We start from the raw sequence: 108,605 nt of genomic DNA, 5'->3' as shown, positions 1-108,605 counted from the left end.
GTAGCCGCGCTGGCGCAGCGCTACCGCCGCAGCCTCAAGACGTGTAAACACATCGAAGAAGCCTTTGGTTGGGAATCAAGACCGTAGGACTTCTCTATCACCTCTGGCGGCAGACGCAGGCTGATGAGTTGGCGCGGGCTTTGCGCACGCGGGCGGCCCCCCTTGCGGATGATTGCCTGGGCGAGCGCTTCGTCTGTGAGTTCAGGAAGCTCCTGGTACTCGTGCGGCTGGATCTGGTGCGCGTCCACGCGCGCCATGTCAGAGCCCAAAGTACGGTGCGAGGCGGGCTTGTTCACGGTCATTGGCCTTTCGCATGCTGAATACGTGGCGAACCGCGCCACGCGGGGTGTACCTGCTGCTGCACTCAAAGCCGCAACAACTCGCTGGCGCTGGGCAGGGGCGCCCCCGGTGGCCAGCGCTCGGCGCTCAGGCCGTGCCAGTAGGCGGCGTCGGCGCAGGCGCGTTGCAGCGTGTCTAAGCTGTCGGGCTGGGTTTGCGCCAGTTCGGCGCCGATCAGGCCGGCCAGCGCGTCGCCGCTGCCGGGGCTGGCCAGCAGCGCGTTGCCGCTCGGGTTGATTCGCGCTGGCAGCCCGGGCGCTGCCACCACCGTGCCGGCGCCCTTGAGCAGCACCACGCAGCGGAAACGCTCGGCCAGCGCCTGCGCTGCGCCCAGCCGGTCGGCCTGCACGCGCTCGACCGCGCTGCCGAGCAGGCGCGCCGCTTCGAGCGGGTGCGGCGTGAGCACGGTGCCGTGGCCTTGGCTCCAGCGCTGCGCCAGTTGCGCTTGCAGCGCGGGCGCGTCGGCCACGGCGTTGAGGGCGTCGGCGTCGAGCACCAGCAGGCGGCTGTGCGTCAGCACGGTGCCCAGGCAGCCGGCCACCGCCTGCCCGCCGCCGCAGCCGCATACCGTGACCAGCGCTTGCAGCAGCGCGGCGTCGAGCAGCGCCGCCAGCGGGCGCAGCATCAGTTCGGGCTGCAGCGGGTCCAGCGGCGGCGCTGGCGCTGCCGACGCACCCGCCAGCCAGGCCAGGTAGACGCGCCCGGCGCCGCCACGCAAGGCCGCGCGCGCCGCCAGCAGCGCCGCCCCCAGCATGTGCGTGCCTTGCTCGTTGGCCGCCATTTGGCCGCCGATCACGGCAACGCTGCCGTAGCTGCCCTTGTGCGTGGCCAGCGGTTGGCGGCGCAGCAAGCGTGCCGGTGGGTGGCTGGGCGCGTGCAGCCAGGCGCTGGGTGCGGCGGCTGGGTCGCTCGCCGGGGGTGACAGTTCGGCCAGCCCCAAGTCGTGGAACCAGAGCGTGCCCGCCGCGCTGCGCCCGTGCTGGGTGAACAGGCCTGGCTTGAGCGTGAGCAGGCTGAGCGTGTGGCGCTGGGCGCTGGCTCGAGGCGCAGCGCTGGCCCACCACTGGCCGCTGTCGGCGCACAGGCCGCTGGGCAAGTCCAGGCACAACACGGGCACGGGCAAGGCTTGCAGGTGCGCGATCCAGTCGTCGGCCAGGCCGCGCACGGCTCGCGCCAGCCCCAGGCCAAAGAGCGCGTCCAAGGCCAGATCGGGCCAGCCGGGCGGCGGGGCAGATGCGCGCACCTGCAAGCCGCTGGCCTGCGCCTGAGCCCAGGCGCAGCTGCAGTCGGCGCTGAGCGGGCCTTCTGGCCTGAGCCAGTTCAGCCACACTTCGCCACCCAAGGGCTGCAAGCGGCGCTGCCAGGCCGCTGCAGCGAGCAGGCCGTCGCCGCCGTTGTGGCCGGGGCCGCAGGCCACCCAGACGCGGCGCGCGTGCGGCGCCAGCGCGGCGCTGAGGGCAAAACAGGCGGCGCCGGCGCGCGCCATCAGGGTGTGCGCGGGCAGCCGCGGCTGCGCCCATTGTTCGAGCGCGCTGCTGGCAGCGCGGCCATGCAGGGCCAGGGGCTGCGCCAGTTCGGGCAGCGGCAGGCGGGTGGCGGCAGGGGTGTACATAGCGGCAAGGGGGGCAGGGCAGGCAGGCCAGAAGGCGTGCTAGAATGGCGGAGTTTGCTGCCAGCGGCAAACCCTCTCGGTATTTTTCTCCAATCGCAAACAGGCCCAATCGGGTGTTGCGTCCATTTTCACACGGGCATGGTGCCGGTGCGCGGTGGCCGCAATGCGGGCCTGATTTAAGACCCAACCTGAAGGTAACACAACCATGACCATTTCCATGCGCGAAATGCTGGAAGCCGGTGTCCATTTTGGTCACCAAACCCGCTTCTGGAACCCCAAGATGGCCCCCTACATCTTCGGCCATCGCAACAAGATCCACATCGTCAACCTCGACAAGACCCTGCCCCTGTTCGAGGAGGCGGCCAAGTTTGTGCGCCAGGTCAGCGCCCGCGGCGGCAACGTGCTGATGGTGGGCACCAAGCGCCAGGCGCGCGACATCGTGGCACTAGAGGCGCAGCGCGCCGGTGTGCCCTACGTCGAGCAGCGCTGGCTCGGCGGCATGCTGACCAACTTCAAGACCGTCAAGACCTCGATCAAGCGCCTCAAGGAAATGCTGGCGCAAAAAGAGGCCGGGCTCGAGCATCTGTCGAAAAAAGAGCAGCTCACCTTCAACCGCCAGATCGAGAAGCTGCAAAACGACATCGGTGGCATCCAGGACATGAACGCGCTGCCCGAAGCGATTTTTGTCATCGACGTCGGCTACCACAAGATCGCCGTGGCCGAAGCGCAAAAGCTGGGCATCCCACTGATCGCCGTGGTGGACACCAACCACTCCCCGATCGGCATCGACTACGTCATCCCAGGCAATGACGACTCGGCCAAGGCCGTGGCCCTGTATGCGCGCGGCATCGCCGATGCCATCATCGAAGGCCGGGCCAATGCCGTCAGCAACGTGGTGCAAGCGGTGCAGTCGAGCACCGAAGACGAGTTCGTCGAAGTGCAGGGCGAGGCCTGATTCGCAGGCGACACCAGCCACCAAAGGGGCGGTTGCGCCCCTTTTTTGTAAGCATTTTTTCACACTGACAGAGCAAGCTCGGGCCTTTCAAGCCCGCTACGGAGTACACACAATGGCTGCAATCACCGCAAGCATGGTCGCCCAACTGCGCGCCAAGACCGACGCGCCGATGATGGAATGCAAAAAAGCCCTCACCGAAGCCGAGGGCAACATGGACAAGGCCGAAGAGCTGCTGCGCGTCAAGCTCGGCAACAAGGCCGGCAAGGCCGCCAGCCGCGTCACCGCCGAAGGCGTGGTGGTCGCCAGCCTCGGGGGCCACACCGGCGCCTTGCTCGAAGTCAACTGCGAGACCGATTTCGTCTCCAAGAACGAGCTGTTCCTGAGCTTTTGCAACCAGGTCGCCAACCTGATCGCCCAGCACAACCCGGCCGACGTGGCTGCGGTGGGCGCGCTGCCCCTGAGCCTCGAGGGCTTTGGCCCGACGGTCGAAGACGTGCGCAAGGGCCTGATCGGCAAGATCGGTGAGAACATCGCGCTGCGCCGCTTCAAGCGCTACGCCGGCGGCGGCCAGTTGGCGGCCTACCTGCACGGCGTGCGCATCGGGGTGGTGGTGGAGTTCGAGGGCGATGCCACCGCCGCCAAAGACGCCGCCATGCACATCGCGGCCATGAAGCCGGTGGCGCTCACCGCCGCCGAGGTGCCCGCCGAGCTGATCGAGAAAGAGCGCGCCGTGGCTGCAGGCAAGGCCGAAGAAGACCGCAAAGTCGCCGAGGCCGCCGGCAAACCGGCGCAAGCGGCCGAAATCGTGGCCAAGCGCATCGAGGGTGGGGTGCAGAAATTCCTCAAAGAGGTCTCGCTCTTCAACCAGCCCTTCGTCAAGAACGACAAGCAGACGGTGGAGCAGATGCTCAAGGCCGCAGGCACCACGGTCAAGGGCTTCACGCTGTACGTGGTCGGCGAAGGCATCGAGAAAAAGCAGGACGACTTTGCCGCCGAAGTGGCGGCGCAGGTGGCGGCAGCGCAAGCGGGTGGCTGATTCCCAGCGCTGATGCAGCGGCAGCTCAGGCGGCCGCATGCACCCAAAGCGCACCCAAAGCGCACCGAAGGTGCGCCCGATGAATAGTCGGAGTTTTACGGCCAGCCCTGCAAGGGGTTGGCCGTTGCCGCGCCACAAGCCCTAAAATCGCTCGAACTCATCATTCAGACTGTCATATGCCCGCCCACCAGCGCATTCTGCTCAAGCTCTCCGGCGAAGCCCTGATGGGCGACGACGCCTTTGGCATCAACCCTGCCACCATCGGGCGCATCGTCGAGGAAATCGCCGAGGTGGTGCGGCTCGGGGTGCAGGTGGCGGTGGTGATCGGTGGCGGCAACATCTTTCGCGGCGTGGCGGGCGGCGCGGTGGGCATGGAGCGCGCCACCGCCGACTACATGGGCATGCTGGCCACCGTCATGAACGCGCTGGCGCTGGGCGATGCCCTGGGCCGCTGCGGGCTCAAGGCGCGCGTGATGTCGGCCATCAACATCGACCAGGTGGTCGAGCCTTATGTGCGGCCCAAGGCCTTGCAGTACCTCGAAGAGGGCAAGGTGGTGGTGTTTGCCGCCGGCACCGGCAACCCCTTTTTCACCACCGACACCGCCGCTGCGCTGCGCGGGGCCGAGATCGGGGCCGAGATCGTGCTCAAGGCGACCAAGGTCGATGGCGTGTACAACGCCGACCCCAAAAAAGACCGGGACGCGGTGCGCTACCAGTCCATCAGTTTTGACGAGGCCATGGCGCGCCAGTTGCAGGTCATGGACGCCACCGCCTTTGCCCTGTGCCGCGACCAGAACCTGCCGGTGCGCGTGTTCAGCATTTTCAAGCCGGGCGCGCTGCGCCGGGTGGTGCAGGGCGAGGACGAAGGCACGCTGGTGCACGTCTGAGCACCCTTTACATCCCGATCCAGGCCCGCTCCAAGCCCCCTGAGTCGGTGTATGCTACGCGGTTAGCCCCCCAGCGGCGCGGCACACCAGCCGATCGAGTAGCCAAGCGAGTCACGACCATGCAGATTTCCGACATCAAGAAACACGCCGATCTCAAAATGCATGCCTCGATCGAGGCGCTCAAGGGCAGCTTGGGCAAGGTGCGCACCGGGCGCGCCAACCCGGCGCTGCTCGACACCGTGCATGTGGATTACTACGGCGCCATGCTGCCGCTGTCGCAGGTGGCCAACCTGAGCCTGCTCGACTCGCGCACCATCGGCGTCGCGCCGTGGGAAAAGGGCATGGGGGCGAAGATCGAGAAAGCCATCCGCGAGTCCGACCTTGGGCTCAATCCGGCCTCGCAGGGCGACCTGATCCGGGTTCCGATCCCTGCCATGACCGAGGAGCGGCGCAAGGAGCTCACCAAGGTGGTGAAAGGCGAGGGCGAGCAGGCCAAGGTGGCGATTCGCAACCTGCGCCGCGACGCCAACGAGCAGCTCAAGAAGCTGGTCAAGGACAAGCTGGCCTCCGAAGACGACGACCGCCGCGCCCAGGATGAGGTGCAAAAACTCACCGACCGCATGATCGCCGAGGTGGACCGGATCGTTGCCGCCAAAGAGCAAGAGCTGATGGCGTTTTGAGGCTGCGCGCTCCCATGCCCTCTATCGAGCGCCGCGCGGACACGCCGTGCCATTTGGCCGTCGTCATGGACGGCAACGGCCGTTGGGCCAAACAACGCTATCTGCCGCGCTTGGCTGGCCACCGGCAGGGGCTGGAAAAGCTGCGCGAGCTGGTGCGCTGGTGCGGCGAAGCCGGCGTGCAGGTGCTGACGGTGTTTGCTTTTTCGTCCGAAAACTGGAGCCGCCCAGCCGACGAGGTGAGCGGCCTGATGGGGCTGCTGGCCCGGGCGCTGGAGCGCGAAGTGGGCGAGCTCCAGCGCGCTGGGGTGCGGCTGCATTTTCCCGGCGATCGCCTGGCCTTGAGCGGCGAGCTGCAGCAGCAGCTGGCGCAGGCCGAGCAGCGCACGGCCGCCAACCAAGGCCTGGTGCTCAACGTGTGTTTCAACTACGGCGGCCGCTGGGACGTGGTGCAGGCGGCGCAGCAACTGGCCGCGCGTGGCGAGCCCATCACCGAAGCGGCGCTGTCGGGGGCGCTGGCGCTGGCGCACGTGCCGCCACCCGACCTCATCATCCGCACCGGCGGCGAGCAGCGCCTGAGCAACTTCCTGCTCTGGCAGGCGGCCTACAGCGAACTCTATTTTTCTGCGGCCCTCTGGCCGGCCTTTGGCCGCGCCGAATTTGAAGCCGCGCTGGCCGCTTACGCGCAGCGCGAGCGGCGTTTTGGGCGGGTCTCGGAGCAGCTCAGCGACGCCCCTGCGCAACCGCTGCAACCCTTGCGGGCTGCCGCCTGATTGCCGCCCATGTTGTGGCAGCGGGTGCTGACGGCGTTGGGGCTGCTGGGGCTGTTGCTGGCTTCGCTCTGGCACTCCGCCGAATGGCCCTTCGGCTTGCTGACCCTGGTGCTGGTGTGCGTGGCCGCCTGGGAGTGGGCGCGTCTGTGCGCTTGCGCGCCCGCTGTGGCTGTGGCGGCTGCGGTCGGGCTGGGGCTGGCCCTGTTGGGTTTTTGGGCCTGGGTGGGCGTGGGTTACGACAGCAGCTGGTTCTGGCCACTGGCCAGCGTGGCGTGTTTGTTGCTGCTGCCCCTGCTGCTGCACCGAGGGGTGCAGGGCTGGCATGGGCTGGCCAACGGGCCGCGCGTGGCACTGGGCTTGCTGTTGCTGGGGCAGGCGTGGTGGGCCTTGTTGCACGCCAAGACCATCGGTCTGGGCATGTTGCTGAGCATTTTCATGTTGGTCTGGGTGGCCGACATCGCCGCCTATTTTGGCGGCAAGCGCTTTGGGCGGCGCAAGCTCGCACCCTCCATCAGCCCTGGCAAAACCTGGGAAGGGGTGTGGAGCGCCGCCTTGGCGCTGCTGGTGCTGGGCGTGCTGTGGCTGCAGTGGTGGCCCGCGCACTGGGGGCCCAGTCTGTACACCCAACTGTGGCAGCTCGGGCCCTTGCCGGCCTTGGCCTTGCTGCTGCTGTTGCTGGCCCTGAGCGTGATGGGCGATTTGCTCGAATCCCTGGTCAAGCGCAGCGCCGGCCGCAAAGATTCGAGCCGCATCCTGCCCGGCCACGGCGGGCTGCTGGACCGCTTCGATGCGCTGTTGCCGGTGTTGCCGCTGGCGCTCTGGATCGTGACCGCCTAGGCACGCTCCATCCCTTTTTTTGCGCCTTTGCCCCCCCCACCATGCAGACGCTGACCGTGCTTGGATCGACCGGATCGATCGGAACCCAGACGCTGGACGTGGTGGCGCGCCATCCACAGCGCTATCGCATCCATGCGCTCACGGCCCAAGAGCGGGTGCACGAGCTGGCGCTGCAGTGCCAACGCTTTGCGCCGCGCTATGCCGTGATTGCACCGGCTGGGGCCGACGCCCTGCGCGCTGCCTTGCAAGCCCTTGGCGCCACCGACACCGAGGTGCTGACCGGGCCGCAGGCCCTGTGCGAGGTGGCGGCGGCCGATGCGGTCGACAGCGTCATGGCGGCCATCGTCGGCGCGGCCGGCTTGGCGCCTTGTGCGGCGGCGGCGCGCAGCGGCAAAAAGCTGCTGCTGGCCAACAAAGAGGCGCTGGTGCTGGGCGGCGAGTGGTTCATGCAGACGGTGCGCACTGGTGGCGCCACCTTGCTGCCCATCGACAGCGAACACTCGGCGCTGTTTCAGTGCCTGCCCGAGTCCTCCGCCCAGTGGGCGCAGCGGGTGGAGAAAATCGTCCTCACAGCCTCGGGCGGGCCGTTTCGCCAGCGCGACCCGGCCAGCCTGGCCAGCGTCACGCCCGAGCAAGCCTGTGCGCACCCCAATTGGGTCATGGGGCGCAAAATCTCGGTCGATTCCGCCACCATGATGAACAAGGCGCTCGAAGTGATCGAGGCCCACCACCTGTTTGGCGTGGCACCCGAGTGCATCGAGGTCGTGATTCACCCACAGAGCGTGATCCACTCGATGGTGCAGATGCGCGACCGCTCGGTGCTGGCGCAGCTGGGCACACCCGATATGCGCGTGCCGATCGCCTACGGCCTGAGCTGGCCCGAGCGCATCGAATCGGGGGCCGAGGCGCTGGACTTTGCCCGCTTGGGCGCGCTGACCTTCGAGCCGCCCGCGCGCGAGCGCTTTCCGGCCTTGTTTCTGGCCTGGGAGGCCCTGGCCGGCCCGCGCGGCAGCACTGGGGTGCTCAACGCCGCCAACGAGGTGGCGGTGCAGGCCTTTCTCGAGCGCCGCCTGCGTTTTGACCGCATCCACGCCGTGAACGCGGGAACGCTGCAGGCCTGGACGCCCTCCAACCCCGACGGCATCGACGACCTGCTGGCGCTCGACGCCCATGCGCGCGCCCTGGCGCGGACGCAGTTGCAGCGCTGGCAGGATTGAGAGACTGAAAGGCCACCGCCCATGCACCCTGCCACCGTCCCATGCTGACCGTTCTCGCCTTCTTGGTGGCCATCGGGCTGCTGGTGGCGGTGCACGAATACGGGCACTACCGCGTCGCCGTGGCGTGCGGGGTCAAGGTGCTGCGCTTTTCGGTCGGATTTGGCAAACCCCTGTGGAGCTGGCGCTCCACGCGCAGCGGCACCGAATACGTGCTGGGCGCGCTGCCGCTGGGGGGCTATGTGCGCATGCTCGACGAGCGCGAAGCGGCCGTGCCCGCCGCCGAGCGCCATCTGGCTTTCAACACCCAGAGCCTGCGCGTGCGCACGGCCATCGTGGCGGCCGGGCCAGCGGCCAACCTGCTGCTGGCGGTGCTGCTGTATGCGCTGGTGGCGTGGATGGGGGTGCCGCAGCCGCAGCCGGTGCTCGCCACGCCGGCGCCGGCCTCGCTGGCCGAACGCGCCGGGGTGCGCGGCGGCGAGTGGGTGGTGGCGCTGGCGCGGGTGGGCGACGCGCCGCAGCCGGTCGAATCCTTTGGCGATCTGCGCTGGCAGCTCATGCGCGCCGCCCTGGCGCAGCAAGACCTGAAGCTGTGGCTGGCCAGCGGCCCCGGCGAGCCGGGGCGCGAGGTGCGGCTGGAGCTGTCGCAGGTCGATGTGCGCCATGCCGACGCCACGCTGTTGCGCCAGATAGGCATCGAGGCCCCGTGGTCGGCGCCGTTGCTGGGCCAGCTCACGCCCGAAGGCGCCGCCGCCGCCGCTGGCCTGCAGCCCGGCGACCGGGTGCTGCGCGTCGATGGCCAGCCGGTGCGCGACGCCGCGCAACTGCGCCAGCTGATCCGTTTGTCGGCCGCCGACGGCCATCCGCGCACCCAGCGCTGGCAGATCGAGCGCGCCGGCAGCGTGCTGCAACTCGAGGTGACCCCGCGCCCCGAGCAGATCGAGCGCGTCTGGGTGGGGCGCATCGGCGGCTTCGTGGGGGCGACGCCGGACATGGCCGAACGCGCCATGGGGCCGCTGGAGGGGTTGTGGCATGGAGCGGTGCGCACCTGGGAGGTTTCGCTGCTGTCGCTGCAAATGATCGGCAAGATGCTCAGCGGCCAGGCCTCGTTGCAAAACCTGAGCGGCCCGATCACCATCGCCGATTACGCCGGCCAGTCGGCCGCGCTGGGGCTCGCCAGCTACCTGCTGTTTCTGGCGCTGATCAGCGTCAGCCTCGGGGTGCTCAACCTGCTGCCGCTGCCGGTGCTCGACGGCGGGCACCTGATGTATTATCTGTGGGAGGCCGTGACCGGGCGCCCTGTGTCCGACGCTTGGATGGAGGGCTTGCAGCGCATCGGCATCGTGCTGCTGCTGGGTCTGATGTCGCTGGCCATTTTCAATGATATTGCCCGTTTGCTGGGCTGAGAACGCATTCTTCATGAACTACAAGCAACCGCGCTTGCGCCGCCTCGCCTTGGGCGCACTGGTTTCCCTGTCGCTGGCGCTGCCGGCTTGGGCCACTGCCCCCTTCACGCTGCGCGACATCCGGGTCGAGGGCCTGCAACGCGTCGAGCCCGGCACGGTGTTTGGCTCGCTGCCCTTCAGGGTCGGCGACGCCTTCACCGAAGACCAGGGCAGTGCCGCCATCCGCGCCCTGTTCGGGCTCGGGCTGTTCTCTGACGTGCGCCTGCAAATCGAGGGCGAGGTGCTGGTGGTGATCGTCGAAGAGCGCCCGACCGTGGCCGAAATCAGCTTCAGCGGCGTGCGCGAGTTCGACAACGAGGTGCTGCGCCGCGCCCTGCGCGACGTGGGGCTCGCCGAAGGCCGACCGTTCGACCGCGCCCTGGCCGACCGCGCCGAGCAAGAGCTCAAGCGCCAGTACCTGACGCGCAGCATGTACGCCGCCACCGTCACCGCCACCGTCACGCCATTGGATCGCAACCGCATCAACCTCAATTTTCATGTGGTCGAAGGCGGCATCACGCGCATCACCGAGCTGCGCATCGTCGGCAACCAGGCGTTCAGCGACGCCACCTTGCTGCGCCTGTTCACGCTCGACACCGGCAACTGGTTGAGCTGGTACACGCGCTCCGACCGCTACTCGCGCGAGCGCCTCAACGCCGACCTCGAAACCCTGCGCTCGCACTACCTCACGCGCGGCTTCCTCGAGTTCACGATCGACTCGACCCAGGTTGCGATCTCGCCCGACAAGGGCGAAATGGCGATCACCATCACCCTCACCGAAGGCCAGCGCTTCGTGGTCTCTGGCGTGCGGCTGGAGGGCGATTACCTGGGGCGCGAAGAGGAGTTCAAGTCCCTGATCCGCATTCGCCCCGGCCAGGCCTACAACGCCCAAGAGGTGGCCGAGACCGTGCGCGCCTTTGGCGAGCATTTCGGGCGCTTCGGCTTTGCCTTTGCGCGCGTCGAGGCGGTGCCCGAAATCGACCGCCAGAACGCCCAGGTGGCGTTCGTGCTGCGCGCCGAGCCCTCGCGCCGCGCCTTCGTGCGCCGCATCGAGATCGAAGGCAACGAGCGCACCCGCGACGAGGTCATCCGGCGCGAGTTCCGCCAGCTCGAATCGGCCTGGTACGACGGCGACCGCATCCGCCTGTCGCGCGACCGCGTCGACCGGCTGGGTTTCTTCACCCAGGTCACGGTCGATACGCGCGAGGTGCCGGGGGCGCCCGATCAGGTCGATCTGGTGGTGGCGGTCGAGGAGCGGGCCACCGGCAGCCTGTCGATCGGCGCCGGTTTCTCGCAGGCCGAGCGGCTCTCGCTCACTGCCGGCATCCGCCAGGAAAACGTGTTTGGCACCGGGCACTCGCTCAGCTTCAACCTGAACACCAGCGAGTTCAACCGCCAGCTGGTGCTCAGCACCGTCAACCCGTACTTCACGCCCGACGGGGTGTCGCGCGCCTTTGACCTGTACTACCGCACCAGCCGCCCGTTCACGGCGCAAGCGGGCGACTACGAGCTCGTCACCGCCGGTACCAGCGTGCGTTTTGGCGTGCCCTTCACCGAAACCGACACGGTGTTTTTCGGCCTTGGGCTGGAGCAGACCCGGATCGAGCCCGGCGCCGGGTTGCCCTTTGCCTTTCGCGACTACATGAACGCCTTTGGCGCTTCCTCGGTGTCGGTGCCCCTGACCGTGGGCTGGGCGCGCGACAGCCGCGACAGCGTGCTCGTGCCCACCCGCGGCCGCCTGATGCGCTTCAATGGCGAGCTCGGCATCGCCGGCGACACCCGCTACGTGCGCGCCAGCGGACAGTTCCAGCAATTCATCCCGCTCAACCCGCAGTGGACGCTGGCCTTCAACGCCGAAGCCGGCTGGGGCCGCGGCCTGGGCGACCGGCCGTTCCCGGTGTTCAAGAACTTCTTCGGCGGCGGCCTGGGTTCGGTGCGCGGCTTCGAGCAAGGCACCTTGGGCGGCACCAGCGGCATCGTCGGCCAGCCGGGGGCTTTGTCCTACATCGGCGGCTCGCGCATGGCGGTGCTCAACACCGAGATCATCGCCCCTTTCCCCGGTGCGGGCAGAGACCGCACGCTGCGCATGTTCGGCTTCATCGACATCGGCAACGTCTCGGACGATTTCGGCGGGCGCTCGCGCTTCAGCGATTTTCGCGCCTCGGCCGGCATCGGCATCAGCTGGCTCTCGCCGGTCGGGCCGCTTAGAATCGCGTATGCCCAGCCGTTGCGCGAGTTCGCCAACGACAAGCCACAAAGCATTCAATTCCAGATTGGTACCACGTTCTGATGAAATCCTTCTCTAGTCACCTGTTGCGCTCTTTCTTTGCCGCCTTGCTGCTGGCCACGGCCGCTTTTGCCGTCACGGCCCAGGACTTCAAAATCGGCTTTGTGAACACCGACCGGGTGCTGCGCGATTCGGCCGCAGCCCGGGCCGCACAAACCAAGCTGCAGCAAGAGTTCGCACGCCGCGAGCGCGAGGTGCAGACGCTGGGCACCCAGTTGCGCGCCGCCTCCGAGGCCCTGGAGCGCGAGGCGCCGACGCTGTCCGAGGCCCAGCGCATGACGCGCCAGCGCCAGCTGGTCGAGATGGAGCGCGATTTCCAGCGCCGCCGCCAGGCCTTCCAGGAAGACCTGAACCTGCGCCGCAACGAGGAGCTGCAGCAGGTGATCGAGCGCGCCAACCGCGTCATCCGCCAGATCGCCGAGGCCGAGCGCTTCGACCTCATCATCCAGGAGGCGGTCTATATCCACCCGCGACACGACATCACCGACAAGGTGATCGCTGGCCTGAACAGCGCCCCAGCCACAACCCCGGCCGCCGCCCCTGCCCGCTGAAGGCACCGGTGCCCGGCATCTGATGCTTCGGCTCTGCGACATCCAAGCCGCCTTGGGCGGCGTTTTGCATGGCGACGGCAAGCGTGCGATCGCTGGCTTGGCCTCGCTCGAAAGCGCCGGGCCCGATCGGCTCGCCTTTGTCGCGCAGGCGCGCCACGCGGCGGCGATCGAGAGCACGCAGGCCGCAGCGCTGATCGTGCCGCCCGAGCTGGTGGCGCGCGCCAGCGCCCGCGGGCCCTGCATCGAGACGCCGCAGCCCTACCCCTACTTTGCCCGCCTGACGCAGTGGTGGCGGGCGCGCCAGCTGGCGGCGCAGCGCGCTGCCACCGACCCCGCCGCGCCCGCCATTCATCCCAGCGCCTGGGTGCACCCCAGCGCCGAGCTGGCTGACGGGGTGCGCCTGGGGGCCTTTGCGGTGGTCGAGGCCGGGGCGCAGATCGGCGCCGGCAGCGAGATCGGGGCCCACTGCGTGATCGGGGCGCGGGCGCACCTCGGCGCCCAGGCGCGCCTGGCGGCGCAGGTGGTGATCGGCCACGATTGCACGCTGGGTGCGCGCTGCATCGTGCACAGCGGGGCGGTGATCGGGGCCGACGGCTTTGGCTTTGCCGCGCACCAGGAGCGCTGGCTCAAGATCGAGCAACTGGGCGCGGTGCGCATCGGCGACGAGGTCGAAATCGGGGCCAACACCTGCATCGACCGCGGCACCCTCGACGACACCGTGCTCGAAGACGGCGTCAAGCTCGACAACCTGATCCAGATCGGCCACAACGTGCGCATCGGCGCGCACACCGCCATGGCCGGCTGCGTCGGGGTGGCGGGCAGCGCCCAGATCGGCGCGCACTGCACCTTCGGCGGCGGCGCCGGGGTGCTCGGGCACCTGCGCCTGGTCGATCACGTGCACATCACCGCCGCCACCCTGGTCACGCGCTCGATCCTCAAGCCGGGCCAGTACAGCGGCGCGTTCCCGATCGACGACAATGCGAACTGGGAAAAAAACGCTGCCACGCTGCGCCAGTTGTACGCGCTGCGGCAACGCCTGAAAGCCCTGGAAAAAAAATCCTGATGGACATCCACCATATTCTGAAAAAACTGCCACACCGCTACCCATTTCTGCTGGTGGACCGGGTGCTGGAGATCGAAAAAGGCCGCTCCATACGCGCGCTCAAGAACGTGAGCGTGAACGAGCCGCAGTTCACCGGGCATTTTCCGCACCGGCCGGTGTTTCCGGGGGTGCTGATGCTCGAAGCGCTGGCGCAAACGGCGGCGCTGCTGACCTTTGACACCCTGGGGCTGGAGCTGGACGAAAACTCGGTCTATTACTTTGCCGGCGTCGATGGCGCGCGCTTCAAGCGCCCGGTGGAGCCGGGCGACCAGCTGCTCATGCACGTCACGCTCGAGCGCTCCAAGGCCGGTATTTTCAAGTTCAAGGGCGTGGCCCGGGTGGGCGACGAGGTGGCTTGCGAGGCCGAACTGATGTGCACCATGCGCCGCATCGCCAGCGAAGGCGCCGCATGAGTCGGATCCACCCCACCGCGCTCATCGACCCGGCGGCGCAGCTGCACCCCACCGTCCAGGTGGGGGCCTACAGCCTCATCGGCCCCCACGTGCAGATCGGGGAGGGCAGCGCCATCGGCAGCCACTGCGTGCTCGAGGGCCACACGCGCATCGGCGCGCACAACACCATCCACAGCTACGCCGCGCTGGGCGGGGCGCCGCAGGACAAGAAATACGCCGGTGAGCCGACCCGGCTCGAAATCGGCGACCGCAACGTGATCCGCGAGTTTTGCACCCTGCACCGCGGCACCGCCAACGGCAGTGGCGTGACCCGCGTGGGTGACGACAACATGCTGATGGCCTACGTGCACCTGGCGCACGACTGCCAGGTGGGCAGCCACACGGTGTTTGCCAACAACGCCCAGCTCGCCGGCCACGTGCAGGTGGGCGACTGGGTGATCTTGGGCGGCTTTACCGTGGTGCGCCAGTTTTTGCGCCTGGGCGCGCACAGCTTCACGGCCATGTGCGCGCTGCTGTTTGCCGACTTGCCGCCGTTCGTGGTCTGCCAGGGGCAACCGGCGGTGGCGCGCAACGTCAACGCCGAAGGGCTGCGCCGGCGCGGCTTTGGCCCAGCGCGCATCGCCGCCGTGCGCGCCATGTACAAGGCGCTGTACCGCGAGAACCTGACGCTGCAGGCCGCCCAGCCGCGCATCGCCGCCTTGCTCGCACAGCACCCCGAGGCCGCCGCCGATGTGGCGCTGATGAGCGCTTTTCTGGCCGGCGTCGGCAAGCCCGGCATCGTGCGCCGGCGTGCGCGCAGCGAGGCGGCCGAGGGCGCCGAGGGCAAAGGAGAAGGCGCATGAAGCCGCTGCGCTGTGCCGTGATCGGGGTCGGGTACCTGGGCAAGTTCCACGCCCAGAAATACGCCCAGTTGCCGGGCTGCGAGTTGGTGGCGGTGGCCGACAGCCGGCTCGACGTGGCCCAGGCCGTGGCCCAGCCGCTGGGCTGCCGCGCCGTGGCCGACTACCACGAGCTGCTGGGCCAGGTCGATGCCGTGAGCGTGGTCGTGCCGACGCAGGCGCACCACGCCGTCACGCTCGATTTTCTGCGCGCCGGAGCCCACGTGCTGGTGGAAAAACCGATCGCCGTGACGCTCGAGCAGGCCGACGAGATGATCGCCCTGGCCGAGCAGCGCGGCCTGACGCTGGCGGTCGGGCACCTGGAGCGCTTCAACCCGGTGGCGCTGGCGCTCGAGCCGCTGCTGCAGCGGCCGCGCTTCATCGAGAGCACCCGACTGGCCCCGTTCAAGCCGCGCGCCACCGACGTCAGCGTGCTGCTGGATCTGATGATCCACGACGTGGACTTGATCCTGTCGCTGGTGGACAGCGAGATCGTGAGCATAGACAGCAGCGGCGCGCGCGTGCTCACCGCCGACATCGACATTGCCAACGCCCGCATCCGCTTTGCCAACGGCTGCGTGGCCAACGTCACCGCCAGCCGCGTCAGCAACAAGAGCGAGCGCAAGATGCGCGTGTTCCAAGACCGCGCCTGCCATTCGCTCGATTTTGGCAGCCGACAACTGGTGAGCTACCGCGCCACCGATGCCGACCCGCACACCGCCCCCGAAGCGGCGATAGCGCGCCAGCTGCAGACCTTCGGCGAAGCCGACGCGCTGCAAAGCGAGATCGCCGATTTCGTGGCCAGCGTGCGCGAGGGGCGCGCACCCAAGGTCGGCGGTCGCGCCGGGCGGCGCGCGCTGGCGGCGGTGCAGCGCATCAGCGCCGCCACCGAGCTCATAGCCTGATTCTTTGCCCCCTTTGCCTTCTTTGACGCCCTAGAAAGCCCCGCCATGCGCATCCCGATGGTCGATCTGGCCACCCAGTACCGCGAACTCAAACCCCAGCTCGAACCGGCGCTGCTGGCGGCGCTGGAGGCGACGCAGTTCATCCTTGGCCCCAACGTGCAGGCCTTCGAGGCCGAGGCCGCCGCTTACCTGGGTGTCAAGCACGCCATCTCGTGCGCCAACGGCACCGACGCGCTGCACCTGGCGCTGCGCGCCCTCGGTCTGGGGCCGGGCGACGAGGTCATCACCACGCCCTTTACCTTCATCGCCACCGCCGAGGCCATCGCCTACGTCGGCGCCAAAGCGGTGTTCGTCGATATCGACCCGCGCACCTTCAACCTCGACGTGGCGCAGGTGGCGCGCGCCATCGGGCCGCGCACCAGGGCGCTGCTGCCGGTGCACCTGTTTGGCCAACCGGCCGACCTCGACGCGCTGCAGGCGCTGGCGCAGCCGCACGGCCTGCACCTGATCGAAGACTGCGCCCAGTCCTTCGGTGCCACGCTGGGTGGGCGCCAGACCGGGGCCATCGGCGACGTGGCGGCGTTCAGCTTTTTCCCAAGCAAAAACCTGGGCTGCTACGGCGACGGCGGCATGGTCACGACCCAGTCCGACGCGCTGGCCGAGACGCTGCGCATGCTGCGCAACCACGGCAGCAAGGTGCGCTACTACCACGACATCATCGGCTACAACAGCCGACTCGACGAGCTGCAAGCGGTCGTGCTGCGCGCCAAGCTGGCGCGCATCGACCACTACAACCAGCAGCGGCGCCGCGTGGCGCAGCGCTACCAGGCCGGTCTGGCCGGCTTGCCGCTGCACACGCCCCATGAAGACGGCATCGGGCGGCACGTCTATCACCAATACACGCTGCTGTGCGAGCGCCGCGACGCGCTGCAGCAGGCCCTCAGCGCCGCCGGCATCGCCAGCGCGATCTACTACCCGGTGCCACTGCACCAACAGAAAGTGTTTGCCGCCGCGGCCGCAGGGCAGACCTTTGCGGTCACCGAGTCGGTGGCGCAGCGCTGCCTGTCGCTGCCGATCTACCCCGAGCTCAGCGACGCGGCCATCGACGAAATCTGCGCCGTGATCCGTCAGGCGCTGGCTTGATGTGGACCCTGCCAGCCCCAGCCCTGCCAGCCTAGGCCCGTCGCCGCCGGGCGCGGGCTTGCGCGTGGCCATGGTGGCGGCCGAACGCTCCGGCGACCAGCTCGCGGCCTTGCTGCTGCAGGGCATGCGCCAGCGCTGGAGCGGCTTGCAGGCCAGCGGCATCGGCGGGCCGCTGATGCAGGCGCAGGGCTTTGTGGCGCACCACAGCTGCGACGAGCTCACCGTGCGCGGGCTGGTCGAGGGCCTGTGGGCCTACCGGCGCATCAGCGCCCTCCGGCGCCACTACGCCGCCGACTTGCTGCGCCAGCGTCCCGATCTGTACCTCGGGGTCGACGCCTCGGACTTCAACCTGCCGCTGGAACGCCGGCTCAACCGCGCCGGCATCCCCGCGATGCAACTGGTGTGCCCCTCGATCTGGGCCTGGCGGCCCGGGCGCGTGCACGCCATCCGGCGCAGCGTGCGCCACGTGCTGTGCCTGTTTCCCTTCGAGCCCGAGCTGCTGGCGCGCCACGGCATCGCCGGCACCTTCGTCGGACACCCGGTGGCCGACCTGATCGCGCTCGAGCCCGATCAGGCCGGCGCGCGCCAGCGCCTTGGGCTGGCTCCCGACGCCACCGTGGTGGCGCTGCTGCCGGGCAGCCGGGTGGCCGAGATCGACGCGCTGGCCGCGCCTTTTTTGCACGCCGCCCGCCTGATGGCGCAGCAGCGACCGCAGCTGCGCTTCGTGCTGCCCACGCACGAGGGCCTGCGCCCGACGCTGGAGCAGGCGCTGCGTGCCAGCGGCATGGAGGCGCGGGTGCAGCTGGTGCTGGGGCAGGCGCACACCGTGCAGGCGGCCTGCGACGTGGCGCTGGTGGCCAGCGGCACCGCCACGCTCGAAACCGCGCTGCACAAGCGCCCGATGGTCATCGCCTACCGCATGCAGTGGCTCTCCTGGTGGGTGGCCAACCAGCAGCGGCGCACACCTTGGATTGGGCTGCCCAACATCTTGTGTCAGCAAAGCCTGGTGCCCGAGCTGCTGCAGCAGCAGGCGCAGCCCGAGGCGCTGGCGCGCGCCACCTTGGCCTGGCTCGACGACCCGGCAGCGGTGACGCGCCTGCGCCAGCGCTTCACCGAGATGCACCTGCAACTGCGGCAAGACATGCCCGCCCGAGCCAGCCATGCGATCGCGCAAATCCTCAGCGCTTGAGGCCTACAAGCTGGGCTGGGCGCCGCCGGGCCTGGTGGCCGGGGTGGACGAGGCCGGGCGCGGCCCGCTGGCCGGGCCGGTGCTGGCGGCGGCCGTGATGCTGGACCCGCGCAAACCGATCGCCGGCCTGCGCGACTCCAAAAAACTCACGCCCAAGCGGCGCACGCAGCTGTGCGAGCTGATCCACGACCGCGCTCTGTGCTGCTCGGTGGCTCAGGCCAGCGTGGAAGAAATTGAGCGCCTCAACATCTTGCAAGCCACCCTGCTGGCGATGCAGCGCGCCGTGGCCGGCTTGCGGCTGCGCCCGACGCAGGTGCTGGTCGATGGCAACCGCTTGCCCGCCCTGCACCTGCCCGCGCAAGCCGTGGTGCGCGGCGACGACCGGGTGGCGGCGATTGCGGCGGCTTCCATCGTTGCCAAGGTGCAGCGCGACCGCCTGTGCGACGATTGGCACGCCCAGTACCCCGATTACGGCTTTGACCGCCACAAGGGCTACGGCACCGCGCTGCATCTGGAGGCGCTGCAGCGCCTGGGCCCCACGCCCCTGCACCGGCGCGGTTTTGCCCCGGTGGCGGCGCTGCTGGCGGCTGGGCGCCCGGCATGAGCACCGAAACCATCCGCTCGCGCGACAACGCGCTGCTCAAGCAACTGCGCCGCCTGGCGCACGACGCGGCCGCCGGCCGCGAGCTGGGGCTGGTCTGGCTCGAAGGCGAGCACCTGTGCCGCGCCCTGCTGGCCCGTGGCCAGCTGCCCACGGTGTTGCTGCGCGCCGAATCGGCCCCGCACTGGGACACGGCCTGGAGCCTGCCCCCCAGCGTGCGCCGCGTGGCGCTGGCCGACAGCCTGCTCGCCGGCGTCAGCGGCCTGGGCTCGAGCGCGCCGGTCGGTTTTCTGTGGCCCCTGCCCACCGCCGTGGCGTGCCAGCCCGGGCGGCCGACGGTGCTGCTCGACCGCTTGCAAGACCCGGGCAACGTCGGCTCGATCCTGCGCAGCGCCGCCGCCTTGGGTTTCGAGCAGGTGCTGGCGCTCAAGGGCACGGCGGCGCTGTGGGCGCCCAAGGTGCTGCGCGCCGGCATGGGGGCGCATTTTGGCCTGCGCCTGATCGAAGGCTTGCACCCAGGCGATCTGGCGGCGCTCCAGCTGCCGCTGCTGGCCACCAGCTCGCACCAGGGCCAGTGGCTGCACCAGGCCGCGCTGCCCTGGCCCTGCGCCTGGCTGTTCGGCCACGAAGGGCAGGGCCTGAGCCCCGAGCTGCTGGCTGGCGCCAGCCACACCCTGCGCATCGCCCAGCCCGGCGGCGAGGAATCCCTCAACGTCGCCGCCGCCGCCGCCATTTGTTTGCACGCCAGCGCGGTGCAGCGGCCCGCTTGAGCTAGTGTGGCGTTGCGCGCTATCTGGAACATAAAACCGCGCCTTTTCGTCCCTGCTGTCGTTGCAAATCCGCGCCATAGTGGCACTATGGCTGTGGTTTGCGCCTAAGCAGGGCCAAAAATCCATCGGTTTTATTTGTCCCATCAAGCGCGCAACACCACACTAGGCCCGGCAGGGGCCCCGGTGGCGGTGGGCGGGCGGGCTATAATTTTAAGGTTTACCCGAACCCTGCGCACCCCGGTGGCTCAAGGCCGCTGCAGCCCCAATCAAAATCGCCTGAGTCCGTGCTGGCGTGGGGCCTGAGGGTGCGGCCAGAATCCAAGTCCCTGGAGAGTCCCGTGTTTCCCGTCCCCGCCCCCGCCCTGCTCGCGCTTGCCGACGGCACGGTCTTTCGCGGCACCGCCATCGGTGCCACCGGCCAGACCGTCGGAGAAGTGGTGTTCAACACCGCGCTCACCGGCTACCAAGAAATCCTCACCGACCCCAGCTACCGCCAGCAGCTGGTCACGCTCACCTACCCGCACATCGGCAACACCGGCGTCAACGAGCAGGACGTGGAGTCCGACGCCATCCACGCCGCCGGCCTGATCATCAAAGACCTGCCGCTGCTGCACTCCAACTTTCGCGCCAGCCGCAGCTTGGGCGAGTACCTGCAGCGCCATGGCACGGTGGCCATTGCCGGCATCGACACCCGCGCCCTCACGCGCCGCCTGCGCACGCACGGGGCACAAAACGGCGCCATCGTCGCCCTCGCGGCGGGCCAGAGCCTGAGCGAGGCGGTGGTGGCGCAGGCGCTGGCCGCCGCCCGCAGCGCACCCAGCATGGCCGGGCAAGACCTGGCGCGGGTGGTGAGCACGGCCCAGCCCTACGAGTGGACGCAGACCGAGTGGCAGCTGGCGCGCGCCGACGGCAGCCCCGGCTACGGCGAGCTGCAGACGCCGCGCTTTCACGTCGTGGCTTACGACTTTGGCGTCAAGAAAAACATCCTGCGCATGCTGGCGCAACGCGGCTGCCGCGTCACCGTGGTGCCGGCCCAAACCCCGGCTGCCCAGGTGCTGGCGCTGCGTCCCGACGGCGTGTTCCTGTCCAACGGCCCCGGCGACCCGCAGCCCTGCGGCTACGCCATCGCCGCCGCCGCCGAGCTGATCGAATCCGGCCTGCCCACCTTCGGCATCTGCCTCGGGCACCAGATCATGGCCCTGGCCAGCGGCGCGCGCACCTACAAAATGCCGCACGGCCACCACGGCGCCAACCACCCGGTGCAAGAGCTCGCCAGCGGGCGCGTGGCCATCACCAGCCAGAACCACGGCTTTGCCGTGGAGCGCGAATCGCTGCCGGCGCACTTGCGCGTGACCCACATCAGCCTGTTCGACGGCACCGTGCAGGGGCTGGAGCGCAGCGACCGCCCGGCCTTTTGCTTCCAGGGCCACCCCGAGGCCTCGCCGGGTCCGCACGACATCGCCCCCCTGTTCGACCGCTTCACGGCGCTCATGGCTTCGGAGTAAACAGAACATGCCCAAGCGTTCAGACCTCAAGAGCATCCTCATCATCGGCGCCGGCCCGATCGTCATCGGTCAGGCGTGCGAGTTCGACTACTCCGGCGTGCAAGCCTGCAAGGCCCTGCGCGAAGAGGGCTACAAGGTCATCCTGATCAACAGCAACCCGGCCACGATCATGACCGACCCGGCCACCGCCGACGTCACCTACATCGAGCCCATCACCTGGCAGACGGTGGCCAAGATCATCGCCAAGGAACGGCCGGACGCCATTTTGCCCACCATGGGCGGCCAGACCGCGCTCAACTGCGCGCTCGACCTCTGGCGCCAGGGCGTGCTGGCGCAGCACGGCGTCGAGCTGATCGGGGCCACGCCCGAGGCCATCGACAAGGCCGAAGACCGGCTCAAGTTCAAGGACGCCATGACCCAGATCGGCCTGGGCTCGGCGCGTTCCGGGATCGCGCACAGCCTGAGCGAGGCCTGGGAGGTGCAAAGGCAGGTCGGCTTCCCGACCGTGATCCGCCCCAGCTTCACCTTGGGCGGCAGCGGCGGTGGCATCGCCTACAACCCCGAAGAGTTCGAGACCATCTGCAAGCGCGGCCTCGAGGCTTCGCCCACGCACGAGCTGCTGATCGAAGAGTCGCTGCTGGGCTGGAAAGAGTTCGAGATGGAGGTGGTGCGCGACCGCGCCGACAACTGCATCATCGTCTGCTCGATCGAAAACCTCGACCCGATGGGCGTGCACACTGGCGACTCGATCACCGTGGCGCCGGCGCAGACGCTCACCGACAAAGAATACCAACTGATGCGCAACGCCAGCCTGGCGGTGCTGCGCGAGATCGGCGTCGACACCGGCGGCTCCAACGTGCAGTTTGCCGTCAACCCGGCCGACGGGCGCATGGTCGTGATCGAGATGAACCCACGCGTCTCGCGCTCGTCGGCGCTGGCCTCCAAGGCCACCGGATTCCCGATCGCCAAGGTGGCGGCCAAGCTGGCGGTGGGCTACACCCTCGACGAGCTCAAGAACGAGATCACCGGCGGCGCCACCCCGGCCTCGTTCGAGCCCAGCATCGACTACGTGGTGACCAAGATCCCGCGCTTTGCCTTCGAAAAATTTCCCGCTGCCGACAGCCGCCTGACGACGCAGATGAAGTCGGTGGGTGAAGTCATGGCCATCGGGCGCACCTTCCAGGAGAGCTTCCAGAAGGCGCTGCGCGGGCTCGAGGTCGGCGTCGATGGCATGAACGAAAAAACCCAGGACCGCGAAACGCTGGAGCGCGAACTCGGCTCGCCCGGGCCGGAGCGCATCTGGTTCGTGGGCGACGCCTTCGCCGCCGGCTGGACACTGGACGAGGTGCAGCAGATCACGCGCATCGACCCGTGGTTTCTGGTGCAGATCGAAGACATCGTGCGCATCGAGCTGGGGCTGGACCGGCACACCGCCGCGCACGGCGCGCAGGCGCTGGCGGCCCTGAGCGCCGAAACGCTGCGCACGCTCAAGCAAAAGGGCTTTTCCGACCGCCGCCTGGCCAAGCTGCTGCACACCCACGAGCAGGCCGTGCGTGCCCAGCGCCACGCCCTGGGCGTGCGCCCGGTCTATAAGCGCGTCGATACCTGCGCCGCCGAGTTCGCCACCGCCACCGCCTACCTGTATTCCAGCTACGAGCAAGAGTGCGAAGCCGCGCCCAGCGAGCGCAAGAAAATCATGGTGCTGGGCGGCGGGCCGAACCGCATCGGGCAGGGCATCGAGTTCGATTACTGCTGCGTCCACGCCGCGCTGGCCCTGCGCGAAGACGGCTACGAGACCCTGATGGTCAACTGCAATCCCGAGACCGTCTCGACCGACTACGACACCAGCGACCGGCTCTACTTCGAGCCGCTGACGCTCGAGGACGTGCTCGAAATCGTGGCCAAAGAGCGCCCCGAGGGCGTGATCGTGCAGTTCGGCGGCCAGACGCCGCTCAAGCTCGCCCTCGGGCTCGAGGCCGCCGGCGTGCCCATCATCGGCACCAGCCCGGACATGATCGACGCCGCCGAAGACCGCGAGCGCTTCCAGCAGCTGCTGCACCGCCTCGGGCTGCGCCAGCCGCCCAATGCCACCGCGCGCACCGAAGCCGAGGCCATGGACAAGGCCAGCGCGCTGGGCTACCCGCTGGTGGTGCGCCCCAGCTACGTGCTGGGTGGGCGGGCGATGGAAATCGTGCACGAGCCGCGCGACCTCGAGCGCTACATGCGCGAGGCGGTCAAGGTCAGCCACGATTCGCCGGTGCTGCTGGACCGCTTCCTCAGCGACGCCATCGAGTGCGACGTCGATTGCATCCGCGACGCCAGCGGTGCCGTGCTGATCGGCGGCGTGATGGAGCACATCGAGCAAGCCGGTGTGCACTCGGGCGACTCGGCCTGCTCGCTGCCACCCTACTATTTGGGCGCGGCCACCGTGGATGAAATCAAGCGCCAGACGGCGGCCATGGCCGGCGCCCTGAACGTGGTCGGGCTGATGAACGTGCAGTTCGCGATTCAGCAGCTCGACGGCGTCGATGTCATCTACGTGCTCGAAGTCAACCCGCGCGCCTCGCGCACCGTGCCCTTCGTCTCCAAGGCCACCGGCATCCAGCTGGCCAAGGTGGCGGCGCGCTGCATGGCCGGTCAGACGTTGGCGCAGCAGGGCGTGACGCGCGAAGTGGTGCCACCGTACTTCAGCGTCAAGGAAGCGGTGTTCCCGTTCGTCAAGTTCCCCGGCGTGGACACCATCCTCGGGCCCGAGATGAAGTCCACCGGCGAAGTCATGGGCGTCGGGCGCAGCTTTGGCGAGGCGTTCGTCAAGTCGCAGCTGGGGGCCGGCACCCAGTTGCCGCGCCCCAGCGACGCCGTGCGCAAGGTGTTTCTGTCGGTCAAGGCCGACGACAAGCCGCGCGCGGTGCAGCTGGCGCGCGAGCTGCACGCGCTCGGCTTTGAGCTCGTGGCCACGCGCGGCAGCGCCGCCGCCCTCAACGCCGCCGGCGTGCCGTGCGCGCAGATAAACAAAGTCGCCGAAGGCCGGCCCAACATCGTCGATCTGATCAAAAACGGCGACATCGCCATGGTCATCAACACCGTCGAGGAGCGGCGCAACGCCATCGCCGATTCGCGCTACATCCGCACCTCGGCGCTGGCCAACCGCGTCACCACCTTCACCACCATCTCGGGCGCCGAAGCGGCGGTCGAAGGCATCAAGTGCCAAGACTCGCTCGGCGTGGTGTCGGTGCAAGAGCTGCACGCGCTGCTGGCCTCGTCTTGAGTTGCGCTGGCCGGGGGCGCCGGCGCCTTTCGCCCCCTGCATGCGTTAGGATGCTGCCCGTGCCACGGCACGGTGCGGTCGGTTCGTGGTGGCGTGGAGCGCTTGGCTGTTGCCGTCCAGCCAAGCCCGTCGGGCTTTGTTTGTGGCACCGTTTCAGGGGGCTATCTCAGTCCATGCACCATGTGTCCCTGCGCTCGCGCGCTTATCCGTTCATCGCCCTGCGCCTGAGCGCGATTGCGCTCGCTGTTGCCGCCACGGTTTCCCTGTCCGCCTGTGGCGGTGGCGGTGGCGGCGGCGGCCCTTTGCTCAACCAAACGCCGCCACCCGATCTTTACACCCAGCCGCCGCCCTTGCAGCCTGCGCCCATGAACCATGCGGGCATCGAGGCTTTCCTGCCCGCCGAATCCGTCAAGGTCAACGTGGGCGTGGTGGATACCGGCTTCATACTGACGCACCATGCCATTGCCGCCAGCGTGTCGGGCAGTCGCAACTTCTCGACCACGACGCCGCTGATCGACGATGTGCCAAGCAACAACGCCTCGCAGTGGCACGGTACGCCGGTGACGCAGGTGCTGGCACGCGGCACGCACAACGAAGCCCTGTGGCTGGCGCGCCCGCAAGAAGACGGCGTCGGTTTTGCGATCAACTCGGTTGCCGACGCGGGCATTTGGGCCAACGCGCAAGGCGCGCGCCTGGTCAATTACAGCCTGAGCAATATGTTCATGCGCCATGCGGACACCGACCGTCTCTACACAGACCATGTGGCGCGTGGCAGCGCAGCCGTGATTGCGGCAGGCAACGAGAACCGCTCCATCACGCAAACGCTCATCACACTTGGCACGTACGGAACGCCCGCGCCGTCGATCTTTGAGCACGCGCCCTTTGCCCACATCACGCTGGTGGTGGGCGCGCTCAGCCCCGACAACGTGACGCTCGCACCCTTTTCCAATCGTCCGGGCGAGCGCACCGATGTGCAGGCGCGTTTTCTGGTGACGCAATCGCAGACCGAGGTCTATAGCGCCAACTCGACCGCCGCGAACCCGGTGCGCGAGTGGGTCGATGGCACATCCTTCGCAACGCCGGTGGTGTCGGCGGCGCTGACCACGGTGATTGCGCGCTGGCCGCACCTGACGCCGGATCTGAGCACGTCCCTCCTGCTCGATACGGCAGATCGGGATTTCAGCCCCCTGTTCACGCAGAACAACTGCGGCCCATCGGCCAACGTCAACTGCGGTGCCTACCACTTCGGTCGTGGGCGCCTGAACCTGATGCGCGCCTTGCAACCCGTCGGCCCGGTGTCTGTCCCCACGGGGGCGAACGTGGGGCAGGGCGTGGCGATCGAGGCCACCCACTTGCGCCTGCCCGCTGCCTTTGGCGACGCCAGCCCTGCGGGTGTGACGAGCGCGGTGTTCGACTCCTTCGGGCGCGACTTCGCCCTGCCTGTGGCCGCCTTGGTGCAGCGCAACGCTGCGAGCGACGCACGGCGCAATTTCCTCTCTCAGATGGAGGCGCGTGAGGTCACGCAAAGCGCGCCGGTAGGGGGCGAGCAGGGTGCGGCGCTGAACGTGCGCCTGGGGTTTGCGGGTGACAGCCGCGCTCCCGTGCTGACCGAGTTCGGTTTTGCGTCCGACAACTGGCGCATGAGCCTGGCATCGATGCAGCGCGCCCACCAGCGCCTGCCAAGTGCGGGGCTGCACAGCGCAGCCTTGCCGCAGATGCTGTCCTTTGCCGACCACGGCGCGCTGCAAGCCTTCGATGGCGCGCATGCGCTGGGTGCGGCCTTCAGCCTGAGCGATGGGGTCGAGGTGTACGCGCAGTTCAACCAGGCGCACATGACGGGCCGGGGCAAGGAGCGCGGCGCCCAAGATCAAAGCGCCGTGCTCAGCGCCTTTGGCCTGAACTTCACGCCGCTTGCGGGCTTGAGCCTTGGCGTGGGTGTGGAGTCGGTGCAGGAGCGCGGCGGCGTGCAGGGCGCGCAAGGGGCGGGCGCGTTGGCGCTGACCGCATCGAGCGCTCAGTCTGTGGTGCTGCGCTTCAACCAGGACTTGGGCGCGGGCTGGCGCGGCTTTGGCCTGCTGCGCTCGGGCACTCTGGACGTGCAGGGCCAGCACCTGCTTGCCAGCGTGGAAGGTGCGCGCACGAGCGAGTTTGCGGCTGGGGTGGCCTTTGCCGGGCAGCGCTCGCAGATGTTCCTGGCGCTCTCGCAGCCCCTGCGCGTGGATTCGGCGCGCGCGCACTTCAACGCAGCGGTGGGGCGCACGCTGGATGGGTAGGTGCGCTACGAGGCGGTGTCGGCCAACTTGGCACCGAGCGCACGCCAGATGAACCTGGAATGGGGCACGACGCTGCACCTGGGGCGGGGCGAGAGTTTGAGCGCCAACGTGGTGCATAGCATCCATCCGGGCCACAGCGCGCAGGCGCCGGATCAGACCTTCGTGGGCGCGACCTATCGCGTGGTGTGGTGAACAAGGACGCAACGGTGAAACGTTCAAACTTCATGTTGCTGGCCTGGTGGGTGGCCGCATTCGGGCTTTCCGCTTGCGCTGCGCCCATGGGCGGGCAGCAACCGAACCCAGCAGCCCCTTCGTCTTTAGGCGCGCCTGCCCCCGTTGCACCTTCCTCTGTGTCCATGAACCGAACCAAGCCCGTGCCCAACATGCAAGCCGCTCAACTCGATGGCAGCCTGGTTGCGGTGCTCGAGCGTTACCGCTTGCTGGGCTACCATGTGGACACGGATGCGGCACGCGCCCAGGCTTGGGACCCGCAGGCGCGCACCATAGGCGTGGCGGCTTTACACCAACTGTTGGCTGCTTATTGGCCAGGCGTGGAGTTGCGCGTCTTGCCCTTTCGGTCGGTTTTCACGGCCGATTACCGCGCCACACGCTTGAGCGTGCATCTGGACCAGCAAGGCAGGATCGATCGGATACTGGTCGGCTGAGCAGGTCAGGTCCAAGTGCGTTTTGCTGGCAAGACCAAGCCTTGCCAACCCGCAGCGCCTAGGGTTATAATCGACAGGTTGCCTGCAGCTTGCAGGCCAACGTTCCACGCCCGCACGCGGAAAGCCGCTGCGCCAACTCTGGGCTGCTTGCCGTGTGCTTCAAGGCCACAGCAAGGTCTGTCTGGCCTTGGCCGGCATCTTTTCTGCAGCGGGGCGCATGTTCCACACTGGGTCCATTAGTTCATGATCGCCTCATCCGTCAAAGCCGAAGTGATTTCGGCCAACGCCCGTACGCCCCACGACACCGGCAGCCCCGAAGTGCAGGTCGCCATCCTCACGGCGCGCATCAACGAGCTCACGCCGCACTTCAAAACCCATGCCAAGGACCACCACGGCCGCCGCGGCCTGCTCAAGATGGTCAGCCGTCGGCGCAAGCTGCTCGACTACCTCAAGGGCAAAGACGCCGATCGCTACGTGAGCCTGATCCAAAAGCTCGGCCTGCGCAAATAAGCCCCACCCGTTGCGGCATTTGCCCACTCGTGGTTTCGTTCATCGTGCAAAACGCCTCGGTCGCCCTGTCGCCGCAGGCGTTTTCTGCGCTTTCCCTCCAGGTCAGGCGTGCTCATTCAGAGCGAAGCTGTGTCATTCCAAAGCCGTCGCGCGCGCCACGGCGGCACTGGAATGGCATCGTGTTCTGAAGGCTCGGCCCCGGCCCACAACCCCCACCACACCAGGAACACTCATGGGTCTGTTTAATAAAGTCAGCAAAAGCTTTCAATGGGGCCGCCACACCGTGCGGCTCGAAACCGGCGAAATCGCGCGCCAGTCCAGCGGCGCCGTGCTGCTCGATATGGACGGCACCGTGGTGCTGGCCACCGTGGTCGCCAAAACCGACGCCAAGGCAGGCCAGGATTTTTTTCCGCTCACCGTCGATTACCTCGAAAAATCCTACGCCGCCGGCAAGATTCCGGGCAGCTTCTTCAAGCGCGAAGGGCGCCCGAGCGAGTTCGAGACCCTCACCAGCCGCCTGATCGACCGCCCGATCCGGCCCCTGTTCCCCGAGGGCTTTTTCAACGAAGTGCAGGTGGTGGTGCACACCCTGTCGCTCAACCCCGAGGTCGATGCCGACATCGCCGCCCTGATCGCCACCAGCGCCGCGCTGTCCATCAGCGGCATCCCCTTCAACGGCCCCATCGGCGCTGCGCGGGTGGGCTACGCCAATGGCCAATACCTGCTCAACCCCGGCCAGACCGAGCGCGCCCAGAGCCAGCTCGATCTGGTGGTGGCGGGCACCGAAGCGGCGGTGCTGATGGTCGAGAGCGAAGCGCAGCAGCTCTCTGAAGAGGTGCTGCTGGGCGCCGTGGTCTTTGGCCACGAGCAAGGCAACATCGCCATCGCCGCCATCAACGAACTGGTGCGCGAAGCCGGCAAGCCCGAATGGGACTGGCAGCCGCCGGCGCGTGACGAGGCGCTGATCGCCCGCGTCGAGGCGCTGGGCCGCGACGCCCTGGTGGCGGCCTACCAGATGCGCAACAAGCAAGCGCGCACCCAAGCCTGCCGCCAGGCCTACGCCGCCGTGCACGCCGGGCTCAAGGCCGAGGGGCTCGCGTGCGACGCGGTCAAGGTCGAAGAGCTGCTGTTCAACATCGAAGCCGGCATCGTGCGCGGGCAGATTCTGGCCGGCGAGCCGCGCATCGACGGCCGCGACACGCGCACCGTGCGCCCGATCGAAATCCGCACCGGCGTGCTGCCGCGCACCCACGGCTCGGCGCTGTTCACGCGCGGCGAGACGCAGGCGCTGGTGATCGCCACCCTGGGCACCGAGCGCGACGCACAGCGCATCGACGCGCTGGCCGGCGATTTCGAAGACCGCTTCATGCTGCACTACAACATGCCGCCCTTCGCCACCGGTGAAACCGGGCGCGTGGGCAGCCCGAAGCGGCGCGAGATTGGCCATGGCCGCCTGGCCAAGCGCGCACTCGTCGCCGCACTGCCGGCCAAGGACGAGTTCCCCTACACCGTGCGCGTGGTGAGCGAGATCACCGAATCCAACGGCTCCTCGTCCATGGCGTCGGTCTGCGGCGGCTGTCTGGCGCTGATGGACGCCGGCGTGCCGATGAAGGCGCACGTGGCCGGCATCGCCATGGGCCTGATCAAGGAAGGCAACCGCTTCGCCGTGCTGACCGACATCCTGGGCGACGAAGACCACCTCGGCGACATGGACTTCAAGGTGGCGGGCACGCCGGCCGGCATCACGGCCTTGCAGATGGACATCAAAATCCAGGGCATCACCAAAGAGATCATGCAAGTGGCGCTGGCGCAAGCCAAGGAGGCGCGCCTGCACATTCTGGGCGAGATGCAAGCCGCGCTGGGCAGCGCCAAGACCGAGCTCTCGAGCTATGCGCCGCGCCTCTACACCATGAAGATCAACCCAGAGAAAATCCGCGACGTGATCGGCAAGGGCGGTGCCACCATCCGCGCCCTGACCGAAGAGACCGGCACCCAGATCGACATCGCCGAAGACGGCACCATCACCATTGCCAGCAGCGAAGCGGCCAAGGCCGAAGACGCCATGCGGCGCATCGAGGCCATCACCGCCGAGGTCGAAATCGGCAAGGTCTACGAAGGCCCGATCACCAAGATTCTGGACTTTGGCGCGCTCGTCAACCTGCTGCCGGGTAAGGACGGGCTGCTGCACATCAGCCAGATCGCGCACCAGCGCGTCGAGAAGGTGAGCGACTTCCTCAAGGAAGGGCAGGTGGTGAAGGTCAAGGTGCTCGAGACCGACGAGAAGGGTCGCATCAAGCTGTCGATGAAGGCGCTGCTGGACCGCGACGAGGCCCAACCGGCGCAACAGCCGCCGCAAGCCGACTGAACCTTGGCCGCTGCAACCGATCTCAAGGGTCCATCATGCGCAAGAAACTGATCGTCGGCAACTGGAAGATGAATGGCAGCCAAGCGGCCAACGCCGAGCTGTTGGCTGCGCTCAAAGCGGGCTTTGATGCGGCGCAAGCCGATCTGGCGCTGTGCGCGCCGGCCCCCTATCTGTTGCAGCTGCAGACGGCCTTGCAGGGCAGCGGCATCGACTGGGGCGCGCAGGATGTGTCGGCGCACGAGGGCGGGGCCTACACCGGCGAGGTCAGCGCCGCCATGCTGCGCGACTGCGGCTGCCGCTACGTCATCGTCGGCCACTCCGAGCGGCGCCAGTACCACCACGAGAGCGACGACCTGGTGGCCCTCAAGGCGCAGCGCGCGCTCGCGGCGGGCCTGACGCCGATCGTCTGCGTGGGCGAAACGCTGCCCGACCGCGAAGCCGGACGCACCGAATTCGTCGTCAAGCGCCAGCTGTCGGCCGTGATCCACGCCGTGGGCCACTGCTGCAGCGAGATCGTGGTCGCCTACGAGCCGGTGTGGGCCATCGGCACGGGCCTGAGCGCCAGTGCCGCGCAAGCGCAGGCGGTGCATGCGGTGCTGCGCACGCAACTGCGCGCCGCCACCGGGCAGGCCGAGCGCAACCGCATCCTCTACGGCGGCAGCATGAACGCGGCCAACGCCGCCGAGCTGCTGCGCCAGCCCGACGTCGATGGCGGGTTGATCGGCGGCGCCTCGCTCAAGGCCGCCTCGTTTCTGTCCATCGCTGCAGCCGGCCAAGCGGCGCTGCAGAGCAACTGATTTTGGAGTTTGAGAGTTCATGAATATTTTCTTGACCCTGCTGCTGGCGGTGCAACTGCTGTCCGCGTTGGTGATGATCGGCCTGATTCTGGTGCAGCACGGCAAAGGGGCCGATGCCGGCGCCTCCTTGGGTGGCGGCAGTTCGGGCGCAGCCACCCTGTTCGGCGCCAGCGGCGGCTCCAACTTCATGTCGCGCAGCACGGCGATTTTGGCGACCTTGTTCCTGAGCTCCACGCTGGGCTTGGCCTACTTTGGCCAAGCACCCCAGGCCGGAGCGGGCACCGTGCTCGAAACCCTGCCCGTGGCCCCGCCCACGCCCGCCGACCAGATTCCGGGTGCCCCGGCGCTGCCGGCAGCACCGGCCACGGCGCCCGCCGGTGCGGGGCAAATTCCCGCGCAGTAAGTCTGCGTAAGGTTTTACCCTTATTTTCAAGGTAAAATTCGGGCTGGGATGCACAGGGGGCCAAGGCTCCTCCAGCTTGGCTGGATGCATCAGAGTTTTAAGCCGACGTGGTGAAATTGGTAGACACGCTATCTTGAGGGGGTAGTGGCGAAAGCTGTGCGAGTTCGAGTCTCGCCGTCGGCACCAATCATGAAAGACTCACCCAGCGCGCCCAGCGCGCCCGTCGAGGGCTGGGCGGTGTGGGCGTTCTATTGAGGCTGCATAATGGATCTCGAGCTTTACCTGCCCGTCCTCTTGTTTATTCTGGTCGGTCTTGCAGTGGGTGTGCTGCCGCAGCTGATAGGCTACGTCCTGGGCCCAAACCGGCCCGACCCCGAGAAGAACTCCCCCTACGAATGCGGCTTCGAGGCCTTCGAGGACGCGCGCATGAAATTCGACGTACGCTACTACCTCGTCGCCATCCTCTTCATCCTCTTCGACCTCGAGATCGCTTTTCTGTTCCCTTGGGCGGTGGCGTTCAGTGAAATCGGCTTCACCGGCTTTTTGGCCGGCATGATGTTCTTGGCCATTCTCACCGTGGGCTTTGTCTACGAGTGGAAAAAAGGGGCGCTGGATTGGGAGTGAGCGCGTTGCTGTCTGCATGCACGGCAGCGGCAGTTCATTTACACAAGGATCGATGCGATGATTGAAGGCGTACTCAAGCAAGGCTTCGTCACCACCAGTTACGACTCGGTGGTGAACTGGGCCAAGACCGGTTCCATCTGGCCCATGACCTTCGGGCTGGCCTGCTGCGCGGTCGAAATGATGCACTCGGCGGCCGCGCGTTACGACCTCGGGCGCTTTGGTGCCGAGGTGTTCCGGGCCAGCCCGCGCCAGTCGGATCTGATGATCGTCGCCGGCACGCTGTGCAACAAAATGGCCCCGGCGCTGCGCAAGGTCTATGACCAGATGGCCGAGCCGCGCTGGGTGCTGAGCATGGGCTCCTGTGCCAACGGCGGCGGCTACTACCACTACAGCTATTCGGTGGTGCGCGGCTGCGACCGCGTGGTGCCGGTCGACGTTTACGTGCCGGGCTGTCCGCCCACGGCCGAGGCGCTGATCTACGGCATCATCCAGTTGCAGCAAAAAATCCGCCGCACCCAAACCATCGCGCGCGTTTGAGCGCGGCCGAGGCACCAGCCATGACGACCCCAGCAAGCAAAGGCGCGCCACCCCACCTCGGGTCTTGGAGCGAGCGCCCTGCCGCCACCGTGCAGCAGACACTGAGCCAGATCCTGCAAGGCCGCGCCACCGTGGTGCAAAGCACTAGCGACGAAATCACGCTCGAAGTCGCTGCCGCCGATTACCTCGACGTGATGCAGACCCTACGCGACGCTACCGGCTGCCGTTTCGAGCAACTCATCGACCTGTGCGGCCTCGATTACTCGGCTTGGCGCGACCAAAGCTGGGACGGAGTGCGCTACGCCGTGGTGGCGCACCTGCTGTCGGTCTCGCTCAACCAGCGCGTGCGCGTGCGCGTGCGCTGCCCCGACGACGACTGGCCGCAAGTGCCCAGCGTCAGCCACCTGTGGTCGGCGGCCAACTGGTACGAGCGCGAAGCCTTCGACCTCTACGGCATCGTCTTCGATGGCCACCCCGACTTGCGCCGCATCCTCACCGACTACGGCTTCATCGGGCATCCGTTTCGAAAAGACTTCCCGCTCTCGGGCCATGTGGAAATGCGCTACGACCCCGAGCGCCGGCGCGTGGTCTATGAGCCCATCACCATCGAACCGCGCGAAAACACGCCGCGCATCGTGCGCGAAGACCATTACGGCAGTGGCTTGCGCTAAAGGCCGCCGCAGCGGATCCAACCATGGCTGAAATCAAAAACTACACGCTCAACTTTGGCCCGCAGCACCCGGCCGCGCACGGCGTGTTGCGCTTGGTGCTCGAGCTCGACGGCGAGGTGGTGCAACGCGCCGACCCGCACATCGGGCTGCTGCACCGCGCCACCGAAAAACTGGCCGAGCACAAGACCTACATCCAGTCGTTGCCCTACATGGACCGGCTCGATTACGTCTCGATGATGTGCAACGAGCACGCCTACTGCTTGGCGATCGAAAAGCTGCTCGGCCTTGAGGTGCCCATCCGGGCGCAGTACATCCGCGTCATGTACAGCGAGATCACGCGCTTGCTCAACCACCTGATGTGGCTGGGCTCGCATGGCAACGACTGCGGCAGCTCCACCATCCTGATCTACACCTTCCGCGAGCGCGAAGACCTGTTCGACATGTACGAAGCGGTCTCGGGCGCGCGCATGCACGCGGCCTATTTCCGCCCCGGCGGCGTCTATCGCGACCTGCCCGACACCATGCCCCAGCACACCGAGAGCAAGGTGCGCAACGCCAGCGGCATCGACAAGCTCAACCGCAACCGCAAGGGCTCGCTGCTCGATTTCATCGAAGACTTCACGCAACGCTTCCCGAACTACCTCAGCGAATACCACACCCTGCTGACCGATAACCGCATCTGGAAGCAGCGCACCGTGGGCATCGGCGTCATCAACCCCGAGCGCGCGCTCAACATGGGGCTGACTGGCCCGATGCTGCGCGGCAGCGGCATCGCCTGGGACCTGCGCAAGAAGCAGCCCTACGACGCCTACGCCCAAGTCGATTTCGACGTCCCCGTGGGCAAGACCGGCGACACCTACGACCGCTACCTGGTGCGCATGGAGGAGATGAAGCAGTCCAACCGCATCATCCAGCAGTGCGTGGCTTGGCTGCGCGCCAACCCCGGCCCCGTGATCACCAGCAACCACAAGGTGGCGCCGCCCGCACGCGAGGCCATGAAGTCGAGCATGGAGGAGCTGATCCACCACTTCAAGCTCTTTACCGAAGGCTTCCACGTGCCCGAGGGCGAGGCCTACGCCGCGGTCGAACACCCCAAGGGTGAGTTCGGCATCTACTTGGTGAGCGACGGCGCCAACAAGCCCTACCGGCTCAAAATTCGCGCGCCCGGTTTCCCGCATTTGGCCGCCCTCGACGAAATGGCGCGTGGCCACATGCTGGCCGACGCCGTAGCGATCATCGGCACCATGGACATCGTGTTTGGAGAGATAGACCGATGAGCAGCCCCAGCCCCATCAAAACCAGCGCCCCGGTGGCGCCCATGGCCTTTGCCGACGCCACGCTGGCGCGCTTTGCGCGCGAAGTGGCCAAGTACCCCGCCGAGCAAAAGCAGTCGGCGGTCATGGCATGCCTGGCCATCGTGCAGCAAGAACAAGGCTGGGTCAGCCCAGCGGCCGAGGAGGGCGTGGCCGACTACCTCGGCATGCCGGTCATGGCGGTGCACGAAGTCACCACCTTCTACAACATGTACAACCAGCAGCCGCTGGGCAAGTTCAAGCTCAACGTCTGCACCAACCTGCCGTGTGCGCTGCGCGACGGCGTGCAGACGCTGCAGCACCTCGAGCGCCGGCTGGGCATCCAGATGGGCCAGACCACGCCCGACGGCCTGTTCACCTTGCAGCAGTCCGAGTGTTTGGGCGCTTGCGCCGACGCCCCGGTGCTGCTGGTCAACGACCGCCACATGTGCAGCTTCATGAGCGCCGACAAGCTCGACCAGCTCATCGACGGCCTGCGTTCTGCAAAGGAAGAGGCATGAACGTCAATCAAGTGCTGGAGCAGTTCCAGTCGCGTGGCATCGAAACCTGCTTTCACGGCCGCCACATCAGCCCGCAGATGTACGCCGGCCTCGATGGCAGCAACTGGGGCTTGGCCGACTACGAGGCGCGCGGCGGCTATGCGGCGCTGCGCCAAATCTTGGGGCGCGACGGTGGCCCCGGCCTCACGCCCGAAGAGGTGATCGCCCACGTCAAAGAATCGGCCCTGCGCGGCCGCGGCGGCGCCGGTTTCCCGACCGGCCTGAAGTGGAGCTTCATGCCGCGCCAGTTTCCGGGCCAAAAATACCTGGTGTGCAACTCCGACGAGGGCGAGCCCGGCACCTGCAAAGACCGCGACATCCTGATGTACAACCCGCACATCGTGATCGAGGGCATGGCCATTGCCGCCTACGCCATGGGCACGACGGTGGGCTACAACTACATCCACGGCGAGATTTTCCAAGTCTATGAGCGCTTCGAGGCCGCGCTCGAACAGGCGCGCGCCGCCGGCTACTTGGGCGAGCGCATCCTAGGCACCAATTTCAGCTTCCAGTTGCACGCGCACCACGGCTTTGGCGCCTACATCTGCGGCGAAGAAACGGCGCTGCTCGAATCGCTCGAAGGCAAAAAGGGCCAGCCACGCTTCAAGCCGCCGTTCCCGGCCAGTTTTGGCCTCTACGGCAAACCGACCACCATCAACAACACCGAAACCTTTGCCGCTGTGCCCTGGCTGATCCGCCACGGCGGCAAGGCCTACCTCGACTGCGGCCGCCCGAACAACGGCGGCACCAAGATTTTTTCGGTCAGCGGCGACGTCGAGCACCCCGGTAACTACGAGGTGCCGATGTGCACCCCGTTTTCTACCCTGCTCGAGCTCTGCGGCGGCGTGCGCAAGGGGCGCCGGCTCAAGGCCGTGATCCCGGGCGGTTCCTCCTCGCCCGTGTTGCCCGCCGAATCGATGATGTGCTGCACGCTCGACTACGACTCGATCAGCAAGGCCGGCTCGATGCTGGGTTCGGGCGCGGTGATCGTGCTCGACGACAGCCGCTGCATGGTCAAGGCACTGCACCGCCTGAGTTATTTTTACATGCACGAGTCCTGCGGCCAGTGCACCCCGTGCCGCGAGGGCACGGGCTGGCTGTATCGGATCGTGGACCGCATCGTGAACGGCCAGGGCCGGCCCGAAGACCTCGCGCTGCTCGACAACGTGGCCGAAAACATCATGGGCCGCACCATCTGCGCCCTCGGTGACGCGGCCGCGATGCCGGTGCGCGCCATGCTCAAGCACTACAGGCACGAGTTTGAGCACTACATCGAACACAAAACCAGCTTGGTTGCGGCCACCGTTTGAGAAGCAAAGCGCTATGTTAGAAATCGAACTCGACGGCAAAAAGGTGCAGGTTCCCCCGGGCAGCATGATCATGCATGCGGCCGAAAAGGCGGGCCAAACCATCCCGCATTTCTGCTACCACAAAAAGCTCTCGATTGCGGCCAACTGCCGCATGTGCTTGGTGGAAGTGGAAAAAGCACCCAAGCCCATGCCGGCCTGCGCCACCCCGGTCACGCAGGGCATGATCGTGCGCACCCAGAGCGAGAAGGCGATCAAGGCGCAGCAGTCGGTGATGGAGTTTTTGCTCATCAACCACCCGCTGGATTGCCCGATCTGCGACCAAGGCGGCGAGTGCCAGCTGCAAGACCTCGCCGTGGGCTACGGCGCCGGCAAGTCGCGCTACCACGAAGAAAAGCGCGTGGTGCCGCACAAAGAAGTGGGGCCGCTGATCTCCATGGAGGAGATGAGCCGCTGCATCCACTGCACGCGCTGCGTGCGCTTCGGGCAAGAGATCGCAGGCCAGATGGAACTGGGCATGAGCCACCGCGGCGAGCACGCCGAGATCGAAACCTTCGTCGGCCAGACCGTGGATTCCGAGCTCTCGGGCAACATGATCGACATTTGCCCGGTGGGCGCGCTTACCAGCAAACCTTTCCGCTACCAGGCGCGCACCTGGGAGCTGTCGCGGCGTAAGAGCATCAGCCCGCACGACTCCACCGGCGCCAACCTGATCGTGCAGGTGAAAAACCACCGCGTGCTGCGTGTCGTGCCCTTCGAGAACGAAGCCGTCAACGAATGCTGGCTCGCCGACCGCGACCGCTTCAGCTACGAAGCCCTCAACAGCGACGAGCGCCTGACCGAACCCATGCTCAAGCAGGGCGGCCAGTGGCGCACGGTCGATTGGCAAACCGCACTCGAATACGTGGCCAACGGCTTGCAGCAGATCAAGGCCGATCACGGCGCCGCCGCCCTAGCCGCCGTCGCCAGCCCGCACTGCACGGTGGAAGAGCTGCACTTGGCCGCCAGCCTGATGCGCTGCCTAGGCAGCAGCATCGACACGCGCTTGCGCGCCGCCTGCTACGACCACGCCGCCCCAGCGGGCGCGGCGCGCTGGCTGGGGCTGCCGATTGCCGAGCTGTCCACGCTCGAGCGCGTGCTGGTGGTGGGCTCAAACCTGCGCAAAGACCACCCGCTGTTTGCGCAGCGCATCCGCCAAGCCCAGCGCCGTGGCGCCCAAGTGAGCGCCTTGGTGGCCGAAGCCCCCGACTGGGCGCTGCCGCTTGCGCACACATTGCAGGCCGAACCCGGCCGCTGGGCGCTCGAACTGGCGGGCATCGCCGCTGCCGTGGCGCAGGCGCAGGGCATCGAAGCGCCATGCACAAGCTCCGAGCCGGTGAGCGCCGCCGCACGCGCCATCGCCGCCTCGCTGTTGGGCGGCGAGCGCAAGGCGCTGCTGCTGGGCAACGCCGCCGCGCACCACGAGCAAGCCCCCAGCCTGCTGGCGCTGGCGCAGTGGATCGCAGAGCGCACCGGCGCGCGCTGGGGCTACCTGACTGAGGCCGCCAACACCGTGGGCGCGCAGCTGGTGCAGGCGCTGCCCGGTGCCGGTGGCCTCAACGCCACGCAGATTTTGAGCGGTGCCGCCAAGGCGGTGCTGCTGCTCAACGCCGAAGTCGGGCTCGACACCGCGGTCTGCGGCAAAGGCATGCGCCAAGCGCAGATGGTCGTGTCCTTGAGCCCCTTCAAGGCCAACCTCGAGCACTGCGACGTGCTGCTGCCCATCGCCCCGTTCAGCGAGACCTCGGGCAGCTACGTCAACGCCGAAGGGCGCTTGCAGAGCTTCCACGCCGTGGTGCGGCCGCTGGGCGAGGCGCGCCCAGCTTGGAAGGTGCTGCGCGTGCTGGGCCAGATGCTCGGACTGCCGGGTTTCGAGGCCGAAAGCTCGCAAGCCGTGCTGGTGCAAGCGCTGCCCGGCGTGGCCAGCGGCCAGTTCGTGCCCGCTGAGCGGCTCGACAACCGCAGCCAAGCCGCCATCGACCTCACGCTGGGCAGCGCCACGCCCTGCGTGGCCTCGATCTACCAACTCGATGCCCTCGTGCGCCGCTCGCCGGCGCTGCAGCACACCGCCGACGCGCGCGCAGCCTTGGCCGCCGCCCGCGCCAACCAGACCGGAGACCGCGCATGATCGACGCCCTCTACTACGGCGGCCTGAATCTGGTCGCAGCCGCTTGGTGGCAACAGGCGGCTTGGCCGGTGATCTGGGCCCTGATCAAGATCATGGTCATCGTGGCACCGCTGATGGCTGCCGTGGCCTACCTGACGCTGTGGGAGCGGCGCCTGATCGGCTTCATGCAGGTGCGGCTGGGCCCCAACCGGGTTGGCCCGCAGGGCTTGTTGCAGCCCATCGCCGACGCCTTCAAGCTGCTCACCAAAGAGCTGATCACACCCACCGCCGCCAGCCCGGGGCTGTTTTGGATCGCCCCCATGCTGGCCATCATGCCGGCGCTGGCGGCTTGGGCGGTGATCCCGTTCGGCCCCGAAGCGGTGCTGGCCAACGTCAACGCCGGTTTGCTGCTGCTGCTGGCCATCACCTCGATCGAGGTTTACGGCGTGATCATCGCCGGCTGGGCCGCCAACTCCAAATACGCCTTCTTGGGCGCGCTGCGCGCCTCGGCGCAGATGGTGAGTTACGAGATCGCCATCGGTTTTTGCTTCTTGGTGGTGGTCATGACCGCCGGCAGCCTGCAGCTGGGCGTGATCGTGGCCTCGCAGCAAGCGGGCATGTTTGCCGACATGGGGCTCAACTTCCTGTCTTGGAACTGGTTGCCGCTGCTGCCGATTTTCATCGTGTTCCTGATCTCGGGTGTGGCCGAGACCAACCGGCACCCCTTCGACGTGGTCGAGGGCGAGGCCGAGATCGTCGCCGGCCACATGGTCGAGTACTCGGGTATGCGCTTTGCCATCTTCTTCCTGGCCGAATACGCCAGCATGTGGCTGATCTCAATTCTGGCCGTGCTCATGTTCTTGGGCGGCTGGGACGCCCCGGTGGCCGCGCTCGACTTCATTCCCGGCTGGATCTGGCTGGCGCTCAAGACCTTCTTCGTGGTCTCGCTGTTCATCTGGATCCGCGCCACTTTCCCGCGTTTCCGCTACGACCAGATCATGCGTCTGGGCTGGAAGATCTTCATCCCCGTCACCCTGATCTGGTTGGTGGTGGTCGCCGTCTGGATGCAGACGCCTTGGAACATTTGGGACTAAGAGGAGCGCACTAGCATGTCTGCCACCGCCGTTGCACCCTTCTCGCTGAAGGATTTTTTCAAGAGCTTTTTGCTCATCGAGCTGTTCAAGGGCATGGCCCTGACCGGCCGCTACGCCTTCAAGCCCAAGGTCACGCTGCAGTACCCGGAAGAAAAAACCCCGCTCTCGCCGCGTTTTCGTGGGCTGCACGCGCAGCGCCGCTACCCCGATGGCGAGGAGCGCTGCATCGCCTGCAAGCTGTGCGAGGCGGTGTGCCCGGCCATGGCCATCACCATCGAAGCCGCCGAGCGCGCCGACGGCACCCGCCGCACCACGCGCTACGACATTGACCTGACCAAATGCATTTTCTGCGGTTTTTGTGAAGAAGCCTGCCCGGTGGATGCCATCGTCGAGACCCACATCCTCGAATACCACGGCGAAAAACGCGGCGACCTGTACTTCACCAAAGACATGCTGTTGGCGGTGGGCGACCGCTACGAAAAAGAGATCGCAGCCGCCCGCGCGGCGGATGCACCCTACCGCTGAACCCGAGCGCTAACCAGGCAGAACACGATATGGATTTTCAAGCGGGTTTTTTCTACGTCTTTGCGGCGCTGCTGTTGTTTGCGGCGTTCAAGGTCATCACGGCGCGCAACGCGGTGCACGCGGTGCTGTACCTGATGCTGGCCTTCTCGCAGGCGGCGGCGATCTTTTTGCTGCTCAAGGCCGAGTTTCTGGCCATCACGCTGGTACTGGTCTATCTGGGCGCGGTGATGGTGCTGTTTTTGTTCGTCGTCATGATGATGGACATCAACACCGAGGTCTTGCGCAAGGGCTTTTGGCGCCATTTCCCGATCACCGCGCTGCTCGGCGCCGTGATCAGCGTGCAGCTGATCGTCGTGCTCTGGTTTGGTTTCCCCCAGATGACGGTCGATCCGCAGGTGCTCACCCGCGGCATGCACGTGCCGGGGCATGAGAACACGCTGGAGCTCGGTTTGCTGCTCTATTCCGCATACCTGTACCCGGTGCAGATCGCAGGCGTGATTTTGTTGGTGGGCATGATCGCCGCCATCGCGCTGGTGCTGCGTGAGCGCAAAGACAGCAAGGCCATCGACCCCGGCGAGCAAGTGCGCGTCAAGGCCAGCGACCGCCTGCAGGTGCTGCACATGCAGCCCACCCCCAAGCCCGGCCCGGCCCCGGCAGATCAGGCCAAGGAGGGCCAGCCATGATGACCAGCCTGACCATCGGCCACTTCCTCTCGCTGGGCGCGCTGTTGTTTGCGCTCTCGGTGGTGGGGATCTTCCTGAACCGCCGCAACCTGATCGTGCTGCTGATGTGCATCGAACTGATGCTGCTGGCGGTCAACATCAACTTTGTCGCCTTCGCCTATTTCCACGGCGATCTGCACGGGCAGGTGTTCGTGTTCTTCATCCTCACGGTGGCGGCGGCCGAATCGGCCATCGGCCTCGCGATTTTGGTGCTGCTGTTCCGCAACCGCCAGTCGATCCGCGTCGATGAGCTCAACACGCTCAAGGGCTAACACATGAGTACTACCCTCTCTGCAAGCACGCTGCTGGCGGTGCCGATGGCGCCGTTGCTCGGCGCGGTGCTGGTCGGCATCTTTGGCACCCGATTGGGCGGCAACTGGTTCGGGCGCCGTCTGTGCCACAGCATCGCCATCTTCGGCGTGCTGGTCTCGTTCCTGCTCTCGGTCTCGGTGCTGCTCGACGTGATCGACGGCGCGCGCTTCAACGACTCGATCTACGAGTGGATGGTGATCGGCGGGCTGACGATGGAGATCGGCTTCATGGTCGATGGCCTCACCGCCATGATGATGGTCGTGGTCACCTTCGTCTCGCTCATGGTGCACCTCTACACCATCGGCTACATGCAAGAAGACGAAGGCTACAACCGCTTCTTCGCCTACATCTCGCTCTTTACCTTCTCGATGCTCATGCTGGTCATGAGCAACAACCTGCTGCAACTGTTCTTTGCGTGGGAAGCGGTGGGGCTGGTGTCGTACCTGCTGATCGGCTTTTGGTACAAGCGCCCGACGGCGATCTTTGCCAACATGAAGGCCTTTTTGGTCAACCGCGTGGGCGACTTTGGCTTCCTTTTGGGCATCGCGCTCATCGCCGCCTACACCGGCAGCCTGAACTACAGCGAAATTTTTGCCAAGCTGCCCGAACTGGCCACGGTCGAATTCCCGTGGTACATCTTGGGCCAAGAGTCGCTGCTGGTGACGGTGATCGCCATCTGCCTGTTCATCGGTGCCATGGGCAAATCGGCCCAGTTCCCGCTGCACGTCTGGCTGCCCGACTCGATGGAAGGCCCGACCCCGATCTCGGCCCTGATCCACGCCGCCACCATGGTCACGGCCGGCATCTTCATGGTCGCGCGCATGTCGCCGGTGTTCGAGCTCTCGGACGCGGCGCTCAACTTCATCCTCATCATCGGCGCCATCACCGCGCTGTTCATGGGCTTGCTGGGCATGGTGCAAAACGACATCAAGCGCGTGGTGGCCTATTCCACCCTGTCGCAACTGGGCTACATGACGGTGGCGCTGGGCGCTTCGGCCTACTCGCTGGCGCTGTTCCACCTCATGACGCACGCGTTCTTCAAGGCGCTGCTGTTCTTGGCTGCGGGCTCGGTGATCATGGGCCTGCACCACAACCAAGACATGCGCTGGATGGGCGGCTTGCGCAAGTACATGCCCATCACTTGGATCACGGCCTTACTGGGTACGCTGGCGCTGGTCGGGATGCCGCTGTTTTCGGGCTACTACTCCAAGGAAGCGATCAAGCTCTCAGCCGATTTCAGCACCCTGCCGGCCGCCACCTTTGCCTACTACGCCTTGCTGGCGGGCGTGTTCGTGACCTCGTTCTACTCGTTCCGGCTCTACTTCATGGTCTTTCACGGCCCCGAGCGCTACCACCTGAACCCGGACGCGCACCATGACGATCACGGCCACCACGGCCACGACGAGAAGCCGCATGAGTCGCCTTGGGTGGTGACGGTGCCGCTCTTGCTGCTGGCGGTGCCCTCGGTGGTGATCGGTTACCTGACCATCGGCCCGATGCTGTTTGGCGATTTTCTGGCCGATGCCGTGCACGTCAACCACGCGCTGCACCCGGCCATGACCGAACTGGCCGCCCTCTACCACGGCCCGCTGGCCTTTGCCCTCAAGGCGTTTAGCTCCATCGGGCTCTATCTGGCCATCGCCGGCGCGCTGCTGGCTTGGTACCTGTACCTGCACAACACCCAGCTGGCCGATCGCTTAGCGCACACCCTGCGGCCGCTGGTGGTGGTGCTGGAAAACAAGTACTACCTCGACTGGTTCAACGAGAAGGTGCTTGCGCGCGGCACCATGGCCTTGGGCTGGGGTTTTTGGAAGGGCGGTGACCGCGGCGTGATCGAGGCCGGCGTGGTCAACATGAGCTGGAAACTGGTGGGTCGGGTGGCGGCGGTGGTGCGCCAGGCGCAAACCGGCTACCTCTACCACTATGCCTTTGTGATGATCGTGGGTGTGCTCGCGCTCATGACCTACTTCGTCTGGCGCTGAGGAGAATAACAACATGGGTTTGCTGAGCCTTGCGATTTGGGTCCCAATCTTTTTTGGTGTCGCGCTGCTGGCCTTGGGGCGTTGTTGCAGCGCGCAGATGGTGCGCTGGCTGGCGCTGCTGGGCTCCCTGCTCGGGCTGGCGGTCACGCTGCCGCTCTACACCGGCTTTGAAATCGGCGCTGCTGGCTTCCAGTTCGTCGAAAAAGTGCTCTGGATCGAGCGCTTCAACATTCACTACCACCTCGGGGTCGATGGCATCTCGCTGTGGCTGATTCTGCTCACCGCCTTCACCACCGTGATTGCCGTGGTGGCGAGCTGGGAGTCGATCACCGAGCGCGTGCACCAGTACATGGCGGCGTTTCTGATCCTGTCCGGGGCCATGATCGGCGTGTTCTCAGCCCAGGATGCGCTGCTGTTCTTCCTGTTCTTTGAAGCCACGCTGATCCCGATGTACCTGATCATCGGTATCTGGGGCGGCCCGAACCGCATCTACGCCGCCTATAAGTTCTTCCTCTACACGCTGCTGGGCTCGTTGCTGATGCTGCTGGCGCTGATCTACCTCTACAACGCCTCGGGTGGCAGCTTCGATCTGCAAGACTGGTACCAACTGCCGCTCACCAGCACCGAGCAGACGCTGCTGTTCTTGGCCTTCTTGGCGGCCTTTGCCGTCAAGGTGCCGATGTGGCCGGTGCACACTTGGTTGCCCGATGTGCACGTGGAAGCCCCGACCGCCGGTTCGGCGGTGCTGGCGGCGATCATGCTCAAGCTCGGCGCTTACGGTTTTCTGCGCTTTTCCTTGCCGATCACACCCGACGCCTCGCAGGATCTGGCTTGGCTGATGATCGCGCTCTCGCTCATCGCCGTGATCTACGTCGGGCTGGTGGCGCTGGTGCAGCAGGACATGAAAAAGCTCGTTGCCTACTCATCGGTGGCGCACATGGGTTTTGTCACGCTGGGTTTTTTCCTGTTCAACGAGCTGGCGCTGGCTGGTGCCATCGTGCAGATGATCGCGCACGGTTTCGTCTCGGCGGCGATGTTCTTGTGCATCGGCGTGCTCTACGACCGCATGCACTCGCGTGAAATCGCCGACTACGGCGGCGTCATCAACCCGATGCCCAAGTTTGCTGCCTTCGCGCTGCTGTTCACCATGGCCAACGCCGGCATGCCCGGCACCGCCGGTTTCGTGGGCGAGTGGATGGTGATTCTGGGCGCGGTGCAGGCCAACTTCTGGATCGGGCTCGGGGCAGCCACGGCGCTGATTCTGGGCGCGGCCTATTCGCTGCTGATGTTCAAGCGTGTTTATCTGGGCGCCGTCGCCAACGACAACGTGAAAGCGCTGTTCGACATCAACGCGCGCGAATACGGTGTGCTGGCGGTGCTGGCGCTGGCGGTGCTGTTCATGGGCATCTATCCCAAGCCCTTCACCGACGTGATGATGCCGGCGGTGACCGAGTTGCTGCTGCACATCTCGGTCACCAAGCTGCCCTAAGAGAGGCTGAAAGGCAATCACTCATGCCCGCCTTGACGCACCAAAACACCGTCTGCGGCGTTGCAAATGCGCGCCGTAGCGCAGGCTACGGCTGTGCTTTGCGCCTTGCCGGCGGCGCTTTGGCGCGCCCTTTCGGGCACGCACCATTGCCCCTCAGCCTCTGACGCGCCTGACACCCACTGGTTTGAAAAGAGTATCCCTATGATTGACCGTCTGAGCTGGATCGCGATCGCCCCTGAACTGCTGCTGCTGGTCATGGTCTGCGTGATCGCCATTTACGACCTGTTCCTCAAGTCGCCGCAGCGCCACGCCACGCATTACCTGACGCTGCTCACGCTGGCCGGCGCTGCCTTCCTGACCGGTTCGGCAGCGCTCAGCGGCCAGACCTTCAGCGGTTTTGGCGGCTTGGTGGTGAGCGACCCGATGGGCAACTGGCTCAAGTGCTTTGCCGCCCTGACCATGATGGTGCTGCTGGTCTATGCCCGCCCCTACGCCGGTGCGCGCGGCATGCTGCGCGGCGGCGAGCTCTACACCTTGGGTCTGTTCGCGCTGCTGGGCATGTACGTGATGATCTCGGGCCACAACCTGCTCATCATCTACCTCGGGCTCGAGCTGCTGGCGCTGTCTAGCTTTGCGTTGGTGGCGCTGCGCCGCGACGACTTGCGCGCCACCGAGGCGGCGATGAAGTACTTCGTGCTGGGCGCGTTGGCCAGCGGCTTCCTGCTCTATGGCATGTCGCTCATTTACGGCGCCACCGGCACGCTCGACATCCGCACGCTGGCGCAGACCATCGAGGCCGGGGTGGCGCAGCCGCAGGTGCTGATGCTGGGGCTGGTGTTTTTGGTGGCCGGGCTGGCGTTCAAGCTCGGGGCCGTGCCGTTCCATATGTGGGTGCCCGACGTCTATCACGGCGCCCCCACGGCGGTGACGCTGTTTATCGGTTCCGCACCCAAGCTGGCCGCGTTTGCGATCGTCATGCGCCTGCTGGTCGAGGCCATGCCCACCTTGGCCTTCGACTGGCAGCAGATGCTGGCGGTGCTGGCGGTGCTGTCGCTGCTGGTGGGCAACCTGGCGGCGGTGGCGCAGACCAACCTCAAGCGCATGCTGGCTTTTTCGTCCATCGCGCAGGTGGGCTTTCTGCTGTCGGCCTTTGTCGCCGGGGTCGGCGCCGACGGCAGCACGGCCAACATGAGCACCGCCTACAGCGCCGCCATGTTCTACATCGTCACCTACGTGCTCACCACGCTGGCGGTGTTCGGCGTGATTTTGCTGCTCAGCCGCGAGGGTTTCGAGTCCGAAGAGATCGACGACCTCGCCGGCCTGAACCAGCGCAGCCCGCTTTATGCCGGCGTGATGGCAGCGGGCATGTTCTCGCTCGCTGGTGTGCCACCCTTGGTGGGCTTTTATGCCAAGCTCACGGTGCTGCAAGCGCTGCTGGCGGCAGGCGACGGCGTCTATCTGTGGCTGGCGGTGTTTGCGGTGCTGATGTCGCTGGTGGGCGCGTTCTACTACCTGCGCGTGGTCAAGGTGATGTATTTCGATGTGCCCACGCAAACCGCAGCCATCTCAGCGCCGTTCGAGCTGCGCGCGGTGCTCTCGGTCAATGGCTTGATGCTGCTGGTGCTTGGGCTATTCCCGGGTGCGCTGCTGGCCCTTTGCGCCCAAGCCATCGCTTCGCTGCTGGTTTGAGTTAAGCTGCAGCCCATGAATATCGATTTTTACGCCTATCTGGTGCTCGGCTTGGCGTTGGTGTTGGCCAATCTGCCTTTTGTCAATCAGCGCCTGTTGCTGGTGTTTCCACTCAAAGACGGCCTCAAGCCGCTGTGGATACGCATGGCCGAGCTGCTGCTGTTTTTCTTCATTGCCGGCGCCATTTCGCTCGGCATCGAGGCCAGTTTGGGCCAGATTTATCCGCAGAGCTGGCAGTTTTACGTCGTGGGCTTGTCGCTGTTTCTGGTTTTTGCCTTTCCCGGCTTTGTCATCCGCTACATGCTGCTCAAGCGCGGTTGAACGCAGCGCCTATCGCAGCGCATACCGCAGCGCATACCGCAGAGGCTGAAAGCGCATGAAAGTGCTCGATCTGGCCTGCAGCAGCGCCCATGTGTTTGAGGGTTGGTTTGCCTCCGAAGCCGATTTCCTCGTGCAGCGCGAGCGCGGCCTGATCGAGTGCCCGCTGTGCGGCTGCACCCAAATCGTCAAGCAACTCAGCGCGCCGCGGCTCAACCTCGGGCACGGGCGCAAGCCCTTCGAGCCAGACGCAACGGACCAAGCTCCGGCCAGCGGCACGGGGGTTGCTCCCACCACCACCCGCGCGCCCCAAGCGGGCGAGATTGCCGCAGCGCAGCCCAAGCAACAACAAGCGGCGCTGCTGCGGGTGCTGCGCGAGGTGCTGACGCAGACCGAAGACGTGGGGGCGCAGTTTGCCCAGCAAGCGCGTCAGATGCATGAAGGCGAACTGGAGCCGCGCGCCATACGCGGCCAAACCACGCCCGCCCAAGCCGCCGAACTGCTGCAAGACGGGGTGCCGATCGTGCCCATCCCCGACTGGGCGCTGCGCAAGCCGACCCTGCAGTAAGCCCGTGCAGCGGGTGGCGGGCTTGGCCAGAGCGCAAGGCAGAGCGCAGGGCAGGGCGCTGCGCCGATCAGCGGTTCAGGGGTAGAGCCCGCGCAGATCGCGCGCCTGCAAAATGCGCCGGCAAGCGACGATGAAGGTCGCGGTGCGCAGGCTGACGCGGTGCTCGCTGGCCTCTTTCCAGATGGCATCGAAAGCGCCGCGCAGGATCTGCGCCAAGCGCTGGTTGATTTCGTCCTCGCTCCAGAAAAAGCTGGAGAAATCCTGCACCCACTCGAAATAGCTCACCGTCACACCGCCGGCGTTGGCGATCACGTCGGGCACCACCAGAATGCCGCGCTCGTTGAGGATGTCGTCGGCGTCTGGCGTGGTGGGGCCGTTGGCGCCCTCGATCACCATGCGCGCGCGAATGCGGTGCGCGTTGGCCGCGGTGATCTGGCGCTCCAGCGCAGCCGGCACCAGAATGTCGCAATCCACATCCCAAAAGCTGTCTGGGGCCAAGGTTTCGGCACCGGCGAAGCCGGCCACGCTGCCCTGTGCCGCCACGTGCTGCGCCAGCGCCACCGGATCGAGCCCGCCGCCACAGTACAGCGTGCCGCCGTGGTCTTGCACCGCCACGATGCGCGCCCCGGCTTGCGCCAGCAGCTTGGCCGAGACGCTGCCCACGTTGCCAAAACCTTGCAGCGCCACGCGCGCGCCTTGCAGCTCGAGCCCGATGCGCTGCGCCGCTTCGGTGCCGATGATCGCCACCCCACGCCCGGTGGCCTCGCGGCGCCCGAGCGAGCCCCCGAGGTCGATCGGCTTGCCGGTGACGACGCCGGTGGCGGTCTCGCCGATGTTCATCGAGTAGGTGTCCATCATCCAAGCCATGACGCGCTCGTTGGTGTTGACGTCGGGGGCTGGAATGTCTTTGCTCGGGCCGATGATGAGCCCGATCTCGCTCGTGTAGCGGCGCGTGACGCGCTCGAGCTCGGCCAGCGAGAGCGTTCTGGGATCGACCCGGATGCCGCCCTTGGCCCCGCCGTAGGGCACGTTGACGGCGGCGTTTTTGATCGACATCCAAGCCGCCAACGCCATCACTTCGGCCAGCGTCACGTCTTGGTGAAAACGCACCCCGCCCTTGCCGGGGCCGCGCGAGGTGTTGTGCTGCACCCGGTAGCCCTCGAAGTGCGCGACGCGGCCGTCGTCGAGGCGGATAGGCACATCGACGATCAGGCTGCGCTTGGGCCGCTTGAGGGTTTCGATCCAGCGCCCGAGCGAGCCCAAGTAGGGCGCCACCCGGTCGATCTGCTGCAAATAGTCGCCCCACGGGCCCAAATGCGCGGGGTCGAGGTAGGAGGGCAGGGCGTGGCCCCCCAGGGTGGTGGTGTTGGGCTGGTTCATGGGGTGCCTAAGTGGATAAAGTTGCTTCCGTGCTTGACTTGGCCTACAACACCTCGCTGGCAAAGTCGGCCAAGCGCGAGCGCTCGCCGCGCGCCAGCGTGATGTGGCCGCCGTGTGGCCAGCCCTTGAAGCGGTCCACGGCGTAGGTCAGGCCCGAGGAGCCTTCAGTCAGGTAGGGGGTGTCGATCTGCGCCAAGTTGCCCATGCAGATGATCTTGGTGCCGGGGCCGGCGCGGGTGATGAGCGTTTTCATCTGCTTGGGCGTGAGGTTTTGCGCCTCGTCGATGATCACGTACTTGTTCATGAAGGTGCGCCCGCGCATGAAGTTCATGCTCTTGATCTTGACCCGGCTGCGGATCAGGTCGTTGGTGGCGGCGCGCCCCCATTCGCCGGCGTTGCCGCCGTCGCCTTTGGCCAAAAACTCGAGGTTGTCGTCGAGCGCACCCATCCAGGGGCCCATTTTTTCTTCTTCGGTGCCGGGCAAAAAGCCGATGTCTTCGCCCACGCTCACGGTGGCGCGGGTCATGATGATCTCGGTGTAGCGGCGCTCGTCGAGCACCTGCGTCAGGCCCGCAGCCAGCGCCATCAGCGTCTTGCCGGTGCCCGCCGTGCCGGCGAGGGTGACGAAGTCGATCTCGGGGTCCATCAGCAGGTTGAGGGCAAAGTTTTGCTCGCGGTTGCGGCTGGTGATGCCCCACACCGAATGCTTGAGGTGGGTGTAGTCTTTGAGCGTGCGCAGCACGGCTTGCTTGGCCCGCAGTTCGGTGACGCGCGCATACAGGGCGGGCTCGCCGGCCGATTCGAAATAGACGAACTGGTTGATCGCCAGCTTGTCAACGATCGGGCCGCTGATGCGGTAGAAGGTCTGGCCGCCGTGCTGCCAGCTCTCGAGGGTTTTGCTCTGGCGCGTCCAGAAATCGTGCGGCAGCGCCAGCGAGCCGGGGTAGAGCAGCTCGCCGTCGTCCAGCGTTTTGTCGTTTTGGTAGTCTTCGGCCTCGAGCCCCAGCGCGCGCGCCTTGACGCGCATGTTGATGTCTTTGGACACCAACACCACCGCGCGCTCGGGCTGCTGCTGCTTGAGCGCCTGCACCACGCCCAGAATCTGGTTGTCGGCCTTGCCCTGAGGCAGGCTGGCCGGCAGAGGGTGCGCCAGCAGCTCGGTCTGGAACAGCAACAAACCGCTGGCTTCGCGGTTGCTGCTGGGCGCCAGTGGCAGGCCTTGGCGGATGTCGGCCCCCTTTTGGCCCGCCAGCGCGTCAAGCATGCGGCTGGCTTGGCGCGCGTTGCGCGCCACATCGCTCATGCCTTTTTTGTGGCTGTCGAGCTCTTCGAGCACGACCATGGGCAGGTAGATGTCGTGTTCCTCGAAGCGAAACAGGCTGCTCGGGTCGTGCATGAGCACGTTGGTGTCGAGCACGAACAAGCGCGTGGGGCCCTTGGGGGCGCGGCTGCCGTTGCCGTTCTTGGCCGCCGTGCCGGGGCTGCGTTTGGTGTGGGTGGCGGGGGCGGCGGCGCTGACCGGGGCTGCAGCAGACGCTGGCACGGGCGCTGGCTTGGGCGCGGCCTGGTCACGCGGCATGGGTTCTTGGGTCGCTGGAGCGGACAAGAGGCTTGCCAGCGCAGGCCGCGCTTGGGTTGCGGTGTCGGCGCTGCGTGCCGGGGCGGCTGCGGGTGGCGGCACCGTGGCAGGCGGAGTCACACCCGAGCGCACACCCCTGCGCCGCGCGCCGGTGGCGGCTTTGTCTGCCACAGCCACAGGCGGCTGGTCTGGATCGGGTTCCAGAGCGGGGCTCAAGGGGGAGGGCGAAGCGGCTGCGAGGTTGACAGCTTTGGCGGGCAGACGGCCGGCCTTCTTGGTGGGGGCGGGGGGCAGAGGCATGCGAACATTATGCACGACTCGTGTGCCCAAGCACGGGCTACAGGGGCTGGGCTGACTTTAAGCGGCTTTTTTGAGCAGCTTGACCGCCTTGAGCACTTCTTCCACATGGCCGGGCACCTTGAGGCCGCGCCACTCTTGCAGCAGCACGCCGGTGGGGCCGATGAGGAAGGTGCTGCGCTCGATGCCCTTGACCTTTTTGCCGTACATGATCTTGTTTTTGACCACGCCGAACATGTGGCACATTTTTTCTTCGGTGTCGGCGATGAGTTCGAACGGCAGCTCGAGCTTGGCCTTGAACTCGTCGTGCGACTTCATGTTGTCGCGCGAGACGCCAAACACCTGCGCCCCGGCTTGGGTGAAGTCGGCATAATGGTCGCGAAACTGCATGGCTTCGGTGGTGCAGCCGGGGGTGTTGTCTTTGGGGTAGAAAAACAGCACCAGCGTTTGCCCCATATGCGACTGCTGCGTGACCTTGACCCCGCCCGTGGCGCTGGCTTCGAATTCGGGTATAGGTTTGTTGACGACGACGGCCATGTAGCGTATCCCTTGCGCAAAAATGTGCTGATCTGGCACCTGCCCTGAAGGCCAACCCGCGCTACGCCATCACCAGACGGCCTCGCGCTGCACCCAAATCAATTCTCGATTTTACCGCGAAATCAGCCTCTCAACCACGTCTGGGCAAAGGCGTCGGCGGTCAGCGGGCGCCCAAAATGGTAGCCTTGGGCTTGGTTGCAACCCAAGGCGGCCAGTGCTTGCGCCTGCGCCGCCTGCTCGACCCCTTCGGCCAAGGTCTCGAGACCGAGGCTGTGGCCCATGGCGATGATGGTCTTGACGATGGCGTGATCGCTCGGGTCGGTCAGCATGTCGCGCACGAAAGACATATCGATCTTCAGTTTGTGGGCATCGAAGCGCTTGAGGTAGGCCAGCGAAGAATAGCCGGTGCCGAAGTCGTCGATGGCCAGCGCGAAACCGGCTGCCGTCAGGGCCCGGGTGACCTCGATGGCGCGCTGCGGGTCGCGCATCATGCCGCTTTCGGTCAGCTCGAGCTCGACCGCTGCGGGGCTCAGGCCGGCGTCGTGAGCGATGGCGATCATGCGCTCGACGAAACGGTCGTCATCAAACTGGCGTGCCGCGACGTTGACCGCGATCCGACCAGCGAGCGGACGCCCGTCGGCATGCCAGAGCCGGGTTTGGCGGCACGCCTGGCCCAGTACCCACTCACCCAACGTGTCGATCAGTCCGCGTTCTTCGGCCACCGGGATGAACAGCGACGGTGCCACCGGACCCCACTGGGGATCGTTCCAGCGCACCAGCGCCTCGGCACCGATGAGGCTGGAGCAAGACAACTGCACCTGGGGCTGGTAACACAGGTGCAGGCCGTTGGATTTGAGGGCTTGCTCGAGGCGCCGGGCGATTTCGAGGCGCCGGGTCAGGTCGGCCCCCATTTCAGGGCGGTAAAAGCGCAAGCCGCTGCCTTCGGCTTTGGCGCGGTACATGGCGATGTCGGCGTGTTGCAGCAGTTGCTCGGGGGTGCGGCCATCGTCTGGATAAACGGCTACACCGATGCTGGCGCTGAGCATGAAGGCGCTGCCATCTACCTGCACCGGTTCATTCAAGGCGGCTGTAATGCGCTCGGCGATGCGGTCTGCCCCCTGTTGGGTGTAGCTGGCAATGACGACGAATTCGTCGCCGCCTAGGCGGGCTAGGGTTTCCTCCTGCCGCAAGGCCGTACGCAGACGGCGGGCGGTTTCCACCAGCACGCGGTCGCCCGCGTTGTGTCCGAGGCTGTCGTTGATTTCCTTGAAGCGGTCCAGATCGAGGTACAGCAGCGCCAGTTGCCGGTGGTTGCGCTCGGCCGCGGCCAGCTCCTGTTTGAGCCGATCGGTGAACAGCGCGCGGTTGGCTAGGCCAGTGAGCGGGTCGTAGAAGGCCAAGTATTCGATCTGTTCGGCGTCGGCCTTGCGCTCGGTGATGTCTTGCACGGTGCCGATGGCGCGCAAGACCGTGCCATCGGTGGCGCGCTCGAACTCGGCGTTTTCTTCCACCCAGCGGATGCTGCCGTTGACGACGATGCGGTGACAGACCCGGTAGGTGGCACCGTGGAGTGCGGCCTGCCAGGTGGCATCAAGCATCTCGTGGTCGTCCGGGTGCACGCACCGCAGGAAGGTCGGGTAGTCGAGTGCCGTGCCCGGAGCGATTCCAAACATGCGATAGACCTCGGGCGTCCAGTGCAGCGAGCCATCGGTGCAATCGAGGCGCCAACTGCCAATGCGCGCCACGCGCTGGGCGCGCAACAAATCGGCTTCGCTGTCGCGCAGGGCTTGTTGCAGGCGTGCCTGCTCGGTGATGTCCTCGACGATCAGCAACAGTCGCGCTTCTTCTTCTTCTTCTTCCGCAAGCCGGATGCCAGTGATCGTCACCCGCACCGGCAGCGGCGCCGAACCGCCGGCAGCAGCCATGGTCAGCACCAGGTCACGGATCGGGTGCTGGCTCTGGCGCACTTGGGCCAGGCGATCAGCCAAGCCATCGGCGTGCACCCATTCGAGCAGGGGCTGGCCGTGCAAGTCGGCCTGGTCGAAGCCGAAGCGGCGCAGGAAAGCCCGGTTGGCGGACAACACGCGGCCATCGGCCGTCAGCACCACGAGGCCATTGGGCAGGGCGGCAAACACCAGTTCCGAATATTGCTTCAGGACCGCCATCGCCTGCCGGTCGGTTTGCAGGTAGGCATCTACGGCCAAGCTGATGTCGAGTAGCACCACCTTGAGCAGGGACTGGAGCGTGGCCAGCTGCTGCTCGGGCTCGTCTTCGAGGTGCTGTGCGACCTGCGGCAACAGACCCGACAGGTACTGGGCATAGGCCCCTAGGTACCAAGGCGATTCGAGCCCGATGCGCTGGTGTGCGATGCCGACGCGCAGGCGCTCGCGCGCGTAATCCAAGCCGTACTCGCCAGCGGTCAGGGTTTGGAAGTAACGGGTCTGGGTGCGCTTGAGTCGTTCTAGGGTGGCCTGCTCCGGAAGCAGGCGGCGGGTGGGTTCGAAGCGCAGCAGGTGGCTGTAAAAATGCTCGACGAACGCTGTGTCGGTGTCGGCCAGCAGGGCGTGCAAGCGCCGCAGCCGGGCTGCGTCGTCGTCACCGAACGCCAGAAAGGCGGTGCGCTGCTCCAGTGCGGCGCCGTCGAGGCCGAGCAGCGCCATCATCGCCTCAGCGGCGTCGGCCAAGGGGCGCATTTTCCCGGCCTTCATCGCCACCCACTCCGGTGCAATGAAGTTGCTTGCTTGCTTGCTTGCTTGCTTGCTTGCTTGCTGCAATTTTCTCTCCCGGTGGTGATAACGCCAGCTTCAGAACCAGAATCGATCATGGACTCATGCGGTTGCATGGTGGTGGGGCACCAAAAGTCTTGCAGTGTACACGGTAGAGTTCGCGTTCTAGGGCGCGCCAATCGCTACCTACGACACGAAATCGTACCCGAACCGGAAATTCTGCCAAATAGCGCAGCAGCTCAGGGTTGCCGGTGTTGCCGCGCTGATGGTTCCACAGGCGCTTGCGCAGATTGCCCGAGGAGCCGATGTAGAGCACCGTGGAGGGCGGCGTGAGGGCCGGGCCGCCGCTGAGCGAGGTCTCGCTGCTGGCCCGGATTTCATAGACGCCGGGCTGGGCCGGTATGAGCGCGCTCAGCGCCTGGCGCGACAGCAGCAAGAGGGGCGAAAACCCCTCGGTTACCGCCAAGTAGCTTTTGCGCAGCTTGCGCTCACGCCAATCGGGGATGGCGAGCTGCTGCCGGATCGTGGCTACCGTGCGCCGGCCGAGGCGGATGCCGTGGTGCGCAGCCAAGTGCTCGGCGAGGGCCTGATCCGGCAGCGGGGCGCGGATCTGCCCGTTGAGCAACCACTGCTTTTCCTGCTTGAGCAGATGGTCGATCCAATGCCCGTGGACTTGGCGCGAGCGCGCCAGCAGGGTACTCAGGGGCAGCAACACGCCGTCGGCGTTGCGCAGGCTCAGGTGTTTGAGCAGCCGCGAAAGCCTCCCGGCATCAGCGCGCAGGCTCAGGTTGGCGCGCCGGTTCAGTCGCTGCGCCAGTTCGGCTTGGGTCATGGGGATCAGGTCGAGTGGATCGCGGGTGTAGAGAAAGCGGCTCTGGAGCGCCACCAGTTCGTGTACCAAGGCGTGCGTCAGCCGGTTGCGGCTGTTGATCAGCTTCATCCGGTGGATGGCGCTCGAGAGCGCGCCGGCCGGAGCCCGAGAGCGCAGGTGCGCCTCTAGGGCCGAGGAGTCGAAGCGGTATTCGCGCACGAAGCTGGCGCGCTGGTAGAGCAGCGCCGGCGTGGACGAGTCGAGGCAGACTTCGCCCAGCGCCAAGACCGAGCCCGGCCTGGGTTGCTCAGTCAGGCGGGCACCGGGCAAGATGCCGCACTCGAGGGTCGAGCACAGATCGGCGTAAGCGGGCGACGCCTCCAGTGTCGCCACTTGGCGCTCCAGTGTCGCCAAGGGTTGCTCCAAAAAGCGCGCAAAAACGATTTTGCCCAAGGTGGCGGCGTCGAGCCGCTGGGGTGTGCTGGTCAAGACGTGCGTGCTTCAGGCTCAATCAGCAGCGCCGCCGCCACCCGGCGCCCTTCGCCGGCCAGAATGTTGTAAGTGCGCGCGGCGGCTAGGGTGTCCATGGTCTCGACGCCGATGCCGGCGTCGATCAAGGGGCGCAGCAGCGCTGGGGCGACGAAGCGCAGCCGCGCACCGCTGCCCAGCAGCAGCAGCTCGGGCTGCCAAGCGGCCAGCAGGGCAAAGTGCGGCAGCGCGATGTCGGCGTGGCGAGTGCAGTCCCAAGGCTGGATGCGGCCGTCGGCGCACAGCAGCAGGCTGTGGCGGTAGGTGGTGTCGCCGATCTGCAGCCAGCCCGGCCCGTGGGCGCGCACGGTGGTGCTCTCGATGCGGTCGGGTTGCAGTTTCATGGCGGCGGATTTGGGCTCGGGCGGTCAAAGTGTGGTGAAATTATAGGTTTCGCTCCTCCTGCTCGCCAAAGCCCACCTGCCATGCCCACACCGCCGCTGCTCAAATCAGCCAAACTGGCCAACGTTTGCTACGACATCCGCGGCCCCGTGCTCGACAAGGCGCGCGCCATGGAGGAGGAAGGCCACAAGATCATCAAGCTCAACATCGGCAACATCGCTGCCTTTGGCCTGCAGCCGCCCGACGAGATCGTGCAAGACATGATCCGCAACCTGCCCACCCCCACGGCCGCCGGCTACACCGACAGCAAGGGCCTGTTTGCGCCGCGCAAGGCGGTGGTGCACTACACCCAGGAAAAAGGCGTGGCCGGCGTCACGGTCGATGACGTGTACCTGGGCAACGGCGCCAGCGAACTGATCAGCATGAGCCTCAACGCCCTGCTCAACAGCGGCGACGAGGTGCTGATCCCGGCCCCCGACTACCCGCTCTACACCGCCAGCGTGGCGCTGGCCGGGGGCACGCCGGTGCACTACTTGTGCGACGAAGGCAGCGGCTGGCTGCCGGACCTTGACGACATCCGGCGCAAGATCACGCCGCAGACCAAGGGCATCGTCGTCATCAACCCCAACAACCCCACCGGTGCGCTCTACCCCGACGACCTGCTGCGCGAAATCGTGGAGATCGCGCGCCAGCACGGCTTGGTGATTTTTGCCGACGAGATTTACGACAAAACCCTGTACGACGGCGCCACCCACACCAGCGTGGCGGCGCTGGCCGACGAGGTGCTGGTGCTGACCTTCAACGGCCTGAGCAAAAACTACCGCTCCTGTGGCTACCGCGCCGGCTGGATGGTGGTCTCGGGCGACAAACGGCGCGCGCGCGACTACATCGAGGGCCTGAACATGCTGGCCTCGATGCGCCTGTGCGCCAACACGCCGGGCCAGATGGCGATCCAGACCGCGCTCGGCGGCTACCAGAGCATCAAAGACCTGGTGGCCCCCGGCGGGCGCCTGTGCCGTCAGCGCGATCTGGCCTACGAGCTCATGAGCCAGATTCCGGGCGTGAGCGTGGTCAAGCCCAAGGCGGCGCTGTACATGTTCCCGCGCCTGGACCCGGCCGTGTACCCGATCGCCGACGACCAGCAGTTTGCTTACGAGCTGCTGGCCGAGGAAAAAGTGCTGATCGTGCAGGGAACGGGCTTCAACTGGCCACAACCGGACCACTTCCGCTTGGTTTTCCTGCCGCACGCCGACGACCTGAGCGAAGCCATCGGGCGCATTTCGCGCTTTCTGGCGCAGCTGCGCAAGCGCCACGGCACTTGAGGCGGCAGGCGCTGGTTTTTGCTTCAAAATTTGGCTTCAAAACCCGTTTATCCGCATTCAACCCACGCCATTTGCTGGCATTTTCACAATTCAGGACACGCGCATCCATGAAACCCATACACGTCGGCCTGTTGGGCCTGGGCACCGTAGGCAGCGGCACGTTTGACGTGCTGCGGCGCAACCAGGCCGAGATCCAGCGCCGCGCTGGGCGCGGCATCGTCATCACCCAGGTTGCGGACCTGGACGTGGAGCGGGCGCGCCGCATCGTCGGCGACGCGGCGCAGGTGCTGGGTGACGCGCGCGCCGTGATCGCGAACCCGGACATCGACATCGTGGTCGAGCTGATCGGCGGCTATGGCGTGGCGCGGCAACTGGTGCTGGAGGCGATTGCCGCCGGCAAGCACGTGGTGACGGCCAACAAGGCGCTGCTGGCGCTGCACGGCAGCGAGATTCTTGCCGCTGCGCAGGCGCGCGGGGTGATGGTGGCGTTCGAGGCGGCGGTGGCCGGCGGCATTCCGATCATCAAGGCGCTGCGCGAGGGCCTGAGCGCGAACCAGGTGCAATGGGTGGCGGGCATCATCAACGGCACCACCAACTTCATCCTGTCGGAAATGCGCGCCAAGGGGCTGGACTTTGCCGCCGTGCTGCAAGAAGCGCAGCGCCTGGGCTACGCCGAGGCCGACCCGACGTTCGACATCGAAGGCGTGGACGCCGCGCACAAGGCCACCATTCTGAGCGCGATTGCGTTTGGCATCCCGATGCAATTCGACAAGGCGCACGTAGAGGGCATCACGCGCTTGCAGGCCGAGGACATACGCTACGCCGAGCAACTGGGTTACCGCATCAAGCTGCTGGGCATCGCCAAGCGCCAGCGCGACGGCATCGAGCTGCGCGTGCACCCGACGCTGGTGCCCGCCAGCCGCCTGATTGCCAACGTCGAAGGGGCCATGAACGCCGTTATGGTGCAGGGCGACGCCGTCGGTACCACGCTCTACTACGGGAAGGGGGCGGGCAGCGAACCGACCGCCAGCGCCGTGATCGCCGACCTGGTGGACGTGACGCGCCTGCACACCGCCGACCCACAAAACCGCGTGCCGCACCTGGCGTTCCAGCCGAGCGCCTTGAGCCTGCTGCCGGTGTTGCCCATGGCGCAGATCGTCACCAGCTACTACCTGCGCTTGCCAGTGGCCGATCAGGCCGGGGTGCTGGCGCGGGTCACGGGCATACTGGCGGCGGCCGACATCAGCATCGACGCCGTGTTGCAGCGCCCGGCGAGCGCGGGCGCGCCGCAAACCGACCTCATCATCCTCACCCACGACACGCGCGAGGGCGCCATGGACGCCGCGCTGGCGCAGATGCAGGCGCTGGAGACGGTGCTCGAGCCGATCGTGCGCCTGCGCAAAGAGGAGCTGGCCTGATGCGTTACCGTTCCACCCGCGGCCACCCGGAGCGGCCGCGCTTTTGCGACATCCTGCTCGAAGGGCTGGCCCCCGACGGCGGCCTGTACCTGCCCGAGCATTACCCGCAGGTCGATGCCGCCACCCTGGCGCGCTGGCGCCGCGTCTGGGCCGAGCAGGGTTACGCGGCGCTGGCCTTTGAGGTGTTGTCGCTCTACATCGACGACATCCCAAGCGCCGACCTGCGCGCCCTGTGTGCCCAAACCTACACCGCCGCAGCCTTTGGCAGCGCCGCCATCACGCCGCTGCGCCGGCTCGACGAGGGCCTGTGGATTCAGGAGTTGTCCAACGGCCCCACGCTGGCGTTCAAGGACATGGCGATGCAGTTGCTGGGCAACCTGTTCGAGTACGAACTGGCGCGCCGGGGAGCGCAGCTCAACATCCTGGGCGCGACCAGCGGCGACACCGGCAGCGCGGCCGAATACGCGCTGCGCGGCAAGCGCGGCGTGCGCGTGTTCATGCTCAGCCCGCATGGGCGCATGAGCCCGTTCCAGCAGGCGCAGATGTACAGCCTGCAAGACGCCAACATCCACAACCTGGCCATCGAAGGCGTGTTCGACGACTGCCAGGACATCGTCAAGGCGGTCAGCAACGACCTCGAGTTCAAACGCCGCTACCAGATCGGCAGCGTGAACTCGATCAACTGGGCGCGGCTGCTGGCGCAGGTGGTCTATTACTTTGCCGGCTACTTCCAGGCCAGCAGCGACAACACGCAAAAGCTGAGTTTTGCCGTGCCGAGCGGCAATTTTGGCAACATTTGCGCCGGGCATGTGGCGCGCTGCATGGGCCTGCCGATCGCGCAACTGGTGCTGGCGACGAACGAAAACGACGTGCTCGACGAGTTCTTTCGCAGCGGCGTCTACCGCGTGCGCGCCAGCGCCGACACGCACGAGACCTCGAGCCCGTCGATGGACATCTCGAAAGCGAGCAACTTCGAGCGCTTCGTCTTCGACTTGATCGGGCGCGACGCGGCGCGCACGCAAGACTTGTTTGGCGCGCAACTGGCGCGCCACGGCCGCTTGGACCTCAGCGCCGACCCCGCCTTTGTCGGCCTGCGCGAGCGTTATGGTTTCGTGAGTGGGCGCAGCAGCCACGCCGAGCGCGTGGCGTGCATCCGCGACACCTGGCAGCGCCTGGGCCAGTTGCTGGACCCGCACACCGCCGACGGCCTGAACGTGGCGCGCCGCCACCTGCGCGCGGGCGAACCCATGCTGGTGCTCGAGACCGCACTGCCGATCAAGTTTGCCGACACCGTGCGCGAGGCCACGGGCGCGCCGCCGCCGTGCCCGCCGGCCTTCGCTGGCATCGAGGCGCTGCCGCGCCGGGTGCAGGTGCTGCCCGCCGAGGCGGCGCGGGTGCAGGCGTATATGGCCGCGCATTGTGACGGATAATTAGCTTGGCCTGGGGCGCTGTGCTGCGGGCTCAACCCGCAGGAGCTGCGCGCCGTGCAGGCACAACACCTTGGAGGCAAATCTCGGCTGCGCGCCTGGGTGCGCGGCGGGGTGGTTGCGCCTGAGCGTGCGCCCGAGCCGGGCCCGGGAACGGTCGGGCCAGAGGCTGCAGCCCCAGCGCTGGCCCAGCCGTCTGCCGCAGCCGCGCCCCTTGCCTTTCGCGTCTTTCTGACGCGGCGCCTGGTGGCTGGCGCGCTGGCCTTGATTTTGCTGCTGGCTGTGCTGTTTGCCTTGGCCATCATCTGGCCGATGGCGCAGCAGTCGGCGCGCCAGTCTTTCGATGCCGCCGCGCGCGAAGTGGACGCGCGCCTGCAGTCCGATTTTGGGGCCACGGAAGTGGGTTTGCAGATTTTGCAGCAAGCCTTTGTGGCCGACCCAGCACGCCTGGACGACCCCGAAGAGTTCGTGACCCGCGCGCGCGCCGCCTTGCAGACCATGCCGCTGGCCACTTCCATGGTGCTGGGCAACGGTGCCGGGCAAGGCTGGATGCTGCTGTGGCAGAACGACACGCGCCAATGGCTGCTGCGCCTGACCGACCGCGGCCGCTGGGGCGACGAGCAGCGCTTCAGCCTGTACAACGAGCACGGCCAAGTGCTGCGTACCTGGAGCGAGCGCATAGGCTACGACCCGCGCACACGGCCCTAGTTCACCCTGGCCACGGCTGCGGCGAGCGCGCCGCGCTGGACACCGCCCTATGTTTTCTACACCACGCGCGAGCCCGGCATCACCGTGGCGCAGGCCTGGCGCGACACCGACGGGCTGGTCTGGGCGCTGGGGCTGGACTTGCGCGCGCTCGAGATCGACCGCCTGGTGCGCGAGCTGCCGCGCAGCGCGCAAGGCGAAGTGTTGCTCAGCGACCGCAACGGCCAGGTGCTGGGGTTGAGCTTTGCGCCGCTGCGCGTGCTCGAGACCGACACCGGGCCGCGCCTGTTGCGCGTGGGCGAAGTGGAGCCGCTTTCGGTGCGTGCGCAACTGCTGGACGAAGCGCGCGCCTTGCAACGGGTGCACCTGATTGATATGGAGGGGCAACGCTGGCTGGCGCAAAAGCGCAGCGTGCACCTGGGCGACCAGGAGCTTAGTCTCTGGCAGGCGGCGCCCTGGCGCGACTTCGTGCCGGGCCTGCAGCAATGGCTGCTGGCCCTGCTGCTGCTGGCGCTGTTGGCGGCGCTGGGCGCGGCCTGGATGGCGCAGCGCAGCGCGCGCAAGCTGGCGCAGCCGCTCGAGTACCTGGCGCAGGCGGCGCAGCAGGTGGGGCAGTTGCAGCTCGACGACAAACTGCGCACCCATTGGAGCGTGGCCGAACTGCGCACCCTGGCGCTGGCCATGAACGACTCGCGCCGCCGGCTGCGCATCTTTCACCGCCGCTTGCTCAAGCGCGAGGCGCAACTGGCGCGCGAAGTGCAGGCGCTCACGGCGGCCGAGCAGCGCTTGCTGCACGTAGGCTTGCACGACCCGCTTACCGACTTGCCCAACCGCCGCCTGCTGCTGGAGCGCCTGCAGCACGCACTGGCGCGCGCCCAACGCCAGGCAGCGCAAACGGCGGTGCTGTACGTGGACCTGGACCGCTTCAAGGAAGTCAACGACGAACAAGGGCACGAAAGCGGCGACGCCTTGCTGCTGCAAACCGCTGCGCGTCTGCAGGCCGTGGTGCGCAGCGGCGACACCGTGGCGCGCCTGGGGGGCGACGAGTTCGTGCTCTTGCTCGAAGACGTAACGCCGCAAACCGCCTACGAGCGCGCGCTGGCGGTGCTGGCCACCTTGGAGCAGCCGTTTGTGCTGCCTGCGGGTGTCAGCGTGCAGGTCTCGGCCAGCGTGGGCTTGTGTCTGGCACCGCGCGACGGGCACGAGGCCGCAACCCTGCTGCGCCACGCCGACGCCGCCATGTACCGCGCCAAGGCCGACGGCTGCGCGCGTGTGGTGGTGTACGAAGCCGGCATCAGCCAGATCAGCCAAGAGACACGCGAACTGCGCCACGCGCTGGCCGAGGCGATTGCGCAGCGCCAGCTTGAACTCTGGTGGCAGCCGCAGATCGACCTGACCAGCGGCAGCGTGCAAGCCGCCGAGGGCTTGTTGCGCTGGCACCATCCGCAGCGCGGTTGGGTGCCGCCGGCGGTGTTCATCCCGCTGGCGGAGGAAAGCGGGCTCATGCGCGCGCTCGGCTTGCTGGTGCTGGAGCAAGCGCTCGAGCACGGAGCGCGCCTGGATGCGGCTGGCTGGCGCCTGCGCCGTCTGGCCATCAACGTTTCAGCCTTGCAATTGCAAGACGACGATTTCGTCGATCAGGTCGCGCAGCGGCTGGGCGCGCAGGGCTGGAGCGCGCGTCGGCTCGAGCTGGAAATCACCGAAAGCGTGCTCATCGACAGCGAACTTGCGCAGGCGCGCCTGCAGCGCATGGAAGCGCTGGGTGTGCGCCTGGCGCTGGACGATTTTGGCACCGGCTATGCCTCGCTGTCGTACTTGCGTCGGCTGCCGTTCGACGTGCTCAAGATCGACGCCAGCTTCGTGCGCGACATTGGCAGCTCGGCTGCGGCCGACGCGCTCATCGGCTCGCTGATTCAGCTCGGGCAGGCGCTGGAGCTGGAACTGGTGGCCGAAGGGGTGGAGACGGCCGCGCAACGCCGCTACCTCGAGGCGCAGGGCGTGCGCTGGGCGCAGGGCTATCTGTGGTCGCCAGCGCGGCCTTTGGCCGATTGGTTGGGCGGGCTGGCGGGCCTGCAGGGACTGCACGCCGCGCCTGCACCCGCGCCCGAGCGCGCGGCCGGGGCTGGCGCTGCGAGCCAGCGCGCGGGCAGGGCTGGCGCATAATCGCTTCGATCAGGCCCGATCAGCCTTGATCAGGCCCCGAGTTGCAGCAAGTGTATTGCTGGCTGCCCACGCATCCAAGTTAGCCTTCGACGATGTCTGCCCCCACGCCTACGCACCCTCCTGTGCCTGCCTCTGCAGCGCCGCCTGCTGCCCGAGCGGGCCTCATGGCCCTGGACGACGCCCTCGCCGCCCTGTTGGCGCAGGCGCAGCCGCTGCGCGAGATCGAGCCCGTGGCGCTCGACGAGGCCGACGGCCGCGTGCTGGCGCAGGCGCTGCATGCCGCCTTTGACGTGCCCGGTTTTGACAACAGCGCCATGGACGGCTACGCGGTGCGCGCCGCCGAAGCGGCTGCCGCCCACGCGGCCGGGGTTGCCTTGCCGGTGAGCCAGCGCATCGCGGCCGGGCCTGTGGCTGCCGCAGGTGCCGCGGGTGCTCAAGGCGCTGCGGCAGGGTCGGCGCCCGCCTTGCAGCCTGGCACGGTGGCGCGCATTTACACGGGCGCCCCCATTCCCCCCGGGGCTGACGCGGTGCTGGTGCAAGAAGAAGCCGAGGCCTACACCGACGCCAGCGGCCAGCCGCTGGTGCGCTTGCGCAAGCCGGCGCAGCTTGGGCAGCACATCCGCCGCCGGGGCGAAGACCTGGGCCGCGGCCAGACCGTGTTGCCTGCCGGCACCCTGCTGGGCCCGGCCGAAATCGGGTTGGCCGCGAGCCTGGGGGCGGCGCAACTGCCGCTGCACCGGCGCCTGCGCGTGGCGCTGCTGAGCAGCGGCGACGAACTGGCCGAACCCGGCAGCGTGCCCCCCGAGCAGCTGCCGCTGGGCGCAATCTACAACAGCAACCGCTATTTTTTGCGCGCCCTGTTGCAGCGCCTGGGTTGCAGCGTGAGCGTGTGCGCGCGGCTGCCGGATCGGCTCGACGCCACCGTGGCGGCGCTGCGCGCGGTGGCACCAACCCACGACCTGGTGCTGAGCACTGGCGGGGTATCGGTGGGTGACGCCGACCACCTCAAGGCCGCCGTGCAGGCGCTGGGCGGTTTGCATCTGTGGCAGATCGCCATCAAGCCCGGCAAACCCTTTGCCCACGGCTGGCTGGAGCGTGATGGAGAGGGTGCGGGCGCCAATACGGGCGCAGACCAGCGCTGCCACTACATCGGCCTGCCCGGCAACCCGGTGGCCAGCTACGTCACGTTCATGCTGCTGGTGCAGCCGTTCGTGCGCCGCCTCCAGGGGGTGCAGGGCCCGGCGGCCAGCGGTCTGCTCGAGCCGATCGAGTTGCCCGCGCATTTTGACTGGCCCAGCCCAGAGCGGCGGCGCGAGTTCCTGCGCGTGCGCCGCAACGCCCATGGCGGGCTCGACCTCTACCCCAACCAAGGCTCGGGCGTGCTCAGCTCCGTCGCCTGGGCCGACGGCCTGGTGGACAAGGCGCCCAACCAGACCATCGCCCACGGCGACCGGGTGGTGTACAGGCCGTTTGCGGCGTAGCCGTTGGCCTGGAGAGTGGCGCTCAATCCACCTCGATGGCGTCGGTGATGCGGTAGAAAAAGCCCAACGAGTCGTTGTGCAGCACGTGAAAGCGGCCTTCGACGACGATGGCGCCCATGCTGTAGCGCACCGGGCGCCGCGCGCGCACCTGCACCAGGCTCTCGGGGCCGCCGGGGGTGCAAAAGGGGCAGGTGAGCGGCACCGAACTGAGCAAAAAATGCACCTGGCGCGTGCCGGGGTCCAGCGGCGTCATGAAGCCTTGCAGGCGCACGGTGCGCTGGTCGAGTGCCAAAATGGCAGCGGAGTACACCTGCACCACGCGCTGGCGCACGGTGCGGGTGGTGATATCGGCCAGGGTGGACCACGGCACCACGTCGTTGCGCTGGGGCAGTGGGGCAAAGGCGCTCAGGGGGCTGTGGTAGCCCATGCCGGTGCCGCCGGCGAGGGGGTTGGGGTGGCCTGGCACTCCACTTCCCTCCGCTGCCACGGGAGCTGCGGGCGCATTGGGGGCACCAGCCGCACCAGCCGCGCCAGCCGCGCCAGCCGCCGGTGCATTCTGCCCCCACACGGGTGCGGCGATGGCGGCGGCGCTCAGGGCGGCAGCGTGGCGCAGCCAGTCGCGCCGCAGCCAAGGCCGCTCATCAGTGGACATGGCGCATGCCGCAGTAATTGCCCAAGGCGATGCCGGTGCAGGCGGCGCGCAGGGCCTGGTGGCAGACGCGTTCGCCGCGCCCGGCTTGCAGGCATTCGGCGGCGGCCTGGTGCGCTGCGGCCATCGCTTTGTGGCGTTGAATGTCTTGCTGAATCTGGGCCGGGGTGTGTTGCTGGCCGTGGGTGTGGCCGTGTGGGGCAGCCGGGGTCGCGGGACTGGCCCAGACGGGCAGGGCCAGGGCGGCGCTGGCGAGCAGGGCCAGCAGGGTGCGGTGGGTGGTTTTCATCGAATGCATGGGGTCAGCTCCGGTTGAGTAGGGTCAAAACGTCGAGCCGGTGCACGCGCCAGGCCGGCAGGGCCGCCGCCAGCAGCGCCAGCAGCATCACCCCCAGTGGCACCCACAACAGCGTCGGACTCCAGTGTGCGGCTTGCACCAGGGTGGCGGCACCCGTGGGCAGCCAGCCGCCCAGGGCGGCCAACAAGCCTTGGGCCAGCGCCAGCCCCAGCAGCAGCGCCAGCAGCGCCAGCGCAAAGGCCTCGGTGAGCAGCAAGGCGACCAGGCGCCGCGGCGGCGTGCCCAGCAGGCGCAGCATGGCCAGATCGGCCTCGCGCTCGCGCACCGCTTGCCACAGCGCCACGAACACCGACAGCGCCGCCATGAGCAGCAGCGTCAGGCCAAAGCCTTGCAGCACCTGGGTGCCCGCGCCCAACAGCGTGAGCAGCCGCGTGAGCTCGAGCGCCGGGGCGGCGGCTTGCATATTGGTTTGCTCGTTGACAAAGCGCGGAAAGGTGACGGCGGCCAACGGTGTGGTGTAGCGGATCAGGGCCATGGTGACTTCGCGCTCGGCCTCGACCGCGGCGCGTTCCTCGGGGCTCATCTGCGCCATGCCGTGCAGATCGTCGTGCACCAGCCAGACCGATTCGGTGGCGGTGAGCACCAGCCGGTCCAGCACGCAGCCGCAGGGCGCCAGGATGCCGGTGATGGCGTAGGGCCACTGATCGTGCGCCTTGCCGACCGGGTCCAGCCCGTGCACGCCGACGAAACTTTGGCCCAGACCCAAGCCACTGCTGGCCGCCACTTGGGCGCCCAGCACGGCTTGCATCGGCGCGTTCCAGAGCTGGCCTTGGGCCAGTTCGGCGCCATACAGGGCGACATAGTCGGTGCTGGTGCCGACGATGCGGTAACCGCCAAGGTTGTCGCCCAGGCTGAGCGGGATGATCGCGGCCACTTGCGGGTGCTGGCGCAGTTGTTCCAGATCGGCCAGGCGGATGTTGCCCGGCGGCACGTCGAGGTGAAACACGCCGGACATGATGAGCTGGATCGGGCTGCCCTTGGCGCCGACGACGGCGTCGATGCCAGCCAGGTCGCGCTCGAAGGTGTGCGTGAGCTGCTCGCGCGCGCTGAGCACGAACACCATGGCCGCTACGCCCAGGGTGAGCATGAGCAGGTTGAGCACCGTGCTCAAGGGGCGCGACCAGAGGTAGCGCCACGAGAGGCCGAGGGTGTTCATGCCGCGCCTCCGGCGAGCGTCTGCAGGCGCAGGGTGCGAGCGTGCGGCAGCGCTTGCACGGCGCGCTGGTCGTGCGTGGCCACCACCAGCGTGGCGGCGTGCTGCTGCGCATGCTGGCTGATGAGCGCCATGGCCTGGGCGGCGAGGTCGTCGTCGAGACTGGCGGTGGGCTCATCGGCCAGCAGTACGGCCGGGCGGCGCAACAGCGCCCGTGCCAGCGCCACGCGCAGCGCCTGCCCGGTCGAGATCTGGTGCGGGCGCCGCTGCAGCAAGTCGCCCAGCCCCAAGGCCTCGATCAGGTGCTGGGTGTGCGCGCGCTCCAGCGGCCGCTGGGCGGCGTAGGCCACCAGTTGCAGGTTGTCGTGTACGCTCAAGGCCGCGCTGAGCAGGCCGCGCTGGGGCAAAAAGCCGATGTGGCGCGCGCGCCAGGCGTCGCGTTCGGCTTGCGCCAGCTGCGCCGGGTGCGTGCCGGCGACTTCGAGCACCCCGGCGCTGGGCGTGAGCAGCCCGGCCAGCAGCGCCAGCCAGGTGGATTTGCCACTGCCCGAAGGGCCGCGCAGCAGCAGCGCGCTGCCGCTGGCAAGTTCCAGGTCGGGGAACCTGAGCGTCGGGCCATTGGGCCAGGCGTAGCTGAGGGCGGAGCTGAAAATCATGGGCGGGCGTGGGGTTGGAGGCAGTCGGCGCAAGTGCCGTGCAGGGTGAAGTCGAGCCGCTGTGGCTGGTGCCCAAGCGCGGCCATGCGCTCGCTCCAGCTCTGCGCCAGCTGCTGCGCCTCGAGCGCCGCCGCAGGCAGCGGCAGCAGGCAGTGGCAGGCGTCGCACTCGAAGCGCGGTTGCGCCAGGGGGCCGGTGTCGTTGCCGGCCCAGGTGAAGCGCCAGCGGCGCTCGTGGGCGTCGGCGTGGCGCAGCAGCACACCGCAGGCGGCGAGCCGATCGAGCAGCCGGTACAGGGTGACGCGGTTGATCAGCAGGCCGCGCGCCTGCAGCTGCGCCAGCACCTCGAAGTGGCAGCGCGCGGCGCTGGGGTCGGCGGCAAACAGGCCCAGCACGGCGCGTGTGGCCGGCGTGACCCGCAAGCCGGCGCGGTGCACGCGCTCGAGCAGCTCGGGCGTGAGCGGGCTGGATGAGGGGGCGGCAGTTTGGGGCATGGTCATGGTCGTGGACTCGGCTGCTGCAACTAAGTTGCGTTATGATCCCGATATTAACGCAATCGAGTTGCAACAAGGTGCCCATCAAGTCTTTGCTTTCCTGGTTCCAGCCGCTGGCGGCTGCGGCTTCGGCTGCTGCGGCGCAGTTGCGCGTGCCTGAGCCTGCACCACCTGCCGCCCCGTCTGGGGCCGCTGGGGCCGGCGCGGGAGCGGGTGCGTCGGTTGCCGCGCCCGGCGTTCAGCCGGCAGCTGGGCTGGGGCTGCACAACCTCACGCTGGGCTACGAGCGTCATCCGGCGGTGCACCATTTGTCGCTGTTTTGCCCTGCGGGTTCCAAGCTGGCCATCGTCGGCCCCAACGGCGCCGGCAAATCGACGCTGCTGCGGGCGCTGGCGGGCCAGCTGCGGCCGCTCACCGGGCGCATCGATGGCTTGGCCGGGCAGCGCGTGGCTTATCTGCCGCAGACGCCGCAGATCGACCGCAGCTTTCCGGTCACGGTGCTGGATATGGTGCAGTACGGCCTATGGCACCAGAGCGGCGCCCTCGGGCGCTGGAGCGCGGCCCAGCGCCAGCGCTGCCTCGAGGCCCTGGCCAGCGTGGGCCTGCAAGGCTTTGAGCGCCGCACCATCGACACCTTGTCGGGCGGGCAGTTTCAGCGCGCCTTGTTCGCGCGCCTGATCCTGCAAGACGCCGACCTGCTGCTGCTCGACGAGCCCTTTGCCGCCGTCGATGAAGGCACCATGCTCGACCTGCTGCAGTGGCTCGAGCGCTGGAGCGCCGCCGGCAAGACCGTGCTGGTGGTGCTGCACGATCTGAGCCTGGTGCGCCGGCACTTTGCCCACACCCTGCTGCTGGCGCGCGAGCCCATCGCTTTTGGCGCCACCGCGGCCGTGCTCACGCCGGCCAATCTGCGTCGCGCCATGCACATGCGCGAAGCCTTCGACGAAGGCGCGGCCTGGTGCGAAGCCGAAGAGCAGCCGGCTGCGCACGGCCCTGCGCACGAACACGCGCACGATCACGCGCACGGCCCAAGCCACGGCCACGAGCAGCACGGCCCCGGTCACGGCGCCCAACCGCCCCGGCCCAAGGTTGAGGCAGCGCCGGCAAGCGCTGCTGGGGTGCACTGATGGCGGCGCTGGGCTGGCTTGAACCCTTGTGGGCGTTCAGCTTCATGCAGCGCGCGCTGCTGGGTTGCGTGCTGCTGAGCCTGAGCGCGGCGCCAGTGGGCGTGTTTCTGATGCTGCGCCGCATGAGCCTGACCGGCGACGCCATGGCGCACGCCATTTTGCCCGGCGCGGCGGTGGGTTTTTTGATCTCGGGCCTGTCGTTGGGGGCGATGACGCTGGGCGGCATCGTCGCCGGGCTGGTGGTGGCGGTGGCTTCGGGCCTGGTGGCGCGCAGCACGGTGCTGCGCGAAGACACCTCGCTGGCGGCGTTCTACCTGCTCTCGCTGGCGCTGGGGGTGTTGATCATTTCCACCTACGGCAGCCAGGTGGACCTGTTGCATGTGCTGTTTGGCACCGTGCTGGCGCTCGACGACGCCGCGCTGGCGCTGCTGCTGGGCATCGCGTCGATCACGCTGCTGGCCCTGCGCCTGCTCTACCGCGCGCTGGTGCTCGAGTGCCTGGACCCCGATTTTTTGCGCGCCCACAGCCCGCGCTGGAGCGCGCTGGCGCACTACGGTTTTCTGGTGCTGGTGGTGATCAATCTGGTGGCCGGTTTCCATGCCTTGGGCACGCTGATGGCGGTGGCGATCATGATCTTGCCCGCAGCGGCGGCGCGCTTTTGGGTGCGGCGCATCGAATCGCTGCTCTGGCTGGCGCCGGCGCTGGCGCTGGTTTGCTGCGTGGCCGGTTTGCTGCTTTCTTACCACGCCGACTGGCCGACCAGCCCGGCGATCGTGCTCGCGTTGGGCGCGCTGTGGTTGTCGTCGATAATTTTTGGCCGCTTTGGGGTTTGGCGGCAACGCTCGGTGTCTGCAGTGCATTTGAAAGGGTAAACGCATGAAACGACGGGTTCTTGGCCAAGGTTTGGTGGCCGGTTTGGGTTTGGCGGGGGTGGGCCTGGGTTTGGGCGGCGCGGCCTGGGCCACGACGGCCGCAACGGGTGCGGGTGTGGCGCCAGGGGCCGCAGCGGCCGGTGCCACAGCGGCTGCCAGCGCGGCCACGGCCATTCCTGCCGCGCTGCCAGTGGTGGCCAGCTTCAGCATTTTGGGTGATTTGGTGCAGCAAGTCGGGGGCGAGCGGGTGCAGCTGACGCAGCTCATCGGGCCCGACAGCGATGCCCACGTGTTCCAGCCACGGCCAGCGCAGGCGCGCTTGGTGGGGCAGGCGCGGCTGGTGTTTTCCAACGGGCTGGGCTTTGAGGGCTGGATGCCGCGCCTGCTGCGCAGCGCCAACTTTCGCGGTCAGCACGTGGTGCTCAGCCGCGGCATCGAACCCTTGCGCAACGCCGGTCATGGCCATGGTCATGGCCACCGTCACGGGCACGGTCATGGCCACGACCACGGCGAGCACGACCCGCACGCCTGGCAGAACGTGGCCCACGTGCGCGTCTATGTGCGCAACATCGCCGACGCCCTGTGCGCTGCCGACGCCGCCGGCTGCGACTTTTACCGCCAGCGCGCGCAGGCCTACGACGCCGTGCTGGCGCAGCTCGATGAATCCATCCGCGCCGCTTGGGCGCCGATCGAGGTGGCGCAGCGACGCGTGATCGTCGCCCACGACGCCTTTGCCTATTACGGCCAGGCCTACAACGTGCGCTTCATGGCGGCGCGCGGGGTGAGCGCCGACAGCGAACCGACGGCGCGCGGCATCGCACGGTTGGTGCAGCAGATTCGCGAGGAGCGAATCCGGGCCTTGTTCGTCGAAAACGTGACCGATCCGCGTCTGATCGAGCAGATCGGGCGCGAAACCGGGCTGCGCCCGGCCGGGCGGCTGTACTCCGACGCGCTCTCGGCCCCCGGCGGCACGGCCCCGACCTACGTCGATATGCTGCGCCACAACACCCAGGCCCTGACGCGAGCGGTGGCGGGGGCTTGAGCGCAGGCGCTGCGGCGCGGCGTTTCCTGGGGCACAATCGGGCTTGAATGCGGGCACCCCGGAGGGTTCCTGCTTTGGGGTGCCTGCCTGCGGGTGCCTGTTGCGGGGTATGCTCGGGCCTGATATGCGTTTGGATTGTTGTGTTTGCTGTGCCGCGCCTGCGGCTGCGCGCTGGGCTCGGGTGCTGGCGGCTTCGGCGCTGGCCTTCGGCTTTGCCCTGTCTGCGTCTGGTTGCGCCACTTCGGGGGCAGCGAGCGCGGCACCCAGCGCCTTGCCCACGGCGCAAGGGCTGCCGCAAACCTTGGCATCCGACTGGCGCAGCCCCTGGCCGGGCCTTGCAGCCAGCGCTGCCCCTTCGGTCACTGCCCCTCCTACCCCACCAGCCTCATCCGCGCCCGCCGCTGCTGCCGCGCAGGCACCGCAGCCGGCCCCAAGCGCCGTTGCGCTGGCGCACTGGTGGCGCAGCTTCGACGACGCGCACCTGAGCCGCCTGATCGAACAAGCCCTACAGGCCCATACCAGCGTGCGCGCTGCGCAGGCGGCGCTGCAGCAGGCGCGTGCGCTGGCAGATGTGAGCAGCGCCGCGCTCGGGCCGCAGGTGCAGGGCACCGCCAGTGTCCAGCGCGCCCAGGCCGGCTCTGCAGCGGCGGCCACGGCTTGGCGCGCCGGGCTTGACGCGAGCTGGGAGCTGGACTGGTTTGGCCAACGCCAGCAGGCCCAGGCCGCCAGTTTGGCCGAGGTGCAGGCGGCGCAGGCGCAACTGGGGCAAGTGCAGGTGAGTTTGGCGGCCGAAGTCGCCTTGCACTACCTGGAATGGCGCTTGCAGCAGCAGCGTGGCGCGGTGGCGCAGCGGCGCCTGGCGCTGCAGGAGGAGTTTGTTGAGATCGTCGGCTGGCGCTTGCAGGCCGGGCTGATGTCCACCCAGGACCTGGAGCAGGCGCGTCTGAACCTGGCGCAACTGCGCGCGGGTATGCCCGAAATCCGCGCCGCTCAGGCGCAGGCCGAAGCCGCCCTGGCGGTTCTGACCGGGCGCCAGCCCCAAGCCGGGCTCGATCTGCCACCCGCGGCGCTGGCCGCTGCCCCCATTCCCGCGCCCACGCTCGAGCTGGCGCGCGCCATTCCGGCCCAGACCTTGCAACAGCGCGCCGACGTGCAGCGCGCGCAGGCGCGGCTGCAAGCGGCGGCGGCGCGCGTCGGTCAAGCGCAAGCCGCGCGTCTGCCCGGGTTGGCCTTGGGCGGCTCGCTCGACTGGCGCAACCCGCGCCTGAGCGACCTGTTCGACCCCGCTGCCCTGACGCGCGCCCTGCTGCTGCGCCTGAGCGCCAACCTGTTCGACGGCGGTGCCGCGCGTGCGCAGGTGCAGGCGCAGCAGGCGGTGCTGGAGCAGTCGCGCGTCGAGCTCGAAGCCGCGGTGCTCACCGCCTTGCGCGAAGTCGAACACGCCTTGCTTGGGGTGCAGGCCAGCGCCGAACGCCTGCAGCACCTGAGCGCAGCGCGCGAAGCCGCTGCCGCAACCGAAGCGCTGGCCCTGCTGCGCCTGACCAGCGGCCTGATCGACTACCGGCTCTGGCTCGACACGCGCCACAACCTGCTCAACGCCGAAACCGAACTCGCCGCTGCCCGCAGCGCCTGGAGCGCCGACCATGTGCGCCTGTTCAAAGCCTTGGGCGGCGGCTGGACGCCCGGCGCTGCTGCCCTGTCAGCCCAGGACCTGAATACCAGCGCCGACCGTGCCCCAGCCGCCCGCGACACCAGCAGCGCCCCCACCCCGTCCCCCTCGCGCCATGACCCCGCCTGAAGCCACCCCCCCCACAGCCGTTGCCCAGAGCACGCCCCCGCCACCGACTGAGGCCACACAGTTGCTCGGCTTGCCCGAGCCGCGGCCCTGGTGGCGTTCGCGCTGGCTCTGGCTGCTGGCGCTGGCCCTGCCCGTGCTGGCGCTGGCCTGGTGGCAGTGGAGCGCCGCGCAACAACGCCAGGCGGCGCCGGTGTTCGTCACCGAGCCGCTGGCGCGCGGCAACATCACCCTGACGGTGACCGCCAACGGCACCTTGCAGCCGCTGCGCTCGGTCAACATCGGCAGCGAACTGTCGGGCACGGTGCGCGCCGTGCATGTGGACATCAACGACAGCGTGCGCCGTGGCCAGGTGCTGGTCGAACTCGATACCGAGCGCCTGCAAGACCAGGTGCGTCATGGCCGTGCCGCCGTGCAGGCGGCCCAGGCCCAGGTGGCGCAGGCCCAGGCCAGCGTGCTTGAGACCGAAGCCAGCCTGCGCGAAGCGCAGGCGCAATTGGCGCGGCTGGAGGAAGTGCAGCGCCTCTCGGGCGGCAAGGTGCCGTCGGCGGCCGAGCTTGATGCCGCGCGTGCCAGCAGCCAGCGCCAGCAAGCGCAGCTCGAACGCATGCGCGCCAACGTCGCCAGCGCCGAAGCGGCGGTGGAGCAGGCGCGGGCCAATCTGTCCAGCCACGAAACCAACCTGTCCAAGGCCTCGATCCCCGCCCCGATCGACGGCGTGGTGCTGGCGCGCTCGGTGGACCCGGGCAACGCCGTGGCGGCGTCGTTGCAGGCGGTGACGCTGCTGCAGATTGCGCAGGATTTGCGCCAGCTCGAACTGCAGGTGAGCGTGGACGAAGCCGACATCGGCGTCGTGCGCGCCGGCCAGAACGCCAGTTTTACCGTCAGCAGCCAACCCGGGCGGCGTTTTGCCGGGCAGGTCAGCCGCGTCGCCTTTGGTGCCAGCCGCGCCGACAACGTCGTCACCTACGCCACCACGCTGCGCGTCGACAACAGCGACCTGAGCCTGCGCCCAGGCATGACGGCCACGGCCAGCATCGTCGCCGTCGAGCGCGAGAACGTGTTGCGCGTGCCCAACGCCGCCTTGCGCTTTTTGCCCGCAGCGGCGGGCGCGCCACAACCAGCGGGCGGCGGTGTGCTCGCCAACTTTCTGCCGCGCTTGCCCGCGCAGCCGCCGCGCGTGGCGCGCGTGGACCCGCGGCCGGGCCAACGCCAGCTTTGGGTGCTGCAAGACGGCCAGCCGGTGGCCCTGCAGGTCAGCACCGGTGTCAGCGACGGGCGCTTCACCGAAGTCTCGGGCGAAGGCGTGGTCGAGGGTCTGGCCGTGATCGTCGAGCAGCAACGGGCAGGGGCGCGGCCTTGACACCCCAGTCCACCGCAACGGCTGCGCCGACGCTGATCCAACTGCGCGGCGTGACCAAGGTCTACGGCCAGGGCCAGACCGCGTTTGCCGCGCTCAAGGGCGTGGACCTCGATGTCGAAGCGGGCCAGTTCGTGGCCATCATGGGCCCCAGCGGCAGCGGCAAATCCACCGCCATGAACCTGCTCGGCTGCCTGGACCGCCCGAGCAGCGGCGAATACTGGTTTCGCGGCGTGGCGCTCTCCAGCCTGTCGCGCGACGCCCTGGCGCTGCTGCGGCGCCAGTATTTCGGTTTTGTGTTCCAGGGCTTTTACCTGCTGGCGCGCACCAGCGCGATCGAAAACGTCGAACTGCCGCTGATCTACCGCGGCCTGCCGCCGCGCCAGCGCCACGCCGCCGCGCGCGCCGCGCTTGATGCCGTGGGCCTGAGCCGCTGGGAGCGCCACACCCCGGCGGAACTCTCGGGCGGGCAGCAGCAGCGCGTGGCCATCGCGCGCGCCATCGTCACCGACCCGCAGGTGCTGCTGGCCGACGAGCCCACCGGCAACCTCGACAGCCAGCGCGGACACGAGATCATGGAGCTGATCCAGAACCTGAACCGCAGCCGTGGCATCACGGTGCTGATGGTCACGCACGAAGCCGACATCGCCGCTTACGCCGGCCGCTGCGTGCGCTTCGTCGACGGCCGCCTGGCCAGCGACACGCTGCAGCCGCCGCATCTTTCGGCAGCGGCCCCTGTTCCCGCCGATGAAGCGGCTGCAAACCTAGCCGCTGCTGGAGCCTGACACCATGTGGCTCAACGCCTTCCTGCTTGCCTTGCGCTCGATCCGGCGCAACCTGCTGCGCTCCTTCCTGACCATGCTCGGCATCGTCATCGGCGTGGCCGCCGTGATCACCATGGTCACTGTGGGTAACGGTGCCACGCTTGCAATCCAGACCCAAATCCAGGGCTTGGGCACCAACCTGCTGCAAGTGCGCCCGGGTCAGCGCATGGGGCCGGGCGGCGCTGGCCCAGGGGCCGCGCCCGCGTTCAGCGCCGCCGACGCGCAGGCGATTTTCGAGCAAGTGCCGGGCGTGCTCGCTACCGCCCCGGAAGCGCGCACCGGGGCCACCGTGGTCGCGGCCGGGCGCAACTGGGGCACGACGGTGATCGGCAGCAGCAACGACTGGCTCGTCACCGGCAACTGGCGCCTCAGCGCCGGCCGCCCTTTTAGCGCCGACGAGCAGCGCGCGGGCAGCGCCGTGTGTCTGATTGGGGCCACGGTGCAACGCGAACTGTTCGGCCCGGCCCCGGCGCTGGGGGCGCTGCTGCGCGTGCGCCAAATGCCGTGCGAAGTGGTGGGCGTGCTCGCGCCCAAAGGGCAGGGCGCTTTCGGGCAAGATCAGGACGACCTGGTCTACATGCCGCTCAACACCTTCCAGCGCCGCATCGTCGGGCACACCCGCATCGGCATCTTGCAAGTCTCCATGCTCGACGGCGTCGAAGCCGCCGTGGTGCGCGCCGGCATCGTGCAACTGATGCGCGAGCGCCGCCACCTGAGCCCCGGCGACGAAGACAACTTCAACGTGCTCGACACGCGCCAACTGGCCGAAACGCTCTCGGGCACAACGCGCATCATGACCCTGCTGCTCGGCGCGGTGGCGGCGGTGAGCCTGGTGGTGGGCGGCATCGGCATCATGAACATCATGCTCGTGAGCGTGACCGAACGCACGCGCGAAATCGGCTTGCGCCTGGCCATAGGCGCGCGCGAACGCGAAGTCTTGCTGCAATTCCTGATCGAAGCCGTGGTGCTGGCCGCCATCGGCGGGCTCATCGGCATGACGCTTGCGCTGGCCGCCAGCATGGGCCTGGCGGCGCTGATGAGTGTGCCCTTCGTCTTCGACCCCGGCATCAACGCGCTCGCCTTCGCTTTCTCGGCCGCCATCGGCGTGCTGTTTGGCTTCTTCCCCGCCCGCCGCGCCGCCCGCCTGGACCCCATCGAAGCCCTGCGCCACGAGTGAGGGCGGGCGTGGCCGAGCGCGCCCCCTTGCCTGGAGCGGCGGCGCAACTGCGCAGCATGCGGGGGCTGTGGTATAAGCGATCCAGAGCGGTAAAGACAGGTAAGCTCCGATGAACATCAAACGCAACTGATGGAGTCGTGGAATGACTATTTTGGTTGTTGAGATTGATGTCCCATGTGCAGAAGGCGTGGTGGTGACTGGGGATACATTGTCCGTAAACCTGAATGATGGGCGAACCATATCTGTTCCTCTGGCATGGTTCCCAAGGCTTGTGCATTCAACGCCTGATGAGCGCAACAACTGGAGCCTGATTGGCAGGGGTTATGGCATTCATTGGGAGGATATTGATGAAGATATCAGTGTTGCCAGCTTGTTGGCAGGCAAGCCCTCTGGTGAGAGTCAAGCATCTTTCAAAAATTGGTTGAGCCAGCGCGCGTCGCGCCACACAAGCTGCTGAATTGGTGCGGCGTTTCTTGAGATTTTTTGATTTGGAGAAGACTTGTGCAAAGGCAACTGACAGCAATTATTGAACGCGAAGGCTGCGGCTATGTTTCACTCTGCCCTGAATTGGACATAGCCAGTCAGGGGGATACGGTGCAAGAAGCACGTGACAATCTGCGTGAGGCGCTTGAACTGTTTTTTGAGTCTGCATCACCTGCTGAAATCCAGCAGAGACTGCATGAAGAGGTTTACATCACGCGGTTGGAGATAGCAGTTGGGTAAGCTGCGCGTTTTGTCTGGTGCTCAGGTCTGCGCTATCCTGATATTTCATGGCTTTGCGGAAGTGCGTCAGCGGGGCAGCCACGTGGTCATGCAAAAACGGCTTTCGGATTCAACCATTACCGTTCCGGTACCGAACCACTCAGAACTCCGCATCGGTACACTGCAGTCCATCATTCGTCAGTCTGGTGTTGCCAGATCTGAGTTCGAGGTTTGATGCGCTGCACCAAGCCATCAAGCGGCCACCGCGTGGCCATCACCGCCCCGCACCCAAACCCAGCGCCGCCTGCCCCGCAAACGGCCCACCGCGCAGCTTCATGCCGGGGCCGATGCCGCGTTGTGCGAACCAGCCTTGGTGCAGTTCGAGCACGAAACGCACCGGCTCGCTCGAGCAGTGCGAGCGCGTGGACAGGGGCTCCATGTCGGCCAGGTTGACGATGCGGCCGTCGTCGGCGACGAAGGCGGCGGTGAGCGGCAGGAAGGTGTTTTGCATCCAGAAGCATTGGATGCCCGCGCGCTCGAACACGAACAGCATGCCGTCGTCGCTGGCCATGGCGCGCCGCCACATGAGCCCGGTCTGGCGCTGCGCGTGCGTGCTCGCCACCTGCACCGACACCTGGTGCGGCCCGACGTGCAGGTGCACGCGCGGCAAGTCGAGCTGCGGCTGGCCGGCGTGTGCCGTTGCGCTCAGGGTGCCAGCCAGCGCGAGCGCCAGCCCCAGCCCCGAACCCAGCCAGCGCTTGCGCGCCCGCGCCCAAGCGTGTGCCAGAGTGAGCGCCAAGGCATAAGCCCAGGCCAGCGCATGAGCCAAGGCCGGGCGCCGCAGCGCAGAATCAGGGTTTGTGCGGATATTCATGGCCTTGTCAGGTCGGTGCAGGGTTCATTGCTACAATTTTGCCAACTATTTCGATAGAGGGTACGCACACGGGGCCCAGCAACCCGGTCGCCGCCTGTTTTTTTCCCATCCCGGAGTCATCGCTTCATGTATCAGCACATTCAGGTGCCCGCCCAGGGTCAACCCATCACCGTCAACGCCGACTACTCGCTCAACGTCCCCGACCAGGTCATCATCCCCTACATCGAAGGCGACGGCACCGGCTACGACATCACGCCGGTGATGCTCAAGGTGGTGGACGCCGCCGTGGCCAAGGCCTACGCGGGCAAGCGCAAAATTCACTGGATGGAAGTCTATGCCGGCGAAAAATCGACCCAGGTCTATGGCCCCGACGTCTGGCTGCCCGAAGAAACCCTGACCGTGCTGCGCGACTACGTGGTCTCGATCAAGGGCCCGCTGACCACGCCCGTGGGCGGCGGCATCCGCAGCCTGAACGTGGCCTTGCGCCAGGAGCTCGACCTCTACGTCTGCCTGCGCCCGGTGCAGTACTTCAAGGGCGTGCCCTCGCCGGTCAAGGAGCCCGAAAAAATCGACATGGTGATTTTCCGCGAGAACTCGGAAGACATCTACGCCGGCATCGAGTACGAAGCGCGTTCGGCCAAGGCGCAAAAACTGATCAAGTTCTTGCAAGATGAGCTGGGCGTGACCAAGATCCGCTTCCCCGAGAGCTCCGGCATCGGCATCAAGCCGGTGAGCCAGGAAGGCACCGAGCGCCTGATGCGCAAGGCGATCCAGTACGCGATCGACAACGACAAGCCCAGCGTGACCATCGTGCACAAGGGCAACATCATGAAGTACACCGAAGGCGGTTTCCGCGATTGGGCCTACGGCCTGGCGCAGCGCGAGTTCGGGGCCCAGCTCGTCGACGGCGGGCCGTGGTGCAAGTTCAAAAACCCTAAAACCGGGCGCGAGATTGTCATCAAGGACAGCATTGCCGACGCCTTCTTGCAGCAGATTTTGCTGCGCCCGGCCGAGTACTCGGTCATCGCCACGCTCAACCTCAACGGCGACTACATTTCCGACGCGCTCGCGGCGCAGGTGGGCGGCATCGGCATTGCGCCCGGTGCGAACCTGAGCGACTCGGTGGCCTGCTTCGAGGCCACGCACGGCACCGCGCCCAAGTACGCGGGCAAGGACTACGTCAACCCCGGCAGCGAGATTCTGAGCGCCGAGATGATGCTGCGCCACATGGGCTGGAAGGAAGCCGCCGACCTGATTATCAGCGCGATGGAAAAAGCCATCCAGTCCAAGCGCGTGACCTACGACTTCGCGCGCCTGATGCAAGGCGCCGAGCAGGTGAGCTGCTCGGGCTTTGGCGAGGTGATGATCGAGCAGATGGCCTGAGTTCGGGCGGTTCAACTTCGCGGCCCGGTAGCTTTTTCAGCCTTTGGGCCCGTGTCTGCCATCGCACCCCTGAGCCCTACCGCCGCGCTGGCGTTGGCCGCCTACGGCGGTGCCGATCTCTGGCTCAAGAGCCGTCGCTTGCGCGCCGTGGTCAGCGCCAGCGGATGGGCTTTTACGCTCAAGCGTCGGCCCGCCTTCGAGCGCGCCGAGTTTGAGTGCGACATCGCGCGCGCACACTGCCGCCTGACGCCGATCGGCCGCCAGGCGCAGGTGAGCGGTGTATTGCGCGACCAGGACGTGGAGTTGCAAGATGCCAGCGGCCAGGCGCTGGCGCAGCGCCGCGACGCACGCAGGTTTTTCCCCTTCGGGCGGCGCACCATCTGGTGGGATGATCTGGACATGAGCTGGTTTGCCTGTTATGCGTTCTGGAACTACCTGACGCTGCCGCGCCTGCTGCTGAATCCTGAGGTGGGTTGGAGTGAAACCGCGCCGGGCCAGTTGCGGGCTGAGTTTCCTGCCCACATTCCCACGCATTCCCGGCATCAGCGTTTTGACTTCGACCCGGCCAGCGGTCTGCTGCGCCGCCACGACTACTGCGCCGACGTCGTGGCCCCGATCGCGCACGCCGCCAACGTGGTGTTGCGCCACGAGTGCCAAAACGGGCTGACGTTTGCCGCGCACCGGCGCGTGACGCCGATCAGCCCGTGGCGGCGTGCCTTGCCCGCTCCGGTGCTGGTGGACATTCAGGTGCATGAGTTGGTTTTGGAAGGCTAGCGCCTGATTTCGACTGCCCGCTCAGCCAGCAAACTCGTGCGGCGGCGCCACGCTGACGGCGACTTCGAGCGTGTGTGCGCCGCCGCCTTGAATCACGCCGCGCAGCGGTGAGACGTCACCGAAGTCGCGTCCGCGCGCCAGGCTGACGTAGTCGGCGCCAGCGCCGTTGAGCCCGCAGCGCCGGTTGGTGGGGTCGAAGTCGGCCCAGGCGTCGCCGTGCGGCACCGAGACCCAGGCGTGGGAGGCGTCGGCCCCCAGCAGGCGCGCTTGCCCCTCCGGTGCGCGCGTGAGCAGGTAGCCGCTGACGTAGCGCGCCGGCAAGCCCAGGCTGCGCAAGCAGGCGATCATGATGTGGGCAAAGTCCTGACATACGCCGCGGCGTTGCTGAAATGCCTCCAGCACCGGGGTGTTGACGGCGGTGCTCAGGCTGCGGTATTCGAACTCTTCGTGGATGCCTTCCATGAGCGCGTTGCAGGCTTGCAGCCAGGGCCGACCCGGGCTGAAAAAACGCCGCGCGTAAGTGGCAAAGGCGGCGTGGCGCGGAACAAAGGGGGAAGCATGGACGAACTCGGCCGCCGCCACGTAGGGTGCTTGGGCGCGGTACTGCAGTTGCGCACGCAGCGCCTCCCAGGCCGGGCTGTCGGGCAGCGCGTCTGCAGCGTGGGTTTGCACCAGGCTGTGGGCGCGCACCAGCAGGCCCTGGTGTGGGCCCAGCAAGGAAAAAAAGCTGCGCCAGTTGCCAAAAGCGTCTTGGCTGGTCTGCAGTTGCGCCGGTTCGGGCTCGATTTCGAGCCGGTGTTCGAGCAGGGTTTGCCAGTCGAGCGTGAGCGGGCGCAGGTGCGCCAGGTGCTGCGCCAGCACCACCGGGGCTTCGTAGGCGTAGCGGGTCTGGTGCAGGATGCGCAGCAGCATGGTCACAAAACAAAGCTGCGGTTGACGCGCTCGGCGTGGCTGAAGTAGGCGTGCCCGAGCCGGTCCGACAGGGCGTAGGCGGCCTGGGCGCAGGTTTCGAGCTCGTCCAGCAACGCCGGCGGCGGGCGCTGCGGCGTGGCAGGGCCGTCGAGCGCCGCACTCAGGGCGATCAGGTCCCAGCGCTCCAGGTCGGGCAGTTCGTCGAGCAAGGCGGCGGCGCTGCCCGATTGTGCCGGCGGCAGCTTGAGCAGGCGCGCGCGCAGTGTAGACAAAACCCAGGCCAGCGAGCGCGGGTTGTCGCGCTGGGTCATGAGCATGTCGAGCAGCGCGACCAGGTCGCGCCGCTGTTGGTAGTGGGCGCGGAAAGTGATGGTGCTGTCAAAGAAGGCCAGCACGGCCTCGAAGCCGCCGCTTTCAAACACGGCACCGGTCTGCAGGCCGCTGGCCAAGGCGTGCGACAAGGTCGCCAGGCGTTCGATGTGGCGCCCAATGCTGAGCATGCGCCAGCCGTCGTCGCGCATCATGCGGTCGGTCTGCGCGCCCGTGATGGCCGACAGCAGTTCGCTGGCCCGGTCCAGCGCTTCCAGCGCGGCTTGCACGGCCAGGTCTTCTTCGGCTGCCAGTCCCTTGAGCTGGCGCGCAAACTCGGCTTCGGTGCGCTCGATCAGGTGCCGTTGCTCTTGCGACAAGCGCTCACGCACGTGCTGGGCCGCCTGGCGCAGCGCGCGCAGGTTGTGCCCCACGCTGTGGGCCTGGGCGTCGGCGCTCAGTGAGACTGCGAGCGCGCACACAAAGACGCGCGCCGACTGCTGCGCGTTGGGTACGTTGGGCAGCACCAGGCCATGCTCCTTGGCCATGCACGAGAGCCAGTGCAGCAACTGGGGCGTGCCGGCGTCCTCGCCTTGCAGGCAGCGCAAAGCCGTGCGCGCCAGGCGCACGCTGTTCTCGGAGCGCTCGGTGTAGCGCCCGAGCCAGAACAGGTTTTCGGCGGCGCGGCTGGTGATGACGCGCTTTTGCAGCGCCAGGCTCAAGGTGCTGGGGGCGGAGCTGAGCAGGCTGGTCTGATCGACTTCGCCCTGGGTCAGGACCCAGCAATCGGCGCTGCTGCCGCCGCGCTGCATGGAAGCGATCGACTGGCCACGCGCAGCCAGCCGCACCATGCCGCCCGGCAGGACGCGCCAGGACTGCGGCCCGTCGCTGAGCACGAACACGCGCAGCAAGGCCGAGCGGGCGGCAATTTCGGTGCCGCGCCAGGTCGGTTGTTGCGACAGCGGCAGGTAGGTTTGCAAGGTGTAGGCATCGGGCTGGGCGGCGATGAGCGCGCGCGCCTGCTCCAGCCCAGAGGCCGACAGGCAGGGCCCGATCAGGGATTCGTTGCCGCGTTCGGGCCAGGTGCGCTTGAGCACGCTGTGCCGGATCTGCCCCAGCGCGCCGGGAACGGCCGCGGCCTCGCCGCACCACCAGGTGGGCAAGGAGGGCAGCGCCAGCGCTTCGCCAAGCAGGTGCTGGCAGATGGCCGGCAAAAAACCCAGCAGGGCGCTCGATTCCAGCGGGGCCGCGCCCGGGGCGTTGGCCAGCAGCACCTGACCTGCGCGCACGGCCTGCATCAGGCCCGCCACGCCCAGGGTCGAGTCGCTGCGCAGTTCCAGCGGGTCCAGCCAGGGGTCGTCGAGGCGTTTGATGATCACGTCCACCGGCTCCAGGCCGTGCAGGGTCTTGAGGTAGACGCGCTGCTGGCGCACGGTGAGGTCGCTGCCTTCCACCAGCGTCAAGCCAAGGTAGCGCGCCAGGTAGGCGTGCTCAAAGTAACTCTCGTTGCAGGGGCCAGGCGTGAGCAGCGCCATGCGCGCTTCGGGCGCGCGCGCACCCATGCGCGTCAAACCTTGCATCAGCGCCTTGTAGCTCGCGGCCAGGCGTTGCACGCGCATGGCAGCAAATGCGGTGGGAAACTGGCGCGAGATGGCGATGCGGTTTTCCAGCAAATAGCCCAGTCCCGAAGGTGCCTGGGTGCGCTGCGAGACCACCCACCAGCGCCCGTCCGAGCCGCGCGCCAAGTCAAAAGCGACGATGTGCAGCCAGCGTTGGCCGAGCGGCTCGACACCCTGCATCGGGCGCAGAAAACCAGGGTGCCCATGCACCAGCGCGCTGGGCAGCAGAGCGCGCTTGAGCAGGGTTTGCGCGCCGTACAGGTCGGCCAGCAGACGTTCCAGCAGGCGAGTGCGCTGCAGCACGCCGCTTTCGATGCTGGCCCAGTCTTGCGGCGTGAGGATGAGTGGGAACAAGTCCAGCGCCCAGGGCCGCTGCAGGCTGTGTTCGTCGGCGTAAACGTTGAACGTAACGCCGTTGTCGCGCAGCAGGCGCTGCAGGCTGTGCTGGTGCCGGCCCAGATCGGCAAAGCCCTCGGGGCCAAGGTGGTCGAAAAACGCCTGCCAATGCCGCGCCAGCGGGGCGTTTGGCTGGCCGCGTTCGCGCAGCTCGTCGAAATGGCCCGGCGCGGCCGGGGTGGCGGAAAGGGCTGCCAGTTCGGCGGCGCTTGGCAGCGCGCGGGTGGCCAGGGAAGGCATGGCGTGGGTGGGGCTCACGCGGCGAGTGTACGCCGCAATCGGCACCGCAGCGGCTGGGGCGCAGGCATCAGGGGCGGCGCAAATCGAAGGTGTAGGGGAACTCCCGGTAGGGATGTTCGGATTGCATGCGACAGAGTTCATGCGACATAGAGTGGCGTGAAGTGGCGTGAAGTGGCGTTAAGTAGTTGAAATTGCGCGGAAAAACGGCGCGCGGGAGGGGTTGAGGGGTTTGCACGCATTGCGTGCGACAAGGGACGGCAAAAATGCGGGCCGAACGGGCCGAAATCAGGCGGATTTTTTGAGGTCGGCGCTCAATCTGGCTACGGCTCGCTTGAGCTCGGCCAGCTCTGACGCTTGGTGAGCGCGCGAAAAGAAGTCGTCGAGGAGGGCGGCGGACTCCTGGGCGGGCATGGCTTCGAGTAGGCCCACGATGGCCGCAAGACGGCGCGCGTAGGGGCCTTCCGGGGCGCTGGGGGCGGTGCCAGCGGCTGCGCTAACTGCCTGATTTGACACGTTTAAGCGGCTGCGCGGGCCTTGGCCGGTGGCGAGCCAGTCGAGGGAGACGCTGGCAGCGGTTGCGATCTTGACGAGGTTCGATGCCGAAGGTTCCGAGCCTTGCAGGTACTTGCGCAGCAGGCTTTCACCGATGCCGCACCGGCGCGCAAAGGCCGCCACGGGCTCATCGCCTATGGCTTGCTTGATGCGTTCGCGCAACGGTCTGGTTTCCATGTGCTGGTACTACGGCGGTTCCGATTCTGTCTGGCGAATCGGAACTGAATCGGAACGGAATCGGAACGGAATCGGAACTGGGCATCGTGCGCGAATCGGAACGGAATCGGAACTGGCCGATGCGCGCGAATCGGAACGCAGATCGCCTCACACTTGCGGCAAAGTCTCGCACCTGGGTGTTGACATCGCCGTAAAGTGCGTTATACTTGCTGCGTCACGTCAAGACAAGAGGATAGCACCATGAAGCCGATCGGAACGATGCAGCGGGTGCGCAGGGGTTTGATCCTGCGCGGCTGGAACAGTGTGGATGAGTGGGCGCGCGCGCACGGCTTTCTGGCTGGAACGGTGCGCCGCGTCGTGTACGACTGGGGAATGCGCGACCGCGAGCCGCTGGGCGGTATCGGTCGCCAGGTGATGGCGGCGCTGCGCGCCGAGCTAGACAAACCGCTGCCTTTGACGCTCGACGAGGCGGCTTGAGATGCGCGCCCCAGCGAGTGCGTGGCTGACGCCACAACAGATCGCGGAAATGCGGCTGCCTGACGCACCCGGCACCGACCGTGGCGTGCGCAAGTGGGCTGAAAAAAATTTGTTCACGATTCGCACCAGGGTGCGAGGCAAAGGCATCGAGATCGCGCTGGAGTCGCTGCCGCTGGCGGCGCAGCGGGACTATTACCTGCGCTTTGGCGCAGCCGGGGTGGGTGCATGGCCGACGGCGCGCGTGGCACCGGTGGCACAAACCGCCAGCGCGTCGGGTGCGCAGGCGTGGGGCGCAGGGGCTGGGCCGCATCGGTTCGGCGCTGCGGTGGGCGTGGCAGCAGGCGCCGCAGGCGGCGCGAATGGAGTTAAGCATGAGCGAGTACTGGGCCGTGGTAACGGCGGATATGGAGCTGGTGGCGACGGTGCGGCGCAGCCTGGGCGTGCCCAAGGCGCAGCGCGCCGAGCAGCGTTGGACATTGGTATGGCACCGCGCAGCAGCCAAGGCGCTGCTGGAGCGGGCGGAGCCGAGGGTGTATATGCCCACGCCGGCGCATCAGTTGCTGGCGCTGGAGGTGGCGCTGGATGCGCTGCGCCCGGAGCGCTACGCGACGCGCGCGGGGGCGATTGCGCGGGCGCGCAGTCTGGCGGGGGAGCAGGCGCAGGTGCTGCACTACACGGCCAGCGGGCAGCCGCTGCTGGTGGTGCGCCAGCAGCAGGGCGGCGCGGCGCTGACGAAGGCGGCGCGCTCGGCGCTGTCTGCGGCGGTGGCGGATATGGCGCGGGCGGCTTGAGGGGGGTGCGCGATGGGGCCTTTGATGCTGCTCAAGCGCTTGCTGTTAGCCGAGGAGGTGGTGATGGAGACTTTGACGCTGCGCCTGAATGGCGTGACGACGGTGGCGACGCTGACCCGGGTGCAGCACAAGAGCCGCGCGGCTTATTGGGTGCTGACCTGGCTGCCGGACGCGCCGCTGGCGCTGCGCACGCAGGGGGCGCGGGTGTTTGCCGCGACCGAGGCGGCGCTGGTGTGGCTGCAGGGGCAGGGGGAGAGCGGGGCTTCGCTGTGGCGCGACGGGGAGCTGGTGGTTCCGGCGCGCAGGGCGGAGGGCGCGGCTTGAGCGCCGGTCTGCTGGGTGCAGCAGGCGCGGCCAACGACGCGCTTGGGCTGGCAGCCCCGGCTGCGGCCCTGCCTGACGGCGGCGGCGGTGAACCTATCCCGGCGGGGCTGCCCTCGCCTGCCGCGCAGCTTGCGGCCCCGGCGGCCACCGGGGTGGGTGGGTTCACCGGCGCGGCTGTGGCGCTGGCGCATCTGCCAACGGCGGCCGACTGGGGCGCAGACTGCGTGCTGGTGGGCCAGTTGGTGGGTGCGCGCCAGCCGACGCAGGGTGACTTTGAGCGCTTGCAGCGCGCGCGCACGCTGTTGCTGGCGCTGCGCCCGCTGCTGGATTTGCCCGAGCGGCACAAGGGGCGGCGCGCGATGGCCGAGCAGATTGCCGCCGGGCTGGGCTTGAGCTGGCAGTCGGTGTACCGGCTGGCGGCGCTGGCGGCCGAGGGCGGCGTGCTGGCGCTGGCGCGGCTGGGGCAGCGCGCCGACAGCGGGCAGGCGCGCAAGGTGGTCAGCGGCCCCTGGCAGGCCTGGGCGCAGCGCGCAGTGGCGCAGTTCCGGGGCGCGCAAGATGTGCTCACACTGGCCGGGCTGATGCTGGCGGCGGTGCGCTCGGCCTGGGTGAGTGGTGCCACCAGCGAGCGGCAAGCCTGGCTCAAGGCCACGGCGTCACTGGGCAAAGAAATGAGTGAGGCCGGCGCACCGCAGGCGCTGGTGGCGGCGCTGCTGCAGGTGCCCTGCCCACGCAGCTTTGTGGCCGCCGAGGGGCAGTTGTACCGCGTGGCCGGGCGCAGCCTGCGCGATGCCAAGGGCTGCTACGACCAGCACATTGCCCCGGTGCAGCGCACGGCGGCGCAATACCAGCCGGGCGATCTGGTGTGCGGCGACATCTCACCCTTGGATATTCCGGTGGCGCGGCCCGATGGTTCCACGGCATATGCGCGCATGATTGCCTGGCACGACATTTCTACGAATTGGCTCTGGGTCGATTTGTTTTTGTGCGACAAAGGCCAGGGCGTGCGGCGCGAGCATGTGGCGGCGAGCTTTGCGCGTCTGTGCGAACGCGCGCCATTCGGTGCGCCCCGGCGTTTGTATCTGGACAATGGTTCGGAATACAAATGGGATGACCTTCTATTTGCCTGGGCGCAATTGGCGCAGTTGACCGGCAATCGATTTGCGGTTGAGGAAGCGGCGCTGTTGCCGAGTTCGGGCAAGCTGGTGCGCAGCATACCGTTTCACCCACGCGGCAAGCGCATCGAGGGCCAGTTCGGCAACCTGCGCCACTACCTGGGCTGGTGGTTTGGTTATGTGGGCGGCAACCGCATGGCCAAGCGGGTGGCGAACCTGGGCGCAGCGCCGGTGGTGAGCGACTTTGGCGCGGTGCGCGACTGGCTGGATGCGACGCTGGCCGACTACCACGTCACGCCGCAGCCGGGCGCAGAGCACATGCAGCGCCTGAGCCCGCAGCAGCGCATCGACGCCTTCCTGGCGCAGGGCTGGAAGCCGCTGCACATTGAGCGCGAGGCACTGATGCTGGCCTTTGCCGAGCGCGAGGTGCGCACGGTGGATAAAGGCACGATCAATTTCAAGGGCCGCACCTGGTTTGGCGACTTCCTGATGGGTGTGCAGGGCCGGGTGACGGTGTGCTACCCGCGCATCGCGGCGCCGGAGTTCGAGCTGCTGCTGGTGCTGAGCCAGCGCGGCGAGGTGCTGGGCGCGGCTGCGCCGCAGCACAGCTACGGGCTGGGCGAGCGGGCCGGGGCCGAGGAAGCCACGCGGCGGCGCAAGGCCTTCCGGCTGCTGGTGAGCGACCGCATCGAGCAGGCTGGCGGGCCGCTGGACGAGGCGGCGCTGGCGGGCTTTCGGGGGCAAATGCTCGGATTGGATGCGACGCTGGCGCGCGCCGAGGCTGCCGCCGAACAGGTGCAGCCCGAGGGTGAGCTGGCCGAGCTGGCGCAGGCGTACGCGGCCAAGCGGGCGCAGTTGAGCGAGAACACGCGCCGCCTGATGGCGCGCGCGCAAGCCGCGCGCGAGGCCGAAAGCCTGACGCGGCTGGCGTTTGACGACGAGGAAACGCGCCTGGCGCGTGCCCAGGGGTTCTGATTTTGGTGGCCGCTGCCGGGCTGCTGCCCGGCGCCGGCTGATTGTGGTGGCAAAGCAACGGAAAGGGCAGTATGAAAACCGACTCCAAGGTGGAGACGCGCCAGACGGCGCCGGCGGCGCGGCGCGTGCAGCGCGAGATACGCGAGACGCGGGTGGTGAAGGAAGCGCTGGCGCTGGCTGAGCTGGTGCTCAGCGGCGACAACCCGCTGGGCGAGATCACCGGGCCAGCGGGCACCGGCAAGAGCATGGCCGGGCGCGCGGTGGCCGAGCAGATGGGCGCGCTGCGCCTGGCGGCCTGGGACGGCATGAGCCGCCACCAGATGCTGGCCTCGGTGGCGGCGCTGCTGGGGCAGGAGGGGCCGGGCAGCGTCGAGCGCCTGTTGCGCCGGGGCGAAGCGGCGCCGCGCGTGCTGCTGGTGGTGGACGAGGCCAACAAGCTGGGCTGGCGCGTGCTTGAGGCGCTGCGCTACCTGGCCGACGAGTGCGCGGTGGCGGTGCTGCTGATCGGCACCGAGTTGTACAGCCACAAGTTCGTCGATGCGCGCACGCGCCCGCTGCTGTTGCAGTTGGGCAGCCGCATCGGGGCCAAGCGCGTGAGTGCGCGCCACCTCGACCGCGCCGAGACCTACGCGCACGTGCTGCGCCCGGCCTTTGGCGACCTGGCCGACAAAGACCTGGTGACCGCCTTCTGGCACGGCTGCCGCAAGGGCAACTTCCGCGAGGCGGTGGAGCTGGCCGGGGAGTGCCGGCGCATTTTGGAGACGAACCAGATGCAGGCGCTCACACCCGCCGTGCTGGAGCTGGCGGCCAAGTGGATGGCCAACCGCCACGCGGCGGCGCAGGAGTGAGCGGTGGAGCTGCCGCTGGCCGACATTGCCGCCGTGCTGGGCTGCAGCAAGGCGGAGGCGAGCCGCTTGCGCGCGGGCAAGTACGAGCTGGAGCGCCCGAGCAGCGAGCTGATCGAGCGCCACCAAGCGCTGCTGGCGCTGGTGCAGCGCACGGCGCAGGCGCAACGGCTGCAAAGCCTGGGCGCGCTGTGTTTTGACTGCCCCAGGGACGACTGCGCGGGCTGCCGCGTGGCGGAGCTGGGTTGAGTTCTTGATTGGGTTTTGATCGAGGGTTTTTGACGCTGTGCGCCCTGGCCGGGGTGCTTGGTCGAATCAGGAGTGTGAACATGGGTAGTGTGGCAAAAGCAAAGGGCGCGAGGGCGCAACTGGCGGAGCAGCCGCTGGCGGTGGAACTGGTGGAGCCGGACGCAGCGCCGGTTGACGCCTTGCAGACAGCCAACGAGGGCCTGGCGGCGCAAGAGATGGCCGAGCTGGGCGTGTACATCGAGGCGCACGAGGGCGCGCAGCGCAGCGCGGCTGATGCAGCGCTGGTGCAAAAGGCGCTGGTGGCCTGGGGCCTGGTGCGGCGCATCGACGAGCTGGAGGCGCAGCTCAAGCCGCTCAAGGCCGAGCTGGGCGCGGCGCTGGAGGGGCATAGCCTGGTGGTGCCCAAGGTCTGCCGGGTGAGCGCGGTGCGCTCCAGCTCGGTGAGCCTGGCCGACGCCGCGAAGATGCAGCAGCTCCTCGGCGAGCGCTTTGCCGACCTGGTGGAGCAGAGCGTGAGCTACAAGCCGAGCGAGAAGCTGGTGCAAATGAGCTCGGATGGCGACGACCCGTGGGCACCGGCCTACCGCGCGCTGTTGCGCGTGCGCAACAGCTTGGCGGTGCGCATCGGGCCTGAGAAGTAAGCCTGTGCCTCAGCTCCATGCCCTGCGCTGCGGGGTATGGGGCGGATGCACCGATGCACCCGAGCAAGGAGCCCTGCCATGCAAGCCAGCGATCTACCCAAACGCGCGAGCGCGCCGCGCACCGAGCCGCGCGACCGCCGCCGCCTGCTGCTGGGGCTGGCGCACAAGGCGGCGCTGCAGCTCGGCATGGACGAGGAGACGCGGCGTGCGGCGCAGATGGCGTTTGCCGGCAAGGCGAGCCTGCGCGACTACAGCGACGGGCAGCTCATCGGCTGGTGCTGGGAGCTGAAACGCCGGGGGGCGCAGATCGGCATACCGGCACCGCCGCCGAAATCCGGCACCGGCTGGATGCGCCCGACGCCGCAGCAGGTGGCCGAGGTCGAGCGCCTGGCGCTGGCCATGGGCTGGTTTGGCGGCCTGGACGACGAGGCGCTGCGCGGCTTTGTGCGCCGCACCTGCGCGGTGGACGATGTGCGCTTCGTCACACGCTTGCAAGCCACGGCGCTGATTGCCGGGCTGCGGCGCTGGCTGGCGCAGCGCCAGGCGCAGCGGGCCAAGGCGCGGAGTGCGGCGGAGGATGAGGCATGAGGCTGCGCTGCCCCTGCTGCCACGCCGAAGCCGACCTGCAAGCCTGGGCCGAGGCCGACGGCGCGCGCGAGCTGTACGCGCTGCTGCACGGATTGGATGCGACAACGGGCCGCCCTTTGGTGGCCTACCTGGGGCTGTTCCGGGCGCCGCAGCGGGCTTTGAGCTGGGAGCGCGCCTTGCGCCTGGCGCGCGAGGCGCTGGCGCTGGAGGGCGACGCGGCGCGTCTGGGCGCGGCCCTGAGCCTGACGGTGGAGCACCTGCGCAACAAGCGCCAGGCGCTCAGCGAGCGCGAGGCGCGGCCCTTGAGCGGGCACAACTACCTGCGCCGGGTGCTGGAGGGCTTGCCGCTGGCAGATGCGGCGAGCGTGGTGCCGGTGCCGCCCGAGCGGATGAGCGCACCCAGGCGCGCGGCTGCGCCTTCGGCCACGCTGGACGCGGTGCAGCGGCTCGAAGCCATGAAGCGCAGCGCGCTGCAGGCTGCCGACGATGCCGGGAGCCAAGCATGAGCCACGCCGGGAGCGATGGTGCCCCGCCCTGGCTGCTGGCGCTGGTGGCCGAGGGCTTGCAGCGCCTGCTGGTGCTGCGCCTGGAGGGTGCGCCAAGCGCCGACACGATCGAGGGCGTGAGCCTGGCCTGGGCCGATGCGCTGCTGCAGCGCAATCCGCGCTGGCAGGCGCAGCGCGACGCAGAGCGCATCAGGCAGGCGTTTCGCGCCTTGGCGGCGCGCGCGCAGCGCTGGCCCGCGCCGGCGCAGTGGTTCGAGCACCTGGAGCCGCTGCCGCCGCTGCCGCTGCTGGCGCCGCCAGCGCCGAGCCCGGAGCAGCGTGCGCGCGTGCGCGAGCTGCTGCAACAGGCGCGCAACAGGTTTGTAAGATAATGGGTTTTGCCGATTGCGACGATGGACGAGGGTACACCGCTGCTGCCTGGCCGGGCGCGGCGCTGAAATCTGAGGTGGACTATGCGAGCTGCAAGGCTTGACCATTCGCAGCACCTGCAACGGGTGCTGCGGCTGCTATCCGATGGGCGCTGGCACGGCACGCGCGACATCATCGTCGGCGCGGGGGTGTGTGCGGTGAACTCATGCGTGGCCGAGCTGCGCGTCAACGGCGTGCCGGTGGCGTGCCGTAGAGTCGGGCGCGAGCGCTTCGAGTACCGGCTCGGGAGCAAACGGGAGGCCAGCCATGCTGCGCCCTGAGGAGCTGCCCGAAGGGGCGCAGATCATCCTGGACGCACTCACGCGCAGCCTGCGCGACGTGCTTGGGCTGGAGGGCGAGGCCGCCGAGCAGGCGGCCTACGAAGCGCTGCGCCTGGTGCTGGAAGACTGCGGCGGCGAGTACCTGTACATCCCCAAGGATATACGCCTGGCGGCGCACAGCCGCGACGTGCAGATCTGGCGCGACTTCAATGGCCGCAACCAGCGCGAGCTGGCGCGCGCCTACGGCATTACGCCGCAGTACGTGTATCGCATCATCGCGGCGCAGCGCGCGCAAGAGACGCGCAGCCGCCAGGGCGTGCTGGCGCTGGACTAGCCGCACGGGGGCTGTAGCCTAAACGGCTTTAATTGAGCCGTGGGCCAGGCTGCGCCAGACTGGCGTGCATGATCACCGACTGGACACCCTACCCCAACTTCAAGCGCGCCGAGTTCGCCTGCCGCCACACCGGCCAGTGCGCCATGCAGCCGGCCTTTCTGGCGCGCCTGCAAGCGCTGCGCACGGCCTATGGGCGGCCGATGCGCGTGACCAGCGGCTACCGCCACCCGACGCACCCGGTCGAGGCGGGCAAGCGCAGCCGCGCGCCCGGTGAACACACGCTGGGCATGGCGGCCGACATTGCCTGCGCCAGCGGCGCCGAGCGCTTCGAGCTGGTGCGGCTGGCGCTGGAGCATGGCTTTACCCGCATCGGCATTGCCAGCAGCTTCTTGCACCTGGGCTTGGGCGGGCCGGGCTTGCCCGAGCGCGTGATCTGGGAGTACGCGTGATGCTCTGGGGCGCACTCATCCCGGCGGTGACCGGCATCATCGACAAGCTGATCCCCGACCCGCAGGCGGCGGCCGATGCCAAGCTGCGCGCCATGGAGCTGGCGCAGCGCGGCGAGCTGGCCGAGCTGGACGCGCAGATGCGCCTGGCGCTGGGGCAGCTCGAGGTGAACAAGACCGAAGCTGGCGCACCCGACCTGTTTAGGGGCGGCTGGCGCCCGGCGGTGGGCTGGATTTGCGCTGGCGGGCTGGGCTACCAGATCATCGCGCAGCCGCTGCTGACCTGGGCGGGCGCGAACCTGTGGGGCTGGCAGCCGCCGCCGACGCTGGAGCTCGATACGCTGCTGACGCTCTTGTTTGGCATGCTGGGCCTGGGCGCGTACAGGAGCGCGGAGAAGATCAAAGGGGTGACGAAGTGAACGGCCCCTACCTGTTTGGCGCGCTGCCCATCGAGTACGTGCTGACCATCGTCGGCGTGGTGCTGGGCGGGGTGTTTGCGCTTTTGAAATGGTTCGCCGCGCGCATGGTGGCCGAGATCGACACCAGGCTGCAGCGCATCGAAGACCTGGAAAACCGCTTCGAACGCCTCATGTCCGACCTGCCGGTGCACTACCAGCGGCGCGACGACGCGATCCGCGAATACACGGTGATCAACGTCAAGCTGGATCGACTCTACGAACTGATGCTGCGGGGTGAGAAAAATGAATGAACGCGACCGCATTGCGGCGGCCATCAACCTGCCGCGCGCCGAGCGCGAGGTGACGCGCTGGACGCTGCTGGTGGCCCTGTGGCATGCGCGCCCCTACGGGGCCGACGAGCACCTGCTGCTCAACGCCGCGCGCGACAGCCTGCTGCGCGTGACCGCCGACATGATCCGCGCCGAGCTCGACAGCCTGGAAAAACGCGGCCTGATCGCGCTCAACCGCAACGCGCCGATCTGGTGGGCGCAGCTCGCCGCCCTGGGCGAGGACGTGGTGGAGTACCGCGCCGCTGCGCCGGTGGGCGTGTTTCGGCCGCCGCAGTGGTGAGGCGGCAGGCCATGCAAAGTTCCCACGCTCACATTCGTTCGCTTCCCCCCAAGGGGGCGCACGCTCCCCTTGGGGCGGCCCGGCGGGAGGCGTAATGCCACGCCGCCCCAAAATCGACGCCCTGCCGCTTGAGCTCAAGGCGCAGCTCGAGCGGCTGCTGCTGGACAAGACCCACGGCGGCTATGTGGCGCTCTCGAGCTGGCTCAAGGAGCAAGGCTACGAGATCAGCCACGCCGCCGTCCACCGCTACGACCAGCGCATGCAGGTGGTGATGGCAAGGATACGCGCCAGCACCGAGGCCGCGCGCCTGATCGCGCAAGCCGCGCCCGACGAAGCCGACGAGCACTCTGCCGCCGTGCTGCGCATGGTGCAGAGCAGCCTGTTCGAGGCCATGACGCGCGTGACCGAAGCGCAAGACGCCGAACCCGCCGACCAGGTCAAGATTCTGAGCCAGGCCGCGCGCGCGATTGCCGAAGCCAGCCGCGCCAGCATCGGCCAAAAACGCTGGGCCGACGAGGTCAAAACGCGCCTGGACGAGGTGGAGCGTGTCGCATCGAATGCGGGCAAACGGCTGGATGCCGAGACTTTGAAGGCGGTGCGGGAGGCCTTGTATGGCGGCTAAACCTGCGGCCGGGCCCATCCTCTACCCCTACCAGCGCCGCTACCTGGCCGACCGCGCGCGCTTCAAGGTCGGCATGTGGAGCCGCCAGACCGGCAAGACCTTTACCACCACGCTGGAGGCGGTGCTCGACGTGCTCGAGGCCGAGGCCGAGGGGCGCGTGAGCCGCTGGACGATCCTGTCGGTGAGCCAGGCGCGCGCGCTCGATGCCATGGACAACGGCGTCAAGTTGCACCTGCGGGCGATTGGCGCAGCTTTCGAGGCGCTGGACGAGCCGCTGGACGTGGACAGCCTGGCGCACGTGGTGCGCGTGGGCCAGCGCGGCAGCTACATCCGCGCCGTGGCGGCCAAGGCCAGCACGGCACGCGGCATGAGCGACAACTTGATACTGGATGAGTTCGCCCACCACCAAGACAACCGCGCGATCTGGACGGCGCTGCTGCCAGTGGTGTCGCGGCCCGACCTGAAGCTGCGGGTGATCAGCACCCCCAACGGGCGCGGCGACAAGTTCTACGAGCTGATGACGCAGCCCGAGAGCCTGTTTAGCCGCCACGTGGTGACGATCCACGACGCGGTGGCCGACGGGCTGCCGCGCAACATCGCCGAGCTCAAACGCGCCATGGCCGACCCGACCGCCTGGGCGCAGGAGTTCGAGTGCCAGTTCGTCGATGGGGCCACCAGTTGGCTGCCCTACGAGCTGATCGACGGCTGCGAAGACGCCGACGCGCCGGGCGTGTACCAGGGCGGGCCGGTGTATGTGGGCATGGACTTTGCCGCGCGCGGCGACCTGACGGTGATCGCGGTGGCCGAGCTGGTGGGCGACGTGCTCTGGCTGCGCGAGCTGATCGAGCTGCGCGCCACCAGCTTTGGCGAGCAACTGGCCACACTCGACCGCGTGATGCGTGACTACCGCGTACTGCGCGCCGCGCTCGACCAAACCGGCCTGGGCGAGATGCCGGTGCAAGAAGCGCAGCGGCGCCACGGCAGCTACCGCGTGGAGGGCGTGATCTTCAGCGGCCCGCGCAAGCTCGACATGGCCACGGCGCTCAAGGAGCGCATGGAAGACAAGCGCCTGCGCCTGCCGCTGGGCCGCGCCGACTTGCGCGCCGACCTGCACTCGGTGCAGCGTGTGGCTGGCCCCACCGGTGCGCCGCGCCTGGTGGCCGAGCGCCAAGACGGCAGCCACGCCGACCGCTTCTGGGCGCTGGCGCTGTGCTGCGCCGCCGCCGCCGGGCCGGCCTGCGCTTACGACTATCTGCCGCTGGCGCGCCGACGCTGGGCGGGCTCTGAAGCCGAGGAGGGTGCCGGATGGTACGCGCAGATGAGCTGAGCGCCACCCGCCTGTTCCGGGGCGACACCTGGCGCCGCGCCTGGGCGCTGCAGGACGAAGCCGGGCAGCCCATCGCCTTGCACGGGGCCAGCGCCCGGCTGCACCTGCGCGACAGCGCGGGTGCGCTGGTGCTCAGTGCCAGCTCCGCCGACGCACGCCTGAGCCTGGACGCGGCGCGCGGGCGCATCGATATGCAGGTGCCGCACGCCGCCACCGAGACGCTCTCACCGGGCAGCTACCGCTTTGCGCTCGAAGTCACGCACGCGGGCGCGGTGCGCGTGACCTACGAAGTCGGCACGCTGACCGTGCTGGAGGACGTGACCCATGACTGAGCCGCTGCGCGTGCTGCAAGCGCGCTCGCCGCAGGTGCTGGTGCAGGTACACGCCAGCACGCCTGTGGTGCGCGCGCAACAGCCGGGCTTGCCGGGGCCTGCTGGGCCAGCGGGGCCGCCGGGTCTGCCGGGTCTGCCGGGGCCGCCGGGGCCAACCGGGCCAGCGGGGCCGGAAGGTTTGATGGGGCCGGAGGGGCCGGAAGGTTTGCCTGGCCCAGCCGGGCGGCCCTGGCCGCGCCGCCTGGCGACGCCGCGTATCGTGGGCGATGCCAGCGCGCAGCCGCTGGGCACGCTGGTGCTGACCGCAGAGCGCTTGTATTTTGTGCCGCTGCAGGCACCGCGCCCGGTGCTGCTCAGTGCGCTGCGCGCATCGGTCACGGTAGCGGCAGCGGGCGATCTGCGCCTGGGCCTGTACGCCAACCGCAGCGCTGCCGACGGCAGCGACGAGCCGGGCGCGCTGCTGGCGCAAACGGCGGCGCTGTCCATTGCGGTGGGCGACCAGACGGGCAATTTTGGCACCAACTTCGAACTGCAGCCCGGCGTGCTGTACTGGGCCTGTCTGATCGCATCGGCGGGCGCTACGCTGCGCGCGCTGCAGACCAACAGCATCGCCAGCGGGCTTGGTCGCCAGGTGGGCGGCAACGCGCTGATCTCGCACCTGTTTGCCGCTGGCAGCGGCTCGACCCTGCCCGCCAACGCCCCGGCCGGGCTGACGGCGGGCGCGGGCAACATCCCTGCCATCTACCTGATCGAGGCCTGAGCCCATGGTACGCGCCGCCGACCTGAACACCGAGATCGCCACGCCCACGCGCGGCGGGCCGCGCAGCCACGCGCACTGGCGCGCACTGGCCAGCCTCACACCCACGCGGGTGGCAAGCATTTTGCGCCGCGCCGCGCAGGGCGACGGGCGCGACTTTTTGCTCGCCGCCGACGAAATCGCCGAAAAAGACCTGCACTACCGCGCCGTGCTGCAAAGCCGCTGCATGGCGGTATCCGCCCTGCCGCTGCTGGTGGATGCCGCCGACGACACGCCCGCCGCGCACGAGGCGGCCGAGCTGGTGCGCGCGGTGCTGGCCGAGCTGCCCATGAATGAGGTCGCCATGCACCTGATGGGCGCGGTGGCCAAGGGCTACGCCGTGGCCGAGCTGGTGTGGGACACGCGCCGCCAGCCCTGGCGGCCGCGCGCGCTGCTGCCGCGCCCGGCGCACTGGTTTGCCTGGACGCGCGAGGGCACGCCCGAGCTGCGCCTGCTCAGTGCCGAGCAGCCCTTTGCTGGCGAGCCGCTGCCGGCCGCGCGCTTTGTCGTGCATGCGCTGGGCGGCGCGGGCCTGCCCTTGCAGCATGGCGTGGCACGCGCCGTGCTATGGGCCTGGGTGGTGAAAGCCTACGCGCTGCGCGACTGGGCGCGCTTTGCCGAGCTCTATGGGCAGCCGATTCGCATCGGCAAGTACGACCCGGCCGCCACGCCGCAAGACGTGGACGTGCTCAAGGAAGCTGTGCTGGGCCTGGGTGCGGATGCGGCGGCGGTGATTCCGCAGTCCATGATGCTCGAGCTGGTGGAGGCGGCGGGCAAAAGCGCCAGCGCCGACTTGTACCAAAAGCTGATCGAATACCTCGACCGCGCGGTGAGCAAGGCGGTGCTGGGCCAGACCCTGACCACCGAGCAGGGCACCACGGGCAGCCTGGCGCAGGCGCGCGTACACGACGACGTGCGCAAGGAGCTGATGGCCGCCGACGCGCGCGCCCTGGCCGCGACGCTCACGCGCGACCTGGCCGCACCGCTGGTGCGCCTGAACCTGGGCGAGGCCGCGCCGCTGCCGCGCCTGCACTTCGAAATGGTGGAGCCCGACGACCTCGACGGCCTGTCGCTGCAGGTGGCGCGCCTGGTGGCGCTGGGGCTGCCGGTGCCGCAAGGCTGGGCGCGGCAGAAATGGGGCATCCCCGAGCCCGATGGCGACGAGCCGCTGCTCACGCCGCCGGCCGAAGCTACCAACCTGGCGGCGCAGCGGCGGCTGAGCTCTGCCGTGCCCGCATTGGGTGCGACAAGGGCCGCGCCTGGAGTGGTGGCGCACGCCGCCGAGCCGAGCGCCGCGCCCGATGCCATCGACGCGCTGATTGACGAAGCCATGGCGGGCTGGCGCCAGCAGATGGGGCCGGTGCTGGCACCGCTGGAGCAGCTCTTTGCACGCGCCGAGCGCGAGGGCTGGAGCGCCGCCGAGTTGCTCGATGCGCTTGCGCCCACGCTGGCGCAGCCCGACGAGGCGCAGCTCACCGAAGCGCTGGCGCGCGCCGCCTACAGCGCACGCATCAGCGGCACGCACGGGCTGGAAGCCGCGACTGAGGTTGACGACGATGCGTGATGACCATTTTGTTGACGCCGGCAAAATGGTCTGGCCTGCCGAGCGCCGGAGCTAGGCCATGCCGGTGCGTCTGGAGTCTGACCCCGGCCCGGTGCCGCTGTTTGCGCCGCCCGACGCTGGCACGCCCAGCGCCTTTGCGCGCGCCTTTCGTCTGCCGCCCGAAGAGGCGCAGCGCTACCTGCGCGGGCGCGACCGTGTGCGCCTTACCTACGACTGGCGCGAGCTCTGGCACGAGGAGCACGCGCGCGCCTTTACGGTAAGCCGCCTGGCGCGCGCCGACTTGCTGCAAAGCCTGCACGAGGGCATCAAGGCCAGCGTGGGCGGCGACCTGACGCGGCGCGACTGGACCAAGAACGCGCGCCAACTGCTGGGCGAGGCCGGCTGGTGGGGCGAGCGCGAGGTGCCCACACCCGACGGGCGCCTGGTGCGCACCACCTTCAACCCGGCGCGGCTGCAGCTTATCTACGACGTGAACACGCGCATGGCCTACGCCGCCGGGCGCTGGGAGCGCATCCAGGCCGCCAAGGCCACGCACCCCTATTTGCGCTACGTCACGCGCGCCGACGAGCGCGTGCGCAAAAGCCACCGCCCCTGGCACAACGTCACGCTGCCGGTGGACGACCCATTCTGGCACACGCACTACCCGCCCAACGGCTGGCGCTGCCGCTGCCGCGCCGTGCCCATGCGCCGGGGCGAGTACGAGCGCCGCGACGACCTCATCAAAACCGCCCCCGACGAAGCGCTGGAGCGCTGGGTGGATAGCCGCAGCGGCAGCACACGCCTGGTGCCCGCCAACGTAGACCCCGGCTTTGGCTACAACGTCGGGCAGGCGCATGTGCGCTGGCAGGGGCACATTGACGTGCTGGCGCGCAAGGCCAACCAATGGGAGGCACCGATTGCCTCGACCATGCTGGAATCGATGGCGGCATCCAGTCTGTTTGCGCAATGGTACGCCGCGCCCGACGGCAGCGCCTGGCCGCTGGTGCGGCTGCCCGATGCCGATGCGCAGGCGCTGGGCGCGCGCGCCCAAGTGCGCGTGGCAAGCCTGAGCGGTGACACCTTGGCCAAGCAAAAGGCCGGGCATCCGGAGCTCACCCCCGCCGACTACGCCCAGGCCCAGGGCGTGATCAGCCACTACACGCACAAGGCGCAAGAGGGCAGGAGCATGATCTACCTGCGCGTGCTGCCCTCGGGCAGCGCTGGCGGCGGGCATGTGCTGGTGGTCAAGGTCACGCGAACCGGTGCCGGTTTGTGGGTGACGAGTTTCCGACGCCTGCACCAAAAGGACGCGATACGCGACTCGGAAGTTCGCCGTTTGCTCAAGAAAGAAGGTGGGTGAGGCCGCGCCGGATCGGCCCCGTGGGACTGGCGCAGCGGACTCCAAGTCCCGCTGCTAGGGTTTTGCGACCCCGGTGGGTAAATGTCCCCACCAACCTTCGGTGTCCGGCGCACCTTCAGCATCTGCCAGGAGATTTTGCCGCCAGTCCTTGACCCCAGTCTAACCCAGGCCAACCCTCAAAGCAAGCCCCCCAGCCATGCCCGCCCCGATCACCATCCACCTCGACGATCGCGAGCTGCGCGCCGCGCTGGAGCGCCTGGAGCGCCGCGTGCGCGACCTTGGGCCCGCCATGCGCGGCATCGCCACCGAGCTGGAGGCGCGCGTGGAGGAGCGCTTCGAGCGCCGGCGCGACCCCAACAACTCACCCTGGGAAGAGCTCAAGCCGCAGACGCTCCAGCGCAAGAAGCGCAAGGGCGCGATACTCTACGAACATGGCGACCTGCAAGGCAGCCTGACATCGCGCGCGGGCCGCGACTTTGCCGAAGTCGGCTTTGGCCAGCCCTACGCCGCCTACCACGAGTTCGGCACCCGGCACATGCCCCGGCGCGGCCTGTTGCTGGCCGACCCGGTGGCCCGCACCCTGGGCCAGGGCGACCGCGAAGCAGTGCTCGACGTGCTGCGCGAGCTGATCGAGCAGGCGCTGTGAGGCAGCGCGGATGCTCAGGGCTCGAGCGCGCCGGGCGTGCCGCTGGGCAGCGGCATCTGGCGCGGCGGCGACTTGATGCCGTGCACCCGAATGACGGCCAGGCGGCGGCTCAGCTCGTTGCCGTCGGCATCGTAGGCGATGCTTTCCTCGAACTCGGCATCGAGCGCGTCGCCCGGCAGCAGCGCCACTTCGCGCTGGTGGTAGGCGCGCAGCCACTCGGTGTGCAAAATGGCCACCGGCACCGTGCGCGCAGCGCGCAGCACGCGCCACTGCGCCGTGCCCACCATATCGGGCGAGCGCACCTTGAGCCACTCGCGCCCGCGGTTGATTATCGTGTTAGGCTTCATACATCATGCCCCATGCACTGCTCGATCTGGACTTCGGCAACCGGCTCGAAATCACGATCAACAACCAAAAGCCGGTCGTTCTGACAGACCTGACGCTGGCGCTGCTCGGCGTTGGCCAGCAGTTCGAGCGCTTCATCGAGAACGAGACCCAAGCGCAGCAGCAGGTGGGTGCCGAGCTGTACATCAAGGACGTGCGCTCGGGTTCGATTGTCGTCGAACTGGTGGCGCAGTTCATGCCCGTGGTGCCGCTGCTTTGGCAGGGCGGCTCCTTGCTGGAATGGGTCAAGCACGCTCAGTGGGTGATTGAGTGGCTCAACGGCAAGCTGACGCACCCGCCCAAGGACTTGAGCAAGGGTGACCTGCGACAGTGGAACAATATCCTCGAACCGGTCGCCAAGGACGGCGCAGCGCAGATGAACTTCACCGTCGCGCAAGGCGGCAGGGTCGTGAACCAGTTCATCATCAGCTCCGAGCAGGCCAGCGCGGCGCAAAACGGCATCCGTCGCCAATTGGAAGCGCTCAACGAGCCGGACGATCACGTGCAGCGCAAGCGCGTCATGTTCTGGAGCCAAACCAAGTTTGCCGACAACGCCAACACCGGCGACCGCGCGGTGATCGAGAGCATCAGCACCCAGCCAGTGAAAGTCATCTTCGAGAACAACGCCGTCAAGAAAGCCATGCTGGCTGGCGACGCGCGTTTTGCGCGCCAGTGGCACGAGCTGCCTACATCGTGGACGTGCGGGTGCAAACCGTGCGCGGCGTGCCGAAGGTGTACACCATCATCGACTACCACGTTGAAGACACCTTCGACCCGGAGGCGGACTGAGTGTCAATACCCCAGCCGCACCAAACGCCCCACAATCGATTTTTGGCCCCAGCCGCACCCTTGGTATGTCCCAGGCCCTGGCAAACGCTGGCAACGGGGTTCTGGCGCGTTTTAGCGGCATTGCGGCCACAGGCTAAACGGCTTTAATTCAGTTCGGGGCCGGGCAGGGGCATCATGCCCCCATGCCTGCCGCACCGTTTGCCCCTACCCACCCCGCCCCGGCTGATTCTGCCGCGTGCAGCCGCGCCCTGGCGCTGCCGCTGGCGGCGCAAGCCGTTGGCGATGCCGCGCCGCACTGGGTACACCTGCTGCCGGCGGGCACTTTCAGCGGGCGCGACGGGCGCGGACCCTACACGCTCGATGCCGACGCCGTGCTGGCCGCCTTTGCCGCCCACGGCGGCGACCTGCCGCTGGACTACGAACACCAGACGCTCGACGCCGCCAGCAAGGCCGGGCCGGTGCCGGTGGCGGGCTGGATCGAGGCGCTCGATGCACGCGCCGACGGCATCTGGGGCCGCGTGCGCTGGACGGCGCAAGCCGCCGAGCTGCTCGCCGCCCGCGCCTACCGCTATCTGTCGCCGGTGTTCCGCTACCTGGTGGCCGACGCGCGCGTGGTGGCGCTCGACGGCGCCGCCCTGACCCACACCCCCAACCTGGCGGCCTTGCAAGCCGCTGCCAGCCAACGCCAACCGGAGAGTACGCCCGCCATGTCTGCCACCCCCACCGCACCCGAATCCCAACCCGCCAGCGCCCAGGCCGCCATGAGCCTGGAGGCCGATGCCCTGGAGCGCCTGCGCGCCTTGCTCGGCCAGCCGGGCCTGAGCAGCGCCGCCGACTTGCTCGCCGCCGCGCAAGCGCTGCAGCAGCGCCTGAGCGAGTCCGAGGCCAGCGCCCAGGCGGCGCAAGCCGCGCAAGCGGCGCTGCAAGCCCAGCTCGCGCAAGCGGCCAAGGAACAAGCCGCCGCCGCCGCCGAAGCCGCCGTGCAAGCGGCCATGAGCGCGGGCAAGGTGGCGCCGGCCATGCTGGTGTGGGCGCGCGCCTACGCCAGCAAAGACCCAGCCGGCTTTGCCCAATGGGCCGCCGCCGCCCCCAGCGCCGCGCCCAGCGCCAGCAACAGCGCCGCTGCGGCTGCCGCATCCAGCGCCGACCCGAGCGCCGTTGCGCGCGCCGCACAGGCCTGGCAAGACGAGCGCGAGCGCGCCGGCGAGCGCGTGAGCTTTGCCGCCGCCGTGGCGCACGTCATGGGCCAGGCGGCCTGAAACGGCTGCCCTTTGTCGCACGCAATCCGAGCAAACCCCAAGCACCCCACCGGAGAAAAGACCCATGTCCAACCCCATTTTGATGAAAAACTTTGTGGTCGCAGCCGCGCTTGAGCCGTCGCGCATCGTCGTGCTCAGCGCCGCCGACACGGCCGCGCTGGCCACCAGCGCCACGGCGGCCAGCATCGGCATCAGCGACCAGATTCAGGTCGCCGCCGGGCAGCGCATCGACGTCGTGGTGGCCGGTATTGCCGACGTCACCGCCGGCGCTGCCGTCGCGCACGGTGCGCCGCTGACCGCCGACGCGCAAGGGCGCGCCGTGACCGCCGCTGCGGGCAACCGCGTCATCGGCGTGGCGCTCGACGCCGCCGCCGCTGCCGGCGACCGCATCCGCTGCGTGATCGCGCACAGCGTGTTCTAAACCACCAGGAGCCTTGCATATGAGCACCGCCTACCCCCTCAACCCCGAGCTGACCGCGATTGCGATTGGCTACCGCAACCGCGACATCGACCTGATCGCCGACCGCGTGCTGCCGCGCGTGCCCACCGCCAAACGCTTTGCCTACACCGAATACCAACTGGCCGACGCCTTCACCGTGCCGCCCACGCTGGTGGGCCGCCGCAGTGAGCCGACCATGGTCGAGTTCGGCGGGCGCCTGATCAACGACGAGTGCGTCGACTGGGGCCTGGACGACCTGGTGCCCAACGACGAAATCCAGGCCTACGAAAGCATGGGCGCGCCCGGCACGCTCAGCCCGCTGGCGCGCTCGACCCAACTGCTGGCCGGGCTGGTGATGCTGGACCGCGAGGTGCGCGTGGCCAACCGCGTGTTCAGCGCCGCCAGCTACGCCGCCGGGCACACACTCACGCTTTCCGGCACCAGCCAGTGGAGCGACTTTGCCAACAGCAATCCGCTCGATGCCTTGCTGCAAGCGCTCGACGTGCCGCTGGTGCGCCCCAACACCATCGTGCTCGGGCAGCGCACCTGGACGCGCATGCGCCAGCACCCGCGCCTGATCCAGGCCGCCAACGCCAGCGCGCAGACCGGCGGTGCCATCACGCGCGCGCAACTGGCCGACCTGATCGAGGTGCCCAACGTGCTGGTGGGCTCTGGCTTTGTCAATACCGCGCGCCGGGGTCAGCCGCCGCAAATCCAGCGCGTGTGGGGCAACCACGCCGCGCTGCTGTACGTGTCGGATGACGCCGCCAGCACCGGCCAGCCGGTCTATGGCTTCACGGCGCAATGGGGCAGCCGCATCGCCGGCGAGATGGAGGAGCAAAAGGCCGGCCTGCGCGGCGGCGTGCGCGTGCGCGTGGGCGAGAGCGTGCGCGAGGTCATCAGCGCCCCCGGCGCGGGCTACCTGTTCGCCAACGCCGTGGCTTGATAGGGGACTGCCATGAGCCGCACCCGCGCCACCGCCGCTGCCACCGCTGCAGCCGAAGTACAGGCCGAGGCACCCGCCGCCGAAGTGCAGCAGTGGCACGTGCTGCTGCCGCTGCTGCACGACGGCCAGATCCATGCGCCGGGCGACACGCTGGCGCTGCCCGCCGCCGTGGCCGCGCCGCTGCAGGCGCTCGGCACCATCGAGCCCGCATAAAGCCAAGGCCGCCATGCGCTACGCCAGCATCGCCGACCTGGAAGCCGCCCTCGGGCCACATGAGCTGAGCCAGCTCACCGTGGACATGCCCTACGCGGCCACGCTGGAGCGCGCGCTCGACGACGCCAGCGCCGAAGTTTCGGCCTACCTGGCGGCGCGCTACCCGCTGCCGCTTGCCGCTGTACCGGCGCTCTTGCGCAACCTCACCTGCGACATGGCGCGCTACCGCCTCTGGCGCCACGCCGCCAGCGAAGAGGTGCGCCAGCGCTACGAAGACGCGCGGCGCCTGCTCGAACACCTGGCCAGCGGCAAGCTCACGCTGGGCGTGCCCGCTGCGCAAGCGCCCCGGCCCAGCCTGGCGGCGGCGCATGCGGGCAGTGCGCCAGTGTTTGGGCGTGACGCCCCGGCGGTGTGGCCATGAGCGCCAGCACGCGCGCCTGGCTGGACGCGGCGGTGCAGACCCTGCGCGCGCGCCTGAGCGAGTTCGAGGTCGCGCTCTACCCCGACCAGCCGCGCCAATGGGTGCTCAAGCACCCGCGCGCCGCGCTGCTGCTCGACTACCGGGGCAGCCGCTACAGCGCGCCGCTGGACGTGGGCGCGGTGGTGCAAGAGCGCGAGTTCGAGATCGGCGTCTCGGTGCTGGCGCGCACCCTCAACGACGGCTTTGGCGCGCTGGCGCTGGTGGACGCGGCGCGCGCCGCCCTGCTCGGGCAGGAGCTGCCGCACTGCACCCAGCCGCTGCGCCTGAGCAGCGAGCGTTATGTGTCGCAGCAAGACGGCGTCTGGATTTACGAGCTGGTGTTTGCCTGCACCAGCCTGACCGTGCAAGAGGCTGCCCCGGCCACCCAGCCGCTGCTGCGCCAGGTGAGCCTGGCGTCGAACCTGTAACCCCAAGGAGATTTTCATGCCGCTGACGCGCTACACCTACCACGGCCCGGCATCGGGCCTGACCCTGGCCGACGGCACCGAGCTGCTGCTGTGGCCCAACCAGACCGTGGAGCTGCCCAGCTCCGACGTGGTCGATGCGCTGCGGGCGCAGGGCTACCTGCAGCCGATAGCCGAACCCGAGCCCGAGCCCGAAGCCGCCCCCACCCCCAAGAAACCCGCCGCGCGCAAGGAGTAAACCGCCATGGCAGCCAACTTTTTACACGGGGTCGAGACCATCGAGGTCATGCGCGGCCCGCGCCCCATCCGCCAGGTCAAGACCGCTGTGGTGGGCCTGATCGGCACCGCCCCGAGTGGGCCGCTGAACGAGCCCACCATCGTGCTGTCGGCGCGCGACGCGGCGCGCTTTGGCGACGCCGCCGTGGCCGTCGGCTTCACCATCCCGCAGGCGCTGGATGCCATCTTCGACCAGGGCGCAGGCACGGTGATCGTGGTCAACGTGCTCGACCCGGCCACGCACCGCAGCCAAGTGACGAACGAGAACGTGACGCTCTCGACCATCACCCAGCGCGCGCGCCTGGCGCACCCCTACGTGAGCGCGGTGGTGGTGCAGTCGGCCGACGGCCTGACCACTTTCGCGCCGGGCACGCACTACACGCTCGATGCCGAGCGCGGCGAGATCGAGCGCGTGCCCAGCGGCACCATCGCCGCCGGGGCCACGCTGCGCGTGAGCTACCAGCGCCTGAACCCCACCCTGCCGACCACGGCCGAGGTCATCGGCACCGTGACGGCGGGCGGGCAGCGCACCGGCATCCAGGCGCTGGACGACACCCACAGCCGCTTTGGCTTCAACGCCAAGCTGCTGCTGGCGCCGGTCTACCACACGCTGCAGTCGGTCTCGAGTGCGCTCATCGTCATGGCGCACCGGCTGCGCGCGCTGGCGCTGCTGGACGCACCCGTCGGCGTGACGGTGCAGCAGGCGGTGCAAGGGCGTGGGCCGCTGGGCACGATCAACTTCAACACCTCGAGCGAGCGCGCCGTGCTGTGCTACCCGCACCTGCGCGTGTTCGACTCGGCCACCGAAAGCGAGCGCCTGGAGCCCTTCAGCCAGCGTCTGGCGGGCGTGATCTGCCGCCGCGACGCCGAAAACGGCTACTGGTGGAGCCCCTCGAACGCCGAGATCATGGGCATCACCGGCGTCGAGCGCGCCATCACGGCGCGCATCAACGACCCGCAGAGCGAGGCCAACCTGCTGAACGAAAACGGCATCGTCACGCTCTTCAACAGCTTTGGCACCGGGCTGCGCACCTGGGGCAACCGCTCGGCGGCCTGGCCCTCGATGTCGCATCCGCGCAACTTCATCAACATCCGGCGCACCGCCGACATGCTGCACGAGTCGGTCGAGCACGCCATGCTGCAGTTCCTCGACCAGCCCATCAGCGACGCGCTCATCGACGCCGTGCGCGGCAGCGTGGATGCCTTCATCCGCGTGCTGGTCGGGCGCGGCGCGCTGATCGACGGCTCCTGCACCTTCGACCCAGCCAAGAACCCGCCGGTGCAGCTCGCCGCCGGGCACCTGACGCTGGATCTGACCTTCATGCCGCCGACCCCGGCCGAGCGCATCACCTTCGAGAGCTTCATCGACATCAACCTGCTGCGCGGCTTGGGGAGCGGCCAATGATTCGGACTATTGCCGAGTGGCTGGCCTGGCGCCTGCTGTCAGGTCTATTCCCTGTGTTTCAAGGTGACGAAGTGCGTGGAGTAGCGCTGCTGCCGCTGTTGGTGTCAGAAGCAGCTCAAGACGCAGGGCCTCAGTCTGCCCGGCCACCGACTGGTAGCAGGAAACCCTTAACTGTCCTGATGCGTCCATGGCTACTTCAAGCGGAGAGTCCACCATCAAGGAAAGACCGTGCATGTGCAATTCCCACGAATGAGAGGTCAACATTATGAGCAAAATCAACATCCACCGCCTGACCAACGCCAACGTCTACCTCGACGGCGGCTCCATGCTCGGGCGCGCCGAAGAAGTCGAGCTGCCGGTGCTCAAGGCCAAAATGGCCGAGCACAAGGCGCTGGGCATGGTGGGCAGCATCGAGGCCTATGCCGGCTTCGAAAAGCTGGAGGGCAAGATCAAGTGGTCCAGCCTCTACCCCGAGGCGCTGAAAAAAACCGCCAACCCCTTTGCCAGCGTGCAACTGCAACTGCGCGCCAGCGTCGAGGTGTATTCCAGCGCCGGGCGCAGCCAGGAGCTGCCGCTGGTGGCGCTGCTGACCGTGACCTTCAAAAGCCTACCCGGCGGCGGCTACAAGCAGCACGAGAACGTCGAGCTGGAAAGCGAGTTCACCGCCACCTACATGAAGCTGACCGTGGGCGGCGAGGACATCATGGAAATCGACGCCCTGGCCAACATCTACAAGGCCGCCGGGCAGGACGTGCTGGCGACCTACCGCACGCACATCGGGGGCTGAGCGTGCGCCTGGACTGGGAATGCGTGCGCGCCATCCTGACGGCGCTGGAAGACCTGCCCGAGCAGGACGGGCGGCTGGCCCCCGGCGACGTGCCCGGCTGGGCGCCTCAGGTGGTGTCGTACCACGTCGAGGTGCTGGCCGAGGCGGGCCTGCTCAAGGCGCAGTGCGTGCGCGCGCTGGGGGCTCAGACGCTGTGCCTGGCGCAGCGCCTGACCTTTGCCGGGCATGAGCTGCTCGACGCCATGCGCCAGGCGACGCTGTGGAACCGCGTCAAGGCGCGCGTGCGCGATGCCGGGCTGAGCCTGAGCGTCGAAGCCGTCAAACTGGCCGCATCCGGCCTGATCAAGGAGCTACTGCAATGACCGAAATCGTACTCGCATACCCCATCAAGCTCGCCAGCGGCAAAACGCTGGAGCGCATCGCGCTGCGCCGCGCCAAGGTTGCCGACCTGAAAGAGGCGGCGCGCGCCAGCGAGCGCCAGGACGAACAGGAAATCGCGCTGCTGGCGCGCCTGGGTGGGCTGGTGCCCGAAGACTTGCTCGAACTCGACCTGGCCGACTACAAGGCGCTGCAAGATGCCTTTCGGCTCAGCCTGGATCGCGCCGGCTGAGCTCTGGCGCGGCGCGGGCGTGCTGGCGCGCTGGTTTCGCTTTCAGCCGTCGGAGATCGACGCGCTGGCGCTGGACGACTTCGTGCGCTGGTGCCGCCTGGCGGCCGAGCAGATCAAGGCCGAGGGCGCGGCGGCCAGATGAGGTCGGCCAGCCAGCCGAGAAGCAAGGCGAGCACCGCCAGCAACGGCCCGAGCAGCAGCAACAACACCATGACGCTGACAAAGGTCATCAGCAGCGCCGCCAAAAAAGAGCCGCCCTCGACCCAGAGCCAGACGAACAGGCTCAGGGCAAACAGCCACACCAGGCCCTTGGCGATGGCTTCGGCGCGTTGCTGGGATGTCATTGGAGGATAGTAGCATGAGCTCTAACTTGGGTTTGCAGATCGTCATCGGGGCGGCCCTGGCGGCGTCGTTTCGCGTGGCGCTGGGTGGCGCCCAGCGAGCCGTGACCGACCTGGGCGCGGTGGCCGGGCGCATGCAGACGCGGCACGAGCAGCTCGGTGCCGCCATGGCGCGTGCCATGGCCGACCCGCTGCAACCGCTGGGCCAGTTGCGCCAGCGCTACGACGCACTCGGGCGCACGCTGGAGCAGGTGCGCAGCAAGACCGAAGCCCTGAACCGATCGATCGAGCGCGGTGCCGAGCTCAAGGCGGCGCGCGAAGAGCGCTTGGGGGCCATGCAAGAGACCTTCGGCGCCGCCGTGGCGGTAGCCGCGCCGGTGATCGCGTCGGTGCACCTGGCAACAGCGCTGGAGGACTTGACGAACGACATCGCCATCACCGGCGATCTGACCCGGCAGGAGCAGCAAAAACTGGGCCAGACGCTGCGCGCTACCGCGCTGCGCTACAACCAGCACGCAACCGACATCGGCGCTGGGCTGCAGGTGCTGGTGGCTGCCGGCGTGACCTCGGTGGCCGAGCTGGAGCGCTTTGCACCCATACTGGCCGAGACGGCCACGGCCACGCGCGCCAGCGTCGAGGACTTGTCCAACGTGTTCGTGGTCTTGCGCAGCAATCTCGGGCTGGGTGCGCAGGAGGCCGGGGCGGCGTTCAACATGCTGACCTACGCTGGCAAGCGGGGCCAGTTTGAGATGCGCGAAATGGCCAGGTGGATGCCCAACCTGGCCCCCATGATGCAGGGGCTGGGCGTGACGGGCAAGGAGGCGGTGGCTGAGCTGGGTGCAGCCTTGCAAATTGCGCGCATGGGGGCCGGGTCATCGGACGAGGCCGCCAACAACCTGCGCAATTTTCTGGCGCGCATCACCGCGCCCGAGACGCTGCGCAACTTCGAGCGCGCCGGCATCGACCTCAAGGGCAGCCTGATCGATCTGCGCGCCCAGGGCATGTCGCCGCTGATGGGCACGCTGGAGCTGATCCGGCGCTACATGCAGCAAGTGGGCGGCGCGGGTGCGCTGCGGCAGTTCGACGCCGCCACGCGCGCGGGCGACCTGGCCGGCATCCAGGCGCTGACGCAAGCCTACGGCCTGGGCAATCTGTTCCAGGACATGCAGGTCATGAGCTTCATCCGCCCGGCGCTGCAAAACATGGACGAGTTCCAGAGCATCCGCGCCGGTGCGCTCGA

The 108,605-nt window shown here is 67.9% G+C and carries 116 protein-coding genes, 1 tRNA gene and 1 pseudogene (2 of these 118 cut by a window edge); 100 read left to right on the top strand and 18 right to left on the bottom strand.

Going from position 1 to position 108,605, the window contains the following annotated elements; all coding sequences use genetic code 11:
* Positions 1-24 (top strand): annotated as a pseudogene (locus tag AAAZ40_RS09485) (IS481 family transposase); its annotated part reaches 75 nt to the left of the window's first position; the annotation flags it as partial.
* A 340-nt stretch (positions 25-364) separates the two neighbouring features.
* Here the strand turns inward: AAAZ40_RS09485 and AAAZ40_RS09480 are convergent.
* Positions 365-1,951 carry an NAD(P)H-hydrate dehydratase gene (locus AAAZ40_RS09480; protein ID WP_476660137.1) on the bottom strand — a complete coding sequence of 529 codons (1,587 nt, stop codon included), beginning with the start codon at positions 1,949-1,951 and terminating at the stop codon, positions 365-367.
* A gap of 205 nt (positions 1,952-2,156) precedes the next feature.
* Here AAAZ40_RS09480 and rpsB point away from each other — a divergent pair, with 205 nt between their 5' ends.
* From rpsB to AAAZ40_RS09260, 44 genes are all read left to right on the top strand, one after another.
* Positions 2,157-2,906 (top strand): 30S ribosomal protein S2, encoded by a 750-nt coding sequence (rpsB, locus tag AAAZ40_RS09475; protein ID WP_476660136.1) that lies wholly within the window; start codon positions 2,157-2,159, stop codon positions 2,904-2,906.
* A 112-nt stretch (positions 2,907-3,018) separates the two neighbouring features.
* Positions 3,019-3,942, top strand: coding sequence for a translation elongation factor Ts (gene tsf / locus AAAZ40_RS09470; RefSeq protein WP_476660135.1), 924 nt, complete (start codon positions 3,019-3,021; stop codon positions 3,940-3,942).
* 176 nt (positions 3,943-4,118) lie between these two features.
* Positions 4,119-4,829 carry a UMP kinase gene (gene pyrH, locus AAAZ40_RS09465; RefSeq protein ID WP_476660134.1) on the top strand — a complete coding sequence of 237 codons (711 nt, stop codon included), beginning with the start codon at positions 4,119-4,121 and terminating at the stop codon, positions 4,827-4,829.
* 119 nt (positions 4,830-4,948) lie between these two features.
* Positions 4,949-5,509: a ribosome recycling factor gene (gene frr, locus AAAZ40_RS09460; RefSeq protein ID WP_476660133.1), complete on the top strand. Its 561-nt coding sequence runs from the start codon at positions 4,949-4,951 to the stop codon at positions 5,507-5,509.
* Positions 5,510-5,523: 14 nt separating this feature from the next.
* Positions 5,524-6,279, top strand: coding sequence for a polyprenyl diphosphate synthase (gene uppS / locus AAAZ40_RS09455; RefSeq protein ID WP_476660132.1), 756 nt, complete (start codon positions 5,524-5,526; stop codon positions 6,277-6,279).
* 9 nt (positions 6,280-6,288) lie between these two features.
* A complete protein-coding gene (locus tag AAAZ40_RS09450; RefSeq protein ID WP_476660131.1) occupies positions 6,289-7,116 on the top strand; it encodes a phosphatidate cytidylyltransferase in 828 nt (275 codons plus the stop codon).
* A gap of 41 nt (positions 7,117-7,157) precedes the next feature.
* The gene (locus AAAZ40_RS09445; RefSeq protein WP_476660130.1) at positions 7,158-8,333 is read left to right on the top strand and encodes a 1-deoxy-D-xylulose-5-phosphate reductoisomerase; all 1,176 of its coding nucleotides are present in this window, start codon (positions 7,158-7,160) and stop codon (positions 8,331-8,333) included.
* A gap of 41 nt (positions 8,334-8,374) precedes the next feature.
* A complete protein-coding gene (rseP, locus tag AAAZ40_RS09440; protein ID WP_476660129.1) occupies positions 8,375-9,736 on the top strand; it encodes an RIP metalloprotease RseP in 1,362 nt (453 codons plus the stop codon).
* A gap of 13 nt (positions 9,737-9,749) precedes the next feature.
* Entirely contained in the window at positions 9,750-12,065 is a 2,316-nt protein-coding gene (gene bamA / locus AAAZ40_RS09435) for an outer membrane protein assembly factor BamA (protein WP_476660128.1), read from the top strand.
* Positions 12,065-12,613, top strand: coding sequence for an OmpH/Skp family outer membrane protein (locus AAAZ40_RS09430; protein ID WP_476660127.1), 549 nt, complete (start codon positions 12,065-12,067; stop codon positions 12,611-12,613). Before bamA ends, AAAZ40_RS09430 begins: the two co-directional genes overlap by 1 nt.
* Before the next feature lie 19 nt (positions 12,614-12,632).
* Positions 12,633-13,676, top strand: a complete 1,044-nt coding sequence (lpxD, locus tag AAAZ40_RS09425; RefSeq protein WP_476661721.1) for a UDP-3-O-(3-hydroxymyristoyl)glucosamine N-acyltransferase — start codon at positions 12,633-12,635, stop codon at positions 13,674-13,676.
* Positions 13,673-14,128, top strand: a complete 456-nt coding sequence (gene fabZ / locus AAAZ40_RS09420) for a 3-hydroxyacyl-ACP dehydratase FabZ (protein WP_476661720.1) — start codon at positions 13,673-13,675, stop codon at positions 14,126-14,128. The genes lpxD and fabZ overlap by 4 nt, the downstream gene beginning before the upstream one ends.
* Positions 14,125-14,970 (top strand): acyl-ACP--UDP-N-acetylglucosamine O-acyltransferase, encoded by an 846-nt coding sequence (gene lpxA / locus AAAZ40_RS09415; protein ID WP_476660126.1) that lies wholly within the window; start codon positions 14,125-14,127, stop codon positions 14,968-14,970. The genes fabZ and lpxA overlap by 4 nt, the downstream gene beginning before the upstream one ends.
* A complete protein-coding gene (locus AAAZ40_RS09410; RefSeq protein WP_476660125.1) occupies positions 14,967-15,911 on the top strand; it encodes a Gfo/Idh/MocA family oxidoreductase in 945 nt (314 codons plus the stop codon). Before lpxA ends, AAAZ40_RS09410 begins: the two co-directional genes overlap by 4 nt.
* 45 nt (positions 15,912-15,956) lie before the next feature.
* Positions 15,957-17,054 carry a DegT/DnrJ/EryC1/StrS family aminotransferase gene (locus tag AAAZ40_RS09405; RefSeq protein WP_476660124.1) on the top strand — a complete coding sequence of 366 codons (1,098 nt, stop codon included), beginning with the start codon at positions 15,957-15,959 and terminating at the stop codon, positions 17,052-17,054.
* Positions 17,055-17,124: 70 nt separating this feature from the next.
* A complete protein-coding gene (lpxB, locus tag AAAZ40_RS09400; protein WP_476661719.1) occupies positions 17,125-18,243 on the top strand; it encodes a lipid-A-disaccharide synthase in 1,119 nt (372 codons plus the stop codon).
* Positions 18,215-18,847, top strand: coding sequence for a ribonuclease HII (gene rnhB, locus AAAZ40_RS09395; RefSeq protein ID WP_476660123.1), 633 nt, complete (start codon positions 18,215-18,217; stop codon positions 18,845-18,847). Before lpxB ends, rnhB begins: the two co-directional genes overlap by 29 nt.
* A complete protein-coding gene (locus tag AAAZ40_RS09390) occupies positions 18,844-19,614 on the top strand; it encodes a TrmH family RNA methyltransferase (RefSeq protein WP_476660122.1) in 771 nt (256 codons plus the stop codon). The genes rnhB and AAAZ40_RS09390 overlap by 4 nt, the downstream gene beginning before the upstream one ends.
* 338 nt (positions 19,615-19,952) lie before the next feature.
* Positions 19,953-21,119 (top strand): glutamine-hydrolyzing carbamoyl-phosphate synthase small subunit, encoded by a 1,167-nt coding sequence (carA, locus tag AAAZ40_RS09385; RefSeq protein ID WP_476660121.1) that lies wholly within the window; start codon positions 19,953-19,955, stop codon positions 21,117-21,119.
* Between the two features lie 7 nt (positions 21,120-21,126).
* Complete coding sequence (gene carB / locus AAAZ40_RS09380; protein ID WP_476660120.1) at positions 21,127-24,387, top strand: carbamoyl-phosphate synthase large subunit; 3,261 nt, start codon at positions 21,127-21,129, stop codon at positions 24,385-24,387.
* Between the two features lie 173 nt (positions 24,388-24,560).
* Positions 24,561-26,660 carry a S8 family peptidase gene (locus AAAZ40_RS09375; protein WP_476660119.1) on the top strand — a complete coding sequence of 700 codons (2,100 nt, stop codon included), beginning with the start codon at positions 24,561-24,563 and terminating at the stop codon, positions 26,658-26,660.
* Positions 26,661-26,708: 48 nt separating this feature from the next.
* Positions 26,709-26,852, top strand: coding sequence for a hypothetical protein (locus AAAZ40_RS09370; RefSeq protein ID WP_476660118.1), 144 nt, complete (start codon positions 26,709-26,711; stop codon positions 26,850-26,852).
* 164 nt (positions 26,853-27,016) lie between these two features.
* Complete coding sequence (locus AAAZ40_RS09365) at positions 27,017-27,325, top strand: hypothetical protein (protein WP_476660117.1); 309 nt, start codon at positions 27,017-27,019, stop codon at positions 27,323-27,325.
* Between the two features lie 243 nt (positions 27,326-27,568).
* Entirely contained in the window at positions 27,569-27,835 is a 267-nt protein-coding gene (rpsO, locus tag AAAZ40_RS09360; RefSeq protein WP_476660116.1) for a 30S ribosomal protein S15, read from the top strand.
* 232 nt (positions 27,836-28,067) lie between these two features.
* Positions 28,068-30,200 (top strand): polyribonucleotide nucleotidyltransferase, encoded by a 2,133-nt coding sequence (gene pnp, locus AAAZ40_RS09355; RefSeq protein ID WP_476660115.1) that lies wholly within the window; start codon positions 28,068-28,070, stop codon positions 30,198-30,200.
* A 35-nt stretch (positions 30,201-30,235) separates the two neighbouring features.
* Positions 30,236-30,997, top strand: a complete 762-nt coding sequence (gene tpiA / locus AAAZ40_RS09350; protein WP_476660114.1) for a triose-phosphate isomerase — start codon at positions 30,236-30,238, stop codon at positions 30,995-30,997.
* Positions 30,998-31,016: 19 nt separating this feature from the next.
* Positions 31,017-31,400: a preprotein translocase subunit SecG gene (secG, locus tag AAAZ40_RS09345; protein WP_476660113.1), complete on the top strand. Its 384-nt coding sequence runs from the start codon at positions 31,017-31,019 to the stop codon at positions 31,398-31,400.
* Between the two features lie 101 nt (positions 31,401-31,501).
* A tRNA-Leu gene (locus AAAZ40_RS09340) sits at positions 31,502-31,586 on the top strand.
* A 78-nt stretch (positions 31,587-31,664) separates the two neighbouring features.
* Positions 31,665-32,024, top strand: a complete 360-nt coding sequence (locus AAAZ40_RS09335; RefSeq protein ID WP_476660112.1) for an NADH-quinone oxidoreductase subunit A — start codon at positions 31,665-31,667, stop codon at positions 32,022-32,024.
* 57 nt (positions 32,025-32,081) lie between these two features.
* Positions 32,082-32,561: a NuoB/complex I 20 kDa subunit family protein gene (locus AAAZ40_RS09330; RefSeq protein WP_045535836.1), complete on the top strand. Its 480-nt coding sequence runs from the start codon at positions 32,082-32,084 to the stop codon at positions 32,559-32,561.
* Between the two features lie 20 nt (positions 32,562-32,581).
* Positions 32,582-33,232: an NADH-quinone oxidoreductase subunit C gene (locus tag AAAZ40_RS09325; protein ID WP_476660111.1), complete on the top strand. Its 651-nt coding sequence runs from the start codon at positions 32,582-32,584 to the stop codon at positions 33,230-33,232.
* Positions 33,233-33,255: 23 nt separating this feature from the next.
* On the top strand, positions 33,256-34,509 hold the full coding sequence (locus AAAZ40_RS09320) for an NADH-quinone oxidoreductase subunit D (RefSeq protein ID WP_250960233.1): 1,254 nt from the start codon (positions 33,256-33,258) through the stop codon (positions 34,507-34,509).
* Positions 34,506-35,045: an NADH-quinone oxidoreductase subunit NuoE gene (nuoE, locus tag AAAZ40_RS09315; protein ID WP_476660110.1), complete on the top strand. Its 540-nt coding sequence runs from the start codon at positions 34,506-34,508 to the stop codon at positions 35,043-35,045. Before AAAZ40_RS09320 ends, nuoE begins: the two co-directional genes overlap by 4 nt.
* On the top strand, positions 35,042-36,394 hold the full coding sequence (gene nuoF / locus AAAZ40_RS09310; RefSeq protein WP_045535832.1) for an NADH-quinone oxidoreductase subunit NuoF: 1,353 nt from the start codon (positions 35,042-35,044) through the stop codon (positions 36,392-36,394). The genes nuoE and nuoF overlap by 4 nt, the downstream gene beginning before the upstream one ends.
* A gap of 13 nt (positions 36,395-36,407) precedes the next feature.
* Positions 36,408-38,558 (top strand): NADH-quinone oxidoreductase subunit NuoG, encoded by a 2,151-nt coding sequence (gene nuoG / locus AAAZ40_RS09305; RefSeq protein ID WP_476660109.1) that lies wholly within the window; start codon positions 36,408-36,410, stop codon positions 38,556-38,558.
* Positions 38,555-39,631 carry an NADH-quinone oxidoreductase subunit NuoH gene (nuoH, locus tag AAAZ40_RS09300; RefSeq protein WP_045535830.1) on the top strand — a complete coding sequence of 359 codons (1,077 nt, stop codon included), beginning with the start codon at positions 38,555-38,557 and terminating at the stop codon, positions 39,629-39,631. Before nuoG ends, nuoH begins: the two co-directional genes overlap by 4 nt.
* A 15-nt stretch (positions 39,632-39,646) precedes the next feature.
* A complete protein-coding gene (gene nuoI / locus AAAZ40_RS09295; protein WP_250960236.1) occupies positions 39,647-40,156 on the top strand; it encodes an NADH-quinone oxidoreductase subunit NuoI in 510 nt (169 codons plus the stop codon).
* A 29-nt stretch (positions 40,157-40,185) separates the two neighbouring features.
* Positions 40,186-40,839, top strand: a complete 654-nt coding sequence (locus AAAZ40_RS09290) for an NADH-quinone oxidoreductase subunit J (protein ID WP_476660108.1) — start codon at positions 40,186-40,188, stop codon at positions 40,837-40,839.
* Positions 40,839-41,150, top strand: a complete 312-nt coding sequence (gene nuoK / locus AAAZ40_RS09285; protein WP_045535827.1) for an NADH-quinone oxidoreductase subunit NuoK — start codon at positions 40,839-40,841, stop codon at positions 41,148-41,150. Before AAAZ40_RS09290 ends, nuoK begins: the two co-directional genes overlap by 1 nt.
* Before the next feature lie 3 nt (positions 41,151-41,153).
* Positions 41,154-43,172 (top strand): NADH-quinone oxidoreductase subunit L, encoded by a 2,019-nt coding sequence (gene nuoL / locus AAAZ40_RS09280; protein ID WP_476660107.1) that lies wholly within the window; start codon positions 41,154-41,156, stop codon positions 43,170-43,172.
* A gap of 13 nt (positions 43,173-43,185) precedes the next feature.
* Entirely contained in the window at positions 43,186-44,661 is a 1,476-nt protein-coding gene (locus AAAZ40_RS09275) for an NADH-quinone oxidoreductase subunit M (RefSeq protein WP_476660106.1), read from the top strand.
* A gap of 201 nt (positions 44,662-44,862) precedes the next feature.
* Positions 44,863-46,350 (top strand): NADH-quinone oxidoreductase subunit NuoN, encoded by a 1,488-nt coding sequence (gene nuoN, locus AAAZ40_RS09270; RefSeq protein ID WP_476660105.1) that lies wholly within the window; start codon positions 44,863-44,865, stop codon positions 46,348-46,350.
* 15 nt (positions 46,351-46,365) lie between these two features.
* Positions 46,366-46,671, top strand: coding sequence for a DUF2818 family protein (locus AAAZ40_RS09265; RefSeq protein WP_045535823.1), 306 nt, complete (start codon positions 46,366-46,368; stop codon positions 46,669-46,671).
* A 55-nt stretch (positions 46,672-46,726) separates the two neighbouring features.
* On the top strand, positions 46,727-47,236 hold the full coding sequence (locus AAAZ40_RS09260; protein ID WP_476463307.1) for a DUF1178 family protein: 510 nt from the start codon (positions 46,727-46,729) through the stop codon (positions 47,234-47,236).
* A gap of 75 nt (positions 47,237-47,311) precedes the next feature.
* On the opposite strand, the gene AAAZ40_RS09255 is transcribed toward AAAZ40_RS09260, so the two are convergent.
* From AAAZ40_RS09255 to AAAZ40_RS09230, 6 genes are all read right to left on the bottom strand, one after another.
* Positions 47,312-48,616 carry a Glu/Leu/Phe/Val family dehydrogenase gene (locus tag AAAZ40_RS09255; RefSeq protein ID WP_476660104.1) on the bottom strand — a complete coding sequence of 435 codons (1,305 nt, stop codon included), beginning with the start codon at positions 48,614-48,616 and terminating at the stop codon, positions 47,312-47,314.
* Positions 48,617-48,659: 43 nt separating this feature from the next.
* A complete protein-coding gene (locus tag AAAZ40_RS09250; RefSeq protein WP_476660103.1) occupies positions 48,660-50,495 on the bottom strand; it encodes a PhoH family protein in 1,836 nt (611 codons plus the stop codon).
* 57 nt (positions 50,496-50,552) lie between these two features.
* Positions 50,553-51,029 (bottom strand): peroxiredoxin, encoded by a 477-nt coding sequence (locus AAAZ40_RS09245; RefSeq protein WP_034110445.1) that lies wholly within the window; start codon positions 51,027-51,029, stop codon positions 50,553-50,555.
* 122 nt (positions 51,030-51,151) lie between these two features.
* Complete coding sequence (locus tag AAAZ40_RS09240) at positions 51,152-53,737, bottom strand: EAL domain-containing protein (protein WP_476660102.1); 2,586 nt, start codon at positions 53,735-53,737, stop codon at positions 51,152-51,154.
* Positions 53,738-53,849: 112 nt separating this feature from the next.
* A complete protein-coding gene (locus tag AAAZ40_RS09235; protein ID WP_476660101.1) occupies positions 53,850-55,055 on the bottom strand; it encodes an RNA polymerase factor sigma-54 in 1,206 nt (401 codons plus the stop codon).
* Positions 55,052-55,438 (bottom strand): Mth938-like domain-containing protein, encoded by a 387-nt coding sequence (locus AAAZ40_RS09230; protein WP_034110439.1) that lies wholly within the window; start codon positions 55,436-55,438, stop codon positions 55,052-55,054. The genes AAAZ40_RS09235 and AAAZ40_RS09230 overlap by 4 nt, the downstream gene beginning before the upstream one ends.
* Before the next feature lie 81 nt (positions 55,439-55,519).
* Between AAAZ40_RS09230 and AAAZ40_RS09225 the strand changes: the two genes are divergently transcribed.
* The 6 genes from AAAZ40_RS09225 to AAAZ40_RS09200 all read left to right on the top strand — a co-directional run bounded on the left by AAAZ40_RS09225 (position 55,520) and on the right by AAAZ40_RS09200 (position 63,952).
* Positions 55,520-56,758 (top strand): pyridoxal phosphate-dependent aminotransferase, encoded by a 1,239-nt coding sequence (locus AAAZ40_RS09225; protein WP_476660100.1) that lies wholly within the window; start codon positions 55,520-55,522, stop codon positions 56,756-56,758.
* A gap of 107 nt (positions 56,759-56,865) precedes the next feature.
* Entirely contained in the window at positions 56,866-58,176 is a 1,311-nt protein-coding gene (locus AAAZ40_RS09220; RefSeq protein WP_476660099.1) for a homoserine dehydrogenase, read from the top strand.
* Positions 58,176-59,606: a threonine synthase gene (gene thrC / locus AAAZ40_RS09215; RefSeq protein WP_476660098.1), complete on the top strand. Its 1,431-nt coding sequence runs from the start codon at positions 58,176-58,178 to the stop codon at positions 59,604-59,606. The genes AAAZ40_RS09220 and thrC overlap by 1 nt, the downstream gene beginning before the upstream one ends.
* 54 nt (positions 59,607-59,660) lie before the next feature.
* The gene (locus tag AAAZ40_RS09210; protein WP_476660097.1) at positions 59,661-60,311 is read left to right on the top strand and encodes a hypothetical protein; all 651 of its coding nucleotides are present in this window, start codon (positions 59,661-59,663) and stop codon (positions 60,309-60,311) included.
* An 84-nt stretch (positions 60,312-60,395) separates the two neighbouring features.
* Positions 60,396-62,471, top strand: coding sequence for a putative bifunctional diguanylate cyclase/phosphodiesterase (locus AAAZ40_RS09205; protein ID WP_476660096.1), 2,076 nt, complete (start codon positions 60,396-60,398; stop codon positions 62,469-62,471).
* Positions 62,472-62,635: 164 nt separating this feature from the next.
* Entirely contained in the window at positions 62,636-63,952 is a 1,317-nt protein-coding gene (locus AAAZ40_RS09200) for a molybdopterin molybdotransferase MoeA (protein WP_476660095.1), read from the top strand.
* Between the two features lie 22 nt (positions 63,953-63,974).
* Here the strand turns inward: AAAZ40_RS09200 and AAAZ40_RS09195 are convergent, their stop codons facing one another.
* From AAAZ40_RS09195 to AAAZ40_RS09175, 5 genes are read right to left on the bottom strand one after another with little or no spacing between them, the layout of a single operon-like run.
* Positions 63,975-64,604 (bottom strand): DUF3299 domain-containing protein, encoded by a 630-nt coding sequence (locus AAAZ40_RS09195; RefSeq protein WP_476660094.1) that lies wholly within the window; start codon positions 64,602-64,604, stop codon positions 63,975-63,977.
* Complete coding sequence (locus tag AAAZ40_RS09190) at positions 64,594-64,899, bottom strand: hypothetical protein (RefSeq protein WP_476660093.1); 306 nt, start codon at positions 64,897-64,899, stop codon at positions 64,594-64,596. Before AAAZ40_RS09190 ends, AAAZ40_RS09195 begins: the two co-directional genes overlap by 11 nt.
* Before the next feature lie 4 nt (positions 64,900-64,903).
* A complete protein-coding gene (locus tag AAAZ40_RS09185) occupies positions 64,904-66,115 on the bottom strand; it encodes an ABC transporter permease (protein ID WP_476660092.1) in 1,212 nt (403 codons plus the stop codon).
* On the bottom strand, positions 66,112-66,768 hold the full coding sequence (locus tag AAAZ40_RS09180) for an ABC transporter ATP-binding protein (RefSeq protein ID WP_476660091.1): 657 nt from the start codon (positions 66,766-66,768) through the stop codon (positions 66,112-66,114). Before AAAZ40_RS09180 ends, AAAZ40_RS09185 begins: the two co-directional genes overlap by 4 nt.
* Positions 66,765-67,268 carry a Fur family transcriptional regulator gene (locus tag AAAZ40_RS09175; protein ID WP_476660090.1) on the bottom strand — a complete coding sequence of 168 codons (504 nt, stop codon included), beginning with the start codon at positions 67,266-67,268 and terminating at the stop codon, positions 66,765-66,767. Before AAAZ40_RS09175 ends, AAAZ40_RS09180 begins: the two co-directional genes overlap by 4 nt.
* Before the next feature lie 35 nt (positions 67,269-67,303).
* Between AAAZ40_RS09175 and AAAZ40_RS09170 the strand changes: the two genes are divergently transcribed.
* The 10 genes from AAAZ40_RS09170 (at position 67,304) to AAAZ40_RS09125 (ending at position 76,396) form a co-directional block, all read left to right on the top strand.
* A complete protein-coding gene (locus AAAZ40_RS09170; RefSeq protein WP_476660089.1) occupies positions 67,304-68,389 on the top strand; it encodes a metal ABC transporter ATP-binding protein in 1,086 nt (361 codons plus the stop codon).
* Positions 68,389-69,261 carry a metal ABC transporter permease gene (locus AAAZ40_RS09165; RefSeq protein ID WP_476660088.1) on the top strand — a complete coding sequence of 291 codons (873 nt, stop codon included), beginning with the start codon at positions 68,389-68,391 and terminating at the stop codon, positions 69,259-69,261. Before AAAZ40_RS09170 ends, AAAZ40_RS09165 begins: the two co-directional genes overlap by 1 nt.
* Positions 69,262-69,265: 4 nt before the next feature.
* A complete protein-coding gene (locus AAAZ40_RS09160; protein ID WP_476660087.1) occupies positions 69,266-70,303 on the top strand; it encodes a metal ABC transporter solute-binding protein, Zn/Mn family in 1,038 nt (345 codons plus the stop codon).
* 124 nt (positions 70,304-70,427) lie between these two features.
* Entirely contained in the window at positions 70,428-72,101 is a 1,674-nt protein-coding gene (locus tag AAAZ40_RS09155) for an efflux transporter outer membrane subunit (RefSeq protein ID WP_476660086.1), read from the top strand.
* A complete protein-coding gene (locus AAAZ40_RS09150) occupies positions 72,088-73,461 on the top strand; it encodes an efflux RND transporter periplasmic adaptor subunit (protein ID WP_476660085.1) in 1,374 nt (457 codons plus the stop codon). Before AAAZ40_RS09155 ends, AAAZ40_RS09150 begins: the two co-directional genes overlap by 14 nt.
* A complete protein-coding gene (locus tag AAAZ40_RS09145) occupies positions 73,458-74,243 on the top strand; it encodes an ABC transporter ATP-binding protein (protein ID WP_476660084.1) in 786 nt (261 codons plus the stop codon). The genes AAAZ40_RS09150 and AAAZ40_RS09145 overlap by 4 nt, the downstream gene beginning before the upstream one ends.
* Before the next feature lie 4 nt (positions 74,244-74,247).
* On the top strand, positions 74,248-75,459 hold the full coding sequence (locus tag AAAZ40_RS09140; protein ID WP_476660083.1) for an ABC transporter permease: 1,212 nt from the start codon (positions 74,248-74,250) through the stop codon (positions 75,457-75,459).
* A gap of 142 nt (positions 75,460-75,601) precedes the next feature.
* Positions 75,602-75,916: a DUF2442 domain-containing protein gene (locus AAAZ40_RS09135; protein WP_476660082.1), complete on the top strand. Its 315-nt coding sequence runs from the start codon at positions 75,602-75,604 to the stop codon at positions 75,914-75,916.
* Positions 75,917-75,960: 44 nt separating this feature from the next.
* Positions 75,961-76,182, top strand: a complete 222-nt coding sequence (locus AAAZ40_RS09130; protein ID WP_476660081.1) for a type II toxin-antitoxin system HicB family antitoxin — start codon at positions 75,961-75,963, stop codon at positions 76,180-76,182.
* The gene (locus AAAZ40_RS09125; protein ID WP_476660080.1) at positions 76,175-76,396 is read left to right on the top strand and encodes a type II toxin-antitoxin system HicA family toxin; all 222 of its coding nucleotides are present in this window, start codon (positions 76,175-76,177) and stop codon (positions 76,394-76,396) included. Before AAAZ40_RS09130 ends, AAAZ40_RS09125 begins: the two co-directional genes overlap by 8 nt.
* Before the next feature lie 39 nt (positions 76,397-76,435).
* Here the strand turns inward: AAAZ40_RS09125 and AAAZ40_RS09120 are convergent, their stop codons facing one another.
* Positions 76,436-77,035, bottom strand: coding sequence for a DUF192 domain-containing protein (locus AAAZ40_RS09120; protein ID WP_476660079.1), 600 nt, complete (start codon positions 77,033-77,035; stop codon positions 76,436-76,438).
* Positions 77,036-77,161: 126 nt separating this feature from the next.
* Here AAAZ40_RS09120 and icd point away from each other — a divergent pair, with 126 nt between their 5' ends.
* Both icd and AAAZ40_RS09110 read left to right on the top strand, forming a co-directional pair.
* Entirely contained in the window at positions 77,162-78,418 is a 1,257-nt protein-coding gene (gene icd / locus AAAZ40_RS09115) for an NADP-dependent isocitrate dehydrogenase (protein ID WP_476660078.1), read from the top strand.
* Between the two features lie 51 nt (positions 78,419-78,469).
* Entirely contained in the window at positions 78,470-79,192 is a 723-nt protein-coding gene (locus tag AAAZ40_RS09110; RefSeq protein WP_476660077.1) for a hypothetical protein, read from the top strand.
* A gap of 21 nt (positions 79,193-79,213) precedes the next feature.
* On the opposite strand, the gene AAAZ40_RS09105 is transcribed toward AAAZ40_RS09110, so the two are convergent.
* From AAAZ40_RS09105 to AAAZ40_RS09095, 3 genes are all read right to left on the bottom strand, one after another.
* Positions 79,214-80,104: a transglutaminase family protein gene (locus AAAZ40_RS09105; protein ID WP_476660076.1), complete on the bottom strand. Its 891-nt coding sequence runs from the start codon at positions 80,102-80,104 to the stop codon at positions 79,214-79,216.
* A gap of 2 nt (positions 80,105-80,106) precedes the next feature.
* Positions 80,107-82,668, bottom strand: a complete 2,562-nt coding sequence (locus AAAZ40_RS09100) for a circularly permuted type 2 ATP-grasp protein (protein ID WP_476660075.1) — start codon at positions 82,666-82,668, stop codon at positions 80,107-80,109.
* A 285-nt stretch (positions 82,669-82,953) separates the two neighbouring features.
* Positions 82,954-83,397 carry a helix-turn-helix domain-containing protein gene (locus AAAZ40_RS09095; protein ID WP_476660074.1) on the bottom strand — a complete coding sequence of 148 codons (444 nt, stop codon included), beginning with the start codon at positions 83,395-83,397 and terminating at the stop codon, positions 82,954-82,956.
* Between the two features lie 240 nt (positions 83,398-83,637).
* Between AAAZ40_RS09095 and AAAZ40_RS09090 the strand changes: the two genes are divergently transcribed.
* The 23 genes from AAAZ40_RS09090 to AAAZ40_RS08980 all read left to right on the top strand — a co-directional run bounded on the left by AAAZ40_RS09090 (position 83,638) and on the right by AAAZ40_RS08980 (position 99,031).
* On the top strand, positions 83,638-83,874 hold the full coding sequence (locus AAAZ40_RS09090; RefSeq protein WP_476660073.1) for a hypothetical protein: 237 nt from the start codon (positions 83,638-83,640) through the stop codon (positions 83,872-83,874).
* A gap of 371 nt (positions 83,875-84,245) precedes the next feature.
* The gene (locus tag AAAZ40_RS09085) at positions 84,246-84,665 is read left to right on the top strand and encodes a hypothetical protein (protein ID WP_476660072.1); all 420 of its coding nucleotides are present in this window, start codon (positions 84,246-84,248) and stop codon (positions 84,663-84,665) included.
* A 24-nt stretch (positions 84,666-84,689) separates the two neighbouring features.
* The gene (locus tag AAAZ40_RS09080) at positions 84,690-84,989 is read left to right on the top strand and encodes a hypothetical protein (RefSeq protein ID WP_476660071.1); all 300 of its coding nucleotides are present in this window, start codon (positions 84,690-84,692) and stop codon (positions 84,987-84,989) included.
* Positions 84,986-87,079 (top strand): hypothetical protein, encoded by a 2,094-nt coding sequence (locus AAAZ40_RS09075; RefSeq protein WP_476660070.1) that lies wholly within the window; start codon positions 84,986-84,988, stop codon positions 87,077-87,079. Before AAAZ40_RS09080 ends, AAAZ40_RS09075 begins: the two co-directional genes overlap by 4 nt.
* A 71-nt stretch (positions 87,080-87,150) precedes the next feature.
* Positions 87,151-87,927 (top strand): AAA family ATPase, encoded by a 777-nt coding sequence (locus AAAZ40_RS09070; RefSeq protein ID WP_476660069.1) that lies wholly within the window; start codon positions 87,151-87,153, stop codon positions 87,925-87,927.
* Positions 87,928-87,930: 3 nt separating this feature from the next.
* Positions 87,931-88,173, top strand: coding sequence for a hypothetical protein (locus tag AAAZ40_RS09065; RefSeq protein WP_476660068.1), 243 nt, complete (start codon positions 87,931-87,933; stop codon positions 88,171-88,173).
* 80 nt (positions 88,174-88,253) lie between these two features.
* The gene (locus AAAZ40_RS09060; RefSeq protein WP_476660067.1) at positions 88,254-88,814 is read left to right on the top strand and encodes a hypothetical protein; all 561 of its coding nucleotides are present in this window, start codon (positions 88,254-88,256) and stop codon (positions 88,812-88,814) included.
* A gap of 78 nt (positions 88,815-88,892) precedes the next feature.
* Positions 88,893-89,402 carry a regulatory protein GemA gene (locus AAAZ40_RS09055; protein WP_476660066.1) on the top strand — a complete coding sequence of 170 codons (510 nt, stop codon included), beginning with the start codon at positions 88,893-88,895 and terminating at the stop codon, positions 89,400-89,402.
* On the top strand, positions 89,399-89,908 hold the full coding sequence (locus tag AAAZ40_RS09050; RefSeq protein WP_476660065.1) for a hypothetical protein: 510 nt from the start codon (positions 89,399-89,401) through the stop codon (positions 89,906-89,908). Before AAAZ40_RS09055 ends, AAAZ40_RS09050 begins: the two co-directional genes overlap by 4 nt.
* Complete coding sequence (locus AAAZ40_RS09045; protein WP_476660064.1) at positions 89,905-90,279, top strand: hypothetical protein; 375 nt, start codon at positions 89,905-89,907, stop codon at positions 90,277-90,279. The genes AAAZ40_RS09050 and AAAZ40_RS09045 overlap by 4 nt, the downstream gene beginning before the upstream one ends.
* Before the next feature lie 123 nt (positions 90,280-90,402).
* The gene (locus tag AAAZ40_RS09040) at positions 90,403-90,597 is read left to right on the top strand and encodes a hypothetical protein (protein WP_476660063.1); all 195 of its coding nucleotides are present in this window, start codon (positions 90,403-90,405) and stop codon (positions 90,595-90,597) included.
* Positions 90,584-90,931: a Mor transcription activator family protein gene (locus tag AAAZ40_RS09035; protein WP_476660062.1), complete on the top strand. Its 348-nt coding sequence runs from the start codon at positions 90,584-90,586 to the stop codon at positions 90,929-90,931. Before AAAZ40_RS09040 ends, AAAZ40_RS09035 begins: the two co-directional genes overlap by 14 nt.
* A 68-nt stretch (positions 90,932-90,999) precedes the next feature.
* Positions 91,000-91,380: a D-Ala-D-Ala carboxypeptidase family metallohydrolase gene (locus AAAZ40_RS09030; protein WP_476660061.1), complete on the top strand. Its 381-nt coding sequence runs from the start codon at positions 91,000-91,002 to the stop codon at positions 91,378-91,380.
* Positions 91,380-91,796, top strand: a complete 417-nt coding sequence (locus tag AAAZ40_RS09025; protein WP_476660060.1) for a holin family protein — start codon at positions 91,380-91,382, stop codon at positions 91,794-91,796. Before AAAZ40_RS09030 ends, AAAZ40_RS09025 begins: the two co-directional genes overlap by 1 nt.
* Complete coding sequence (locus AAAZ40_RS09020; RefSeq protein WP_476660059.1) at positions 91,793-92,086, top strand: hypothetical protein; 294 nt, start codon at positions 91,793-91,795, stop codon at positions 92,084-92,086. Before AAAZ40_RS09025 ends, AAAZ40_RS09020 begins: the two co-directional genes overlap by 4 nt.
* A complete protein-coding gene (locus AAAZ40_RS09015) occupies positions 92,079-92,405 on the top strand; it encodes a cytoplasmic protein (protein WP_476660058.1) in 327 nt (108 codons plus the stop codon). Before AAAZ40_RS09020 ends, AAAZ40_RS09015 begins: the two co-directional genes overlap by 8 nt.
* A gap of 94 nt (positions 92,406-92,499) precedes the next feature.
* Complete coding sequence (locus tag AAAZ40_RS09010; RefSeq protein WP_476660057.1) at positions 92,500-93,027, top strand: phage protein Gp27 family protein; 528 nt, start codon at positions 92,500-92,502, stop codon at positions 93,025-93,027.
* Positions 93,017-94,354 (top strand): terminase large subunit domain-containing protein, encoded by a 1,338-nt coding sequence (locus tag AAAZ40_RS09005; RefSeq protein ID WP_476660056.1) that lies wholly within the window; start codon positions 93,017-93,019, stop codon positions 94,352-94,354. The genes AAAZ40_RS09010 and AAAZ40_RS09005 overlap by 11 nt, the downstream gene beginning before the upstream one ends.
* The gene (locus tag AAAZ40_RS09000) at positions 94,333-94,686 is read left to right on the top strand and encodes a hypothetical protein (protein ID WP_476660055.1); all 354 of its coding nucleotides are present in this window, start codon (positions 94,333-94,335) and stop codon (positions 94,684-94,686) included. Before AAAZ40_RS09005 ends, AAAZ40_RS09000 begins: the two co-directional genes overlap by 22 nt.
* Positions 94,679-95,446 (top strand): hypothetical protein, encoded by a 768-nt coding sequence (locus AAAZ40_RS08995; protein ID WP_476660054.1) that lies wholly within the window; start codon positions 94,679-94,681, stop codon positions 95,444-95,446. Before AAAZ40_RS09000 ends, AAAZ40_RS08995 begins: the two co-directional genes overlap by 8 nt.
* Before the next feature lie 4 nt (positions 95,447-95,450).
* Positions 95,451-97,046 (top strand): DUF935 domain-containing protein, encoded by a 1,596-nt coding sequence (locus AAAZ40_RS08990; RefSeq protein WP_476660053.1) that lies wholly within the window; start codon positions 95,451-95,453, stop codon positions 97,044-97,046.
* 58 nt (positions 97,047-97,104) lie between these two features.
* Entirely contained in the window at positions 97,105-98,385 is a 1,281-nt protein-coding gene (locus tag AAAZ40_RS08985; protein WP_476660052.1) for a phage head morphogenesis protein, read from the top strand.
* Positions 98,386-98,581: 196 nt separating this feature from the next.
* Positions 98,582-99,031, top strand: a complete 450-nt coding sequence (locus AAAZ40_RS08980; RefSeq protein ID WP_476660051.1) for a phage virion morphogenesis protein — start codon at positions 98,582-98,584, stop codon at positions 99,029-99,031.
* A gap of 14 nt (positions 99,032-99,045) precedes the next feature.
* Here AAAZ40_RS08980 and AAAZ40_RS08975 read toward each other — a convergent pair whose 3' ends face one another.
* Positions 99,046-99,378, bottom strand: a complete 333-nt coding sequence (locus AAAZ40_RS08975; protein WP_476660050.1) for a hypothetical protein — start codon at positions 99,376-99,378, stop codon at positions 99,046-99,048.
* 5 nt (positions 99,379-99,383) lie between these two features.
* On the opposite strand from AAAZ40_RS08975, the gene AAAZ40_RS08970 reads away from it, so the two are divergent.
* The 13 genes from AAAZ40_RS08970 to AAAZ40_RS08910 all read left to right on the top strand — a co-directional run bounded on the left by AAAZ40_RS08970 (position 99,384) and on the right by AAAZ40_RS08910 (position 107,166).
* The gene (locus AAAZ40_RS08970; protein WP_476660049.1) at positions 99,384-100,319 is read left to right on the top strand and encodes a hypothetical protein; all 936 of its coding nucleotides are present in this window, start codon (positions 99,384-99,386) and stop codon (positions 100,317-100,319) included.
* 67 nt (positions 100,320-100,386) lie between these two features.
* Positions 100,387-101,463, top strand: a complete 1,077-nt coding sequence (locus tag AAAZ40_RS08965; RefSeq protein WP_476660048.1) for a phage protease — start codon at positions 100,387-100,389, stop codon at positions 101,461-101,463.
* A 64-nt stretch (positions 101,464-101,527) separates the two neighbouring features.
* Positions 101,528-101,884 (top strand): capsid cement protein, encoded by a 357-nt coding sequence (locus AAAZ40_RS08960; RefSeq protein ID WP_476660047.1) that lies wholly within the window; start codon positions 101,528-101,530, stop codon positions 101,882-101,884.
* A gap of 19 nt (positions 101,885-101,903) precedes the next feature.
* Positions 101,904-102,848 carry a phage capsid protein gene (locus AAAZ40_RS08955; RefSeq protein WP_476660046.1) on the top strand — a complete coding sequence of 315 codons (945 nt, stop codon included), beginning with the start codon at positions 101,904-101,906 and terminating at the stop codon, positions 102,846-102,848.
* Between the two features lie 12 nt (positions 102,849-102,860).
* On the top strand, positions 102,861-103,061 hold the full coding sequence (locus AAAZ40_RS08950; protein WP_476660045.1) for a hypothetical protein: 201 nt from the start codon (positions 102,861-102,863) through the stop codon (positions 103,059-103,061).
* A gap of 13 nt (positions 103,062-103,074) precedes the next feature.
* Positions 103,075-103,482, top strand: coding sequence for a gp436 family protein (locus tag AAAZ40_RS08945; protein ID WP_476660044.1), 408 nt, complete (start codon positions 103,075-103,077; stop codon positions 103,480-103,482).
* A complete protein-coding gene (locus AAAZ40_RS08940; RefSeq protein ID WP_476660043.1) occupies positions 103,479-103,949 on the top strand; it encodes a Gp37 family protein in 471 nt (156 codons plus the stop codon). Before AAAZ40_RS08945 ends, AAAZ40_RS08940 begins: the two co-directional genes overlap by 4 nt.
* Positions 103,950-103,965: 16 nt before the next feature.
* Positions 103,966-104,184: a hypothetical protein gene (locus tag AAAZ40_RS08935; RefSeq protein WP_476660042.1), complete on the top strand. Its 219-nt coding sequence runs from the start codon at positions 103,966-103,968 to the stop codon at positions 104,182-104,184.
* Positions 104,185-104,190: 6 nt separating this feature from the next.
* Positions 104,191-105,627: a phage tail sheath subtilisin-like domain-containing protein gene (locus AAAZ40_RS08930; protein ID WP_476660041.1), complete on the top strand. Its 1,437-nt coding sequence runs from the start codon at positions 104,191-104,193 to the stop codon at positions 105,625-105,627.
* Between the two features lie 265 nt (positions 105,628-105,892).
* Positions 105,893-106,414 carry a phage major tail tube protein gene (locus tag AAAZ40_RS08925; protein ID WP_476660040.1) on the top strand — a complete coding sequence of 174 codons (522 nt, stop codon included), beginning with the start codon at positions 105,893-105,895 and terminating at the stop codon, positions 106,412-106,414.
* Positions 106,415-106,416: 2 nt separating this feature from the next.
* Complete coding sequence (locus AAAZ40_RS08920) at positions 106,417-106,776, top strand: DUF2513 domain-containing protein (RefSeq protein ID WP_476660039.1); 360 nt, start codon at positions 106,417-106,419, stop codon at positions 106,774-106,776.
* Positions 106,773-107,024 carry a phage tail assembly protein gene (locus tag AAAZ40_RS08915; protein ID WP_476660038.1) on the top strand — a complete coding sequence of 84 codons (252 nt, stop codon included), beginning with the start codon at positions 106,773-106,775 and terminating at the stop codon, positions 107,022-107,024. Before AAAZ40_RS08920 ends, AAAZ40_RS08915 begins: the two co-directional genes overlap by 4 nt.
* Positions 106,990-107,166: a hypothetical protein gene (locus tag AAAZ40_RS08910; protein WP_476660037.1), complete on the top strand. Its 177-nt coding sequence runs from the start codon at positions 106,990-106,992 to the stop codon at positions 107,164-107,166. The genes AAAZ40_RS08915 and AAAZ40_RS08910 overlap by 35 nt, the downstream gene beginning before the upstream one ends.
* Here the strand turns inward: AAAZ40_RS08910 and AAAZ40_RS08905 are convergent.
* Positions 107,138-107,368 (bottom strand): hypothetical protein, encoded by a 231-nt coding sequence (locus AAAZ40_RS08905; protein WP_476660036.1) that lies wholly within the window; start codon positions 107,366-107,368, stop codon positions 107,138-107,140. The genes AAAZ40_RS08910 and AAAZ40_RS08905 overlap by 29 nt on opposite strands.
* A 14-nt stretch (positions 107,369-107,382) precedes the next feature.
* Here AAAZ40_RS08905 and AAAZ40_RS08900 point away from each other — a divergent pair, with 14 nt between their 5' ends.
* Positions 107,383-108,605, top strand: partial view of a phage tail tape measure protein gene (locus AAAZ40_RS08900; RefSeq protein ID WP_476660035.1) — the start only. It continues 1,414 nt past the right edge of the window; 1,223 of the gene's 2,637 nt are visible here — the first part of the coding sequence; its start codon is at positions 107,383-107,385; its stop codon lies beyond the right edge, outside the window.

This window comes from Serpentinimonas sp. SMBJO2, assembly GCF_056341105.1.
Note: the sequence above shows the minus strand (reverse complement) of the source record. Positions and strands in the feature narration are given on the sequence as shown.

Excerpts from the sequence above, each read along its gene's own strand:
- AAAZ40_RS09230 (WP_034110439.1), bottom strand. The coding sequence starts at position 55,438 with ATGAAACTGCAACCCGACCGCATCGAGAGCACCACCGTGCGCGCCCAC.
- AAAZ40_RS09265 (WP_045535823.1), top strand. The coding sequence starts at position 46,366 with ATGAATATCGATTTTTACGCCTATCTGGTGCTCGGCTTGGCGTTGGTG.
- AAAZ40_RS09450 (WP_476660131.1), top strand. The coding sequence starts at position 6,289 with ATGTTGTGGCAGCGGGTGCTGACGGCGTTGGGGCTGCTGGGGCTGTTG.
- nuoE (WP_476660110.1), top strand. The coding sequence starts at position 34,506 with ATGAGCAGCCCCAGCCCCATCAAAACCAGCGCCCCGGTGGCGCCCATG.
- AAAZ40_RS09190 (WP_476660093.1), bottom strand. The coding sequence starts at position 64,899 with ATGCATTCGATGAAAACCACCCACCGCACCCTGCTGGCCCTGCTCGCC.
- carB (WP_476660120.1), top strand. The coding sequence starts at position 21,127 with ATGCCCAAGCGTTCAGACCTCAAGAGCATCCTCATCATCGGCGCCGGC.
- AAAZ40_RS09100 (WP_476660075.1), bottom strand. The coding sequence starts at position 82,668 with ATGCCTTCCCTGGCCACCCGCGCGCTGCCAAGCGCCGCCGAACTGGCA.
- AAAZ40_RS09120 (WP_476660079.1), bottom strand. The coding sequence starts at position 77,035 with ATGAATATCCGCACAAACCCTGATTCTGCGCTGCGGCGCCCGGCCTTG.
- AAAZ40_RS09055 (WP_476660066.1), top strand. The coding sequence starts at position 88,893 with ATGCAAGCCAGCGATCTACCCAAACGCGCGAGCGCGCCGCGCACCGAG.
- AAAZ40_RS09090 (WP_476660073.1), top strand. The coding sequence starts at position 83,638 with ATGAAGCCGATCGGAACGATGCAGCGGGTGCGCAGGGGTTTGATCCTG.
- AAAZ40_RS09225 (WP_476660100.1), top strand. The coding sequence starts at position 55,520 with ATGCCCACACCGCCGCTGCTCAAATCAGCCAAACTGGCCAACGTTTGC.
- lpxA (WP_476660126.1), top strand. The coding sequence starts at position 14,125 with ATGAGTCGGATCCACCCCACCGCGCTCATCGACCCGGCGGCGCAGCTG.
- AAAZ40_RS09290 (WP_476660108.1), top strand. The coding sequence starts at position 40,186 with ATGGATTTTCAAGCGGGTTTTTTCTACGTCTTTGCGGCGCTGCTGTTG.
- pyrH (WP_476660134.1), top strand. The coding sequence starts at position 4,119 with ATGCCCGCCCACCAGCGCATTCTGCTCAAGCTCTCCGGCGAAGCCCTG.
- AAAZ40_RS09045 (WP_476660064.1), top strand. The coding sequence starts at position 89,905 with ATGAGCCACGCCGGGAGCGATGGTGCCCCGCCCTGGCTGCTGGCGCTG.
- AAAZ40_RS09445 (WP_476660130.1), top strand. The coding sequence starts at position 7,158 with ATGCAGACGCTGACCGTGCTTGGATCGACCGGATCGATCGGAACCCAG.
- bamA (WP_476660128.1), top strand. The coding sequence starts at position 9,750 with ATGAACTACAAGCAACCGCGCTTGCGCCGCCTCGCCTTGGGCGCACTG.
- nuoN (WP_476660105.1), top strand. The coding sequence starts at position 44,863 with ATGATTGACCGTCTGAGCTGGATCGCGATCGCCCCTGAACTGCTGCTG.
- AAAZ40_RS09330 (WP_045535836.1), top strand. The coding sequence starts at position 32,082 with ATGATTGAAGGCGTACTCAAGCAAGGCTTCGTCACCACCAGTTACGAC.
- AAAZ40_RS09335 (WP_476660112.1), top strand. The coding sequence starts at position 31,665 with ATGGATCTCGAGCTTTACCTGCCCGTCCTCTTGTTTATTCTGGTCGGT.
- nuoK (WP_045535827.1), top strand. The coding sequence starts at position 40,839 with ATGACCAGCCTGACCATCGGCCACTTCCTCTCGCTGGGCGCGCTGTTG.
- AAAZ40_RS08990 (WP_476660053.1), top strand. The coding sequence starts at position 95,451 with ATGGTACGCGCCGCCGACCTGAACACCGAGATCGCCACGCCCACGCGC.
- lpxB (WP_476661719.1), top strand. The coding sequence starts at position 17,125 with ATGGTGGCGGCCGAACGCTCCGGCGACCAGCTCGCGGCCTTGCTGCTG.
- AAAZ40_RS08930 (WP_476660041.1), top strand. The coding sequence starts at position 104,191 with ATGGCAGCCAACTTTTTACACGGGGTCGAGACCATCGAGGTCATGCGC.
- AAAZ40_RS08925 (WP_476660040.1), top strand. The coding sequence starts at position 105,893 with ATGAGCAAAATCAACATCCACCGCCTGACCAACGCCAACGTCTACCTC.
- AAAZ40_RS09155 (WP_476660086.1), top strand. The coding sequence starts at position 70,428 with ATGCGTTTGGATTGTTGTGTTTGCTGTGCCGCGCCTGCGGCTGCGCGC.
- AAAZ40_RS08935 (WP_476660042.1), top strand. The coding sequence starts at position 103,966 with ATGCCGCTGACGCGCTACACCTACCACGGCCCGGCATCGGGCCTGACC.
- AAAZ40_RS08905 (WP_476660036.1), bottom strand. The coding sequence starts at position 107,368 with ATGACATCCCAGCAACGCGCCGAAGCCATCGCCAAGGGCCTGGTGTGG.
- AAAZ40_RS09410 (WP_476660125.1), top strand. The coding sequence starts at position 14,967 with ATGAAGCCGCTGCGCTGTGCCGTGATCGGGGTCGGGTACCTGGGCAAG.
- AAAZ40_RS08945 (WP_476660044.1), top strand. The coding sequence starts at position 103,075 with ATGCGCTACGCCAGCATCGCCGACCTGGAAGCCGCCCTCGGGCCACAT.
- pnp (WP_476660115.1), top strand. The coding sequence starts at position 28,068 with ATGGGTCTGTTTAATAAAGTCAGCAAAAGCTTTCAATGGGGCCGCCAC.
- AAAZ40_RS09275 (WP_476660106.1), top strand. The coding sequence starts at position 43,186 with ATGGGTTTGCTGAGCCTTGCGATTTGGGTCCCAATCTTTTTTGGTGTC.
- AAAZ40_RS09005 (WP_476660056.1), top strand. The coding sequence starts at position 93,017 with ATGGCGGCTAAACCTGCGGCCGGGCCCATCCTCTACCCCTACCAGCGC.
- AAAZ40_RS09370 (WP_476660118.1), top strand. The coding sequence starts at position 26,709 with ATGAACCTGGAATGGGGCACGACGCTGCACCTGGGGCGGGGCGAGAGT.
- AAAZ40_RS08985 (WP_476660052.1), top strand. The coding sequence starts at position 97,105 with ATGCCGGTGCGTCTGGAGTCTGACCCCGGCCCGGTGCCGCTGTTTGCG.
- AAAZ40_RS08950 (WP_476660045.1), top strand. The coding sequence starts at position 102,861 with ATGAGCCGCACCCGCGCCACCGCCGCTGCCACCGCTGCAGCCGAAGTA.
- AAAZ40_RS09240 (WP_476660102.1), bottom strand. The coding sequence starts at position 53,737 with ATGAAGGCCGGGAAAATGCGCCCCTTGGCCGACGCCGCTGAGGCGATG.
- AAAZ40_RS09430 (WP_476660127.1), top strand. The coding sequence starts at position 12,065 with ATGAAATCCTTCTCTAGTCACCTGTTGCGCTCTTTCTTTGCCGCCTTG.
- tpiA (WP_476660114.1), top strand. The coding sequence starts at position 30,236 with ATGCGCAAGAAACTGATCGTCGGCAACTGGAAGATGAATGGCAGCCAA.
- AAAZ40_RS09390 (WP_476660122.1), top strand. The coding sequence starts at position 18,844 with ATGAGCACCGAAACCATCCGCTCGCGCGACAACGCGCTGCTCAAGCAA.
- AAAZ40_RS09095 (WP_476660074.1), bottom strand. The coding sequence starts at position 83,397 with ATGGAAACCAGACCGTTGCGCGAACGCATCAAGCAAGCCATAGGCGAT.
- AAAZ40_RS09080 (WP_476660071.1), top strand. The coding sequence starts at position 84,690 with ATGCTGCTCAAGCGCTTGCTGTTAGCCGAGGAGGTGGTGATGGAGACT.
- nuoL (WP_476660107.1), top strand. The coding sequence starts at position 41,154 with ATGAGTACTACCCTCTCTGCAAGCACGCTGCTGGCGGTGCCGATGGCG.
- AAAZ40_RS09250 (WP_476660103.1), bottom strand. The coding sequence starts at position 50,495 with ATGCCTCTGCCCCCCGCCCCCACCAAGAAGGCCGGCCGTCTGCCCGCC.
- nuoH (WP_045535830.1), top strand. The coding sequence starts at position 38,555 with ATGATCGACGCCCTCTACTACGGCGGCCTGAATCTGGTCGCAGCCGCT.
- AAAZ40_RS08980 (WP_476660051.1), top strand. The coding sequence starts at position 98,582 with ATGCCCGCCCCGATCACCATCCACCTCGACGATCGCGAGCTGCGCGCC.
- AAAZ40_RS08965 (WP_476660048.1), top strand. The coding sequence starts at position 100,387 with ATGCCTGCCGCACCGTTTGCCCCTACCCACCCCGCCCCGGCTGATTCT.
- AAAZ40_RS09175 (WP_476660090.1), bottom strand. The coding sequence starts at position 67,268 with ATGACCATGCCCCAAACTGCCGCCCCCTCATCCAGCCCGCTCACGCCC.
- AAAZ40_RS09185 (WP_476660092.1), bottom strand. The coding sequence starts at position 66,115 with ATGAACACCCTCGGCCTCTCGTGGCGCTACCTCTGGTCGCGCCCCTTG.
- rpsO (WP_476660116.1), top strand. The coding sequence starts at position 27,569 with ATGATCGCCTCATCCGTCAAAGCCGAAGTGATTTCGGCCAACGCCCGT.
- AAAZ40_RS09010 (WP_476660057.1), top strand. The coding sequence starts at position 92,500 with ATGCCACGCCGCCCCAAAATCGACGCCCTGCCGCTTGAGCTCAAGGCG.
- AAAZ40_RS08960 (WP_476660047.1), top strand. The coding sequence starts at position 101,528 with ATGTCCAACCCCATTTTGATGAAAAACTTTGTGGTCGCAGCCGCGCTT.
- AAAZ40_RS09150 (WP_476660085.1), top strand. The coding sequence starts at position 72,088 with ATGACCCCGCCTGAAGCCACCCCCCCCACAGCCGTTGCCCAGAGCACG.
- rseP (WP_476660129.1), top strand. The coding sequence starts at position 8,375 with ATGCTGACCGTTCTCGCCTTCTTGGTGGCCATCGGGCTGCTGGTGGCG.
- rnhB (WP_476660123.1), top strand. The coding sequence starts at position 18,215 with ATGCGATCGCGCAAATCCTCAGCGCTTGAGGCCTACAAGCTGGGCTGG.
- AAAZ40_RS08940 (WP_476660043.1), top strand. The coding sequence starts at position 103,479 with ATGAGCGCCAGCACGCGCGCCTGGCTGGACGCGGCGGTGCAGACCCTG.
- AAAZ40_RS09070 (WP_476660069.1), top strand. The coding sequence starts at position 87,151 with ATGAAAACCGACTCCAAGGTGGAGACGCGCCAGACGGCGCCGGCGGCG.
- AAAZ40_RS09165 (WP_476660088.1), top strand. The coding sequence starts at position 68,389 with ATGGCGGCGCTGGGCTGGCTTGAACCCTTGTGGGCGTTCAGCTTCATG.
- AAAZ40_RS09050 (WP_476660065.1), top strand. The coding sequence starts at position 89,399 with ATGAGGCTGCGCTGCCCCTGCTGCCACGCCGAAGCCGACCTGCAAGCC.
- AAAZ40_RS08975 (WP_476660050.1), bottom strand. The coding sequence starts at position 99,378 with ATGAAGCCTAACACGATAATCAACCGCGGGCGCGAGTGGCTCAAGGTG.
- uppS (WP_476660132.1), top strand. The coding sequence starts at position 5,524 with ATGCCCTCTATCGAGCGCCGCGCGGACACGCCGTGCCATTTGGCCGTC.
- AAAZ40_RS09375 (WP_476660119.1), top strand. The coding sequence starts at position 24,561 with ATGCACCATGTGTCCCTGCGCTCGCGCGCTTATCCGTTCATCGCCCTG.
- AAAZ40_RS09105 (WP_476660076.1), bottom strand. The coding sequence starts at position 80,104 with ATGCTGCTGCGCATCCTGCACCAGACCCGCTACGCCTACGAAGCCCCG.
- AAAZ40_RS09085 (WP_476660072.1), top strand. The coding sequence starts at position 84,246 with ATGAGCGAGTACTGGGCCGTGGTAACGGCGGATATGGAGCTGGTGGCG.
- AAAZ40_RS09320 (WP_250960233.1), top strand. The coding sequence starts at position 33,256 with ATGGCTGAAATCAAAAACTACACGCTCAACTTTGGCCCGCAGCACCCG.
- AAAZ40_RS09170 (WP_476660089.1), top strand. The coding sequence starts at position 67,304 with ATGATCCCGATATTAACGCAATCGAGTTGCAACAAGGTGCCCATCAAG.
- AAAZ40_RS09255 (WP_476660104.1), bottom strand. The coding sequence starts at position 48,616 with ATGAACCAGCCCAACACCACCACCCTGGGGGGCCACGCCCTGCCCTCC.
- AAAZ40_RS09480 (WP_476660137.1), bottom strand. The coding sequence starts at position 1,951 with ATGTACACCCCTGCCGCCACCCGCCTGCCGCTGCCCGAACTGGCGCAG.
- AAAZ40_RS09195 (WP_476660094.1), bottom strand. The coding sequence starts at position 64,604 with ATGTCCACTGATGAGCGGCCTTGGCTGCGGCGCGACTGGCTGCGCCAC.
- tsf (WP_476660135.1), top strand. The coding sequence starts at position 3,019 with ATGGCTGCAATCACCGCAAGCATGGTCGCCCAACTGCGCGCCAAGACC.
- AAAZ40_RS09025 (WP_476660060.1), top strand. The coding sequence starts at position 91,380 with ATGCTCTGGGGCGCACTCATCCCGGCGGTGACCGGCATCATCGACAAG.
- nuoF (WP_045535832.1), top strand. The coding sequence starts at position 35,042 with ATGAACGTCAATCAAGTGCTGGAGCAGTTCCAGTCGCGTGGCATCGAA.
- AAAZ40_RS09405 (WP_476660124.1), top strand. The coding sequence starts at position 15,957 with ATGCGCATCCCGATGGTCGATCTGGCCACCCAGTACCGCGAACTCAAA.
- AAAZ40_RS09365 (WP_476660117.1), top strand. The coding sequence starts at position 27,017 with ATGAACCGAACCAAGCCCGTGCCCAACATGCAAGCCGCTCAACTCGAT.
- AAAZ40_RS09000 (WP_476660055.1), top strand. The coding sequence starts at position 94,333 with ATGGTACGCGCAGATGAGCTGAGCGCCACCCGCCTGTTCCGGGGCGAC.
- AAAZ40_RS09220 (WP_476660099.1), top strand. The coding sequence starts at position 56,866 with ATGAAACCCATACACGTCGGCCTGTTGGGCCTGGGCACCGTAGGCAGC.
- nuoG (WP_476660109.1), top strand. The coding sequence starts at position 36,408 with ATGTTAGAAATCGAACTCGACGGCAAAAAGGTGCAGGTTCCCCCGGGC.
- secG (WP_476660113.1), top strand. The coding sequence starts at position 31,017 with ATGAATATTTTCTTGACCCTGCTGCTGGCGGTGCAACTGCTGTCCGCG.
- AAAZ40_RS08910 (WP_476660037.1), top strand. The coding sequence starts at position 106,990 with ATGCCTTTCGGCTCAGCCTGGATCGCGCCGGCTGAGCTCTGGCGCGGC.
- AAAZ40_RS09180 (WP_476660091.1), bottom strand. The coding sequence starts at position 66,768 with ATGATTTTCAGCTCCGCCCTCAGCTACGCCTGGCCCAATGGCCCGACG.
- AAAZ40_RS09140 (WP_476660083.1), top strand. The coding sequence starts at position 74,248 with ATGTGGCTCAACGCCTTCCTGCTTGCCTTGCGCTCGATCCGGCGCAAC.
- AAAZ40_RS09160 (WP_476660087.1), top strand. The coding sequence starts at position 69,266 with ATGAAACGACGGGTTCTTGGCCAAGGTTTGGTGGCCGGTTTGGGTTTG.
- thrC (WP_476660098.1), top strand. The coding sequence starts at position 58,176 with ATGCGTTACCGTTCCACCCGCGGCCACCCGGAGCGGCCGCGCTTTTGC.
- AAAZ40_RS09260 (WP_476463307.1), top strand. The coding sequence starts at position 46,727 with ATGAAAGTGCTCGATCTGGCCTGCAGCAGCGCCCATGTGTTTGAGGGT.
- rpsB (WP_476660136.1), top strand. The coding sequence starts at position 2,157 with ATGACCATTTCCATGCGCGAAATGCTGGAAGCCGGTGTCCATTTTGGT.
- AAAZ40_RS08955 (WP_476660046.1), top strand. The coding sequence starts at position 101,904 with ATGAGCACCGCCTACCCCCTCAACCCCGAGCTGACCGCGATTGCGATT.
- AAAZ40_RS08970 (WP_476660049.1), top strand. The coding sequence starts at position 99,384 with ATGCCCCATGCACTGCTCGATCTGGACTTCGGCAACCGGCTCGAAATC.
- AAAZ40_RS09245 (WP_034110445.1), bottom strand. The coding sequence starts at position 51,029 with ATGGCCGTCGTCGTCAACAAACCTATACCCGAATTCGAAGCCAGCGCC.
- AAAZ40_RS09325 (WP_476660111.1), top strand. The coding sequence starts at position 32,582 with ATGACGACCCCAGCAAGCAAAGGCGCGCCACCCCACCTCGGGTCTTGG.
- AAAZ40_RS09035 (WP_476660062.1), top strand. The coding sequence starts at position 90,584 with ATGCTGCGCCCTGAGGAGCTGCCCGAAGGGGCGCAGATCATCCTGGAC.
- frr (WP_476660133.1), top strand. The coding sequence starts at position 4,949 with ATGCAGATTTCCGACATCAAGAAACACGCCGATCTCAAAATGCATGCC.
- AAAZ40_RS08995 (WP_476660054.1), top strand. The coding sequence starts at position 94,679 with ATGACTGAGCCGCTGCGCGTGCTGCAAGCGCGCTCGCCGCAGGTGCTG.
- AAAZ40_RS09200 (WP_476660095.1), top strand. The coding sequence starts at position 62,636 with ATGGCCCTGGACGACGCCCTCGCCGCCCTGTTGGCGCAGGCGCAGCCG.
- AAAZ40_RS09135 (WP_476660082.1), top strand. The coding sequence starts at position 75,602 with ATGACTATTTTGGTTGTTGAGATTGATGTCCCATGTGCAGAAGGCGTG.
- icd (WP_476660078.1), top strand. The coding sequence starts at position 77,162 with ATGTATCAGCACATTCAGGTGCCCGCCCAGGGTCAACCCATCACCGTC.
- AAAZ40_RS09060 (WP_476660067.1), top strand. The coding sequence starts at position 88,254 with ATGGGTAGTGTGGCAAAAGCAAAGGGCGCGAGGGCGCAACTGGCGGAG.
- AAAZ40_RS09030 (WP_476660061.1), top strand. The coding sequence starts at position 91,000 with ATGATCACCGACTGGACACCCTACCCCAACTTCAAGCGCGCCGAGTTC.
- AAAZ40_RS09015 (WP_476660058.1), top strand. The coding sequence starts at position 92,079 with ATGAATGAACGCGACCGCATTGCGGCGGCCATCAACCTGCCGCGCGCC.
- AAAZ40_RS08915 (WP_476660038.1), top strand. The coding sequence starts at position 106,773 with ATGACCGAAATCGTACTCGCATACCCCATCAAGCTCGCCAGCGGCAAA.
- nuoI (WP_250960236.1), top strand. The coding sequence starts at position 39,647 with ATGTCTGCCACCGCCGTTGCACCCTTCTCGCTGAAGGATTTTTTCAAG.